Origin of the sequence: Superficieibacter electus, from assembly GCF_002915575.1 — a bacterium.
Taxonomy (GTDB): domain Bacteria; phylum Pseudomonadota; class Gammaproteobacteria; order Enterobacterales; family Enterobacteriaceae; genus Superficieibacter; species Superficieibacter electus.
The window spans coordinates 115,343-230,685 of record NZ_PQGD01000006.1 but is presented as its reverse complement, the minus strand read 5'-3'; the positions used below and the strand labels follow the sequence as shown (position 1 = coordinate 230,685).

Annotated in this window: 102 protein-coding genes and 2 pseudogenes (2 of these 104 running past the window's edge); 52 read left to right on the top strand and 52 right to left on the bottom strand. The window is 53.0% G+C overall.

The window, feature by feature from the left end:
* The 3 genes from ybiJ to CHU32_RS09315 form a co-directional block, all read right to left on the bottom strand.
* Positions 1-87: the start of a DUF1471 family protein YbiJ gene (gene ybiJ / locus CHU32_RS09325; RefSeq protein ID WP_103675511.1), read on the bottom strand. Its footprint begins 174 nt before the window's first position; 87 of the gene's 261 nt are visible here — the first part of the coding sequence; the start codon lies at positions 85-87; the stop codon falls past the left edge of the window.
* Positions 88-372: 285 nt separating this feature from the next.
* Positions 373-639 carry a DksA/TraR family C4-type zinc finger protein gene (locus CHU32_RS09320; protein ID WP_103675510.1) on the bottom strand — a complete coding sequence of 89 codons (267 nt, stop codon included), beginning with the start codon at positions 637-639 and terminating at the stop codon, positions 373-375.
* A 338-nt stretch (positions 640-977) separates the two neighbouring features.
* On the bottom strand, positions 978-1,598 hold the full coding sequence (locus CHU32_RS09315) for a flavin reductase family protein (protein ID WP_103675509.1): 621 nt from the start codon (positions 1,596-1,598) through the stop codon (positions 978-980).
* A gap of 95 nt (positions 1,599-1,693) precedes the next feature.
* Here CHU32_RS09315 and rlmF point away from each other — a divergent pair, with 95 nt between their 5' ends.
* Positions 1,694-2,620, top strand: coding sequence for a 23S rRNA (adenine(1618)-N(6))-methyltransferase RlmF (gene rlmF / locus CHU32_RS09310; RefSeq protein ID WP_103675508.1), 927 nt, complete (start codon positions 1,694-1,696; stop codon positions 2,618-2,620).
* Here the strand turns inward: rlmF and ybiO are convergent.
* The 6 genes from ybiO to rhtA all read right to left on the bottom strand — a co-directional run bounded on the left by ybiO (position 2,617) and on the right by rhtA (position 9,216).
* Positions 2,617-4,860, bottom strand: coding sequence for a mechanosensitive channel protein (gene ybiO / locus CHU32_RS09305; RefSeq protein WP_103675507.1), 2,244 nt, complete (start codon positions 4,858-4,860; stop codon positions 2,617-2,619). The two genes, rlmF and ybiO, sit on opposite strands and share 4 nt — an antisense overlap.
* A 111-nt stretch (positions 4,861-4,971) precedes the next feature.
* The gene (gene glnQ, locus CHU32_RS09300) at positions 4,972-5,694 is read right to left on the bottom strand and encodes a glutamine ABC transporter ATP-binding protein GlnQ (RefSeq protein WP_103675506.1); all 723 of its coding nucleotides are present in this window, start codon (positions 5,692-5,694) and stop codon (positions 4,972-4,974) included.
* Entirely contained in the window at positions 5,691-6,350 is a 660-nt protein-coding gene (glnP, locus tag CHU32_RS09295) for a glutamine ABC transporter permease GlnP (protein ID WP_103675505.1), read from the bottom strand. The genes glnQ and glnP overlap by 4 nt, the downstream gene beginning before the upstream one ends.
* A 73-nt stretch (positions 6,351-6,423) precedes the next feature.
* Positions 6,424-7,170, bottom strand: a complete 747-nt coding sequence (glnH, locus tag CHU32_RS09290; protein WP_103675504.1) for a glutamine ABC transporter substrate-binding protein GlnH — start codon at positions 7,168-7,170, stop codon at positions 6,424-6,426.
* A gap of 356 nt (positions 7,171-7,526) precedes the next feature.
* Entirely contained in the window at positions 7,527-8,030 is a 504-nt protein-coding gene (gene dps / locus CHU32_RS09285; RefSeq protein ID WP_103675503.1) for a DNA starvation/stationary phase protection protein Dps, read from the bottom strand.
* A gap of 295 nt (positions 8,031-8,325) precedes the next feature.
* Positions 8,326-9,216 (bottom strand): threonine/homoserine exporter RhtA, encoded by an 891-nt coding sequence (gene rhtA / locus CHU32_RS09280; protein WP_103675502.1) that lies wholly within the window; start codon positions 9,214-9,216, stop codon positions 8,326-8,328.
* Between the two features lie 350 nt (positions 9,217-9,566).
* Between rhtA and ompX the strand changes: the two genes are divergently transcribed.
* The gene (ompX, locus tag CHU32_RS09275; protein ID WP_103675501.1) at positions 9,567-10,073 is read left to right on the top strand and encodes an outer membrane protein OmpX; all 507 of its coding nucleotides are present in this window, start codon (positions 9,567-9,569) and stop codon (positions 10,071-10,073) included.
* A gap of 277 nt (positions 10,074-10,350) precedes the next feature.
* On the opposite strand, the gene CHU32_RS09270 is transcribed toward ompX, so the two are convergent.
* Together CHU32_RS09270 and mntS are read right to left on the bottom strand one after the other, a co-directional pair.
* Complete coding sequence (locus tag CHU32_RS09270; protein ID WP_103675500.1) at positions 10,351-11,937, bottom strand: phosphoethanolamine transferase; 1,587 nt, start codon at positions 11,935-11,937, stop codon at positions 10,351-10,353.
* A gap of 280 nt (positions 11,938-12,217) precedes the next feature.
* Positions 12,218-12,346: a manganase accumulation protein MntS gene (gene mntS, locus CHU32_RS09265; protein ID WP_103675499.1), complete on the bottom strand. Its 129-nt coding sequence runs from the start codon at positions 12,344-12,346 to the stop codon at positions 12,218-12,220.
* Positions 12,347-12,528: 182 nt separating this feature from the next.
* On the opposite strand from mntS, the gene mntR reads away from it, so the two are divergent.
* The 9 genes from mntR (at position 12,529) to CHU32_RS09220 (ending at position 23,414) form a co-directional block, all read left to right on the top strand.
* A complete protein-coding gene (gene mntR / locus CHU32_RS09260) occupies positions 12,529-13,002 on the top strand; it encodes a manganese-binding transcriptional regulator MntR (RefSeq protein ID WP_103675498.1) in 474 nt (157 codons plus the stop codon).
* Complete coding sequence (locus tag CHU32_RS09255; protein WP_103675497.1) at positions 12,999-14,108, top strand: anion transporter; 1,110 nt, start codon at positions 12,999-13,001, stop codon at positions 14,106-14,108. Before mntR ends, CHU32_RS09255 begins: the two co-directional genes overlap by 4 nt.
* A 99-nt stretch (positions 14,109-14,207) precedes the next feature.
* Entirely contained in the window at positions 14,208-15,359 is a 1,152-nt protein-coding gene (locus tag CHU32_RS09250) for an HlyD family secretion protein (RefSeq protein ID WP_103675496.1), read from the top strand.
* Positions 15,356-16,927 carry a DHA2 family efflux MFS transporter permease subunit gene (locus tag CHU32_RS09245; RefSeq protein WP_103675495.1) on the top strand — a complete coding sequence of 524 codons (1,572 nt, stop codon included), beginning with the start codon at positions 15,356-15,358 and terminating at the stop codon, positions 16,925-16,927. The genes CHU32_RS09250 and CHU32_RS09245 overlap by 4 nt, the downstream gene beginning before the upstream one ends.
* Before the next feature lies 1 nt (position 16,928).
* Positions 16,929-18,455 carry an efflux transporter outer membrane subunit gene (locus CHU32_RS09240; protein WP_103675494.1) on the top strand — a complete coding sequence of 509 codons (1,527 nt, stop codon included), beginning with the start codon at positions 16,929-16,931 and terminating at the stop codon, positions 18,453-18,455.
* 107 nt (positions 18,456-18,562) lie between these two features.
* Positions 18,563-19,600: an aldo/keto reductase gene (locus tag CHU32_RS09235; protein ID WP_103675493.1), complete on the top strand. Its 1,038-nt coding sequence runs from the start codon at positions 18,563-18,565 to the stop codon at positions 19,598-19,600.
* A gap of 312 nt (positions 19,601-19,912) precedes the next feature.
* A complete protein-coding gene (locus CHU32_RS09230; protein ID WP_103675492.1) occupies positions 19,913-21,289 on the top strand; it encodes a glycoside hydrolase family 1 protein in 1,377 nt (458 codons plus the stop codon).
* Positions 21,290-21,372: 83 nt separating this feature from the next.
* Positions 21,373-22,680, top strand: coding sequence for a PTS sugar transporter subunit IIC (locus tag CHU32_RS09225; protein ID WP_103675491.1), 1,308 nt, complete (start codon positions 21,373-21,375; stop codon positions 22,678-22,680).
* A 17-nt stretch (positions 22,681-22,697) separates the two neighbouring features.
* Positions 22,698-23,414: a GntR family transcriptional regulator gene (locus CHU32_RS09220; protein ID WP_103675490.1), complete on the top strand. Its 717-nt coding sequence runs from the start codon at positions 22,698-22,700 to the stop codon at positions 23,412-23,414.
* A gap of 43 nt (positions 23,415-23,457) precedes the next feature.
* On the opposite strand, the gene ldtB is transcribed toward CHU32_RS09220, so the two are convergent.
* Positions 23,458-24,378, bottom strand: coding sequence for a L,D-transpeptidase (gene ldtB, locus CHU32_RS09215; RefSeq protein WP_103675489.1), 921 nt, complete (start codon positions 24,376-24,378; stop codon positions 23,458-23,460).
* A gap of 286 nt (positions 24,379-24,664) precedes the next feature.
* Here ldtB and CHU32_RS09210 point away from each other — a divergent pair, with 286 nt between their 5' ends.
* On the top strand, positions 24,665-26,257 hold the full coding sequence (locus tag CHU32_RS09210; protein ID WP_103675488.1) for an ABC-F family ATPase: 1,593 nt from the start codon (positions 24,665-24,667) through the stop codon (positions 26,255-26,257).
* Between the two features lie 132 nt (positions 26,258-26,389).
* Complete coding sequence (locus tag CHU32_RS09205; protein WP_133159238.1) at positions 26,390-26,797, top strand: hypothetical protein; 408 nt, start codon at positions 26,390-26,392, stop codon at positions 26,795-26,797.
* 40 nt (positions 26,798-26,837) lie between these two features.
* Here the strand turns inward: CHU32_RS09205 and CHU32_RS09200 are convergent, their stop codons facing one another.
* Positions 26,838-27,653, bottom strand: a complete 816-nt coding sequence (locus tag CHU32_RS09200; RefSeq protein ID WP_103675486.1) for a Cof-type HAD-IIB family hydrolase — start codon at positions 27,651-27,653, stop codon at positions 26,838-26,840.
* A 257-nt stretch (positions 27,654-27,910) separates the two neighbouring features.
* Between CHU32_RS09200 and CHU32_RS09195 the strand changes: the two genes are divergently transcribed.
* On the top strand, positions 27,911-28,825 hold the full coding sequence (locus CHU32_RS09195) for an Rpn family recombination-promoting nuclease/putative transposase (RefSeq protein WP_103675485.1): 915 nt from the start codon (positions 27,911-27,913) through the stop codon (positions 28,823-28,825).
* A gap of 44 nt (positions 28,826-28,869) precedes the next feature.
* On the opposite strand, the gene moeB is transcribed toward CHU32_RS09195, so the two are convergent.
* Together moeB and moeA are read right to left on the bottom strand one after the other, a co-directional pair.
* A complete protein-coding gene (gene moeB, locus CHU32_RS09190; RefSeq protein ID WP_103675484.1) occupies positions 28,870-29,622 on the bottom strand; it encodes a molybdopterin-synthase adenylyltransferase MoeB in 753 nt (250 codons plus the stop codon).
* The gene (gene moeA, locus CHU32_RS09185; RefSeq protein WP_103675483.1) at positions 29,622-30,857 is read right to left on the bottom strand and encodes a molybdopterin molybdotransferase MoeA; all 1,236 of its coding nucleotides are present in this window, start codon (positions 30,855-30,857) and stop codon (positions 29,622-29,624) included. Before moeA ends, moeB begins: the two co-directional genes overlap by 1 nt.
* A gap of 189 nt (positions 30,858-31,046) precedes the next feature.
* On the opposite strand from moeA, the gene iaaA reads away from it, so the two are divergent.
* The 6 genes and pseudogenes from iaaA (at position 31,047) to CHU32_RS09155 (ending at position 37,916) form a co-directional block, all read left to right on the top strand.
* Entirely contained in the window at positions 31,047-31,988 is a 942-nt protein-coding gene (iaaA, locus tag CHU32_RS09180; protein WP_103675482.1) for a beta-aspartyl-peptidase, read from the top strand.
* 10 nt (positions 31,989-31,998) lie between these two features.
* Entirely contained in the window at positions 31,999-33,843 is a 1,845-nt protein-coding gene (gene gsiA, locus CHU32_RS09175; RefSeq protein WP_245880203.1) for a glutathione ABC transporter ATP-binding protein GsiA, read from the top strand.
* Between the two features lie 29 nt (positions 33,844-33,872).
* Positions 33,873-35,414 carry a glutathione ABC transporter substrate-binding protein GsiB gene (gsiB, locus tag CHU32_RS09170; protein WP_103675480.1) on the top strand — a complete coding sequence of 514 codons (1,542 nt, stop codon included), beginning with the start codon at positions 33,873-33,875 and terminating at the stop codon, positions 35,412-35,414.
* Positions 35,415-35,463: 49 nt separating this feature from the next.
* Positions 35,464-36,384 (top strand): annotated as a pseudogene (gene gsiC, locus CHU32_RS09165) (glutathione ABC transporter permease GsiC).
* Positions 36,385-37,296: a glutathione ABC transporter permease GsiD gene (gene gsiD, locus CHU32_RS09160; RefSeq protein ID WP_103675479.1), complete on the top strand. Its 912-nt coding sequence runs from the start codon at positions 36,385-36,387 to the stop codon at positions 37,294-37,296. It abuts the pseudogene before it with no gap.
* Positions 37,297-37,379: 83 nt separating this feature from the next.
* Positions 37,380-37,916, top strand: coding sequence for a metallophosphoesterase (locus tag CHU32_RS09155; RefSeq protein ID WP_116480915.1), 537 nt, complete (start codon positions 37,380-37,382; stop codon positions 37,914-37,916).
* Between the two features lie 22 nt (positions 37,917-37,938).
* Here the strand turns inward: CHU32_RS09155 and CHU32_RS09150 are convergent, their stop codons facing one another.
* The 5 genes from CHU32_RS09150 to CHU32_RS09130 all read right to left on the bottom strand — a co-directional run bounded on the left by CHU32_RS09150 (position 37,939) and on the right by CHU32_RS09130 (position 42,391).
* Complete coding sequence (locus CHU32_RS09150) at positions 37,939-38,322, bottom strand: DUF4288 domain-containing protein (RefSeq protein WP_103675478.1); 384 nt, start codon at positions 38,320-38,322, stop codon at positions 37,939-37,941.
* Between the two features lie 2 nt (positions 38,323-38,324).
* Positions 38,325-39,014, bottom strand: coding sequence for a hypothetical protein (locus tag CHU32_RS09145; RefSeq protein ID WP_103675477.1), 690 nt, complete (start codon positions 39,012-39,014; stop codon positions 38,325-38,327).
* A 118-nt stretch (positions 39,015-39,132) separates the two neighbouring features.
* Positions 39,133-40,218 (bottom strand): SMI1/KNR4 family protein, encoded by a 1,086-nt coding sequence (locus tag CHU32_RS09140; RefSeq protein ID WP_103675476.1) that lies wholly within the window; start codon positions 40,216-40,218, stop codon positions 39,133-39,135.
* A gap of 121 nt (positions 40,219-40,339) precedes the next feature.
* The gene (gene rimO / locus CHU32_RS09135; protein ID WP_103675475.1) at positions 40,340-41,665 is read right to left on the bottom strand and encodes a 30S ribosomal protein S12 methylthiotransferase RimO; all 1,326 of its coding nucleotides are present in this window, start codon (positions 41,663-41,665) and stop codon (positions 40,340-40,342) included.
* Between the two features lie 222 nt (positions 41,666-41,887).
* Entirely contained in the window at positions 41,888-42,391 is a 504-nt protein-coding gene (locus CHU32_RS09130; protein WP_103675474.1) for a hypothetical protein, read from the bottom strand.
* A gap of 581 nt (positions 42,392-42,972) precedes the next feature.
* On the opposite strand from CHU32_RS09130, the gene CHU32_RS09125 reads away from it, so the two are divergent.
* Both CHU32_RS09125 and CHU32_RS09120 read left to right on the top strand, forming a co-directional pair.
* Positions 42,973-43,356, top strand: a complete 384-nt coding sequence (locus CHU32_RS09125) for a biofilm formation regulator BssR (protein ID WP_103675473.1) — start codon at positions 42,973-42,975, stop codon at positions 43,354-43,356.
* Positions 43,357-43,463: 107 nt separating this feature from the next.
* Positions 43,464-44,576 carry a PQQ-dependent sugar dehydrogenase gene (locus CHU32_RS09120; protein ID WP_103675472.1) on the top strand — a complete coding sequence of 371 codons (1,113 nt, stop codon included), beginning with the start codon at positions 43,464-43,466 and terminating at the stop codon, positions 44,574-44,576.
* A 15-nt stretch (positions 44,577-44,591) separates the two neighbouring features.
* Here the strand turns inward: CHU32_RS09120 and CHU32_RS09115 are convergent, their stop codons facing one another.
* The 3 genes from CHU32_RS09115 to CHU32_RS09105 form a co-directional block, all read right to left on the bottom strand.
* Positions 44,592-45,881 (bottom strand): ABC transporter substrate-binding protein, encoded by a 1,290-nt coding sequence (locus CHU32_RS09115; RefSeq protein WP_103675471.1) that lies wholly within the window; start codon positions 45,879-45,881, stop codon positions 44,592-44,594.
* 1 nt (position 45,882) lies between these two features.
* Positions 45,883-46,971, bottom strand: coding sequence for a glycoside hydrolase 5 family protein (locus tag CHU32_RS09110; RefSeq protein ID WP_103675470.1), 1,089 nt, complete (start codon positions 46,969-46,971; stop codon positions 45,883-45,885).
* A 132-nt stretch (positions 46,972-47,103) separates the two neighbouring features.
* On the bottom strand, positions 47,104-47,730 hold the full coding sequence (locus CHU32_RS09105; protein WP_103675469.1) for a glutathione S-transferase family protein: 627 nt from the start codon (positions 47,728-47,730) through the stop codon (positions 47,104-47,106).
* A gap of 243 nt (positions 47,731-47,973) precedes the next feature.
* Between CHU32_RS09105 and dacC the strand changes: the two genes are divergently transcribed.
* Positions 47,974-49,176, top strand: a complete 1,203-nt coding sequence (dacC, locus tag CHU32_RS09100; protein WP_103675579.1) for a serine-type D-Ala-D-Ala carboxypeptidase — start codon at positions 47,974-47,976, stop codon at positions 49,174-49,176.
* A gap of 1 nt (position 49,177) precedes the next feature.
* On the opposite strand, the gene deoR is transcribed toward dacC, so the two are convergent.
* On the bottom strand, positions 49,178-49,936 hold the full coding sequence (gene deoR / locus CHU32_RS09095) for a DNA-binding transcriptional repressor DeoR (protein WP_103675468.1): 759 nt from the start codon (positions 49,934-49,936) through the stop codon (positions 49,178-49,180).
* Between the two features lie 53 nt (positions 49,937-49,989).
* On the bottom strand, positions 49,990-50,598 hold the full coding sequence (gene ybjG / locus CHU32_RS09090; protein ID WP_103675578.1) for an undecaprenyl-diphosphate phosphatase: 609 nt from the start codon (positions 50,596-50,598) through the stop codon (positions 49,990-49,992).
* Between the two features lie 280 nt (positions 50,599-50,878).
* Here ybjG and CHU32_RS09085 point away from each other — a divergent pair, with 280 nt between their 5' ends.
* Positions 50,879-52,105 carry an MFS transporter gene (locus CHU32_RS09085; protein ID WP_103675467.1) on the top strand — a complete coding sequence of 409 codons (1,227 nt, stop codon included), beginning with the start codon at positions 50,879-50,881 and terminating at the stop codon, positions 52,103-52,105.
* A gap of 63 nt (positions 52,106-52,168) precedes the next feature.
* Here CHU32_RS09085 and CHU32_RS09080 read toward each other — a convergent pair whose 3' ends face one another.
* Both CHU32_RS09080 and CHU32_RS09075 read right to left on the bottom strand, forming a co-directional pair.
* Positions 52,169-52,981 carry a Cof-type HAD-IIB family hydrolase gene (locus CHU32_RS09080; protein WP_103675577.1) on the bottom strand — a complete coding sequence of 271 codons (813 nt, stop codon included), beginning with the start codon at positions 52,979-52,981 and terminating at the stop codon, positions 52,169-52,171.
* Positions 52,981-54,174: an MFS transporter gene (locus CHU32_RS09075; protein ID WP_103675466.1), complete on the bottom strand. Its 1,194-nt coding sequence runs from the start codon at positions 54,172-54,174 to the stop codon at positions 52,981-52,983. The genes CHU32_RS09080 and CHU32_RS09075 overlap by 1 nt, the downstream gene beginning before the upstream one ends.
* Before the next feature lie 89 nt (positions 54,175-54,263).
* Between CHU32_RS09075 and CHU32_RS09070 the strand changes: the two genes are divergently transcribed.
* Positions 54,264-54,809 (top strand): TetR/AcrR family transcriptional regulator, encoded by a 546-nt coding sequence (locus CHU32_RS09070; RefSeq protein WP_103675465.1) that lies wholly within the window; start codon positions 54,264-54,266, stop codon positions 54,807-54,809.
* 167 nt (positions 54,810-54,976) lie between these two features.
* Here the strand turns inward: CHU32_RS09070 and CHU32_RS09065 are convergent, their stop codons facing one another.
* Positions 54,977-56,662, bottom strand: a complete 1,686-nt coding sequence (locus tag CHU32_RS09065) for an aspartate:alanine antiporter (RefSeq protein WP_103675464.1) — start codon at positions 56,660-56,662, stop codon at positions 54,977-54,979.
* A gap of 277 nt (positions 56,663-56,939) precedes the next feature.
* Here CHU32_RS09065 and CHU32_RS09060 point away from each other — a divergent pair, with 277 nt between their 5' ends.
* The 11 genes from CHU32_RS09060 (at position 56,940) to CHU32_RS09010 (ending at position 66,525) form a co-directional block, all read left to right on the top strand.
* Positions 56,940-57,308, top strand: coding sequence for an inner membrane protein YbjM (locus CHU32_RS09060; RefSeq protein WP_103675463.1), 369 nt, complete (start codon positions 56,940-56,942; stop codon positions 57,306-57,308).
* Positions 57,309-57,422: 114 nt separating this feature from the next.
* Positions 57,423-58,145 carry an oxygen-insensitive NADPH nitroreductase gene (gene nfsA, locus CHU32_RS09055; protein ID WP_103675462.1) on the top strand — a complete coding sequence of 241 codons (723 nt, stop codon included), beginning with the start codon at positions 57,423-57,425 and terminating at the stop codon, positions 58,143-58,145.
* 49 nt (positions 58,146-58,194) lie between these two features.
* Positions 58,195-59,097, top strand: a complete 903-nt coding sequence (gene rimK, locus CHU32_RS09050; protein WP_103675461.1) for a 30S ribosomal protein S6--L-glutamate ligase — start codon at positions 58,195-58,197, stop codon at positions 59,095-59,097.
* A gap of 87 nt (positions 59,098-59,184) precedes the next feature.
* On the top strand, positions 59,185-59,664 hold the full coding sequence (locus CHU32_RS09045; RefSeq protein WP_103675576.1) for a type III secretion system chaperone family protein: 480 nt from the start codon (positions 59,185-59,187) through the stop codon (positions 59,662-59,664).
* Positions 59,665-60,010: 346 nt separating this feature from the next.
* A complete protein-coding gene (gene potF, locus CHU32_RS09040) occupies positions 60,011-61,123 on the top strand; it encodes a spermidine/putrescine ABC transporter substrate-binding protein PotF (RefSeq protein WP_103675460.1) in 1,113 nt (370 codons plus the stop codon).
* Between the two features lie 100 nt (positions 61,124-61,223).
* Positions 61,224-62,357, top strand: a complete 1,134-nt coding sequence (gene potG, locus CHU32_RS09035; RefSeq protein ID WP_176691955.1) for a putrescine ABC transporter ATP-binding subunit PotG — start codon at positions 61,224-61,226, stop codon at positions 62,355-62,357.
* A gap of 9 nt (positions 62,358-62,366) precedes the next feature.
* Positions 62,367-63,320: a putrescine ABC transporter permease PotH gene (potH, locus tag CHU32_RS09030; RefSeq protein ID WP_103675458.1), complete on the top strand. Its 954-nt coding sequence runs from the start codon at positions 62,367-62,369 to the stop codon at positions 63,318-63,320.
* A complete protein-coding gene (gene potI, locus CHU32_RS09025; RefSeq protein ID WP_103675457.1) occupies positions 63,317-64,162 on the top strand; it encodes a putrescine ABC transporter permease PotI in 846 nt (281 codons plus the stop codon). Before potH ends, potI begins: the two co-directional genes overlap by 4 nt.
* 71 nt (positions 64,163-64,233) lie before the next feature.
* A complete protein-coding gene (locus CHU32_RS09020; protein ID WP_425444885.1) occupies positions 64,234-64,713 on the top strand; it encodes a YbjO family protein in 480 nt (159 codons plus the stop codon).
* Positions 64,714-64,755: 42 nt separating this feature from the next.
* Positions 64,756-65,883, top strand: coding sequence for a 23S rRNA (uracil(747)-C(5))-methyltransferase RlmC (gene rlmC, locus CHU32_RS09015; protein ID WP_103675455.1), 1,128 nt, complete (start codon positions 64,756-64,758; stop codon positions 65,881-65,883).
* Positions 65,884-65,919: 36 nt separating this feature from the next.
* Positions 65,920-66,525, top strand: a complete 606-nt coding sequence (locus CHU32_RS09010) for a hypothetical protein (protein WP_103675454.1) — start codon at positions 65,920-65,922, stop codon at positions 66,523-66,525.
* Positions 66,526-66,637: 112 nt separating this feature from the next.
* Here the strand turns inward: CHU32_RS09010 and artJ are convergent, their stop codons facing one another.
* The 6 genes from artJ to CHU32_RS08980 form a co-directional block, all read right to left on the bottom strand.
* Complete coding sequence (gene artJ, locus CHU32_RS09005; RefSeq protein WP_103675453.1) at positions 66,638-67,369, bottom strand: arginine ABC transporter substrate-binding protein ArtJ; 732 nt, start codon at positions 67,367-67,369, stop codon at positions 66,638-66,640.
* 200 nt (positions 67,370-67,569) lie between these two features.
* Entirely contained in the window at positions 67,570-68,238 is a 669-nt protein-coding gene (artM, locus tag CHU32_RS09000; protein WP_103675452.1) for an arginine ABC transporter permease ArtM, read from the bottom strand.
* The gene (artQ, locus tag CHU32_RS08995; protein ID WP_103675451.1) at positions 68,238-68,954 is read right to left on the bottom strand and encodes an arginine ABC transporter permease ArtQ; all 717 of its coding nucleotides are present in this window, start codon (positions 68,952-68,954) and stop codon (positions 68,238-68,240) included. The genes artM and artQ overlap by 1 nt, the downstream gene beginning before the upstream one ends.
* A 6-nt stretch (positions 68,955-68,960) precedes the next feature.
* Positions 68,961-69,692, bottom strand: coding sequence for an arginine ABC transporter substrate-binding protein ArtI (artI, locus tag CHU32_RS08990; protein WP_103675450.1), 732 nt, complete (start codon positions 69,690-69,692; stop codon positions 68,961-68,963).
* A 17-nt stretch (positions 69,693-69,709) separates the two neighbouring features.
* Entirely contained in the window at positions 69,710-70,438 is a 729-nt protein-coding gene (gene artP, locus CHU32_RS08985) for an arginine ABC transporter ATP-binding protein ArtP (protein WP_103675449.1), read from the bottom strand.
* A gap of 198 nt (positions 70,439-70,636) precedes the next feature.
* Positions 70,637-71,152, bottom strand: coding sequence for a lipoprotein (locus CHU32_RS08980; RefSeq protein WP_103675448.1), 516 nt, complete (start codon positions 71,150-71,152; stop codon positions 70,637-70,639).
* A gap of 123 nt (positions 71,153-71,275) precedes the next feature.
* On the opposite strand from CHU32_RS08980, the gene CHU32_RS08975 reads away from it, so the two are divergent.
* Both CHU32_RS08975 and CHU32_RS08970 read left to right on the top strand, forming a co-directional pair.
* Positions 71,276-71,596 carry a heavy metal-binding domain-containing protein gene (locus CHU32_RS08975; protein ID WP_103675447.1) on the top strand — a complete coding sequence of 107 codons (321 nt, stop codon included), beginning with the start codon at positions 71,276-71,278 and terminating at the stop codon, positions 71,594-71,596.
* Positions 71,596-72,426: an N-acetylmuramoyl-L-alanine amidase gene (locus CHU32_RS08970; protein WP_103675446.1), complete on the top strand. Its 831-nt coding sequence runs from the start codon at positions 71,596-71,598 to the stop codon at positions 72,424-72,426. Before CHU32_RS08975 ends, CHU32_RS08970 begins: the two co-directional genes overlap by 1 nt.
* Positions 72,427-73,055: 629 nt before the next feature.
* On the opposite strand, the gene CHU32_RS08965 is transcribed toward CHU32_RS08970, so the two are convergent.
* The 4 genes from CHU32_RS08965 to poxB all read right to left on the bottom strand — a co-directional run bounded on the left by CHU32_RS08965 (position 73,056) and on the right by poxB (position 78,355).
* Entirely contained in the window at positions 73,056-74,069 is a 1,014-nt protein-coding gene (locus CHU32_RS08965) for an NAD-dependent epimerase/dehydratase family protein (protein ID WP_103675575.1), read from the bottom strand.
* A 92-nt stretch (positions 74,070-74,161) separates the two neighbouring features.
* On the bottom strand, positions 74,162-75,586 hold the full coding sequence (locus tag CHU32_RS08960) for an SDR family oxidoreductase (protein WP_103675445.1): 1,425 nt from the start codon (positions 75,584-75,586) through the stop codon (positions 74,162-74,164).
* A gap of 10 nt (positions 75,587-75,596) precedes the next feature.
* A complete protein-coding gene (ltaE, locus tag CHU32_RS08955) occupies positions 75,597-76,598 on the bottom strand; it encodes a low-specificity L-threonine aldolase (protein ID WP_103675444.1) in 1,002 nt (333 codons plus the stop codon).
* Between the two features lie 38 nt (positions 76,599-76,636).
* Positions 76,637-78,355 (bottom strand): ubiquinone-dependent pyruvate dehydrogenase, encoded by a 1,719-nt coding sequence (gene poxB, locus CHU32_RS08950; protein ID WP_103675443.1) that lies wholly within the window; start codon positions 78,353-78,355, stop codon positions 76,637-76,639.
* Positions 78,356-78,505: 150 nt separating this feature from the next.
* Between poxB and CHU32_RS08945 the strand changes: the two genes are divergently transcribed.
* Positions 78,506-78,940: a DoxX family protein gene (locus CHU32_RS08945; protein WP_103675442.1), complete on the top strand. Its 435-nt coding sequence runs from the start codon at positions 78,506-78,508 to the stop codon at positions 78,938-78,940.
* Between the two features lie 189 nt (positions 78,941-79,129).
* On the opposite strand, the gene hcr is transcribed toward CHU32_RS08945, so the two are convergent.
* The 3 genes from hcr to CHU32_RS08930 form a co-directional block, all read right to left on the bottom strand.
* Positions 79,130-80,098, bottom strand: a complete 969-nt coding sequence (gene hcr, locus CHU32_RS08940) for an NADH oxidoreductase (protein WP_103675441.1) — start codon at positions 80,096-80,098, stop codon at positions 79,130-79,132.
* Positions 80,099-80,109: 11 nt separating this feature from the next.
* Complete coding sequence (gene hcp, locus CHU32_RS08935; RefSeq protein ID WP_103675440.1) at positions 80,110-81,762, bottom strand: hydroxylamine reductase; 1,653 nt, start codon at positions 81,760-81,762, stop codon at positions 80,110-80,112.
* 143 nt (positions 81,763-81,905) lie between these two features.
* Entirely contained in the window at positions 81,906-82,805 is a 900-nt protein-coding gene (locus CHU32_RS08930) for a LysO family transporter (protein WP_103675439.1), read from the bottom strand.
* Between the two features lie 201 nt (positions 82,806-83,006).
* Between CHU32_RS08930 and CHU32_RS08925 the strand changes: the two genes are divergently transcribed.
* The 3 genes from CHU32_RS08925 (at position 83,007) to macB (ending at position 87,808) form a co-directional block, all read left to right on the top strand.
* Positions 83,007-84,665: an ATP-dependent endonuclease gene (locus CHU32_RS08925; RefSeq protein ID WP_103675438.1), complete on the top strand. Its 1,659-nt coding sequence runs from the start codon at positions 83,007-83,009 to the stop codon at positions 84,663-84,665.
* A 90-nt stretch (positions 84,666-84,755) separates the two neighbouring features.
* On the top strand, positions 84,756-85,871 hold the full coding sequence (gene macA, locus CHU32_RS08920; RefSeq protein WP_103675437.1) for a macrolide transporter subunit MacA: 1,116 nt from the start codon (positions 84,756-84,758) through the stop codon (positions 85,869-85,871).
* Positions 85,868-87,808 carry a macrolide ABC transporter ATP-binding protein/permease MacB gene (macB, locus tag CHU32_RS08915; protein WP_103750828.1) on the top strand — a complete coding sequence of 647 codons (1,941 nt, stop codon included), beginning with the start codon at positions 85,868-85,870 and terminating at the stop codon, positions 87,806-87,808. Before macA ends, macB begins: the two co-directional genes overlap by 4 nt.
* Positions 87,809-87,877: 69 nt before the next feature.
* Here the strand turns inward: macB and cspD are convergent, their stop codons facing one another.
* Positions 87,878-88,099 carry a cold shock-like protein CspD gene (cspD, locus tag CHU32_RS08910; RefSeq protein WP_103675435.1) on the bottom strand — a complete coding sequence of 74 codons (222 nt, stop codon included), beginning with the start codon at positions 88,097-88,099 and terminating at the stop codon, positions 87,878-87,880.
* Between the two features lie 179 nt (positions 88,100-88,278).
* Between cspD and CHU32_RS28555 the strand changes: the two are divergent.
* The 3 genes and pseudogenes from CHU32_RS28555 (at position 88,279) to clpA (ending at position 91,051) form a co-directional block, all read left to right on the top strand.
* Positions 88,279-88,324 (top strand): annotated as a pseudogene (locus CHU32_RS28555) (hypothetical protein).
* A 100-nt stretch (positions 88,325-88,424) separates the two neighbouring features.
* On the top strand, positions 88,425-88,745 hold the full coding sequence (clpS, locus tag CHU32_RS08905) for an ATP-dependent Clp protease adapter ClpS (RefSeq protein WP_103675434.1): 321 nt from the start codon (positions 88,425-88,427) through the stop codon (positions 88,743-88,745).
* Between the two features lie 29 nt (positions 88,746-88,774).
* On the top strand, positions 88,775-91,051 hold the full coding sequence (gene clpA, locus CHU32_RS08900) for an ATP-dependent Clp protease ATP-binding subunit ClpA (RefSeq protein WP_103675433.1): 2,277 nt from the start codon (positions 88,775-88,777) through the stop codon (positions 91,049-91,051).
* Between the two features lie 102 nt (positions 91,052-91,153).
* On the opposite strand, the gene CHU32_RS08895 is transcribed toward clpA, so the two are convergent.
* The 7 genes from CHU32_RS08895 to trxB form a co-directional block, all read right to left on the bottom strand.
* The gene (locus tag CHU32_RS08895; protein ID WP_103675432.1) at positions 91,154-91,645 is read right to left on the bottom strand and encodes a cysteine hydrolase family protein; all 492 of its coding nucleotides are present in this window, start codon (positions 91,643-91,645) and stop codon (positions 91,154-91,156) included.
* Positions 91,646-91,690: 45 nt separating this feature from the next.
* Complete coding sequence (locus tag CHU32_RS08890) at positions 91,691-92,488, bottom strand: ATP-grasp domain-containing protein (protein WP_103675431.1); 798 nt, start codon at positions 92,486-92,488, stop codon at positions 91,691-91,693.
* 146 nt (positions 92,489-92,634) lie between these two features.
* The gene (gene infA / locus CHU32_RS08885; protein WP_001040187.1) at positions 92,635-92,853 is read right to left on the bottom strand and encodes a translation initiation factor IF-1; all 219 of its coding nucleotides are present in this window, start codon (positions 92,851-92,853) and stop codon (positions 92,635-92,637) included.
* 272 nt (positions 92,854-93,125) lie between these two features.
* Positions 93,126-93,830 carry a leucyl/phenylalanyl-tRNA--protein transferase gene (gene aat, locus CHU32_RS08880; protein WP_103675430.1) on the bottom strand — a complete coding sequence of 235 codons (705 nt, stop codon included), beginning with the start codon at positions 93,828-93,830 and terminating at the stop codon, positions 93,126-93,128.
* Positions 93,831-93,872: 42 nt separating this feature from the next.
* The gene (gene cydC / locus CHU32_RS08875; RefSeq protein WP_103675429.1) at positions 93,873-95,594 is read right to left on the bottom strand and encodes a heme ABC transporter ATP-binding protein/permease CydC; all 1,722 of its coding nucleotides are present in this window, start codon (positions 95,592-95,594) and stop codon (positions 93,873-93,875) included.
* Positions 95,595-97,361 (bottom strand): heme ABC transporter permease/ATP-binding protein CydD, encoded by a 1,767-nt coding sequence (gene cydD / locus CHU32_RS08870; RefSeq protein WP_103675428.1) that lies wholly within the window; start codon positions 97,359-97,361, stop codon positions 95,595-95,597.
* A gap of 113 nt (positions 97,362-97,474) precedes the next feature.
* Positions 97,475-98,440 carry a thioredoxin-disulfide reductase gene (gene trxB / locus CHU32_RS08865; protein WP_176691638.1) on the bottom strand — a complete coding sequence of 322 codons (966 nt, stop codon included), beginning with the start codon at positions 98,438-98,440 and terminating at the stop codon, positions 97,475-97,477.
* Between the two features lie 552 nt (positions 98,441-98,992).
* On the opposite strand from trxB, the gene lrp reads away from it, so the two are divergent.
* The 7 genes from lrp (at position 98,993) to CHU32_RS08830 (ending at position 111,266) form a co-directional block, all read left to right on the top strand.
* Entirely contained in the window at positions 98,993-99,487 is a 495-nt protein-coding gene (gene lrp, locus CHU32_RS08860; RefSeq protein ID WP_000228473.1) for a leucine-responsive transcriptional regulator Lrp, read from the top strand.
* Positions 99,488-99,606: 119 nt separating this feature from the next.
* Complete coding sequence (gene ftsK, locus CHU32_RS08855; RefSeq protein WP_103675426.1) at positions 99,607-103,668, top strand: DNA translocase FtsK; 4,062 nt, start codon at positions 99,607-99,609, stop codon at positions 103,666-103,668.
* A 121-nt stretch (positions 103,669-103,789) separates the two neighbouring features.
* A complete protein-coding gene (lolA, locus tag CHU32_RS08850; protein ID WP_103675425.1) occupies positions 103,790-104,404 on the top strand; it encodes an outer membrane lipoprotein periplasmic chaperone LolA in 615 nt (204 codons plus the stop codon).
* Between the two features lie 8 nt (positions 104,405-104,412).
* Positions 104,413-105,756, top strand: coding sequence for a replication-associated recombination protein RarA (gene rarA / locus CHU32_RS08845; RefSeq protein ID WP_103675424.1), 1,344 nt, complete (start codon positions 104,413-104,415; stop codon positions 105,754-105,756).
* A gap of 93 nt (positions 105,757-105,849) precedes the next feature.
* Positions 105,850-107,142, top strand: coding sequence for a serine--tRNA ligase (serS, locus tag CHU32_RS08840; protein WP_103675423.1), 1,293 nt, complete (start codon positions 105,850-105,852; stop codon positions 107,140-107,142).
* A 200-nt stretch (positions 107,143-107,342) separates the two neighbouring features.
* A complete protein-coding gene (gene dmsA / locus CHU32_RS08835) occupies positions 107,343-109,787 on the top strand; it encodes a dimethylsulfoxide reductase subunit A (protein WP_103675422.1) in 2,445 nt (814 codons plus the stop codon).
* A gap of 330 nt (positions 109,788-110,117) precedes the next feature.
* On the top strand, positions 110,118-111,266 hold the full coding sequence (locus tag CHU32_RS08830; RefSeq protein ID WP_103675421.1) for an MFS transporter: 1,149 nt from the start codon (positions 110,118-110,120) through the stop codon (positions 111,264-111,266).
* A gap of 64 nt (positions 111,267-111,330) precedes the next feature.
* Here the strand turns inward: CHU32_RS08830 and pflA are convergent, their stop codons facing one another.
* From pflA to focA, 3 genes are all read right to left on the bottom strand, one after another.
* Positions 111,331-112,071 (bottom strand): pyruvate formate lyase 1-activating protein, encoded by a 741-nt coding sequence (gene pflA / locus CHU32_RS08825; protein WP_103675420.1) that lies wholly within the window; start codon positions 112,069-112,071, stop codon positions 111,331-111,333.
* A gap of 196 nt (positions 112,072-112,267) precedes the next feature.
* Complete coding sequence (gene pflB / locus CHU32_RS08820; protein ID WP_103675419.1) at positions 112,268-114,550, bottom strand: formate C-acetyltransferase; 2,283 nt, start codon at positions 114,548-114,550, stop codon at positions 112,268-112,270.
* A gap of 52 nt (positions 114,551-114,602) precedes the next feature.
* On the bottom strand, positions 114,603-115,343 hold the 3' portion of the coding sequence (gene focA, locus CHU32_RS08815) for a formate transporter FocA (protein WP_133159237.1). Its footprint extends 117 nt past the window's final position; only the last 741 of its 858 coding nucleotides appear in the window; its start codon lies beyond the right edge, outside the window; it ends in the stop codon at positions 114,603-114,605.

The following is a 115,343-nucleotide window of genomic DNA, read 5'->3' as shown; positions in this document are numbered from 1 at the left end:
AGCCGGGTTTACGGCCTGGGCAGCGAAAGCGCCAAAGGAAAGTGTAGAAAGAGCGATGGCAGCAACAGCATATTTGATGGTTTTCATAGGTAATCTCTCGCAGGTTATTCTGTAAATGTGACGGCGTTCCGTCGATGTGATAAGTATCACGCTTTTTTTCGAGAGATAAAATCGAAGAGAATTGACGGCGTTGTTCGAAAAATTTGAATAAATAATAATTTATTGATTATTAATAAATTATTTCTGCGGTGAATCAGTATGGAAGAGGGAACGCCATCAGCCAGCCGTTAAAGGCACAGATTGCTACGCTGAATCCCGGAAACCGTGCTCGTAAAGTTATTTTAACGTTCGGTCATGATCGGCAAAGAACAGTCAGCGTAGCTGGCTGTCCTTTGAACCTCTGCGGTTATATCCTGAAAATTTTGCATTTTTCAGGTCTTTCTTCTGCTGGCAGTTAACACATAACCGCACGCCGGGGATAGCCTTACGGCGCGCCTCCGGGATCGGTTCGTCACATTCATCACAAAATTCGTTGCTTTCGCCTGACGGCAGATCGCGACGCGCGCGTGCTACCGCATCTTCAATGGTGCTGTCGATCTGATTTTGTACAGCACCGTCATTTGCCCAACCTGATGCCATTTTTGCCTCCTGACGTTAATCTTATTATAGCAAAATGGGGTCAAATTTTGTGCAGGCAAGAGCGCGGCGCACGGTTTTAGGACCAATCGCGCCGCAAGGTGATTGGCTGGAGCAGAACAACAGGCTGTAAGCGTAATGTATGATTAAAAGAGCATGTTGATTTTGCTCCAGATGCCCGGAAAACCTCATTCCAGGCGCTAAGATGAGCATTGGCCCAGGCACCATCCGCACTCAGCATTTCAGTACAGGCCTGCTGTAATAGCATGTTTGCAATCTTCGGAGCCACAATCGGCGCGGCTTCAACATGAACTGATTTTTACCATGACGGCTGCTGAGCTTCATTCCTGACGGGCATCAGGGCGAACCAGATCGAAACGCCGGGCTTCATCAATGCTGTAATAGGCGGAAGGCCCACCTGCGCGCAGTACCGGCTGTGCTTTGGCGGTCTGGTAAATGCCGTCTTCCAGCAGTGACTCATCAATATGTACCGCAACCACTTCCCCTAACACCAGCCAGCTATCGACTGCCGTGCCGTCGGCACCGGTAAGCTGGATACACTGCGACAAGCGGCATTCGAAGTTAACCGGACTTTCCGCCACCCGAGGGGCGTTGACAAGACGGCTGGGGGCAGGGGTTAAACCGGCGCGTAAAAACTCATTTTCACCGTGTGGCAGTGTCGCTGAGGTCTCGTTCATCTGGCGCGCCAGCGGCAGGGTCGTCAGGTTCCAGACGAATTCTTTCGTTTCGACGATATTTCGCACGCTGTCTTTCCAGCCGCTGCTGGCAAAACCGATAATGGGGGGGCGATAATTAAAGCAGTTGAAAAAGCTATACGGGGCCAGATTAGCGCGCCCCTCGCCATCCTGCGAGGCGATCCAGCCGATAGGACGCGGGCCGATAATGGCATTGAGCGGATCGTGTGGCAGGCCATGCCCCTGCGATGGCTGATAAAAATACATAGTTTTCCTTAGCAAAAAACGGATTTCTCCAGACTCACTTATTTACCCGCCCCGCGTCAACGGGTATCTTACGCGGCAATCGACAGGAGAAAGCTATGAATGCCCAGAAACCGGGACTACACCCGCGTAATCGCCACCGTGACCGCTACGATCTTCCCGCGCTATGCCTGGCGTGTCCGGAACTTGCGGAATTTATTACAGCCACCCCCACCGGTGAAGAGACTATTAATTTTGCCGATCCGCGGGCCGTCAAAGCGCTAAATAAGGCATTGCTGTTCCATTTCTATGGCGTACAGCAATGGGACATCCCGGAAGGCTTTCTCTGCCCGCCGGTGCCGGGAAGGGCAGATTATCTTCATCATCTGGCAGACCTGCTGTCGGAAACCGGTGGTGAGATCCCGCGTCAGGCCAGCGTGCTGGACATTGGCGTGGGCGCGAACTGCATCTATCCGCTGATTGGCGCTTACGAGTACGGCTGGCGTTTTACTGGCACTGAGGTCAATGCCGCGGCGTTTGCCAGTGCTCAGGCCATTGTGAACAATAATCCAGGGATGAGCCGTAGCATTCGCTTACGCCGGCAGAAAGACGATACCGCCATTTTCCGCGGCATTATCCACAAAAACGAGCAGTATGATGCGACTATCTGCAACCCTCCATTCCATAATTCCGCTGAGGCGGCGCAGGAAGGTAACGCCCGTAAGCGGCGTAACCTGGGACAGAAGCAAACCGATACGCGCAACTTTGGCGGTCAGCAGCAGGAACTGTGGTGCGAAGGTGGCGAAGTGCGTTTTATTCAGCAGATGATCGCGGAGAGTCAGCCATTTGCCCGCCAGGTCATGTGGTTTAGCTCCCTGGTATCGCGTGGTGAGAATCTACCCGATCTGTACCGCGCCCTGACAGCGGCAGGCGCGGTGAAAGTGGTGAAAAAAGAGATGGCCCAGGGTCAAAAGCAGAGCCGCTTTATCGCCTGGACCTTCCTCGACGACGATCAGCGTCGTCGTTTCGCCGCTCGCGCCCGCTAAAGCGTCGGCTCGGCAGGCGGCTGAGGAGCCACGCCGCCGGGCTGTTGCATTGCCGTCCCCGGCGGCGGCAGGATTTGCCAGGTTTGCACTGGCGCACGGACATCGGCGCGGTCGAAGTGTTTTTTCACCTGGCTGTCCAGCGCGAAGCGGACGGTCCACTGCTTCAGCGGCTGGGTGGTAAACGACACGCGCAATGTAAAGGCAGTATTGGTCAGGCCGACAATCCCCGCAAATGACGGCTCGCCAATCACCAGCGCGCGAATATCCGGCATCTCCATTAGTTCGCTTACCGCATCTTTCAGCGCCTGATTGGCTTTATCTGCATCCTCGTGGCGATCGACGTCATAATTCGCCACTACTGATCCAATGCCGCGTACAAAGTTGGCGAAGGTTGTGATAGAGGACCATGGAATGATGTGATACGCACCAGTATCCTGACGCACCCCGACCGACCGAATGGACATCCGCTCAACCGTGCCGGTTAGCGGCCCAATCGTCACCAGATCGCCGGTATTCATTCCGTTCTCAAACTGAATAAAAATACCGGTGATAATATCTTTTACTAACGTTTGCGAACCGAAAGAGACAGCCAGCCCCAGCGCACCTGCACCCGCCAGTAGCGGGGCAATATTCACACCAATCTCTGAGAGCACAATCATAATGGTGATGGTGCTAATAACCACCGCCAGCGCATTGCGAAACAGCGTCAGCAGCGTGCGGGTACGTGCGCTCGGAAGCGGGCGGCCGTGAATATCGGAAGACAGGCGATTCTCAATCAGGCTGGCCAGCACCGTCCAGCCCACCGCCGAGAAGAACAGGATCAGGGCGATGCGGATCAAAATATCGACGGTTTTCTCCCCCGCGCCATTGTGCAGCCAGTTCCAGAAATCAAACAGCCCCCACGCGCTGAGCAGTAGCATGATGGCCACGCAGACCACCAGAATACGCGCCGCTTTCAGCACCGTGGACAACCAGCCGTTAAGCCGTTTTTGCAGCTCCGGATAGTTACGCTGAGTTTGAGCAGAGAGGGTGATCCGCTTGGCTATCCAGCGCGATAAAATGCCAGAGGCAAATGCCGCCAGGCCGATAATTGCCAGACTACGAACCGTAGCACTCATCATAAATTTCAGGCTATTGCCCGGGTCGAAGAGGGAGAAGAAAAATAGCACAATAAAATAGGCGGTCGCCAGCCAATGCCAGACCAGAGCAAAAGCACGAATGAACAGGCTAAAAAAGGACAGTGAACGTTCGGCCAGATGCAATAAATCTTCTGCGATCCGCTGTTTATTGTGAAAAATCAGGTACAGCGCCCAGAGAGTAATGATCAGCATAATTATCACGTTGGCCATAGCCCCAAACTGCACGTTGACCTGATTGGAAATAATAGGCACCGCCACGATCAGACCGTAACCGATCAAACTGCTGAGAGCGCTCAGGCGTAAATTCCAGTAGCGGGCTGACTCATCACTAATGGAGAACGGACGCAGTTCCGGTACGCGCGGGCAAAAAATCAGCCGCAGGACCGCTTTGAAAAATTCGATCAGCGCAAAGGCGCTGAGGAACAGACTTTGCTGGAAGGCGATAGTTTGACTGCCGGAATTGAAGTTATCTATCAGGATTTGCCCGACGAAAAGCGCTAAGGCCAGCAGTAATAAATCGATAATAAACGCGCCAATAATCATTCCCGGGAGCTGAAGCCAGTTACCATGTTCACGATTCTTTTTGCGTCCCCAGCGGCCCATTTTTCGATACAGTGGCAGGGCCGCTATTCGAATTACGCCATAGAAAGCAAATACCATCCCCGCCAGCATCAGAAAATGGGTCAGGGCATTGGTAAACGTGTGGGGATTGAACGCCTTGTGCGGGGAGCCGGTGATATTACGATAAAGCTGGGCAAAGCGTGAGGAGAGCTGTTCGCCATAATAGCGTCCGACGGTTGTCACGTTCTCCAGCACGGTTTTATCATCTTCCGCCGGCGGAGGAGTCAGGGTGGGGACAGGCTCCGGTGGCGGCGTGGCGGCAACCTGGCGTAGTTGTTCAATGAGCTCTTCACGTGAAGTATCGTTAGCCAGTACGTCTGCCAGCGCGGCATAGGCCGCTTTTTTCTGTGCCAGATCCGGTTCACTGGGCTCGGTTTTTGAGTCGCTGGCCGGTGGGGCGCTGGTGGTGACGCCTGGGATCGTCGCGGCGTGCAGCGGGGCACTGAGCAGACTAATAAGTAGCAACACTATCCACGGCATGAGCTCCTCCAATGAGAATCTATAGCAAAATGATAAGTATAGAACTCCATGAAGGTGCGGCTGGAAATGAGAACATTCTGGACATCCGCCCCAAAAGGGGCGGAAGAAGGCTCAGGAAACGTGCTGTAAAAATTCCTGTAAGCGCAGGCTGGGTGGGTTTTCGATAAGCGTTTGCGGATGACCATCTTCAGCAATCCGGCCCTGGTCAATGAAGATCAGGCGCGAGGCGACCTTCTCCGCAAAGCCGATTTCATGCGTGACGATAACCATCGTCATACCTTCCTCGGCCAGATCCTGCATGACTTTGAGAACTTCATGGCGCAGTTCCGGATCAAGCGCCGAGGTAGGCTCATCAAACAGCATCATCTTTGGCTTAACCGCCAGCGCGCGGGCAATGGCCACGCGCTGCTGCTGGCCACCGGAAAGTTCTGACGGATAATGGTGTGAACGCTCAGCGAGGCCGACTTTCGCCAGCAGCGATAGCGCCAGCTTTTCCGCCTCCGCTTTTTTTGCCCCGCGTACCCGCAGTGGGCCGAACATCACATTCTCCAGCGCAGTCAGATGTGGGAACAGATAAAACTGCTGAAACACCATTCCTGCTTCCTGGCGGATTAAGCGATCGTCAACCTTCGGATCGTTTACTTTAAGTCCATCAACAATCAGTTCGCCACTGGTGATCTCTTCGAGCTTATTAATACAGCGCAGCAATGTTGATTTCCCGGAACCAGAAGGGCCGATAATCACCACCACTTCGCCCTGGGCAATATGCAGGTCGATATTGTGCAGCACTTTAGTAGGACCAAAGTGCTTGGAAACGTTTTTAAATTCAATCACAGGATTTTCATCCTTTTTTCAAGACGGCGCAGAACGAAGCTCAGAACCAGGGTGATAATCAGATAAATAACGGCCACAGCGCTCCAGATTTCCAGTGCGCGGAAGTTACCGGCAATAATTTCTTGTCCCTGGCGAGTCAGTTCGGCAACGCCGATAACAATAAACAAGGACGTGTCTTTGATACTGATGATCCATTGGTTACCTAGCGGCGGCAGCATGCGGCGCAGGGCCAGCGGTAAAATAACGTGACGAATGGTTTCACGCCGTGATAGCCCAAGTGCCAGTCCGGCCTCACGAAAACCTTTATGAATCGACAGCACCGCGCCACGGGTGATCTCGGCAATATAGGCCCCTGAGTTGATCATAATCGTGACCACAGCGGCGCTGAAGGGATCAATTCGTAGATCGTTAAAGGCCATCGGCAGCGCAAAGTAGATAAACATTACCTGCACCACAATCGGGGTGCCGCGGATGATTTCGATAAATACCAGAGCAATAAAATTGATGAGCCTGCCGCCAAAAGAGCGGGCAAACCCCGCCAGCAAGCCAATAATCAGACCGCCTGCAAGGCCGAGGACCGAGATCCACAGCGTCATTTTGGCCCCTTCCAGCAAAATAGGAATGGCAGGCCAAATGGCACTCCAGTCAAACTCCATAATAAATTCCTGTTACCGCGTTAAACTGAGCAGGGGGCGAAAGCCGCCCCCTGAAGCGTGTGGCTTAAAAATATTATTTAGGTTCAGTACCGAACCATTTTTTGTAAATTTCGTTATAGGTGCCGTTATCGCGCAGGGTTTTCAGGGCGCCGTTCACTTTTTCACGCAGGTCGTCACTGCCTTTCGGGAAGGCGATGCCGTACTGCTGTGCTTCAAGTGATTCACCTACGGCTTTAAACTTGCCGTTGCCTGCCGTCTTGATGAAGTAAAGGATGTTTGGCGTATCGTGCAGTACCGCGTCAGCACGGTTGGTGCCCAGTTCCATGTAGGCGTTATCAATATTCGGGAACTGACGCAGGTCTTTGGTTTTGATGTTCGCTTTCGCGTAGTCTACCGAGCCGGTGCCGCTCTTCACCGCAAGCACTTTACCGTCCAGATCGTTAACGGATTTCACGTCATTGTTATCCGCTTTGACCATCACCAGCAGCCCGCTTTTATAATAGCCATCAGAAAATTCGATCGCTTTTTTACGCTCGTCAGTAATGGTAATGCCCGCCAACGCCACATCAACATTTTTAGTTTGTAGCGCAGGGATGATGCCGCTGAAATCCATGGGTTTAAGGGTGTAATCCAGCTTCAGTTCTTTGGCAATAGCGGCCCACAAATCGACATCAAAACCGACGTATTTATCGCCTTGCTTGAACTCGAAAGGAACGAATGCGGTGTCGGTCGCGACAACCAGTTTTTTATCTGCTGCGTGAGAAGAAACGGCGAAAGCCAGCGCAAGCGTAGCCAGGGAAACTTTAAAGAGAGATTTCATAGCATTTCCTTTTATATTCATGGGGCGATCCCCTGCAAGAACAGACGGTGGTATGAAAAAATCGTGCCAATTTTACAACTCATTGTTTTTTCAGTAACCACGCGGCAGGCGAGTGCACGAAATTGATCGTTTCACGGCGTCTTGCACTCTATCGGGGCACTATTTTGGTGCACAAAAATGATGTCGGCACGCATGTTGATTTTTATCGCAGAATTTGGGGTAAAAACAATCTTTTATTAACGATTTTGTGAGGTGCTTGTTACGCGCGTTTAACTTTTCTGCAGGGTAAGCAAAAAAAATGCACCTTTAAGGTGCATTGTATCCCGCCTGAAGCGGCGGGACGGCGGTTTTGAGGATTACTCAATGTTCGATTCGATGAACCACAGGAATTTATCCAGATCGCGAGAGGCAGCGGTCAGAATGTCCGCGGTATCTTCATCTTTCGCTTCGGTAATGCCTTTACGCACGTCGTTCGCCACAATGGCGTAACGGTCGGCCAGTTCCTTCAAGTGATCCTGAACGGTATGGATATCCAGCGGGTAGCTTTTCAGCGCCGTTTTACTGTTAACCACCTGTGTGGTTCCCAGGGCAACGCCACCCAGTTGAACTGCACGTTCTGCAATGGTATCCAGATGATCGGTAAGTGCGGTACGGAAACCATCCAACATTTCATGAACACCAATGAAGTTAGCACCGCGCATGTTCCAGTGAGCCTGTTTAGTGATCAGCGACAGGTCAATAAATTGAACCAGCTGACGATTTAACAGCTCAATGGTGGCTTTCTTCTCGCTGTCCGAAACATCGTTGCGAGTATAAAGCAGATTAGACGCTTTTGTTTTTACCAGTTTAGCGGTACTCATAATCTCATATCCTCTTGATGTGGGTTCCTAAGTAAATTTCGAGATTAAGTATAGCACCACTTTTTAAACCTGCTATTCAGGATGTACCTATCGGTTTAATAGCGCCACTCTGTTGCCGGTATTTATGTTGCGTTATATCAAACGGTTACAGGCATTCTCCGTAAATGATTCTTAATTTCATTCTTGGGAATAGCGCGATAAATGTATTATTTCGCAGCATATTCATTATTTCGTCATCATGCTTTTTATGTCATGAATATATACTGCATGGCTATGCACGCCATGCGGTATATTATTATTTTTTGATTTTTACACGTTTAATTTCTGGCTCTTTGCGTAGGGTCAGGGTTGACCCCATCGAAGCCGCAATAATAGCCCCCAGCGCCAGTGTCTGCGTTAAGGTCAGCGTTTCGCCAAGGAAAATAATGCCAGAAATGGCTGCCAGTGCGGGTTCCATGCTCATTAACGTACCAAAGGTGCGCGTAGGTAAGCGGGTAAGCGCAATCATCTCCAGCGAATAAGGCAGTGCCGTGGATAGTATGGCGATTGCCAGCCCCAGCGGCAGAACTGACCAATGCCATAATGCGTCACCTGCCTGCAATGCGCCAAGCGGAACGAAAATGATGGCGGCAATCAGCGAACCCATGGCCACCGTTGCCGGGCCATGTTCCGCTCCGGCGCGTTGCCCTGAGAGAATATAAATGGCCCAGCATGCGCCAGCGCCGAGCGCCAACAGCGCCCCGGTAAGATCTACATGAGCCACATCCTGGCCCAATGGCAGCAAGAACCATAGCCCCAATACTGCAAGAACAACCCACACAAAATCCACCGGGCGGCGTGACGAAAAGAGGGCGACCGCCAGCGGGCCAGTAAATTCCAGCGCTACCGCAATACCCAGTGGAATGGTCTGGATAGCGAGATAAAACAAATAGTTCATTGCCCCAAGTGAGAGACCATAGCAAAGCAAAGGCAAACGCTGGTTTCTGGCAAAACGCAGCCGCCAGGGTTTAAAGACTGCAATCAGAATAAGTGTTCCCAGGGCCAGGCGCAGCGCGGTGACACCGGGTGCGCCCACCAGTGGAAAAAGCGATTTCGCCAGCGACGCGCCGCTTTGAATTGAGGCCATTGCGACCAGTAAAATAACAACAGGTAACCACACCGGCATTTTATGCTGCGAACCAGGCATCCTTTCTCCCGTCAAATTTTGTCAAACGATGTAAAGCCAGCAGTGTAATGGAATCAATGGCGATGGTTTAGTCTTCATTGAAAAAAGAACGCTTAATATTCATGCTATGAATCAGAATGCGCGGAAAAAAATCTCCCGGAGATTGAGAGTAATCCGATGATTGCATTCATTCAGGCGAGTCATAATGACGCCCTCTGCGATAAAAGCGCTGTTTTTTGAAAGGGATAGTCAACAAAGGAAATGTTTCGTTACAGGAAATGACGCATGCGACAACGCAATTCGCAAAAAGTTTCTTAGCATTTTGATATATTTAAAACTTAGGACTTACTTGAAGCACATTTGAGGTGGTTATGAAAAAAATTGCATGTCTTTCAGCACTGGCCGCAGTTCTGGCCGTTTCCGCAGGTACTGCCGTAGCTGCAACGTCTACCGTTACCGGTGGTTATGCCCAAAGCGATATGCAGGGCGTGGCTAACAAAGCTAACGGTTTCAACCTGAAGTACCGCTACGAAAACGATACTCCGCTGGGCGTTATTGGTTCCTTCACCTATACCGAAAAAGATGACACCTCTAACGGCCTGTACAACAAAGCGCAGTATTACGGCTTCACCGCGGGTCCGGCTTACCGTATCAACGACTGGGCCAGCATCTATGGTGTTGTAGGTTTTGGTTACGGTAAAGTTCAGGCGAACGATATTCCTGACAACCACAGCACCAGCGACTACGGCGTAGCGTACGGCGCTGGTCTGCAGTTCAACCCGATGGAAAACGTTGCTCTGGACTTCTCCTACGAGCAGAGCCGTATCCGTAGCGTTGACGTTGGCACCTGGATCGCGGGCGTCGGCTACCGTTTCTGATAACCGCGTGAATTTACGCTGTTAAGCAGAAGATATTTTGAATAGCTCCCTTATTGGGGGCTATTTTTTTGTTATTTATCAGTAACATTCTCAATTTTGTTTGTGAAAATTTTTACCGATTTTATTTATTATTTTTGATAAAAATTACCATTAATGCGAAGAGGATCATGTTTTTGTGAAGGGTTGTGAGAGGGTAGAGTACGTTACCGGCAAAAAAAAGCCTGCGAAGAATACTCGCAGGCGTAAAAAGTGGGTTAAAGGCCGTTACACGGCGTAATTAGTGATTTGGTTTAATGTTAAAAATATCGCTACCCAGATGGTCGTAGTCCACTTTCTCCAGGCGGAAATTGGTGATCCATGTCGGCCCGGCTTTCTGCGTCGAGATAAAGTCATAGCGCTTTTTAATTTCCTGCGCGGTGATACCGGTCCACTGCGAGAAAAAGGCGAGAAAATCATTGGCCGAGCGGCGCGTTTTTATAAGGCGATGCGTTTTATCATCGCTGGATAGCACCATAAACGGCACCTGGAAATTTTGCTGGTATTTATCATCATGAGCGAGGTACTGTACTTTTTTTCCGCGTTCTTTAAAGGCCAGACCATGGTCGGAAAAATAAACCAGCGAAAAGCTCTCACCGGTGTTTTGCAACTGCGTGTAAAGTTGCGCTAATAAGTTGTCGGTCTGGGTCATGGTATAGAGATAGCATGAGGTCTCTTTCGATTGCACAAAGACGGTATATTTTCCTCCCGTACGATCGCACGCCTGCGGATGTGACCCCATTAAATGCAGTACAATAAGCTGCGGTTGACTGCGGTGGGTTGCAAAAACCTGCGAGGTCATTTTTAAAAGCTCGGTATCCTGGGTGTTTTTATCCGCCTCAAAATCACCGCTTTTCAGAAACTGCACTTCATCAGCACGTTTTGCGATGCTGGCAATTGCCGAGTCATACTCGCCAATTTGCCCCTGATTAGAAAACCACCATGTCTGAAAACCTGCGCGGTTTGCCAGCGTCACAAAATTATCCTGATACTGCGGTTTGTTATCTACAACGCGGTTTAGCGTCAGGCCCAGCGATTTTTGCGTCGAGCCGCTGGCGGCAATATAGTCAGTAAACAATGTACCATTAACGGCACTGGCAAAGGGCGTGTTGTCCCAGTGACCACCAAATGCGCCCAGCGCATCACGACGGGCGCTTTCGCCGATAACGACAATGTAGTAGTGATATTTCGGTTTAACCCCGATGACGTGCCAGGTATCTTTCATACTGGCCAGTTGTGCCATCCGCGCCTGCTCTTCGAGCACTTCCTGGTTATTCACCACCACATCTTTAACAAAACGAACTGCCGGGTAACCGGTATCTTTTAGTTTGAATACGCCACCCCATGCCAGGTTCTGTATTGGCTGAACAAAGAAGGTTCCTACACTAAACAGCAGGCACAGGCTATCCATTTTCCCCCATGGCTGTCGGCTGACGGATTTACGGCGCACGGCAATGACGCCGAGAGCGAAAATAAACAGGCCAATCACATAGCTGTACCAGGGAAAAATGGTCAGGATTTCAGTGGATTCTTCCATGTTGGTCGAATGCATTGCCAACAAGGTATTAAAGTTAGGAGAGCCATATGCCTGGCCAAAAGGATAATAGCTGGCGGCAAGTAGAGAATAGAGGCCGACAACGACTTTTTGTACTCGGGGTACGGTACGCCACAGCAGATGAAGTACGCAGGTAAAGGCGACGGTGTACAGCAGGCTAAAAGGATAGCCGAGCGCGAGATTTATCAATAAGGCTTGCAGAAAATAGAAAGCCATCCACGGGCTTAACGCCTGACGTCGGGAGACAAGCGATTCTTTCAGGGTGTAATTCATATGCCACAGTCATAAAAACGCCATGTGCTCACCCTGGCGTCAAGGGTCAAAACCTGCCGGTCAGTGCGTGAAGAGGAGGAGAGTGTCCGCATCTGCGAGCCGCAAGAGTTGCAGGGCTGCAAGAAGATAAAGCGCCGTGAATACAAGGTCAACTAGCCATAAGAAATTGTTTTGCGAGGCAGATTGCAAATCCGTAAGAAAAAGGAGGAATGAGCCGGTAAACGGCCAGCGTAACGCTAAAAGATGACATAAAAATGAAGCGGCGTACCGCGACGCCGCATTAATGAGAAGGTTTATCGTCCTGGCGGGGTTTGCCGTTGATCATCTCACACAGCATATTCAACAGCATTAACCGCACTTTAAAGGGAGAGTGACTAAACACGCGTATACACCTCTGAAATTCGTTCATAGGACCTCCTGACGTTTTGCCTCTTCCTCCCTGAAGAGTGACTGCATTACATACAGATATAGCACGGGCTATATTTTATAGCTATGGCTAAAACGTTAATTTTTTGTACTCCCATCACAATCCTATACAATGAGCGTTCTTTACTTGATACCCCCGGGGTATCGCATGAACGAGGAAGTCCAATGAGCCGTCGCACAGGAAAACCAACAACAAAAAAAGTGACGCAATTAGTCAATGTTGAGGATCACGTTGAGGGGTTCCGTCAGGTCCGGGAGGCACATCGCCGGGAGTTGATTGACGACTACGTTGAGTTAATCTCCGATCTCATTCGCGAAGTGGGCGAAGCGCGTCAGGTGGATATGGCGGCCCGTCTCGGCGTGTCGCAGCCGACGGTAGCCAAAATGCTCAAGCGTCTGGCCGGGGTCGGTCTCATTGAGCAGATCCCATGGCGTGGGGTATTTCTGACGCCAGAAGGGGAAAAGCTTGCTGAAGAAAGCCGTCAGCGTCATCACATCGTGGAGAACTTCCTGTTGGTACTGGGTGTCAGCCCGGATACCGCGCGCCGTGATGCCGAAGGTATTGAACACCACGTCAGTGAAGAGACGCTGGAGCGGTTTCGCCAGTTTAGCCAAACGCACGGAATATCCGCTGAATGAACCTGCCGTTTTTCCATGCCCTCGCTCGCGATCGTTTCCTTCATCTACTGATTATTATTGCCATCGTCATTAGCCTGTTTGTTCCCTTTATGCCGGCACGCTGGCCCGCAGCAGTTGACTGGCACACTATTATTACCCTCAGCGGATTGATGCTGCTGACTAAAGGCGTGGAACAGAGCGGCTGTTTTGATGTGCTGGGGCGAAAAATGGCCCGCCGCTTTGTGACGATAAGGCAGTTGGCACTTTTTATGGTGCTGGCCGCCGCGGTGTTATCAACGTTTTTAACCAACGACGTGGCGCTGTTTATCGTCGTCCCCCTGACGTTAACCCTGAAAAAGTGGTGTGAAATTCCGGTCAACAGGCTGATCATTTTTGAAGCGCTGGCGGTCAATGCCGGATCGCTGCTTACGCCTATCGGCAATCCGCAAAATATTTTGCTTTGGGGACGCTCCGGGTTGTCATTTATAGCGTTTATTGAGCAAATGTTGCCGCTGGCGCTCAGCATGATGGCCACCTTACTGGTGCTGTGCTGGATCTGTTTTCCACCTCAGCCCCTGCACTTTCATCATGGCGATAAATCAGCGCAATGGCAGCGACGTCTTGTCTGGAGCTGTCTCTTTTTTTATCTGGTTTTTCTCGTGACGCTGGAAACAAAGCAGGAGCTATGGGGACTGGGCATCTTGTTTATTGGTTTCTTTATCGTGGCCAGAGGTGTGGTGCTCAAGGTTGACTGGTCGCTACTGCTGGTGTTTGTTGTGATGTTCATAGATGTTCATCTTCTGACTCAGCTCCCTGTATTGCAGGGCCTGTTAGAACGGGTCGGGAATTTGTCGCCGCTTCAGCTATGGTTGACAGCCATTGGTCTGTCACAGGTCATCAGCAATGTTCCATCTACCATTCTGCTGCTGAATTATGTGCCTTCTTCCGCATTGCTGGCATGGGCGGTTAATGTCGGCGGCTTTGGGCTATTACCCGGATCGTTGGCAAATCTTATTGCCCTGCGTATGGCAGGCGACCGCCGTATCTGGTGGCGCTTTCATCTGTATTCTTTACCCTTATTATTGTGGGCCGCGCTGGTAGGATACGGATTATTCCTTGTCAGTTAGTGCTGATTTGTCAGTTTTTCCTGGAAAATGTATAGCAACCTCCTAACTTTAGTTATCAGGCCCCTTTACGCCGTTAACTGACAGGACCGTTGCATACTTATGGCAGAACAAGAGCAAAAACCTGATAACCAGGAAGAAGACAAAAAACCTGAAGGCCAGCAAGGCGATAAGAAAGCGGATAACCAGGAAGGCGACAAGAAAAAGGACGAACGTAAACGTCCGGGTAAAAAGCCGCTGATTATTCTCGGTATCGTGGTGATTGTGATGATCATCGTGGCGCTGGTGTGGTGGCTGATGACCCGTAATCAGGAAACCACCGACGATGCCTTTACCGACGGCGACGCGGTGACTATTGCGCCGAAGGTCTCTGGCTACGTGACTGATTTGCGGGTTAACGATAACCAGCGCGTGAAGAAGGGCGATCTGCTGGTGGTCATCGACCCCAGGGATGCAACCGCCCAGCGCGATCAGGCCAAAGCCCAACTGGGGCTTGCTGAAGCACAACTCCATCAGGCGCAGGCGCAACTTGCGCTCTCTAAAGTTCAGTATCCTGCCCAGCGTGATGAAGCACGCGCACAGGTGCTGAAAGCACAGGCCGATCAGGCCAATGCCGAAGCGGCGTATCGTCGTCAGCGCGGCGTCGATCCGCGTGCCACCACACAACAAAATATTGATTCAGCGAACGCGCAGTTACGCAGCGCGCAGGCCCAGATGGCCAGCGCCAAAGCGCAGCTTGAAGTCGCCGAACAGGTCGAATTGCAAATCCGTCAGCAGGAAACCAACGTTGAAGCGCGTGAGCGGCAGGTGGATCAGGCACGCGCCCAGTTAGAGACGGCGGAACTGAACCTCTCCTGGACCGAAGTACGTGCGCCGTTTGATGGCTTTGTCACTAAGCGCAACGTGCAAAACGGTACCCTCGTGCAGGCGGGCACCGCGCTCTTTTCGCTGGTCTCACCCAATATCTGGGTTGTGGCGAACTTCAAAGAGTCGCAGCTTGAACGTCTGCGTCCGGGCAATAAAGTCAGCATTAAGGTGGACGCGTTCGGTGATATGGAGCTGGAAGGACATGTAGACAGTATCCAGCAGGGCAGTGGCTCGAAATTCGCCGCCTTCCCGTCGGAAAACGCCACCGGCAACTTTGTGAAAATTGTCCAGCGCGTGCCGGTGAAAATCGTCATCGACAAAGGTCTGGATGACAATCATCCGCTGCCGCTTGGCCTCTCTGTGGAACCGAAGGTAACGCTGGAATGACCGACCACAGCCATGAAAACTGGCGTCCGGCCAGTAATCCGTGGGCGGTGGCGATGGTGGTGACGCTGGCGGTATTTATGGAAATCCTGGATACCACCATCGTTAACGTGGCGCTGCCGCACGTCGCCGGATCGTTGTCGGCCAGTTATGATGAATCGACCTGGGTGCTGACCAGCTACCTGGTGGCCAACGGCATCGTACTGCCTATCTCTGCATTTCTGAGCCGGGTTTTTGGCCGCAAGCAGTTCTTTTTGATCTGCATTGTGATGTTTACGATTTGCTCTTTTTTATGCGGCATCGCAACCGAACTATGGCAAATCATCCTGTTTCGCATCATGCAAGGGTTCTTCGGCGGTGGACTTCAGCCGACCCAGCAGTCGGTGCTGCTGGATTATTTTAAACCAGAAGATCGCGGCAAAGCGTTTGGTCTGTCGTCGATTGCCATTATCGTCGCCCCGGTATTAGGGCCAACGCTTGGCGGCTGGATCACGGATAACTACTCCTGGCGCTGGGTATTTTTTATTAATATTCCGGTCGGCATCGTGACCGTGCTGGCGATTTATCAATTGCTGGAAGATCCGCCGTGGGAGCGTAAGTCTGAAGAAAAACTGTCTATCGACTGGACCGGGATCGGCCTGATTGCGCTGGGGCTGGGCTGCTTACAGGTGATGCTTGACCGTGGGGAGGATGAAGACTGGTTTTACTCTAACTTCATCTGTACTTTTGCGGTACTGACGCTGATCGGCATTATCGGCGCGATATTCTGGCTGATATACGCCCGCAAACCGGTGGTCGATTTGCGCTGTATGGCGGATAAAAACTTCGCCGTTTCCAGCCTGCTAATGGCGGGAATGGCGATGATCCTCTACGGCAGTTCGGTGGTGATCCCGCAGCTGGCGCAGCAGGATCTGGGCTATACGGCAACCTGGTCAGGGCTGGTACTCTCGCCGGGGGCGATATTGATTGTGCTGACCATCCCGCTGGTGCTCAAGCTGATGCCGGTGGTACAAACTCGTTACATCATTGCATTTGGCTTCTTCCTGTTGGGGGCCGCGTTCTTCTGGTCACGGACTCTGACGCCAGACGTTGATTTTGAAACGCTGGTGCTGTTCCGCAGTGCGCAATCGCTGGGGCTTGGCTTCCTGTTTGTGCCGCTGACCACCATTGCTTTTATTACCATTCCACGCCAGCTCAATGCCGATGCCTCGGCGCTGTTTACCATGTTCCGTAATGTGGCGGGATCGGTTGGCATCTCGCTTTCTACAGCCGCGATTACCGAGCGGGCGCAGGCGCACAGCGCGCATCTGGCTTACCACACCAGCCCCTTTAACGAACAGTTTCAGCAGGCTATCCGCCAGTCGGCACAGGCTATTCGTGACTTTACCGGGCTGGTGGGCGATCCCATCAGTCTGGCTACCGGGCAGATGTACCAGACGATGATCGAACAGTCGCGCATTCTGGCTTACATCGATGTCTTTACCCTGCTTAGCGTAGTCGCGCTACTGCTGATCCCTTTTTGTCTACTGCTATCACCAGTGAAGAGTGAAGGCAGCGCAGGAGCACATTAATATGCAAAGACGCACTATTTTTCCTCTGGCAGCGATCGCACTGATGATGGCCGGGTGCAGCGTAGGCCCGGACTATAAGACGGCGGTACCGCAGACGCCGGCGCGCTGGAATGATGCGGGCGGCGGCGATGTACCGTCGCAAACCCGGCCGCAGGCAGTCGACCCGCGCTGGTGGACCACCTTTAATTCGCCGCAGCTCAACAGCCTGATTGAGCGGGCGATTGCAGGCAACCTGTCACTGCAACAAGCGGTGCTGCGTATTGCCGGTGCGCGCGAACAATTAAATCAGGCGGGCGGCGCATTTATGCCGTCGGTCAATGGCAATTTACAGGCCACCCGTCAGCAACTGGGGCTAAAGGGCGAACTGGAATCGCATGACGTCTACAGCCAACTTGATAACGTCGATCCAGAACTGCGCGGCGCGCTGGGGCCGTTGACCCAGCCGATTAACCTTTACCAGGGTAGCTTTGACGCGCAGTGGGAGCTGGATTTATGGGGTAAAGTCCGCCGTCAGGTGGAAGCGGCGGATGCACAACAGCAGGCGGCAATTGAGCAACGCAACGATGCGCTGGTATCGCTGGAGGCGGAAGTCGCCCGCGCCTGGCTACAGTTGCGCGGGGCGCAAAGTATTATCCATACCATGAATACGCAGATTGCCAGCGCGCAGCAGACGCTGGAGCTGACTGAGAACCGTCAGCGCGGCGGGCTGTCACCGCAAATGGATGTGGAAAACGCCCGTGCTCAGTTAGGTAATCTCGAAGCGCAATTGCCGCAATATCAGGCACAGCAACGCCAGGCGATGAACGCCCTGGCCGTGCTGTTGGGGAAAGCGCCCGGTACGCTGGATAATGAACTGCGTGGCGAACAACCTCTGCCGCCGCTACCCAATATTGTTAAAACGGGGATTCCGTCAACGCTGGCTCGCCGGCGTCCGGACGTGCGTGAAGCGGAAGCTAATCTGCACGCTGCCACCGCGCAAATTGGCGTTTCCGTCGCCCAGTTGTTCCCCAGTCTGACGCTGAGCGGCCAGTTTGGCATGCGCAACAGCGAAGCCGACTGGCTGACCGACTGGAGCAGCCATTTTTACAGCTTTGGCCCGCAGGTCTCAATCCCTATTTTCCAGGGCGGTCGTCTGGTCTCCAGCGTCAAACTGGCCCGCGCCCAGCAAGGGGCGACGGTGCTGCAATATCGTCAGACGGTATTGAATGCGCTGAATGACGTAGAGAACGCGCTGGTTAGCTATCGCAGCGATCAGCAGCAGGAGCAGGGGCTGGATCGGTCGATCGAGGCGCTGCAAAACGCCTTTAATCTTGCCAGCGACAGCTATCGGCAGGGGCTGGCAACCTTTATTGATGTGCTTGATGCCCAGCGTCAACTGGCGCAGGCCGAACAACAGCGGGCGCAGGCGAAGGTGCAAAGCAGTCTCGATTTGGTGGCCCTGTATAAGGCACTGGGCGGCGGCTGGGAGCCGTATCAGACGGTGCGACTGCCGGACTATTCCGTCTTCGGCGATGCACCGCGCGGCTAACTTTCAGAGGATTGGGCAAGAAAACAACAGGAACGCCACATTCGCCAGCGTGCACAGGGAGTTATAACTATAGGGTACTCACGTTATCATCCTGAAAGGAGAGTCCTGTGCGATATCAAAAACTCGGCAATACCGGTCTGTTTGTCTCGGAGCTGTGCCTCGGCACCATGACCTTCGGCGGCGAAGAAGGCATGTGGGGTAAGATTGGTCAGCTACGCCAGGCCGATGCGGAAAAACTGGTGGGCACCGCGCTGGAGGCGGGGATCAACTTTATCGACACCGCGAATGTTTACTCCGAGGGGCGTTCAGAGGAGATCACCGGGCAGGCGTTGAAAAACCTGAAGATCCCGCGTGAGGATGTGGTGGTCGCCACCAAGGTGTTTGGCGAAACCGGCACCAAAGGCGTTAACTCGCGCGGCAGTTCGCGTTATCACATTATCAACAGCGTGAAGGAGAGCCTGCGCCGCCTGCAACTGGATCATATCGATCTCTATCAGCTACACGGGTTTGATCCAGCAACGCCGATGGAAGAAACGCTGTACGCGCTGGATAATCTGGTCCAGCACGGCCATGTACGTTATATCGGCGTGTCAAACTGGGCGGCATGGCAAATTACCAAAGCGCTGGGCATTTCCGAGCGCAAAGGGCTGGCACGCTTTGCCTCCCTCCAGGCTTACTACACCATCGCCGGGCGCGATCTGGAACGTGAACTGGTGCCGATGATGCAAAGTGAAGGCGTCGGGCTGATGGTCTGGAGTCCGCTGGCAGGCGGCCTGCTGAGCGGTAAATATAGCCGCGATGGCGAAAGTGAAGCTGGCAGTCGCCGTCAGGAATTTGATTTCCCGCCGGTGGAGAAAGAACGCGCGTTTGATTGCGTGGATGTGATGCGCACAATTGCTGACAGCAAAGGTGTGTCGGTAGCGCAGATTGCGCTGGCGTGGCTGCTGCATCAGCCGGTGGTCAGCAGCGTGATTATCGGGGCGAAGCGTCCTGAGCAGTTGACTGATAATATCGCGGCCACGGAGATCCGTCTGAGCGAAGAGGAGCTTAAACAGCTTGATGGGGTCAGCGCGCTGCCGCGGGAATATCCCGGCTGGATGCTGGAGCGGCAGGGGGAATATCGCCGCAATCAGCTGAAAGGGTAACGCGTTACGTTGTGGCCCGTGCCCGGCGGCGCTGCGCTTGCGCGGGCCTACGATCCCGGAGAATACGTTGATTTTAGAGGAAATGTAGGCCGATTAAGCGCAGCGCCATCCGGCAAATCACCACATGGGCAGACATTATTTCTCTCACCACCTTCGCCCGGCCTTCGCCGGGCTTTTCTTTTGCCGCTCGCCACGATCTTTTCGAATCCGCTCACATTTTCGCGCATTAGTTTTTGCCTGCCCGACGGTTCCGGGTATATGACTAGTCATATATTTTAAATGACTAGTCATATAGAAATAAGGAGCCAGTCAATGACCAAAAAATTAGCCGACGGATTTTTATGGGGAAATTCGGTCTCCAGCATGCAGACTGAAGGAGCCTGGAACGAAGGCGGAAAAGGGAAGTCGGTTTACGATATCCGTGAGGCCAGCGAGTTTGCCTCTGACTGGAAAGTCGCCACGGACTCCTATCACCGCTACCGGGAAGATTTCGACCATATGCAGGATCTGGGCATGAACTGCTATCGTTTCCAGATTTCATGGAGCCGCGTGTGCCCGCAGGGAGATGGCGAGTTTAATGAAGAAGGTATCGCGTTCTATGACCGATTTATCAATGATCTGATTGCCCGCGGTATTGAGCCGATGGTCTGCCTGTATCACTTTGATATGCCACTGGCGCTGGCCGAGCAGTATAACGGTTTTACCGATCGCCGCGTTATGGAAGCATTCATCCGGTATGGGAAGCAGATGATCGACCGCTTTGGCGATCGGGTGAAATACTGGCTGTCTTTTAATGAACAGAATATTTTCCATATGCCGGAAGCGTTTAAGGTTGCTGGCTATATGCAGGGCGATCAAACGCTGCGCGAGTTGTATCTGATCCAGCATCACACCATGATGGCGCATGTGCATTTAACCCAGTATCTGCATGACACCCAGCCGGGGAAAATGTTTGGCGGGATGCTGGCCCATCAACTGGTCTATCCGGCAACCTGCAAACCACGGGATATTTTCTGCGCCCAGCAGTACGACGAGTTTCTTAACCAAAACCTGCTGCGGGTTTACGCCGGGGAAGGGTACAGCCCGGAAGTGCTGGCAGTCGTGAAGCGCGAAGGTTTTGAGGATATTTATCGTGAAGAGGATCTGGCACTGCTGACCCGCGTCAAAAATGATTTTATGGCATTTAGCTATTATGCCAGTCGTACTCTCGACAGCGATGCCATTGCCGAAAATACGCCGGTGAACTATTACCTGCTGCACGGCGATAAACCGAATCCGTGGCTGAAAGCGACGGAGTGGAACTGGCAAATCGATCCGCTGGGCTTTCGCACCATCATTACCCGTTACTACAACGACTGGCGTCTGCCGGTCTTCCCGATTGAAAATGGTATCGGGGTCATTGAGTCGTGGGACGGCGTCAACATGATTGAAGATGACTATCGCATCGACTATCACCGCGAGCATATTAACGCCATGAAGGCCGCTATTTTTGAGGATGGCGCACAGGTAATCGGCTATCTCGGCTGGGGGCTTATCGACATTCTCAGTTCACAAGGCGATATGCGTAAACGCTACGGAGTCGTCTACGTGAACCGGGAAAACCATGATTTAAAAGACCTGAAAAGGGTGCCGAAGAAGAGCTATGCCTGGTTAAAACAGGTCATCCACAGTAACGGCGACAAGATGTAAACATCTGGCCGGGTTTGTACTGATTACAGGTCGCAGCGCTCTGCGACCTGAATTGTCCAGGGTATAAAAGAAAGGGTTCTGCTATGTCTGGTACAAATATGCAGTCTTTTACCGATCGCTTCGTTGATATTTCCGCGCGGATCGCAGGGCAGGTACATTTACGCTCTCTGCGCGACGCGTTTGCTGCCATCATGCCAATTTTCATTCTGGCCGGGCTGGCGGTGCTGGTAAATAATGTGGTGTTTCCGTGGGTAATGGAAGGGGAAACGCTGACGAAGTTTAAACTATGGGGTGATGCAATTATCAACGGGACGTTGAATATTGCCGCCCTGTTGATTGCGCCAATGATTGCCTGGTCACTGGCACGTAATAAACACATCGACAATCCGGTGTCGGCGGTCATTATTGCGATATGTAGTTTTATTATCATGATGCCGATGCAGGTTGATTTGATACCTGTCGGCGCGAAGACCACGGTCAGTATTACCCAGGTATTAACCTTCGCGAATATTGGCACTACCGGGATTTTTGCCGGAGTGATTATTGGTTTGTTATCGACTGAAATTTTTATCCGTATTGCACGGATTGAGCGCTTAAAAATATCGCTGGGTGAAAATGTGCCTCCGGCGGTCAGTCAGTCATTTTCCTCGCTCATTCCGACGATTCTCACGCTGTCGTTATTTGCGCTGTTTTCCGCCTTGCTGGCTAATCTGCTGCATACTGATTTGATCCACTTAATCACTACGCTTATCCAGCAGCCGCTGCGCATGATTAATACCAGTCTGCCAGGGACACTATTTATCTATAGCTTCGGTAACTTCCTGTTTACGCTCGGTATCCATCAGGCGGTAGTAAACAGTGTCATTCTGGAGCCATTCCTGCTGATTAATACCAATGAGAATATGCTGGCGTTTGCTAACGGTCAGCCAATACCGCATATCATCAACAATATCTTCGTGCCGACGTTTGGCATGATTGGCGGTACCGGCAGCACGATTTCTCTGCTCATTGCGATTTTTATTTTTTCGCGTCAGAAAGCGGCCAAACAGGTCGCACGTCTGGCAATCACCCCCGGCCTGTTTAACATCAATGAACCGGTCATTTTTGGCCTGCCAATTGTTTTTAACATTCCTCTGATGATCCCCTTTGTCCTGCTGCCCGCCATCGGCATCTTTTTTGCCTGGGTTTGTACGACGCTGGGTTTGATGTCGCGCTGCGTAGTCATGATCCCCTGGACCACACCACCTGTACTTAGCGCCTGGCTTGCTACCGCCGGTGACTGGCGTGCCGTAGTCGTACAATTGATCATCATTGTGTTTGGTGTATTCTTCTACCTGCCTTTTCTCAAAATTGCAGAGAGAGTGGCACAGAAAAACAGTGAGATAGCGTAAATAATAAAGGAAGGGCAATGGCAGCGAAGTATGTATTAATCGCGCGGGAAATCAGGCGACGAATTATGAGTAAGCAGTATCCCGCGAATGAGCCGTTGCCCGATCAGTTTGCACTGGCAGCCGAGTTCAGCACCAGCCGGATGACGATCCAGCAGGCGATGCGCCAGCTAATCATTGAAGGGCTGGTGTATACCCGCCAGGGGCAGGGCACCTTTATCCGCAAAAATTTCCATCAATTTTCCCAGTGGGATCTGGCCGGCAGCGACTATTTTGGCGCGACCAAAACATGGGGCCATAAAGGTAGGGTCAGCAGCGTGGTTATCCGCTTTGAACTACGGTTCCCAACCGAGAAAGAGCAAACGTCGCTGCTGATTAATGCCGATGCGCCAGTGTATGACTTTATCCGCCTGCGCCTGCTTAACGATGAGCCGATGTCCCTGGATGCCACCATTATGCCTGTCAACCTGGTCCCCGGTCTGAGTCGCTCTCATCTTGAGGGTTCTGTCTTTCAGTACCTGCAGCAAACGCTGGGGCTAAAGATGATGGGATCGTATCGGGTTGTCAGGGCACTCAAACCTGATGTCCTGGATATGCAGTATCTGAATTGCCAGGAGACTGACCCGGTGATGGAAGTCGAACAGGTGATTTATCTGGAGGATGGCACGCCGCTGGAGTACGCCCACTGTCATTATCGCTACGATCACAGCGGGATTGTGATCGTCAATAACGGTTAACCGCCTGCCCGGAGCGTGGTATCGTCCGGGCAAGCGTCAGGACTTAGTTCAGACGAACCGGCATCCCGGAACGGTTCTGAATAGCCTGTTCCAGTACAGACTGGTCAACATCCGCCTGGTCAGTGACTTTTTTCACCGCTTTGGTCAGGGTAACCGGCACCACTTCATCACCATTAAACTGGGCTTCAGTGGTGGAAAGCGGGTTATGTATTTCGACATAACGGCTGCCGTCTGGCTCGGTAGTCGATTTAACCGGCTCATCAATAAACTGTACCCGCGTACCGACCGGCACATTCTGGAACAGGAACTTGATGTCGTCGTTACGCAGACGTACACAGCCGTGGCTGACACGCAGGCCAACGCCGAAGTTGGCGTTAGTGCCGTGAATAGCGTACAGGCGGCCGATATACAGGGCGTACAGGCCCATCGGGTTATCCGGACCCGCCGGAACCACCGCTGGCAGCGGCTGGCCTGCCGCAGCGTATTCAGCATGCATTTTCGCCGTTGGTGTCCAGGTCGGACCCGCTTTCTTACGCTCGACTTTTGTCGTCCAGGCAATCGGGGTGTCTTTGCCTAACTGACCAATACCAATCGGCAGCACGATAACCGTATTGGTACCCTTCGGATAGTAATACAGACGCATTTCGGCGCTATTAATAACAATCCCTTCATGCACGGTATCTGGCAGGATCAGTTGCTGAGGAATGTTCAGCACGGTACCGCCTTTTGGCAGGTAAGTATCCACGCCCGGGTTGGCTTCCAGCATATTGGACAGCCCCATCTGATACTCCGCTGCAAAGTACTCCAGCGGCTGCTTGTTATCATCAGGGATCTGAATGACCTGGTTTTCACCAATTAAACGGCTGCCGTCGGTAGGCAGAGGATACGTGACGGCTGAAGCTGTTTTGCAAAAGCCTACGACAGCCAGCGCCGCCGCAAAAAGGGTCTTTAGTTTCATATTCATATTGAGCAAGATACCGGTGCCACAGGCTGTTGGTTTAAAAGTCCACTATCATTGGGAGCGCATTATAGGTGCATTCCCGTTGAGTGGGAAATAGATGTGTGCAAAATCACACTTTTTTCCGCTGACTACATTTTAGACGCAAATGCAGGGGACTGATTTTAATTCAGAATCCTGGCATAAAGCCGGCTTTTAACGTAACGGCGGGCATCAATCAATTTCACTTCGTGAAAAAGCTGCGCCAAAGTGGCATAATTAGCGGTTTGTCACACTTTTTCAGGAATTACGCGTGTTAGTTTCCAGCAACGTCACCATGCAGTTCGGCAGTAAGCCGCTATTTGAAAATATTTCCGTCAAGTTTGGCGGCGGCAACCGTTACGGCCTGATTGGCGCGAACGGCAGCGGTAAATCCACGTTTATGAAAATCCTCGGCGGCGATTTAGAACCGACGCTGGGTAATGTTTCTCTCGATCCTAATGAACGTATCGGTAAGCTGCGTCAGGACCAGTTCGCTTTTGAAGAGTACTCGGTGCTCGACACGGTGATCATGGGCCACAGCGAGCTGTGGGAAGTGAAGCAGGAGCGCGATCGCATTTATGCTCTCGCGGAAATGAGCGAAGAAGACGGCTATAAAGTGGCCGATCTGGAAGTGCTGTACGGCGAGATGGACGGCTATTCCGCTGAATCGCGCGCCGGTGAATTGCTGCTGGGCGTTGGTATTCCGGTAGAGCAACATTACGGTCCGATGAGTGAAATCGCCCCTGGCTGGAAGCTGCGTGTGCTACTGGCGCAGGCGCTATTCTCTAACCCGGACATTCTGCTGCTTGATGAACCGACCAACAACCTCGACATCGATACTATTCGCTGGCTTGAGCAGGTGCTTAACGAACGTGACAGCACGATGATCATCATTTCGCACGACCGTCACTTCCTCAACATGGTCTGCACCCATATGGCCGATCTGGATTATGGCGAGCTGCGTATTTATCCGGGCAACTACGATGAATATATGACCGCGGCGACCCAGGCACGTGAACGTCTGCTGGCCGACAACGCCAAGAAAAAGGCGCAAATTGCCGACCTGCAATCTTTCGTCAGCCGTTTTAGCGCCAACGCCTCCAAGTCGCGCCAGGCGACTTCTCGTGCCCGCCAGATCGATAAAATCAAGCTGGATGAGGTGAAAGCTTCCAGCCGTCAGAACCCGTTCATTCGCTTCGAGCAGGATAAAAAACTGTTCCGAAATGCGCTTGAAGTGGAGAAGCTGACCAAAGGCTTCGATAACGGACCGCTGTTTAAAGATGTCAGTTTACTGCTTGAAGTAGGGGAAAAACTGGCGGTTCTCGGTACCAACGGCGTCGGTAAATCGACGCTGCTGAAAACGCTGGTCGGTGAACTTGAGGCCAACAGCGGAACGGTTAAATGGTCGGAAAACGCCCGCATCGGCTATTATGCCCAGGATCACGCGGACGATTTCGCCAACGATCTCACCGTGTTTGAATGGATGAGTCAGTGGAAGCAGGAAGGCGATGATGAGCAGGTGGTACGTAGCTTCCTTGGGCGTTTGCTGTTCAGCCAGGACGATATCAAAAAACCCGCGAAAGTGCTTTCCGGTGGCGAAAAAGGACGTATGCTGTTCGGCAAGTTAATGATGCAAAAGCCAAATATCCTGGTGATGGACGAACCGACTAACCACCTGGATATGGAATCCATCGAATCATTGAACATGGCGCTGGAGATGTACGAAGGGACGTTGATTTTTGTCTCTCACGACCGCGAATTCGTCAGCTCGCTGGCGACCCGCGTGCTGGAAATTACCCCGCAGCGTGTGGTGGACTTCAGCGGTAATTACGAAGATTACCTGCGCAGCCAGGGCATCGAGTAATTGCCATTGTGGGCTTTCAGGACTGTAAGCCCGCAATTATTCTGGTGACCTCCACACGGAGGTTGCTTTTTTTATTTCTTTTTAAGAATGATGGACCCGCTGGTTGCGTTAATTCAGGAGTCCAGGTGGCAGGTGAGTCTGTCCGCACTGCACAATAAAAAGTCACGTAAAAGCCTTATTATCGGGGTTATTGTTTTTGTAGGCGCTATTATCACGCTGGGGTTTACCTTACTTAGTGGTATGAAGGATGCGGCACGAGCCGAAGTTGACCTTCTGCGAAGTGGGCAAACTGTCGCGGCATATCAGCAAAGCTCGCAAGCCCTGCAAGGCAGAATGACTGAGGATAGATTTATTCTGTTAACGCGTTCTATGAATTTTTCCGACATTGAAGACTACAGCTTTACTAGTATCGAGCAAGTCAATAATGAAGAGAGCCTCTCTGGCAATGTGAGCTTTAACGATGGATCGCAAGGTGCTATCAAGGTACTAATGCGCAAAGAAGGGGACTCATGGAAACTTTTCGCTATTTTGGTTAATTAGCCGGTTTCAACTGCCGGAGCGAGTGGCTCCGGCTAAAGTGTCACTCGTTAAACGGCGGTGTATTATCCAGCACGGCCTGAATAACGTTCAGCGCACCATGGTGATTGTTATCATCCGTCGTATAGCGAGAAATTTCCTTAATACTGTCGGCCGCATTACCCATGGCAAAAGAATATTTCGCCAGCTTGAGCATTTCTGCATCGTTGCCGCTATCCCCGATGGCAACGCATGCCTGCGGAGAAACATCCCACCGCTGTAGCAGCCGGCTAATACCGCTGGCCTTATGTAAGCCGGGAATAATTAAATCGATAAAGCCGAAGCCGCTGGTCACCGGTTTCATTACGCCTTCAAGTGAGACATGCAATGCATCAACCAGTTGAGGGATCTGCTCATCCGGCAAATTAAGCGAGAACTTAAATAGTTTGTCATTGATGTCGCTGTAATCACTCACACGCTGCATACGGTAATAATGTTTAGCCATCAGTTCAACAAACGCTTGCGGCGCTTTATCGCTGACATAAGCGCTCTCCAGGCCGCAGGCAACAAAGTTAAGTTGCGGGTCTTTAAGCAGTTCGCCAATCACAATCTGCGATTCACGTTGGGTCAGTTCGCCGTGGAAAAGCTCATGGCCGTGTTCATAAACCAGCGCGCCGTTTTCGGCAACGTAAGAAATCGAATCGCGCACTTCAGGGAAAAAGGTGATCAGCTGATAGTACTGGTTGCCGCTGGCGACCACAAATTCAATACCGCGTTGCTGAAGTTGATCAAATTGCGTTAAAAAACGCTGGCGGTCATAGGTTTTAGCGTCACTAAGAAATGTACCATCCATATCGGTGACGATAACTTTCACGGTCATAAAGGTGCTCCTGGCGAAAACGGCAATGCCGCATATTTTAATGCGTCAGCGAAGCAATGCACGCATAAATTATGCTTGTGCAGACTTATGATCAGGTGGCGGCTCGCTTTTGCGACATTGATTCCAGCATGCTGAACAGATTACTGATAAGCCGATTATTTTCTGAATCCGCCGCGTGAAACCGAAAAAGCCGGCATGCGCAGCGCAAAGGAAGTCGATACAGTTTCGCCATCGTGTAAACCCTGAAATGGATTGTCATGGAAAAGGTCACCACCGCCACACCGCATGATGCGGTGTTTAAACAATTTTTATGCCACCCTGAGACCGCACAGGATTTTCTGGATATCCATCTGCCGCCAGCCCTGCGTCAACAGTGCGATTTGCGTACCCTCAGGCTGGAGCCAGCAAGCTTCGTGAAAAAAGATTTGCGTGCTTATCATTCTGATGTGATCTGGTCGGTGAATACCTGTGCAGGCAAAGGTTATATTTATGTGGTGATTGAACATCAAAGTTCACCCGATGCGCTGATGGCGTTCAGGTTAATGCGCTATGCGATGGACGTGATGCAGCGCCATCTGGATAAAGGCAATAAAAAATTGCCGCTGGTCATTCCCATGCTCTTTTATCACGGTATTGAAAGCCCGTATCCCTGGCCCCTGTGCTGGCTGGATGAATTTGCCGATCCGGCGCTGGCACGCCAGCTCTATTCAACCTCGTTTCCGCTGGTGGATATCACCTTCATTGCGGACGCGCAGATTATGCAACACCGCCGCGTAGCCCTGCTTGAGCTGGTGCAAAAGCATATTCGTCAGAGAGACCTGATGATGATCGTTGAGCAACTGGTCTCGCTTCTGGCGATGGGATACAATACCGACACCCAGCGGGAAACGCTGTTTAATTATCTGGCGCGGTGCGGCGATGCGCCAAATTGTAATTCGGTTTTCCGCCATATCGCCAGACGCTTACCGCAACACAAGGAGGAGCTGATGACACTTGCTGAAAGATGGCATGAGGCAGGCCGCAATGATGGCAGACGTGAAGGTCGTCAGGAGGGCCGTCAGGAAGAAGCGCTGCGTATTGCCCGTACCATGCTTGAAAATGGTATTGAGCGCGAAGCGGTGCTGAAGATCACCGGCCTGAGCCGCGAAGAACTGCTGGCTCACGGCATTTAATCACTCGCCAGTTACAGGCACCCCGGCTAAAGGTGCCTGGCGACTTACTCCCCGCACACCTCACATCCCGGCGCACGCATCAGTTTCATTTCGCGGAACTGGCAGGTCATTGCGTCATACATTACTATTTTCCCCGCAACGGGCGTGCCATAGTGGGCCAACACTTTAATGGCTTCCAGCGCCTGCATCGAACCTATCACCCCCACCAGCGGGGCCATGACGCCTGCTTCCACGCAGGACAGCGCATTGTCACCAAATAAACGGCTCAGGCAGCGGTAGCACGGCTCGCCAGGCTGGTAGGTGAAGACGCAGATTTGCCCTTCCATGCGGATAGCCGCGCCTGAGACCAGCGGTATTTTATCGGCAAAACAGCCAGCGTTTAGCTGCTGGCGAATCGCCACGTTATCGGTGCAATCCATCACCAGGTCGTGTTGCGCGATAAGCGAGCAGAGCGCGCGCTCATCCAGCAGGGCGTTAACGGGCGTGATGGTAATATGCGGATTGATCCGCGCCAGCGCGTCACGCGCGGAGAGTACTTTTGGCTGGTCGAGGGTCGCGTCGCTGTGCAACGTTTGCCGCTGCAGATTGGAGAGGGAAACCGTGTCGAAATCAAGCAGCGTAAGCTGCCCGATGCCAGCGCCCGCCAGATATTGCGCCGCAGCGCAGCCCAGTCCACCCAGACCGACAACCAGCACCCGCGCGGCCTTCAGCGCCTCCTGACCCTCAAAATCAAACCCGCGCAGCACGATTTGCCGGTTGTAGCGCATCATTTCGGCATCGCTGAGTTCCTCTGCCATTACAGGCCTCCCAGCAGGGCGTTAAACGGCTCTACCTCTACCCATTCACCGGCCTCAACGTTGCCCCTCTCACGTTCAAGGACAATAAAACAATTCCCCTGACTGAACGAGCTGAAAATATGTGAACCCTGATGGCCTGTGGTATGTACTTCCAGCTCGCCCTGCGCGTTACGCTGTAAGATCCCGCGCTGAAAATCGAGTCGTCCCGGCGATTTTTTTAAGCGCGAGGCCGTGCGTACCCGCTGGCGCGGCGGCAGGATTGCCGTAGTGTTGCCGCTGAGCTTCGCCAGCAGCGGCTGTACCAGCTGATAAAAGGTAAGGGCTGCTGAGACCGGGTTACCTGGCAGTCCACAAAACCAGCTATCGCCAAGGGTGCCAAAGGCGAAAGGTTTTCCCGGTTTGATCGCCAGTTTCCAGAACGCAATCTCGCCCAGTTCGTCAAGAATGGTTTTGGTATAGTCCGCTTCACCCACCGAGACGCCGCCTGAGCTTATTACAACGTCCGCCTGCTGGCGCGCGCGCAGAAAAGTCTCCCGCAACTGCTGCGGTGAGTCGCGCACAATACCTAAATTGATCACCTCACAGCCGAGCTGATCCAGCATTAAATGCACCGTCAGGCGATTGGTATCATAAATCTGTCCCTCTGCCAGTGGCTGACCCGGCAACTGAAGCTCATCACCGGTTGAGAACAGCGCGACGCGCACTTTACGCACTACGTTCACGCTGGCAATGCCCAGCGAGGCCAGAATCGGTAGTTCCGCCGCGGTCAAACGAGTTCCTGCCGGTAACACGGTGGCATCGCGGCGAATATCCTCCCCACGGCGACGAATGTTTTGCCCCTCGCGCACGTTGGCGATAAAACGCACGCCCGCTTCACTGGTTTCAGTTTCCTCCTGCATGACTACTGCATCGCAGGCCGCAGGTACCGGCGCACCGGTCATAATACGGATGCAGGTACCTTGCGGCCATTCGCCCTGAAAAGGCTGCCCGGCAAAACTTTTTCCGGCTACCGGCAGAGGGCTGTCGGTGTTGAGATCCGCCAGGCGCACGGCATAACCGTCCATCGCTGAGTTATCAAAGCCGGGAACGTCCAGCGGCGAAACGGTATCCTGCGCCGTGACGCGACCAAAGGCCTGAATTAGCGGAACGCTTTCCGCTTCCGTCAACGGGGCAATGCGGTTGAGCATTTGCGACAGGGCGTCGTCGAGCGGTATCAGTCCGGCGTTAACATTCATAAAAAACTCCTGCGGATAAAAATCGAATGCGCCATTATGGCAGAAAACGGCTTTTAGCTGTATGCCAGCGTCGGCTTAACCTTTACATCACCGCCGCATCTTTCTATATTCAAAATTTGTATAAAAGAGTTGCCACGGTAATGATATCTATAGAAAAAGCCGTGACGCTGTTGTAACAGGAAGGGAAACATGGGAAATGCGGTCATTGCGATTCATGGAGGAGCAGGAGCCATTGCGCGCGCGCAGATGACGCCGGAGCGGGAACAGCAGTACATTGCCGCCCTTTCAGCCATTGTTGAGTATGGCCAGGCAATGCTGGAGGCGGGCGAGAGTGCGCTGGATGTGGTCAGCGAAGCGGTACGACAACTGGAGGAGTGCCCGCTTTTCAATGCAGGCATCGGTGCGGTCTACACCCGCGATGCAACGCATGAGCTTGATGCCTGTATTATGGATGGCCGTAGCCTGAAAGCCGGTGCGGTGGCGGGCGTTTCTCACCTGCGTAACCCGGTGCTGGCCGCGCGTCTGGTGATGGAGCAAAGCCCCCATGTTCTGCTCATCGGCGATGGGGCCGAGAATTTTGCTTTTCGGCACGGCATGGAGCGTGTTGATAGCGCCCTTTTTTCCACGCCGGCGCGCTATGAACAGCTTCTTGTCGCGCGTGAGGCGGGAGAACTACAGCTGGATCACTCTGTTGCCCCATTGGACGAACGTACGAAAATGGGCACAGTGGGCGCTGTGGCGCTGGATAAAGCTGGCGATCTTGCCGCCGCTACATCTACCGGCGGCATGACCAACAAGCTGCCGGGGCGGGTGGGTGACAGCCCGATACCCGGTGCCGGATGCTACGCTAACAATGCCAGCGTGGCGGTATCCTGCACCGGTACTGGCGAGGTCTTTATGCGCACGCTCGCGGCCTACGATATTTCTGCGCTTATGGAATACGGTGGTCTGAGCCTGCTGGAAGCCTGTGAGCGGGTGGTGATGGAAAAATTACCGGCGCTGGGGGGAAGCGGAGGATTAATCGCTATTGACCGGGAAGGCAATGTGGTCCTGCCTTTCAACAGCGAAGGAATGTATCGTGCGTGGGGATATGCCGGAGATACGCCCACTATTGGAATTTATCGCGAATAAGGAGACGCCGTTGCCGCAAGGTCAACCATTCGCTGCCGGCGACGTGCTGGCGGTTAACAATCTCAACATTTCATTTGCCGGGCAGCAGGGGAGCGTTTGCGCTGTGCGCGACCTGTCGTTTACCTTGCAGCGCGGTGAAACGCTGGCGATAGTTGGCGAGTCCGGCTCGGGGAAATCCGTCACGGCGCTGGCGCTGATGCGTCTGATTGAACAGGCTGGCGCAACGGTCTCCTGCGACAGGTTTTTATTGCGTCGTCGTAATGGCCAGGCGATTGAGCCGAATACACTGTCGGCATCGCAGATGCGGCGAGTGCGCGGGGCGGATATCGCTATGATTTTTCAGGAGCCGATGACCTCGCTTAACCCGGTCTTTACCGTCGGCGAACAGATTGCCGAGTCGATCCGGTTGCATCAGGGACTGAATCATCACCAGGCGCTGGCGGAAGCCAAAAAAATGCTGGAGCAGGTGCGTATTCCGGAATCACAGTCGGTATTGAACAGCTATCCGCACCAGCTTTCGGGGGGGATGCGCCAGCGAGTAATGATCGCCATGGCCCTCTCGTGCCGCCCGGCGGTATTGATTGCCGACGAGCCGACCACCGCGCTGGACGTCACTATTCAGGCGCAGATTTTACGGCTTATCGACGTCCTCCAGCAGGATATGGCGATGGGCGTAATTTTCATCACTCACGATATGGGTGTTGTCGCCGATATTGCCGATCGGGTGTTGGTCATGTATCAGGGTGAGGCGGTAGAAACGGGCAGCGTGGAGCAGATTTTTACAGCGCCGCAGCATCCTTATACCCGCGCATTGCTGGCTGCCGTCCCGCGACTCGGTGCGATGCACGGCAGCGATCTGCCACGGCGTTTTCCGCTTTCTGGCGATGAGCAGGAGGACGAGGCGGCGCAGGATACGGTGGTTGCTGGCAAGCCCATCCTTCAGGTCCGCGACCTGATCACCCGTTTTCCGCTACGTGGCGGCATCTTCAATCGCATCACCCGCGAAGTTCACGCGGTCGAAAACGTCAGCTTTGATTTATGGCCTGGTGAAACGTTGTCGCTGGTGGGGGAGTCGGGCAGCGGTAAATCGACCACCGGTCGTGCGCTGCTACGGCTGGTCGAATCGCAAAGCGGTACTATCACCTTCAATGGTGAACGCATCGACACGCTGCCGACCAGTAAACTTCAGCCGCTACGCCGCGATATTCAGTTTATTTTTCAGGACCCGTATGCCTCGCTCGATCCACGGCAGACGGTGGGCTATTCGATTATGGAACCGCTGCGGGTGCATCGGTTACTGGACGCAGACGGAGCACAGCGCCGGGTTGCCTGGCTGCTGGAACGCGTCGGCCTTAAGCCGGAACATGCCTGGCGCTATCCGCATGAGTTTTCCGGCGGCCAGCGTCAGCGTATTTGTATTGCCCGCGCGCTGGCGCTGAACCCAAAAGTGGTGATTGCCGATGAATCGGTGTCCGCACTGGACGTGTCTATTCGCGCGCAGATCATCAACTTGCTTCTCGACCTCCAGCGCGAGATGGGGATCGCCTTTCTGTTTATTTCGCACGACATGGCGGTGGTGGAGCGTATCAGCCACCGCGTCGCGGTGATGTATCGGGGACAAATTGTCGAAATCGGTCCGCGCCGCGCGCTGTTTGAGAATCCGCAGCATCCGTATACCCGCAAATTGATGGCTGCTGTTCCAGTGGCCGATCCCGCACATCGTCGCCCGCAACGTGTGCTGTTGTCCGATGATATTCCGGGAAATATCTACAAGCGAGGAGAAGAGGTGGCGATTGCGCCGTTGCAGCAGGTTGCACCGGGGCATTACGTTGCACGTTCTGGCTCACCATTATAAATAACAGGCAGGGGCCTCAGGAGAATAACATGACACAACGCATGACAGGTAAATGGCTGATTGCCGCCGGGATCGCTTCCGCGCTGGTCGCCGCGCCCGCATTCGCCGCAAAAGACGTCGTCGTGGCGGTCGGCTCGAATTTCACGACTCTCGACCCGTATGATGCCAACGATACGTTATCTCAGGCGGTCGCGAAGTCGTTTTATCAGGGGTTGTTTGGTCTTGATAAAGACATGAAGCTGCAAAACGTGCTGGCGGAAAGCTACACCGTTTCTGATGATAACCTTTCTTACACGATTAAACTTCGTCAGGGCGTTAAGTTCCAGGACGGGACGGCGTTTGATGCCGCGGCGGTGAAAGCCAACCTCGATCGCGCCAGCAACCCGGAGAATCACCTTAAACGGTTTAATCTGTATAAGAATATTGATAAGACCGAAGTGATCGATCCTGCGACGGTAAAAATTACCCTTAAGCAGCCCTTCTCCGCCTTTATCAACGTGCTGGCTCACCCGGCGACGGCGATGATCTCGCCGGCGGCGCTGCAAAAATACGGTAAAGAGATTGGTTTCCATCCGGTTGGCACCGGCCCGTATCAGCTGGAAACATGGAATCAGACTGATTTTGTGAAGGTGAAAAAGAATCCGGACTACTGGCAAAAAGGGCTGCCGAAGCTGGATACCATTACCTGGCGTCCGGTGGTGGATAACAACACTCGTGCAGCGATGTTACAGACCGGCGAAGCGCAGTTTGCGTTTCCGATCCCCTACGAGCAGGCCCCGCTGCTTGAGAAAAACAGCAAGCTGGAACTGGTTGCCAGCCCGTCGATTATGCAGCGTTACATCAGTATGAACGTGACGCAAAAACCGTTCGACAACCCGAAAGTGCGTGAAGCCATCAACTATGCGATCAACCGCCAGGCGCTGGTGAAAGTGGCTTTTGCCGGGTACGCCACGCCAGCCACCGGCGTTGTACCTCCGGCCATTGCCAATGCCAGCAGCTACCAGCCGTGGCCTTACGATCCGGCAAAAGCGCGTGAGCTGCTGAAAGAAGCGGGGTATCCGAACGGCTTCAGCACCACGCTGTGGTCGTCGCACAATCACAGTACGGCACAGAAAGTGCTGCAATTCACCCAGCAGCAGCTGGGACAGGTGGGCATCAAAGCGCAGGTTACCGCGATGGATGCCGGTCAGCGTGCGGCGGAAGTAGAAGGTAAAGGGCAGAAAGAAAGCGGCGTGCGCATGTTCTACACCGGCTGGTCAGCTTCAACCGGGGAAGCGGACTGGGCGCTGTCGCCGTTGTTTGCCACCCAGAACTGGCCGCCAGCGCTTTTTAACACCGCGTTTTACAGCAACAAACAGGTAGATCAAGATCTGGCCGACGCGCTGAAAACCAACTCTGCACAAGAGAAAACGCGGCTGTATAAAGATGCCCAGGATACCATCTGGAAAGAGTCTCCGTGGGTACCGCTGGTGGTCGAAAAACTGGTTTCCGCCCACAGTAAAACGTTGACCGGGTTTTATATCATGCCGGATACCGGCTTTAGCTTTGACAATGCGGACCTCAAGCAGTGAGGCTGAGCGTCTCTTGGGGCTACAGCCTGCATGAAGGTGGCGTGAAATAATGCTTAACTATTTCCTCAAACGCCTGCTGGGATTGATCCCAACGCTGCTGATCGTGGCCGTGCTGGTCTTTTTGTTCGTGCATCTGCTGCCCGGCGATCCGGCGCGGCTGATTGCCGGGCCGGAAGCTGACGCCTAGGTCATTGACATGGTGCGTCAGCAACTGGGGCTGGATCAGCCGCTGCATATTCAGTTCTGGCACTATATCACCAGCGCTCTTCAGGGGGATTTCGGGCAATCAATGGTCTCCCGTCGTCCTGTCTCGCAGGAGATAGCCAGCCGTTTCATGCCTACGCTGTGGCTGACGCTGGCAAGCATGGCCTGGGCGGTGCTGTTTGGCCTCGCGGCGGGGATCGTCGCGGCGGTGTGGCGTAACCGCTGGCCGGATCGTGTTGGTATGACGCTTGCTGTTACCGGCATTTCTTTTCCGGCCTTTGCGCTGGGCATGTTACTGATGCAGGTCTTCTCTGTTGAACTCGGCTGGCTGCCAACCGTTGGCGCTGACAGCTGGCGGCATTATATTCTGCCTTCTCTGACGCTGGGGGCGGCGGTAGCAGCGGTAATGGCGCGTTTTACCCGTGCCTCGTTCGTTGATGTGTTGAACGAAGATTATATGCGCACCGCCAGAGCAAAAGGGGTCAGCGAAACCTGGATTGTGCTTAAGCATGGCTTGCGTAATGCCATGATCCCGGTGGTGACGATGATGGGCCTGCAATTCGGTTTTTTGCTCGGCGGCTCGATTGTCGTGGAAAAAGTGTTTAACTGGCCGGGATTGGGGCGACTGCTGATTGATTCTGTTGAGATGCGTGACTATCCGGTGATTCAGGCAGAAGTGCTGCTTTTTTCGCTGGAATTTATTCTTATTAATTTAATGGTGGATTTGCTTTATGCCGCAATCAACCCTGCTATCAGGTATAAATAAGTGCGACTGCTAAACTGGCGGCGTCAGGCCATCATTGATGCGATGCCCGGCGTCAAACCCGAGCGGGTCCGCACGCCGTGGCACGAATTCTGGCGGCGGTTTCGTCATCAGCCATTAGCTATCGCCGCCGGTATTTTTGTCCTGCTGCTGATTATTGTCGCTGCTATCGCGCCGTGGATCGCCCCTTACGATGCGGAAAACTATTTTGATTACGACCGGCTGAACGCCGGGCCCTCCATGCTGCACTGGTTTGGCGTGGATTCCCTGGGACGCGATATTTTCAGCCGCGTGCTGGTCGGGACGCAAATCTCGCTGGCGGCGGGGGTTTTTGCCGTGCTGATCGGGGCGCTCATTGGTACCGTTCTGGGGTTACTGGCGGGCTACTACGAGGGCTGGTGGGACCGCATCATCATGCGCATCTGCGATGTGCTGTTTGCGTTTCCCGGTATTCTACTGGCGATTGCCGTGGTGGCGGTGATGGGCAGCGGGATGGCTAACGTGATTATCGCGGTCGCTATCTTTTCCGTTCCGGCATTTGCCCGTCTGGTGCGGGGAAATACGCTGGTGCTTAAGCATCAGACCTTTATCGAATCGGCCCGCAGTATTGGGGCCAGCGATATGACGATTTTATTCAGCCATATCCTGCCGGGAACGGTGTCGTCGATTGTGGTCTATTTTACGATGCGTATCGGGACGTCGATAATTTCCGCCGCCAGCCTCTCTTTCCTTGGCCTCGGCGCACAGCCGCCGACGCCGGAGTGGGGCGCGATGCTGAACGAGGCCCGCGCCGACATGGTGATGGCTCCGCACGTGGCACTGTTTCCGGCTATTGCCATCTTTCTGACGGTGCTGGCATTTAATCTGCTGGGGGATGGCCTAAGGGATGCGCTGGACCCGAAGATTAAAGGGTGAGCAGGGGGTTGGTATTGCCCCCTGTACTCGGGTAACGATAAACTGGCTGGCAATTCAGGAGCGTCACGGCAAAGGACAAAAATATGATCTATGTGACTTCAGATACCCATTTCTGCCACTCGAATATTCTTAATTTATGTGGGCGTCCGTTTAATAGCATCCAGCATATGAATGACACGTTGATTCATAACTGGAACGCCTGCGTGCGCCACGAGGATGAAATTTATATTCTGGGTGATTTCATGTTTCACGGTACCGGGAAAGATGCCAACAATATCCTCCGCCGGCTGAACGGTAAAAAATATCTTATTCGCGGTAATCACGATAAATTTTTAAACGACCCAGAATTTGATGTCTCAGCGTTTGAATGGATAAAAGATTATTACGTACTGGACTATAAAAAAGAGAAATTCGTGATGTTTCACTACCCGATCCTGGAGTGGCAGGGGTTCTTTCGCGATGCGTTTCATCTCTATGGCCATGTGCATAATTCGGGAAAAGATCCACAGCAGCGCCAGCGGTTAAACGTGCTGGGCGAGCGGGCGATCAACGTTGGCGTGGATGTGAATCATTTCTTTCCGGTGAGTATTGATTCGCTGATTAAACAGGTCAAAAAGTAACCTTTCCGCAGGGGCGGCGTTATTACCTGTTGAGGCAGTACGTGTTTACCCGCTCGCCGCGCAGGTATCGTTTAAGCTGTTCCTCGCTGAGTAACAGATGCTCATAGGTTAGTTCGCTGCCGCTGACGGGAGGATCGTCATCCTGCGTCAGGTCGTCGCGTTCAATCGGGTTGCTGATGCTGATTATTTTGCGAATGCCCTCGAAGCGGGTCACGCAGGGTTGCCTGTCCAGCGTTTCGCTGTCGTCATCCACCAGATTGGCTTTGGCGATGGCGATCGCTTTTTCCAGCGCATCTTCGCCGGGATCCGCCTCCAGTAGATAAAGATTTTCCTTAATCAGCAGCTTTTTCCGCTGGCCCCTTTTTAAGCGCACGCTGAACACCGCATGAGCAACGTACCAGACCATACTTATTCCTCCTTAACCGAATGTTCTTCCTGCCAGATCTTAGCTTCATCGCGAGCGCCTGCGTGTTCGTCATTGAGCATGGCGGCAAAAATAGCGTGCAGCTCTGGCGTATCATAGCCCTGACCATTTACCGCGCAGCCCGCCCAACTGCGAACTTCACCCTGCTTATCGCGCAGTAACTGTATCAGCACAGGCAGCAGGGTTTCATCAGGATGAGTGTTGTGACAAAGTGCGCCCGCCACGCTAACGCGCACGGTGACAGAAGTATCGGTTGCGGCAAGACGGCAGCGATTTGCCAGCATGGGCCAGAAATCCGCTTTTTTGCCCCAGCGATGGCCCATTGCGCTAATCGCGCTACCCCGTACGGTGGCGGTGGGATCGCTGGCGGCGAGCGCATCAAGTTGCGCCATAATTGCCGGGAGAATGGATTCAGGCGTTACGATCTGGCCGAGAATAAAGCAACTAAGATCGCGTGCTTTATAATTGGTTGAATGGCACATTTTTTGTGCAACGCTCAGGCCCAGTCCCCGAAGCTGCAAATGCATCGCCGCCGCTTTTCTTTTTAGCGGATCGGGATCGTTGAGCAGGAGATAAAGCGTATGTTCCTCCAGCGGTTTATATTGTCGGAAGAAGGCCATTTCTTTATTCCACTGGCGTTCTGCATAGTGAAGCCGTTGCCGGGAGAATGTCATTAGTATTTCCCTTTTTTAACGAGCTTACTCTGGCAAGGTGAACAGTAGCCATATATAGCTCACAAATAAACCAGGTAGAAATGGTGCATTATGCATATTCATCTTTTCCCTGATAATATTATTCCGCATCCCACCATTCTCCTTGCAGATACCCTTCGAGCGTATCATGCGGCTGCGTTCCGGTACGCGTCACTTCCACCCAGCTATTTTTATCGACAAAGGTAAACTGCTCTTCCGGCAACGCATCGCGCAAGGCCCTGCTCATCAGCGCTTGCCAAAATTGCAACGTGTCGCCATCTTCACAGTATCCCGGGCCAATAAAGTAATAGTCAAAAGGATCGGTGTCATCGCTTAAAAACTCGCCACGGTCAATATAGCCTGTATCGACCGAGGGACGATCGTCTTCACAAAGATATTCCCCGCCGCGAAATATCCACGGTTCGCCGTTGGCGACCGCAAATACCACATCTTTTTGCAGTTGCGCATACTCTTCAGGCCGCGTTGTTTTCCATTCTGGCGTACCGACGTATTTTTCCACCCAGTCGGCGGCGGTGATTAGCTCTGCGGGTGCCAGTAGCCTGAAAACCGGTTGCTGCCGATCGGTTTTAACAACCTGCCAGCTTCGGCCATCATGAGCCAGATTGAGATAAAAATCCGGTAAGGTGATGCCGAGACGGGCCTCTGCGCTGGCGATTTCAGCGCTCGAAAACGGCTTGTTGGTTAGCGTTGTCGTCAGCCCGGCCTGATACGGTGCCAACTGGTCGGTCACATCACGCCAGAGGGAGAAAAAGTCGGCCAACGAACGACCAGCAGACATGGTTTGACGCGTAAAGCTATTGGGTAACAGCACTCCGCCACCGGTGATGGGCCAGGTAACGCCATTGGTCATGACCGCATCCCCTGAGAGGCGATAGGGGACCGGCTCGGTAACGGGCGGCAGGACGACATAATTTTTTTTTGCCGATAGGTTAACCGCCAGCGTTAACGATTGACCATTGATATCAATACGCAGATTTTCTTCGATTTGATCGTCGGCAAGCTCATCAGTGATATAGCTTCCCGAAGGCTGAGGATTTCGGGTTTGATTAAGAAGGTAGCTAAACAGCGATTGACCGTTTTGCTGCTTGTGCCAGGCGGTACCTGCTGCAAGACAAATAATTAACAGGACGGCACCTGCAATCAGCGTTTTCGATACTTTTGTCATGTTATCAATTCCCTGTGATTAACGCGTGGCTGGCCGTTCAGCCTGACCACGCGCAATAATACCCGCTTTCCCGAGCGGATATTTTTGCTGGCGCTCACGATTGTTGCGCCATGCCGGAACATTACACCCGGCTTCCCCACAAGTCGTATTCGTCGGCGTTTTCGACTTTTACCCGCACCACGTCGCCCGGTTTGACGTTGGTTTCACCGTTGAGGTAAACCGCGCCGTCGATTTCCGGCGCGTCGGCCATACTGCGGCCAATCGCCCCTTCTTCATCGACTTCATCAATGATAACGAGGATTTCACGACCGACTTTCTCTTGCAGACGGCTGGCGGAGATCGCCTGTTGAAGCTGCATAAAGCGGTTCCAGCGTTCTTCTTTTACCTCTTCCGGTATCTGGTCCGGCAACTCGTTGGCACCCGCGCCTTCAACCGGGCTGTATTTGAAGCAGCCAACGCGATCCAGACGGGCTTCCTGGAGGAAATCCAGCAGCATCTGGAAATCTTCTTCTGTTTCACCCGGGAAGCCGACGATAAACGTTGAGCGCAGGGTCAGCTCTGGACAGATTTCACGCCATTGCTTAATGCGCGCCAGTTGGCGGTCAACGGAGCCAGGACGTTTCATGAGCTTGAGAATGCGCGGGCTGGCATGCTGCAACGGAATATCGAGATAGGGCAGAATTTTGCCTTCTGCCATCAACGGGATCACATCATCTACATGCGGATAAGGATACACGTAGTGCAGACGCGTCCAGATGCCGAGTTTTGAAAGCTGCTCGCACAGGCTGACCATGCTGGTTTTAACCGGCTCGCCGTTGTAAAAACCAGTACGGTGCTTCACATCCACACCGTAGGCCGAGGTATCCTGCGAAATGACCAGAATTTCTTTTACCCCGGCATCCACCAGACGTTTCGCCTCACTTAAAACGTCGCCAATAGGGCGGCTGACCAGATCGCCACGCATGGAAGGAATAATGCAGAAGGTGCAGCGATGGTTGCAGCCTTCAGATATCTTCAGATAAGCATAATGACGCGGCGTCAGTTTCACACCCTGTTCCGGTACCAGGCTCAGGAACGGATTGTGTTTTGGCTTTGGTACATAGTGGTGAACGTGTTGCAATACCTGCTCGTAACTGTGTGGGCCAGTAATCTCAAGCACTTTAGGATGCACTTCGCGGATTTGATCTTCTTTAGCTCCCAGACAACCTGTCACAATGACCTTGCCATTTTCATTCAGCGCTTCGCCAATCGCTTCCAGCGACTCCTGGACCGCACTGTCAATGAAACCACAGGTATTGACAATGACCATGTCGGCATCGTCATAACGTGGTACGACATCATAACCTTCGGTGCGCAACTCGGTCAGGATACGTTCTGAATCGACAAGGTTTTTTGGGCAGCCGAGGCTGACGAAGCCGATTTTTGGCTGGGATGTTACATTGCTCATAGTATAAAAAGTGTTCTAATCTGGAAGTGGTTAGGGCAAGGATTCTACAGAGATTATACGAAAATTTGTACTGGTATCTCTGCCTGCTCCCTGTTCATGGAAAATAGCGGGAGGTTGGGAGTTAAATTAACAGCCAGGGGCGGACATAAAATTTGCCGGCCCCGTGGTTAATGGTCTACCCGTAAGCCAGCATAACCTGGCTTACCAGAACTGGAAGGCTAATTACTCTGGTATCTTACTGATTTCAGCTTCCTTGATGGTAATGGATTGTCTTGCCGGTTGCAGGTCTGAGCTGGTATCAATGTCCGCGTTTTGCTGTCTGTCCTTAACGTCATCGCCGGGCTTGCAGGCGCGATTCTTCTTCATATTAATGACAGCATCACAGACCAGCCAGATAAGAGCAATAATACAAACGATTAAATCTCCCCACTTAACGGGAGGTCTTTCGCCACTAACACTGGGTCCCCAAAAGCTGAAAACAAAACGGCCGCCGATCATGCCGAGGGGAATGGCATACGTTATAATGGTAAAAACATCAATAGGTTTACCTCGACAGGTTATTACCCTTTTGTCTTTACTGAACAGATAACTATTTGAAATCGTCGCGCCGACTATTGATACATAAGAAATGGTAGTCGTAAAATTGTTACCGAAATAATTGGCTAACCAATAAGTTATAATCAATGAGGTAATGAATATAAATGAAAGTAATAGAGGATTTTTCAAAATAAGAATGCCTTAGGTAAAGGATATTATTTAAAGTGTTTTATCCTTTTTACAGAAAAACAGCAAGTGAAAATTACTGGCATATGCTCTTTGAAACAGGTTATAGCTATAAAAGTGACAGTAGCGGATAAGGTATATGCCATCAGGAAATAACACCTACTAAAATAGATGGGTGGTTTGCGCTTGACAATGTTGTGGGGGCGAAATAGTCGTAACCTCACTTTATAATTAAAACCGCGATACTGTTATCGTTTTTCTGACAAGACAAATTTAAGTTAAATACCATTATATTTGATTGAGAATATACCACGTTAAATAACTTAATATCTAAAACAGGAAGATTTTATAGCTTAACGTTTCCTGATTGTGGTCAGATAATCAGTTGCCGAGGATCTTTTTTTACTTTGTGCTAACGCACAAGACGTGAGTGTTTCTCCTCTCTACTTTCCATTTTTCAAAGAGTCGTTATTACTCGGAGTAAAAAATGTTTTGTATTCTGGTTTATTGACCTGGCGCACGATCATGTACAAAAAATAGGCACATACTATACCATGCCCGTAGCTGAAAAAGGAGGAAAAAGCATGTCGTTCGACAGACTCCATCACAGCCTGCTGGATAAGCTTATTGATGCTCGTATTGAGATCGATACTTATCTGCAACTTCGCAAGGCAAAAGGCTATATGACTGTGAGCGAAAGCCATGCTTTACGCGATAGCCTGTTTACGCTTTGTGCTGAACTGCGGCAGAACGCGCCGCAGCTAAAGAGGAATTGTGCCCCCCAGGAATTTGAGGCGCTGCGTCACGCCGGGGAATCCATCGCCAAAGCCGCCGTGTGCCTGATGAGCGGTCATCATGATAGCCCCCAGTACGTGACTGTTGATACCCATAAGCTGAGCGGTTGCCTGGCAACCTTAACCCACAGCATTCAATGCCTGCGCAACACAGCGCCTTTGACGCAGGCTTGACCCCCGGGGGAGGCTGCTCCCCCGTTTTCATTAAGTTTTTGTAAATATACCCGCATCACCGGGCCTGCTGGCTAACCTTATCTGATAACGCCCATAAGGAGCCTGCCATGCGACGACTTGCGACCCTCTCCGTTTTCAGTTCGCTATTCTTTGTCTCTCCGCTGTATGCCGAAGCGCTAAAGGTGGAGGTTTTACAGAATAAGCTGGATCATCCCTGGTCGATGGCGTTTTTGCCCGGCGATAGTGGTATGTTGATCACCCAGCGGGGAGGCCAACTTCTCCACTGGCAGCAGGGTAAAGGACTCTCCGATCCGATTACCGGCGTGCCCCGGGTGTGGGCTAACGGACAGGGAGGCCTGCTGGATGTGGTACTGGCCCCCGATTTTGCCAGTTCCCGCCGCGTCTGGCTGAGCTATGCAGAGGCGGGGCAGGATGGCAAAGCAGGAACGGTGGTGGGCTATGGCCGTCTGAATGACGATCTGACCCGGCTGGAGGGCTTCCAGGTGGTCTTCCGTCAGATGCCAAAACTCTCTACTGGTAACCACTTCGGTGGCCGTCTGGTCTTTGATGGCAAAGGTTATCTCTATATCGCGCTTGGAGAAAATAATCAGCGTCCTACCGCACAGGATCTCGATAAGCTTCAGGGAAAGGTGGTCCGTCTGACCGAGCAGGGCAAAATTCCCGACGACAATCCGTTTGTCAACCGCCAGGGGGCACGACCGGAAATCTGGTCTTACGGAATCCGTAATCCACAGGGCATGGCGATGAACCCGTGGAGCAACGCGCTGTGGCTAAATGAGCATGGTCCGCGCGGCGGTGACGAAATCAATATTCCCGAAAAAGGCAAAAACTACGGCTGGCCGCTGGCAACGTGGGGGATTAACTATAGCGGCTTAGCGATTCCGGAGGCTAAAGGAGAAATTGTGGCGGGAACTGAGCAGCCGGTATATTACTGGAAAAAATCACCTGCCATCAGCGGCATGGCATTTTATAACGCTGACACTTTCCCGCAGTGGAAAAATAAAGTCTTTATTGGTGCGCTAAAGGATCAGGATATCATTATGATGAGTGTTAACGGCAATAAAGTGACTGAAGATGGCCGCATTCTGGGCGATAAAAAGCAGCGAATTCGCGACGTTCGTGTTGGTCCGGACGGCTATCTGTATGTGCTGACTGACGAGTCAGAAGGCGAACTATGGAAAGTTAGCCCCGCCGGTTAAAACGGGGCAAACGGATTAGCGCATTACGCGCCGCAGGATGCGGTTTGATTGCGATTCAAACTCGGTAACGGCTTCTTCAACAGACGCTTTACCATAGTCGATTTTTTCCCGCGCTGCGGTGAACTGCGCCAGGAACTGGACGTCTTCCAGGTAAGGCGAGGCTTTGGAGGCATTGGGCAGGTCAAAGGACTGTAGCAATCCGCTTATCACCGGATCGCTATCGGAAAGAATGCCTTTATCGCGCAGGGCCTTATCGGCCACTTTGCTCAACGGCGCACCGCGCTCAAGCCCGGCTGGTATAACCCCTGCGGGATCGTTGACCAAAAAATTCAGCAGCATTGCGGCTTCTTTAGGATGCTTTGTTGTACGGCCAATGGAGTACATCAGCGCCGTTTTCTGGAATTGTCCCGCATCCTTAGCGCCTGGCAGCATGGGGTAAGGGCCTACAACCAGATTGGACGGCGTCTTGAGGTTTTGTGACTCCGCAGGGTACAGCGCATTCCAGCTGTACAGCCCGGCCCACTCGCCGTTAATCCAGGGCTTCATTTCATAGTTAACCCCTTTGCCAAACGAAGCCATGTATTTAGCGTCAGGAATAACATGGTTATCGACGAGCTTTTTATAGAAGGTAAAGGCTTCAACCCACTCTTCATGGGTCCAGGCCAGTTTACGAGCCTTCTCATCGAGTATCGGTTTCTGGTACTTCTGGTACATATAAGAACGCAGCAATAACAGACCATCCTGTTCGCCAAGAATTAACGGGAAGTAGTTATCGCCCAGTTTTTCTTTAAACTGTAACCCCGCCTGCATAAGCTGATCCCAGTTTTGCGGGTACGCGACGCCAGCTTTTTTCCAGGTTTCAGCGTTATAAAAAAACAGCATGACGTTGGTAGAAAGGGGAATCGCGTTGACTTTATTATTTACCGTCGTCGTCGAGAGCGATTGTGGTGAAAACTGGCCGAGATCCAATGTATCTTTGACCAGATTAAGATCGTAAAAGCCATCGCCTTTTTTCGACAAGATTGTTAGCCAGTTCCAGTTAGTCTGGATCACGTCTGCTTCTGTTCCGCTATTAATTTGCGTGGTCAGGCGTGAGTAATAACCATCCCAGCCGGTATATTCCGCTTTGACTGATATATCCGGATATTTTGCTTCAAACGCTTTCAGCGCCTCAAGGGTCGCCATATTACGCACTTTACCGCCCCACCATGAGAAACGCAGCTCGACTTTATCCGCACTCCAGGCAGGGGCAATCAGGCTTGCGCCACAGCAGCAAGCGAGAAGTAAGGGTAAGATTTTTTTCATGTTATTTTTCTCCGTAACGCAATTTATGAAAATCGGTCAGCTGCTTGACGTAGCGCATCTCCTGCTCGCACCAGGGGGTTCCTTCCGGCGTCAGAACATCGTGAAACCATAACGATTGCGGGTCGGGATGGGCTTTATTAATACCCGGCCAGGGTATCCAGGTTTGCGTTTTTCCCTGCACCAGCCCCCATTGATAACAGCCGGTTTCAAACGCGCTGAACAATGGAAGCTGCTCGCTGAAATGACAATCAACATGGCGGGCAAGCCATTCAGTGCATAATACCGGGCGGCGGCGCTGTGCCAGCATAGCCAGCACCTCTAGCTGTCGCGCAGCGGTGTTGTAATTGTGGTAGCTAATGACATCCGATAACGCCAGCGCCGCAACATCGATAGGATGACCGAGGGTGCCGTATTGATCGTGATCGATATGCCACGCGCCGACGGTCAGTGGCTGGCTTGGGCCGACATCACGTGCCCAGCGAAAAGCGGAGGTCATCAGCGTCAGGGCATACTCTTCCAGCGCCTCACCAATTTCCATGGAGTCTGTTGCAGAAACGTTGACGCCCCGATTACCCGGCTCGTTGTATAAATCCCAGATGGCAATTCGCTTATCCGTAGCAAAATGGCCAATAATATCGCGCACGTAGGCTTCTATATCTGGCCATCGGGAAGTATCCATAACCCGTTTACGCCCCGGGCTGGCTGCCGCCTGGCTGTTATGAACACCCGGTCGCGGAGGCTTTTGTGGTCCAATGAAAGGTTCATCACCGGAGAAACCGCAGTCATCCATTAAGGTCAGCATGACGTTAATATGATGATGTGCGGCAATGGATAAAAAGGCGTCAATGCGTGCCAGAAGACCGTCGCGATCGTGTTCCCAGACGATAAAAGGCAGGTTCGTACGTAGCGCGTAATAGCCGTAATGACTGGCCCAGCCCAGCTCCAGGTCAATAGTGTGAGGATCGAAGGTATCGGCTTGCCACATCTCCGTCCAGTTAACGGCGGTTTGTGGCAAATAGTTAAAACCGCAGGCCCAGCCAGTATGCTGGTACCATTCCTGCGCCTGCGCTTCATTCCACTGAATATGCATAGCTAATCCCTTTAGGTAATAACATTAGCTAATTTTTATTAAACGAAGCGCGAGTGCAATCATTAACAACAAAAACTGTAAGGGTGTTCACAAAAAGAGCGGTGTACAGCGTCTGTCTGCACACCCGGAAGATCAGGTGACGGGGATCATGACCACGTCTCGCCAGGCCTGGCGCTCCGCCAGTTGCTGATACCAGCGCTCAAGATGGGGGTGAGACTGCCACGGGTCAACGGCGTTAAACAGGTTATAAACAAAGGGTCCGACGGCAATATCCCCGAGACCAAACTGCTGGCCTGAAAGCCACGGCTGGGTTGCCAGCGTTTCATCAAGTAAAGTAAACAGCGCTTCGCAGGTTTTAATACCTTCATTAATGGCCTGATGATCGCGTTTTTCCACTGGCGTTCTCACCAGTCCCATCAGGATAACCCTGTGTGCCGGAGAAAGCGTGCCGTTAGCCCAATCCATCCATTTGTCACCCTGCGCACGCTCAGCGGGTGAGTCAAGCCACAGCCGGTTTTGCCCGTATTGGGCGGCGAGATAACGAACAATACTGTTCGACTCCCACAAGATCAGGCCCGTTTCATCATCGCGTAACAGCGGAACGAGACCATTAGGATTCATCGCCAGGTAGTCGGCGTCATGGTTAATACCATACTCAAGCCCGGCAAGGATTTGCTGGTAGGGAAGCTCCAGCTCCTCCAGGGTCAGGCGCACTTTTTTTACGTTTGTTGAATTATTTCTGCCCCATAGCGTAATCATAAATACCTGCCTTCAAGTGGGTGTGAATGGAGTTTGTTATGACTGATGTTGAAATAAAGTAAACTTTCAGACAACCGGGATCAAAAAAATCGTACTCGCCTCTGCATGAGCAGGTGAGATTGCGTAAGCTTTCTAAACCTGACTCGCTCGGTGTATGCTTGAAAAAATCGGTAAGTTACTCCCTGGCAGGTGTAACAGCATGTTATGTTGGTGTGATTTTAAAAGGACATTTGGGTGGCATTTATGACGCGTTCCGCTTTTTCTCTTCGCGGCCTTATGGCTGGCTCGACTCTGTTACTTGTTGTTTCCCCCGCGCTCCTGGCTGCAGAACAACTTCCTTCTGCGCCTGCGCTTGATGCGCGCGCGTGGATATTAATGGATTACGCCAGTGGTAAAGTGCTTGCTGAGAGCAACGCCGATCAGCAGCTCGATCCGGCAAGCTTAACGAAAATAATGACCAGCTATGTGACCGGTCAGGCGCTCAAGGCAGGTAAGATCAAGCTCACTGATATGGTGACGATTGGTAAAGATGCCTGGGCGACCGGTAACCCGGCGCTGCGTGGATCGTCGCTGATGTTCCTGAAACCCGGCGATCAGGTCTCGGTTGAGGATCTGAACAAAGGCGTCATTATTCAGTCGGGTAATGATGCCAGTATTGCAATAGCCGATCACGTGGCGGGCAGTCAGGATTCATTCATTAGTTTGATGAATAACTACGCGCAGAAGCTGGGACTGACCAATACGACTTTCAAAACGGTTCATGGTCTGGATGCGCCGGGGCAGTTCAGTACCGCGCGTGATATGGCGCTACTGACCAAGGCGATGATCCACGACGTGCCGGATGAGTACGCCATCCATAAAGAAAAAGAATATACCTTCAACAAAATCCGCCAGCCAAACCGTAACCGGCTGCTGTGGAGTACCAGCCTCAATGCCGACGGGGTGAAAACCGGGACGACGGCGGGTGCAGGTTATAATCTGGTCGCCTCCGCCACCCAGGGCGATATGCGCCTGATTTCAGTGGTGCTCGGCACCAAAACCGACCGTATTCGTTTCAATGAGTCGGAAAAGCTGCTGAGCTGGGGCTTCCGCTTTTATGAAACCGTCACCCCGATCAAACCCAACGCCGCGTTTGTCAATCAGCGGGTCTGGTTCGGTGATACCAGTGAAGTGAAACTGGGCGCGGGTGAGGCGGGGTCAGTGACCATTCCGCGCGGTCAGCTTAAAAATCTGAAAGCCAGCTATAACCTGAATCAGCCGCAGCTTACCGCACCGCTGGCGAAGGGGCAGGTGGTGGGAACCATTGATTTTCAGCTTAACAATAAAACCATTGAGCAGCGTCCGCTTATCGTGATGGAAGCGGTAGAAGAGGGCGGATTCTTCAGCCGCATGTGGGATTACGTCCTCATGAAATTCCATGAGTGGTTTGGCGGCTGGTTCTCCTGATTCAGTAAAGCAGATCGATTGACTGCGCTTTTGCCAGCGCAGTCAGCGCATCATCGGGACGACGGTCGCTGATGATGGCGTCAAAGCAGGTGAGTTCGCCCATCCGCGCCGGACGCACTTTACCAAATTTACTGTGATCGACCACCAGCACATGATAGCGCGCATGACGCATTGCCCACTGCTTGACCGGTAGCTCATCAAGGTTAAAACAGGTCGCCCCATGCTGAGGATCGACGCCGGCGGCAGAATAAAAGGCGATGTCCGGGCTGAGATGGCCCAGCGTCTCCTGGAGGGTTAATGGCTTGAAGATGGCGTTGCTGGCGTGAAACTCACCGCCACAAAGGATCACCCGGCACAGCGGCTTTTCCTGAAGAGCGAGAAATGTGTTAAGCGAGTAGCATACGCCGGTGAAGGGCAGGTCGCGGCTGATGGCTTCGATAATCCACGGCGTCGTGGTCCCGCAATCAAAAAACGCCATCTGGTGCGCTTTGAGCAATGTGGCCGCCAGATGCGCCGCCTTACGTTTTTCTTCGACCAGTCGCGTTTCCTGATCGCTAATCAGGTAATGACTGGCCCCGCGTGGCTCAAGCACGACATAACCGCCAAGCAGCACTACCGGTCCGCCGTGACTGTTAAGATCGCGACGCACCGTCATCTCTGATACGTCAAGCAGCGCGGCCGCCTCTTTCAGATGCAGTTTGTCGCTGCGTTTGAGTGCATGGATCAGTTTGCCAATCCGTTCGTCGCGTCGCGTTTCCATAATTCCCCGGCAGGTCTTGTTATAAGTCTGTAATATTACCTGCCTACGGGCGGCTAGTCACGTACCCACCCTTTGCGAATCGGCATTGAGAAGCACAGGCGATAGAGTTGCTGTAAGCGTTGATAAAGTCTATTACCGGCGAAGAGCCAGAGCATCTGTGCGGCCAGGCAACCGGTCATGGCAGCCAACAACCCACCCACCATATCCAGCGGCCAGTGAACCCCAAGATAAACGCGTGACCAGGCAATGGCACAGGCCATGATCAGCAGAACAGCACCCGACCACAGGCGATGCCAGAATAAGAATGCCAGCGCGAAGGTAAAGGCAATGGTGCCGTGATTGCTGGGAAAAGCATTATTGGCCTTATGCATCAAAAAGTTATAGCCAACCCCGGCGGTAAATGGACGCTCATGCGGGAAAAGCATACCGATAAACCAGGAAATCGTCAGGCTGAAGGCCATTGCCAGGGTTACTTTAATCACCAGCTTGCGCTGGGCGCAAACTTGTCCGTGTGGCCCCCATAGCCAGAGGGCAACGGCCATTAGCGGAACGAGTTTTATCAGATCGTCGGCAACCATGCGGGCCAGAGTCAGACTCCATTGCGGAGAGTCCGCAGTGGCATTAATAATATAAAACAGAGCGTAATTAATATTTTCCAGCATACATTCCATACTCGAGAAAAAGTGGCAATTCCAGCGCGGGGATAACCTTAAAAGTCCCTCGCGAAGCGGTAAAGCGGTTTTGTCTTAATCGGCTGTCCTGTTACGGATTTCTGACAAAAAAATTTCAGTAATGTGGCAGTGTTTTCTACTGTAATCCTGCAAGATTAAGCGAACCTTAAACAGCGCGGGATTCTCACGGGTCTGCTTTGCAGGCTATAATCCTTTCTCGCTTTTTTCGCACCTGGTTATCAAAGGTGCGTTTCCGTCATTAAGAGATTTCATGCAAAATCGTTTATCTTCCGGCAAACGCCTGGGTCGTCAGGCATTGCTGTTTCCGCTGTGTCTGGTGCTTTACGAATTTTCTACCTACATCGGCAACGACATGATCCAGCCGGGCATGCTGGCGGTGGTTGAGGAGTATCAGGCGGGTATTGAGTGGGTACCCACCTCAATGACTGCCTATATGGCAGGAGGAATGTTTATTCAGTGGCTTCTGGGACCGCTCTCTGACCGTCTCGGTCGCCGTCCGGTGATGCTGACCGGGGTGGTATGGTTTATCGTGACCTGCATGGCGACGTTGCTGGCGCAAAATATTGAACAATTTACCGTGCTGCGCTTTTTGCAGGGCATCAGCCTGTGCTTTATTGGCGCGGTGGGGTACGCCGCAATTCAGGAATCCTATGAAGAAGCGGTATGTATTAAGATCACTGCGCTGATGGCAAATGTAGCGTTGATTGCGCCTCTTTTCGGTCCACTTGCGGGAGCGGCGTGGGTTCATATTGCGCCGTGGGAAACGATGTTTGTCCTCTTCGCATTGCTCTCGGCGATTGCGTTTTTTGGTTTGCAGCGTGCGATGCCCGAAACTGCCACCCGCCTCGGTGAAAAATTGTCGCTACGTGAGTTGGGCCATGATTATAAGCTGGTGCTAAAAAATCCGCTCTTTGTGGCGGGCGCGCTGGCGACAGGGTTCGTCAGCCTGCCGCTGCTGGCCTGGATTGCGCAGTCACCGATCATTATTATTAGCGGCGAACATGCCAGCAGCTATGAATACGGCATTCTGCAAATTCCCATTTTTAGCGCCCTGATTATGGGCAATTTAGTGCTGGCACGGCTTACCTCGCGGCGTACCGTGCGCTCACTCATCATTACCGGTAGCTGGCCGATTATTGGCGGGCTACTGGTGTCCGCTGTGGCGACGGTGATCTCTTCACACGCTTATCTATGGATGACCCTGGGATTAAGCCTTTACGCTTTTGGCATTGGGCTGGCTAATGCCGGGCTGGTACGCCTGACGCTGTTTGCCAGCGAGGTCAGCAAAGGCACGGTCTCAGCGGCGATGGGCATGCTGCAAATGCTGATTTTCACCACCGGTATTGAGCTGAGTAAACATGCTTATCTGCTGGGCGGTAACGGGCTATTCAGCCTGTTTAACCTGGCGAGCGGTGCGCTGTACGGTGGGTTGATCATGTTTTTTCTGAGAAACAAAAAAACAGGCAATTCACAGTAATCGCCCGCCGTTAAAGGTGGTCATTGTGCCGGGTAAGGGGCGCTTACCCGGCAGTCAGGCGAGTTAGTTAAATGGCGCTTCGCGATTAAGTACTTTATCAATAATGCCTAATACGCCTTCATCATTGTTCAGCGGAGCCTCAAACCGGGCGACGGCTTTGACCACCTCGGAGGCGTTGGACATGGCAAAGCTAAACCCCGCCTGACGCAACATCTCAATGTCATTGCCGCTGTCACCAAAGGCAACGACGTCGCTATCATCAATGCCCCAGCGCGCCTGCAATATCCGCAGACCGTTCGCTTTATGCACGCCGGGAATGATCAAATCAATGCTGCCGTGCCCGGTGGTGACGGCAGTCATCATATCGCCGAGCGCGGTATGCAGAAGCTGCTGCATCTGTGGCACTAAGGTGTCCGGAACATTCAGGCCAAACTTAAGGAAGGTGTCGTCAAGATTATCAAAATTATCCACTTCCTCCAGACGGTGATAATAGCGGGCGGCAATCGCTTTAAACGCCTCATCGTACTGTTTGAGCGTATAGGCGCTGCTTTTCCCGCAGGCGATGATTTCAATATCGGTCAGTGTTTGCAGATGTTCAACTACCGCCTTAAAGTGCGCTTTCGACAGGCTGCAGTTGAAAACGTCTTCCTGGGCATCCACCACCCAGCCGCCGTTTTCAGCAACAAAAGCAATTTCATGGGCGATTTCCGGAAAAAAGGAGATGAGCTGATAGTACTGGTTGCCGCTGGCCACCACAAAGCGAATGCCCTGTTGTTTCATCCGTTGATACTGGGCCAGAAAACGCTCGCGATTATAAATTTTGGCATCGCTGAGAAAGGTGCCATCCATATCGACGGCGATAAGTTTGATGCTCATCATTGACTCTCCATAGCAGGGGTCGGTGAAGGTTTAGCGACCGCTCTGGCCACCGTGGCGGCAATCAGCACCATACTCAGCACCACTAACATCGCGCTGCGCAGGCCATAATGCTCGCCGAGGAAACCGAGCAGCGGTGGGCCGACCAGAAATGCCAGGTATGCGGTAATGGCCACAACGCTTACCCGCGTCGGCGCGTCTGGCCCGGTATCGCTGGCGGCGGAAATCGTCAGTGGAAAGCCCAGCGAGGCACCCAGACCCCACAGGAGCACCGAGACGCCGGCCACCCAGGCGTTGTCAACGAAGATAATCAGCGCGATTCCCAGTGCGCCCATCAGCGCGCTGGAACGCACCACCATTACCCGACTGTAACGGTCGATAAACCAGCCGCCGGTAAAGCGTCCGACCGTCATACCCAGGGTGAACCCGGCATACACCAGCGAGCCGGAGGTCGGGCTGAAGCCGTGTCCGTCTACCATTAACAGCGGTAGCCAGTCATTGGCAGAACCTTCCGCAAAGGCCATCGCCAGCACAATGAGACCAATCAGCAGAAGCTGGATATCGCGATAAAAGGGCAGCCCTTTCTCTCCTGAGGCTGCCTTATCGGCACTATTTTTCCCCGTGCCATCAGGAATCGCCTTGATGGCTATCATAATAGGCAGAATGGCAAACAGCGCGGCGGCCAGAATATGAAACGTTGCCGATACGCCGATTGCGGTTAGCGCCATCCCCACGCCGGCACCAGTCAGCGTACCGAAGCTGTAAAAGCCGTGCATCATTGGCAGCACGGTTTTATTCATTTCTTGCTCAACGGCCGCCCCTTCGACGTTAATCGCGACTTCGGCTGCACCAAAGCTGCCACCAAAAATCGCCAGCCCAAACGCAAAGCACAGTGCTGAGGAGAGTGATAGCGCTACGCTCAGCACCAGCATGCCCAGTACTGCACAGGACATCGTTGCGCGTATGACCTTACGCGTGCCAAAACGTTTAACCAGCCAGGCGGAAGAGAGAATACCGCTCATTGAGCCAATCGAAAGTCCGAACAGCACCGCGCCCATTTCGGCGGTGGAGACGGAGAGAATATCGCGGATGGCGGGCGTTCGCGTTGCCCAGGAGGCCATCAATAAACCGGGGATGAAGAAAAACATAAAAAGGGCCCAGGTACGTAATTGCAGGGCCTTGCGAGGCGTCATGGCTATTTTCCCTATGCACTAAACATTACCGCAGACAACACTAGCAACTCCGTGTACATTTGTACATAAACTGATTGCGAGGGATTTTAATGGCTCGTCCGCCCAACGATCCGCAGCGTCGGGAGAAAATTATTCAGGCGACGCTTACGACTATCGCGACTCACGGCATCAGCACGGTTACGCATCGAAAAATTGCCCATTGCGCGGGTGTTCCATTAGGATCGTTAACTTATTATTTTGCCGGGATAGATGCTTTGCTGGAGGAAGCATTCAGCGTTTTTACTGAACAGATGTCCGTTCAGTATCTGGCTTTTTTTCAGCAGGTGCAAAACCGTGAGCAGGCAATAGAAGCAATTACGGAACTGATCTTCAGCGCCCAGGTCACAACCGTCAGAAACATGGAGCTGATGTATCAGTTATATGCCTATATGAGTAAAAAACCGGCGCTGAAAGGAATCATGCAGAACTGGATGCGTCGCAGCCAGCAAACGCTGGAGCAGTGGTTTGAGCCAGTGACAGCCCGGGCGCTGGACGCTTTTATTGAAGGGATGACGTTACACGTTGTGATTGACCGCCAGCCGCTGACGCGTAACGAAATACGCTGCATGGTGGCACGGATTGCGGGTAGCGAATGAATTATGGGCAATAAAAAACCCATCAACCTTGAACCAAAACGGCGGGGTTGATGGGCTCCACAAATTGGGGACATCAAAGAAAAGCAGTGGCACTAATTATGACTAGCGCCCAAACGAAAAGTTCTGTGCGGTTGCAAAAAATTTTCGTTATTGTGCAAACTTCAGTTTTATCCTATGCCCGGCCAGATGATGATAATCAGGGTTCCTGCCAGCGTGAGCAGTACGTTAGCGATAGCATAGGTGCCCGCATAACCCAGCGCCGGAATATTACTGCGTGCGGTATCACTGATAATTTCCATGGCAGGAGCGCAGGTACGTGCGCCCATCATGGCACCAAACAGCAGTGCGCGATTCATACGCAGTACGTAAGCGCCAAATAAAAAGCAAATTACCACCGGGACGAGGCTGACAATTAGCCCGGCAATCAGCATTTGTCCGCCGACTGCGCCGAGACCATGACCAATGCCGCTCCCGGCGCTAAGGCCTACGCCTGCCATAAACACCATCAGACCAAATTCTTTCACCATTGTCAGCGCGCCCTGCGGTATATAGCCAAAGGTCGGATGGTTGGCACGCAGAAAACCGAGCATGATGCCGGCAAACAACAAGCCTGCGGCATTACCTACGCCAAAACTGAACGAGCTGAACTGGAACGTGATCATACCGATCATCAGACCGACAATGAAGAAAGCACAGAAAGCCAGCAGATCGGTTACCTGACTGTGAATCGAAATAAAGCCGATGCGGTCAGCGATGGTTTTTACGCGCCGGGCGTCGCCGCTCACCTGTAAAACATCGCCTTTATTCAACACCACGTTATCATCAATTGGCATTTCAATCTGGCTGCGGATCACCCGGTTCAAAAAACAGCCGTGATCCGTGAGTTTTAACTGCGCCAGCCGGCGGCCTACCGCATTATGGTTTTTGACAACAATCTCTTCGGTTACGATGCGCATGTCCAGCAGATCGCGGTCAAATACTTCCTTCCCGTTACGGAAGCTGGGATCGAGCCGGGCGTGGGCATCCGGATAACCAACCAGCGCTATCTCATCGCCCATTTGCAGTACCGCGTCGCCGTCCGGGTTTGCAAGAATACCGTTACGACGAATGCGCTCAATGTAGCAGCCCGTCTGACGATAAATCCCCAGCTCGCGCAGATTTTTTCCATCAGCCCATTCAACCAGTTCAGGCCCGACGCGATAAGCACGGATCACCGGCAGATACACTTTACGGTTTACATCAGCATCAAGGCCACGTTCACGGGCAATTTGCTGGGCGCTGGTCTGTAAATCCTGATGCTGTAGTTTGGGCAGATAGCGTGCGCCAAAAATCAGGCTGACCAGACCAATTAAATAGGTCAGCGCGTAGCCAAGGCTCAGGTTGTCGAGCGCCTGCGACAGTTGCCCTCCTTGCATGCCCGAATGGCGAAGGGTGTCCCCCGCACCAACCAGCACCGGAGTAGAGGTCATTGAGCCAGCCAGCATACCGGCCGTCAGGCCGATATCCCAGCCAAACAGCTTGCCTAACCCCAGGGCAATGAGCATAGCGCTACCGACCATTACTAACGCCAGCATTAAGTAATTTTTCCCGTCGCGAAAAAAAATGGAGAAAAAATTTGGCCCAGCTTCCACACCAACACAAAAAATAAACAACATAAAGCCGAGATTTAAGGCGTCTGTGTTAATACTGAAGTGCTGTTGTCCCAGTAATAATGAGACGACTAAAACGCCAATGGAATTACCGAGTTGTACCGAACCCAAGCGTAATTTACCCAGGCACAGGCCCAGTGCCAGGACAACAAATAATAACAGGATGTAATTCCCATTTAACAATTCTGCGACGTTTATATTCACGAAAGCTAACTTCTTGTTTACGAGTAACTTGTTGAAAGAAAAAGTGTTTTGGGCTACTGTTTTAACGCGGATTCATAAGACCAGTAAAAGTAACCCGCGTTGTTTATTACGTTGAAACAGGCCGTTAGTTTAATCGTTCCTGAATGTAACGGCTAGTAAGAATCGTACGTGCTCGCGTGGGCGCTTTTTTTGGCAGGGGATGCCGTAATGCTTTATCTGACCAGGTGCCAACAGAGGCTAAAAGTCGGTTTGATAGAGAAAGAGTCAGGAGGAACCTTTGAAGTCTGAACGGGGTTGGGCCGGCGTTATCTGCTGCTTTTTACTTTTTATTGTTGTGTGTCTTAGTCTGGCAATGAAAATGCACGGTGCGTTTCGCGACGCGGGTACCCCGGAACTGGGGTTATTGTTTTTTATCCTGCCAGGCGCAGTGGCCAGTTTTATGTCATCTCGTCAGCGCGTGTTACGCCCGCTGCTGGGGGCGATGCTGGCGGCTCCGTTATGCCTGGCCGTAATGCATCTGTTTTTTACATCTCAGCGTTCGCTCTGGCAGGAGCTGGCGTGGCTGTTGAGTGCGGTATTCTGGTGTGCGTTGGGAGCGCTGTGCTTTTTATTTATTAGCTCACTTCTGGAAAGTAAAGACAGGTAACGGTCTTTTGCTGGCGAGTAAATGACGGGAAGTTATACCCTATACTGGTATCGCTCCCCGCCTGTAGCTATGAGAGGGAGTGATTATTTCACTAACGCCAGACAGGAAAATGTAATGACGCCGACTATCGATCTTCTGCGTAGCCATCGCTCAATTCGCCATTTCACCGATCGCCTTATCACTGACGAACAGCGTCACGCTATCATCGCCAGCGCCCAGTCGGCCTCCAGTTCCAGCTTCTTGCAGTGCAGCTCGATTGTGCGGGTGACTGACCGCCAGATGCGGGAATCGCTGGTGACGCTGACCGGTGGCCAACGCCATGTCGCTGACGCCGCCGAGTTCTGGGTATTCTGTGCCGATTTCAACCGTAATCTGCAAATCTGCCCGGATGCGCAGCTCGGGCTTGCCGAACAGCTGTTATTGGGCGCGGTCGATACCGCGATGCTGGGGCAAAACGCCATGACGGCCGCTGAGTCGCTGGGGCTGGGTGGGGTGTATATCGGCGGCATCCGTAACAGTATTGAGGCGGTGACCGAACTGCTGCAACTGCCAAAATACGTGCTTCCGCTGTTTGGGCTGTGCCTTGGCTGGCCTGCGGACGACCCGGATGTCAAACCTCGCATGCCCGAAGCGATGCTGGTTCACGAAAACCACTATCAGCCGCTGGATGAATCAGTACTGGCACAGTACGATGAGGAACTGGCAAATTACTATTTACACCGCGGCAGCAACACGCGCCGTGATACCTGGAGCGATCATATTCGCCGTACCATCGTTAAAGAAAGTCGTCCTTTCATCCTTGACTATTTGCATAAACAGGGATGGGCAACCCGCTAAGAAGCGGTATCATAAGGCGGGTTTTCAGGTCTTCTCAGAGAGGTAAAGGGTGAAAATTGCCATTTTGTCCCGGGACGGAACGCTCTACTCCTGCAAACGTCTGCGTGAGGCCGCCATGCAGCGCGGCCATACGGTTGATATTCTCGATCCGCTCTCCTGCTATATGAATATTAATCCGTCGGTCTCTTCTATTCACTACAAAGGCCGTCGGTTACCGCATTTTGACGCGGTGATCCCGCGCATCGGGTCCGCCATCACGTTTTACGGCACAGCGGCACTGCGACAGTTCGAGTTGTTAGGCAGCTATCCGCTTAATGAGTCGGTCGCGATTGCCCGAGCGCGTGACAAGCTGCGCTCTATGCAACTGCTGGCGCGTAAAGGCATCGACCTTCCGTTGACCGGTATGGCCCATTCCCCTGATGACACCAGCGATTTAATCGAGATGGTGGGAGGTGCGCCGCTGGTGGTGAAACTGGTGGAAGGGACTCAGGGGATCGGCGTGGTGCTGGCAGAAACGCGCCAGGCAGCAGAAAGCGTTATTGATGCTTTTCGTGGTCTGAACGCACACATTCTGGTGCAGGAATACATCGCGGAAGCGAAAGGGCGGGATGTTCGCTGCCTGGTGGTCGGTAATAAAGTGGTGGCAGCCATTGAGCGTTGTGCAAAAGACGGAGATTTTCGCTCTAATCTGCACCGGGGCGGTGTGGCAAAAATTGCGACCATCAGCGAGCGTGAGCGGCAGATCGCCACCACGGCTGCCCAGACTCTGGGGCTTGATGTCGCCGGCGTGGATATCCTGCGCGCCACCCGTGGCCCGCTGGTCATGGAGGTGAATGCGTCCCCTGGTCTTGAAGGCATAGAAAAGACGACGGGCATCGACATTGCTGGCCGCATGATCCAGTGGATCGAGTGCCAGGCTACTCCGGAATACAGTCTGAAAATGGGCGGATAACGCATTTTCACCGTGTAGCATGGCATGCGCAGTGCTTTTTGCGTAAGCTATGGCGCTGATATTTTATTTCATGAGGTTGTACGCACTATGGATGCACTCGTCGTTCCGGGTCTGGATACGTTACGTCAATGGCTCGACGAACTGGGAATAAGCTTTTTCGAGTGTGATACCTGCCAGGCGTTGCACCTCCCGCATATGCAGAATTTCGACGGTATTTTTGACGCCAAGATCGATATTCTCGACAATATCATTCTGTTCTCCGCGCTGGCTGAAGTGAAGCCCTCCGCGCTGTTGCCGCTGGCCTGCGATTTGTCAGCCATTAATGCCAGCTCGCTGACGGTAAAAGCATTCCTGGATATTCAGGATGATAATCTGCCCAAGCTGGTGGTGTGTTACTCATTGCCGGCTGCGGTCGGGGTGACAAAAGCGCAGTTCGCATGGTTTCTCAGCCATAGCGAAGAGCAGATCTCGATGGTGATCCTTGAAGCGGGCGCAAACCAGCTCCTCTTCACCGCAGAAGAGGAAGAAACGGCGAAAGACGATATCCAGTACCATTCTCTTCACTAATCCTCTTACAGTAGTGCAGTCGCCGCCAGAGCCGCGGCGTATTGCCTGTTTTTATTCTGCCTTTAACCTCTTTTTAAAGAATTATTCACCTCGCTTTCCCGAGTTTTGCCTTATCCCATAGACAAAAACTGCATAAAAAATTGATAAACGGCGTTTTTTAATCTGGGCTATAGCCTCGCACTCTGGCTAAAGTTATTCTTGCCGGGCTTAAAATAGCGAGCAATGCTCCAGGGCGAGCCTTCTCAACTATTCTGCGTAGGCCGAGAAAATATGCATGAATCTTGCATATCCTGTAATGCATACATTTTTGTTCGTTTATTAACGAACGCTGAGAAGGAAAAGAGATATGACCGCCTTAAGTAAAAAATGGTTAACAGGTCTGGTTACGGGTGCGCTAATGGCCGTCTCTGCTGGCACGCTCGCAGCTGAACAAAAAACACTCCATGTCTACAACTGGTCTGACTATATTGCGCCGGATACGGTAGCCAACTTCGAAAAAGAAACTGGCATCAAAGTGGTGTATGACGTATTCGATTCCAATGAAGTGCTGGAAGGTAAACTGATGGCGGGCAGCACTGGTTTCGACCTGGTCGTGCCATCGGCCAGTTTCCTTGAACGTCAGCTCTCGGCGGGCGTATTTCAGCCGCTGGATAAAAGCAAGTTATCTAACTGGAAGAACCTCGACCCGGAACTTCTGAAACTGGTGGCGAAGCACGATCCCGAGAATAAATACGCGATGCCCTATATGTGGGCGACCACTGGCATCGGCTACAACGTGGACAAAGTGAAAGCTGCGCTCGGCAGCGATGCGCCAGTAAACAGCTGGGATCTGGTGATGAAACCGGAAAATCTGGCGAAGCTTAAGAGCTGTGGCGTTTCGTTCCTCGACGCGCCGGAAGAGATTTTTGCTACCGTGCTGAATTATCTCGGTAAAGACCCCAACAGCACTAAAGCCGATGATTATACCGGTCCTGCGACCGATCTGCTGCTGAAACTGCGGCCAAATATCCGTTACTTCCATTCCTCCCAGTACATTAACGATCTGGCAAATGGCGACACGTGTGTGGCTATCGGCTGGGCAGGCGATGTGCTGCAGGCCGCGAATCGCGCTAAAGAAGCGAAGAATGGCGTGAATATCGCGTATTCCATTCCGAAAGAAGGTGCGCTGGCGTTTTTTGATGTTTTTGCGATGCCAGCAGATGCCAAAAACAAAGATGAAGCGTATCAATTCCTTAATTATCTGATGCGCCCTGACGTTATTGCCCATGTCTCGGACCATATTTATTACGCCAGCGCCAACAAAGCGGCCACCTCTCTGGTGAGCGCCGAAGTGCGCAATAACCCCGGCATTTATCCGCCGGATGACGTACGTGCCAAAATGTTTACTCTGAACGTTCAGGAACCCAAAATTGATCGCGTGAGAACCCGCGCCTGGACAAAAGTGAAGAGCGGTAAATAACAGCAGCAGAACGTCTTGCCCGGCGACAGTATTTGTCGGGCAAGATGCACCATTCTGATGCAGTTGCACCATTTTATGTTATATGCCGGAGAGCACCCGAGTGAATGACGCGATCCTCCGCCCGCAGGCGAAAACCCGTAAGGCACTGACACCGCTGCTGGAAATCCGCAACCTGACCAAATCCTTCGACGGCCAGCACGCCGTAGATGATGTCAGCCTGACTATTTATAAAGGCGAAATTTTTGCGCTGCTTGGCGCGTCCGGCTGTGGGAAATCCACGCTATTGCGCATGCTGGCGGGATTTGAACAGCCGACGGCCGGCCAGATTGTGCTTGATGGTGTGGACCTGGCCCATGTCCCGCCGTACCAGCGCCCAATTAATATGATGTTCCAGTCTTATGCGCTTTTCCCGCATATGACTGTTGAGCAGAACATTGCTTTTGGCCTGAAACAAGACAAGCTGCCGAAAAGTGAAATCACGGCCCGTGTTGCAGAGATGCTGGCGCTGGTGCACATGCAGGAGTTCGCCAAACGCAAGCCGCACCAGTTATCTGGCGGTCAGCGCCAACGTGTGGCGCTGGCCCGCAGTCTGGCAAAACGTCCCAAGCTGCTGTTACTGGATGAACCCATGGGCGCGCTGGATAAAAAACTGCGCGACCGGATGCAGCTTGAGGTGGTCGATATTCTGGAGCGCGTCGGTGCCACCTGCGTGATGGTTACTCACGACCAGGAAGAGGCGATGACCATGGCCGGACGCATTGCGATTATGAACCGGGGCAAATTTGCCCAGATTGGCGAACCGGAGGAGATTTACGAGCATCCCACCACTCGCTACAGCGCCGAATTTATTGGTTCAGTAAATGTGTTTGAAGGTCTGCTGAAATCACGTGAGGAGGATGGCCTGGTGATCGAATCGCCGGGGCTGGTCCATCCATTGAAAGTCGATCCGGATGCTTCCGTTGTCGATAACGTGCCGGTTTACATCGCGCTGCGTCCGGAAAAAATCACACTTTGCGATGAGATTCCGGCAGATGGTTTTAACTTTGCGGTAGGTGAGGTAGTGCACATTGCCTATCTGGGCGACTTGTCGATTTACCATGTGCGGCTGAAAAGCGGACAGATGCTCAGCGCGCAGTTACAGAACGAGCATCGCTACCGTAACGGCACGCCGACCTGGGGCGACGAAGTGCGTCTGTGCTGGGATGCGGATAGCTGTGTGGTACTGACGGTATAAGGAGCGGCAATGAGTACATTAGAACCCCCGGCTCGCGCTCATCAACCTGGTGGTGCCGCGCACTGGCTGGCAAAAATGCAGATGAAGCACGGCCGTAAACTGGTGATTGCACTGCCCTATATCTGGCTGGCACTGCTGTTTTTGCTGCCGTTTTTGATTGTCTTTAAAATCAGCCTTGCGGAGATGGCGCGGGCTATTCCGCCGTATACCGACCTGATGGAATGGGCGGACGGGCAGTTGTCAGTCACCCTGAATCTCGGCAACTTCCTGCAACTGACCGACGATCCGCTCTATGTTGAAGCCTATCTACAGTCGTTACAGGTGGCCGCCATCTCAACGTTATGTTGCCTGGCATTGGGCTATCCGATGGCCTGGGCGGTGGCGCACAGTAAGCCTTCCACGCGTAATATTTTGCTGCTGCTGGTACTGCTGCCATCGTGGACGTCGTTTTTAATTCGCGTCTATGCGTGGATGGGCATCCTCAAAAATAACGGCATACTCAATAACGTTTTACTGTGGCTCGGGGTTATCGATCAGCCCCTGACCATCCTGCATACCAATCTGGCGGTCTATATTGGTATTGTGTACGCCTACCTGCCGTTTATGGTGCTACCGATTTACACCGCCCTGACGCGTATAGATTATTCGCTGGTGGAAGCGGCGCTGGATCTGGGCGCGCGACCAATGAAAACCTTTTTCAGCGTGATTGTACCGCTAACCAAAGGCGGTATTATCGCCGGTTCTATGCTGGTGTTTATTCCGGCCGTAGGAGAGTTCGTGATCCCGGAACTGCTCGGCGGCCCTGACAGCATTATGATTGGCCGCGTCCTGTGGCAGGAGTTCTTTAATAACCGCGACTGGCCGGTCGCCTCCGCCGTGGCCATTGTGATGTTGTTATTGCTGATTGTGCCCATCATGTGGTTCCACAAGCATCAGCAAAAAACCGTGGGGGAGAACGGATGAATAACCTGCCGGTAGTACGTTCACCGTGGCGCATTCTCATTTTGATCATCGGGTTTACGTTTCTCTATGCCCCAATGCTGATGCTGGTGATTTACTCTTTTAACAGCTCAAAACTGGTAACGGTGTGGGCGGGCTGGTCCACGCGCTGGTATGGTGAGCTGTTCCGCGATGAGGCGATGATGAGCGCGGTCGGCCTGAGTTTAACCATCGCGGCCTGTGCGGCGACCATGGCGGCGATCCTTGGCACTCTTGCGGCGGTAGTGATGGTACGCTTTGGACGCTTTCGCGGCTCCAACGGTTTCGCTTTTATGATCACCGCGCCGCTGGTGATGCCTGATGTGATTACTGGTTTGTCGCTGCTGCTGCTGTTTGTTGCACTGGCGCATGCGATCGGCTGGCCTGCGGATCGCGGTATGCTCACTATCTGGCTGGCGCACGTCACCTTTTGTACGGCCTATGTCGCGGTGGTCATTTCATCCCGTCTGCGCGAGTTGGATCGCTCGATTGAAGAGGCGGCGATGGATCTGGGAGCAGCGCCGTTAAAGGTTTTCTTTGTGATTACGTTGCCAATGATTATGCCTGCGGTAGTATCTGGCTGGCTGCTGGCATTCACGCTATCGCTCGACGATCTGGTGATTGCCAGCTTTGTTTCCGGCCCGGGAGCCACCACCTTGCCGATGCTGGTATTCTCCAGCGTGCGCATGGGGGTCAATCCAGAGATTAACGCTCTGGCAACGCTGATCCTGGGTGTGGTCGGAATTGTCGGATTTATCGCCTGGTGTTTGATGGCGCGCGCAGAAAAGCAGCGAACGAAGGATATCCAGCGTGCAAGACGCGGATGATGCGCCTAAAATCGTTACAGAATGTGCAATCGGTGCCGCCTGTTTAGTGGCACCGTTTTTCATGGAAGGCGATCACATTGGGATTTTTCACTAAAACTCGTCGCTCCGGCGCTCGTCTGAACGTCCCTGCGTTAGTGCAGGTGGCGGCGATTGCGATCATCCTTATCCGCTGCGTTGATCTGCTGATGTTGTTTAATCTGCTGGGCTGGAAAGGGCTTCAGGAATTGATATTTCGTAGCGCTCAGACCTGGAGCCTGACGCTGGTTTTTCTGGCAAGCCTGGTTTTACTGTTTGTCGATATTCTCTGTGCTTTTTCGGTGGTGAAGGGCAGAAGTTGGGCGCGCTGGCTTTACCTGTTCGCGCAGATATCAGCATTTGGCTATTTATGGGCCGCCTCGCTGGGTTACGGCTATCCGGAGTTATTTAGTATTGCTGGCGAGAATCGACGGGAAATCTTTCACTCTCTGGTCATGCAGAAACTGCCGGATATTATGGTGCTGCTGCTGCTTTTTATTCCCTCTCCCAGCCGTCGCTTTTTCCGTCTGCAATAACAGTGGTACAATCGCCGCCCCTGAAATTCAGAAGGTTTTATTATGCAGTGCGCACTCTATGACGCCGATCGTTGTCGTTCCTGTCAGTGGATCGAACGCCCGGTTGCGGATCAACTCTCCGCCAAAATGGCCGATCTTCGTGCGTTGCTCAATGCGCTGACGATCGAAGAGTGGTGCACGCCGCTAAGCGGTCCGGCGCAGGCGTTTCGTAATAAAGCCAAAATGGTAGTCAGTGGCAGTGTGGAAAAACCGCTGCTCGGTATGCTGCACCGCGACGGTACTGCTCAGGACCTCACATCCTGTCCGCTTTATCCTGCGTCCTTTGCCCCGGTGTTTGCCGCGCTGAAGCCGTTCATTGCCCGCGCGGGTCTGACGCCGTATAACGTGGCGCGCAGGCGCGGTGAACTTAAGTATTTGCTGCTCACTGAAAGCCAGATGGATGGCGGCATGATGCTGCGTTTTGTCCTGCGATCGGAAACAAAACTGGCGCAGTTACGCGCTGCGCTACCAGCATTACAGGCGCAGTTGCCGCAGCTGAAGGTTATTTCGGTGAATATTCAGCCTGTGCATATGGCAATTATGGAAGGTGAGAAAGAGATCTTCCTGACCGGGCAGCAGGCACTGGCGGAGCAGTTTAATAACGTGCCACTGTGGATACGGCCGCAGAGTTTTTTTCAGACCAACCCGACAGTAGCCAGCCAGCTCTACGCCACTGCCCGCGCGTGGGTGAGCGCGTTGCCGGTGCAGCATATGTGGGATCTGTTTTGTGGCGTCGGCGGGTTTGGGCTGCACTGCGCGACACCGACGATGAAGTTGACCGGAATTGAAATTGCTCCCGAGGCAATTGCCTGCGCGAAACAATCTGCCGCCCAGCTTGGGCTGCATAATTTGCATTTTCAGGCGCTGGACTCAACGCAGTTTGCTACTGCTCAGGGCGACAGGCCCGATCTTGTGCTGGTTAATCCGCCGCGTCGGGGCATTGGCAAAGCGTTGTGCGACTATCTGAGCCAGATGGCACCGCCGTTTATTATCTACTCCAGCTGTAACGCACAAACCATGGCGCAAGACCTGCGCCAGCTACCGGGTTACCGCATTGCGCGTGTTCAACTTTTTGACATGTTTCCGCATACTGCGCATTATGAGGTTTTGACGTTGCTGATTGCCCGGTAAACGATTACTAAGGCGAATCTATTTGCTGGAGAACAAATGAAAACGCCATCACGCTTTCTTTTTTCACCTCGTCCGGCACGCGTAACGCCAGTGGGTTGGTTAATTCTGGTGGGCCTGTCTGGGGCTGCCCTCTACTGGATTTACCGCATGATCGTAGGTTTTATGCACGATGGTGAACCTTTTATTTTCTTTTTTTCTGCGTTTCTCGCGTGGTTTATCGTGTTCACGGTGCAGGACAATCGTCAACTAATGGCTCAGCATCGTGCGCTGGCCGACGCGAGGCGTGGAAAAAGCATTTGTGATTTTGCCCGCAGTTTTAATCTCCGTGAAGTTGATACCTGGGTCATTCGTGCCGTCTGGAATGTGCTGAGCGAGTCGGTAAACCGGGAAGGTCCGGATGGTTTTATAATACCGATTTTTGTTGATGATCGCCTGGCAGACGAGTTTATGCTGGAAGATGAAGACGATTTACTGGATACACTCGAGGATATGGCGTTCAGGGCAGGGCGAAGCACAGAATTACTGGGGACAGACGGGTTTTCCGGTCCGCTTGTCACCGTGCGGGATGCCGTACTGTTGCTTAATGCACTGCCGATGACCGGGGCACGCAAAGACAGGCTGTGGATGACGGTGAAACCGTAAGGGGCGGCATCGTTGTGGCGGGTGGCGGCATCGCCTTACCCGGCCTAAAAAAATGTCCAGCTTTAAAGCGTTAACGAGCGGTCAGGCCCGCGTAGGCGTAGCCCGGAACCCGTTACTGCGGGAACCACTGGTCGCTGATTTTCTGGTAAGTCCCGTCATCTTTAATTGCTTTCAGCGCCGCGTTCAGTTTCTCCAGTAGCGCTTTATTATCCGGGCGAACCGCAATGCCAAGGCCGGTGCCAAAATACTGCGGGTCGGTAACTTTCTGTGTGGCGGTACCGAGTTGTGGATTCGTTTTCAGCCATTCATTCACGACGGCAGTATCACCAAACACGCCATCAATACGACCATTTTTCAGATCGATAATCGCATTCTGATAACTGTCATAGGCCACAGTTTTCACTTCCGGATGTTTATCCTGAATGTATTTCTGATGCGTGGTGCCGTTTTCCATCCCGATACGTTTGCCTTTCAGATCGGCAAACGTTTTGTAAGCATCTTTTTTCGCAATCACTACCGCTGAGTTAGCGTAGTATGGCTCGGTAAAGGAGACCTGCTTGCTGCGCTCAGGCGTGATATCCATTCCGGAAATCACCGCATCATATTTCTTGAATTTTAACGACGGGATCAGGCTGTCAAACGCGTGATTTGTGAACGTACAATCCGCTTTCATCTGTGTACACAGCGCTTTTGCCAAATCGATATCAAAACCAACAATTTGATTGCTGGCATCCAGCGATTCAAAAGGCGGATAGGTGGCAGAGACGCCAAAATTAATTTTATCAGCGGCGCACGCGCCTGCGGCAAAGGTAGCAAGAAGTGCAGCCAGAACTAGCTTTTTCATGGTGGATCTCCCGTCGGTCAATCTTATTGTGTTGTGCCCTGTCGATGGCATAAAAATACAATGCCATTATTTGAATTTGTATGCAATATAAATGAGTAATTATTGTGAATGTGGCATAAAAAAGCGGATAAGTTAGAGGCTTATCCGCTAAAGATTTTTAGTTTTATGCACTATTGCCGGGTAGGCCCGAAAAAATACGCTTAGTTACGGCGTTCAAACACTAACGCACGGCGCTCAATCAGACGCATCATTAGCGTCAGCAAGCCATTCACTACCAGATAAATCAGACCCGCTGCGCCAAACACCATCACATCGTAAGTGCGACCGTACATTAACTGGCCATGCCCCATCACCTCCATCAGCGTAATGGTGTAGGCCAGTGAGGTGCTTTTAAACACCAGCACTACCTCATTGGAGTAGGAGGAGAGGGCGCGCTTAAACGCATAGGGCAGCAAAATGGCCAGCGTATCTTTCTTGCTCATTCCCAGCGCACCGCAGGACTGCCATTGCCCGTCCGGAATGGCCCGAATAGCACCATAAAACAGCTGCGTCGTATAGGCGGCGCTGTTCAGCGACAGGGCAATCAATGCACACAGCCACGGTTCAGAGATCAAATGCCAGATTAGCGGGTAATCCTGCAACGTTGGAAACTGGCCCGGACCATAGTAAATCAGGAAAATTTGCACCAGCAGTGGTGTGCCGGTAAACAGAGTAATATAGCCGCGTACGATCCATACCAGGACTGGCGTTTTTAATGTCAAAATAATAGTGAAAATCAGCGCCAGAATCAGCGCTACCACAATCGAGGCCACCGTCAGCGTCAGGCTGGTATGCAGACCTTTCAGAAGCTCAGGTAAATACTCAAACATCAGCCCGGCCTCCGTTCAAAGCGCGTGGCGCGCAGATCAATGCGCTTAAGGATGTACTGGCTTAGCAGGGTGATCACCAGATAAATCGCCGCCGCCACGATATACCAGGTAAATGGCTCCTGGGTCCGCGTCGCGATGCTTTTGGTTTGCAGCATTAAATCATTTACGCTAATCAACGACACCAGGGCGGTGTCTTTGAGCAGTACCAGCCACTGATTTCCCAGCCCCGGTAGCGCGTGTCGCCACATTTGTGGCATCACCAGACGGAAAAAGATCGCGCTTTTAGACAGGCCCAGCGCCTGACCGGATTCCCACTGTCCGACCGGCACCGCTTTTAGCGCCCCGCGTAGCGTCTGCGAGGCATAGGCAGCATACAGTAAGGACAGGGCAATCACCCCGCAGAGGAACGGGCTGACGTCGAAGTTTTCGATGTCCATCTGTACCGGGATTTGCGTAAATCCAAGATTAATGGAAAAACCATCAGATAGCGTCAGCAACAGCTGCGAGGAGCCAAAATAGATAAACAGGACCACCAGAATTTCCGGCAGCCCGCGCATAATCGTGACCAGCGCTGTGCCAAGCCAGGCGATCGGACGCCATTTTACTGACTCCCAGACCGCAAATAGCATCGCCAGCGCCAGGCCAATGACCAGCGCACAAACGGCAAGGCCGACGGTCATCCCGGCGGCGCTTGCAAGAGGAAAGAATTCGTTCATCAAAGATTACTTCTGGAACCATTTGTTGTAGATGGTTTCGTAAGTGCCATCTTTCTTCACTTTTTCCAGCGCGGCGTTAAATTTCTGTTGCAGCTCGGTATTGCCCTGGCGTACTGCAATGCCCAGACCGGTGCCGAAATAATCTTTATCGGTGACTTTATCGCCAATGGCGGCCAGTTTCGGGTTAGCTTTCAGCCATTCAGTTACCACCGCTGTGTCGCCGAAGACGCCATCAATACGGCCATTCTGCAAATCCAGCTTCGCGTTCTGGTAGCTGTCATAAGGGACGGTAGTGACTTCCGGATGTTTATCCATGATGAACTTCTGATGGGTCGTACCGTTTTGTACGCCCACTTTTTTGCCTTTCAGCTGATCGATGCTGGTGAACTTACCCTGCTGACCGATAAACAGCGCCGAGTTATCGTAATAAGGGGTAGAGAACAGTACCTGTTTTTCACGCTCCGGCGTGATGTCCATACCAGCCATAACCGCTTCAAAACGACGGAATTTAAGACCGGGGATCAGGCTATCAAACGCCTGGTTAGTAAAGGTACAGGTGGCATCAATTTCTTTGCACAGCGCGTTTGCCAGATCGACGTCAAAGCCAACGATTTTGTTGTTGGCATCGACGGATTCAAACGGAGGATAGGACGCTTCGGTGGCGAAACGAATAGTCTGGGCTGCCGTGGCGGAAAGACTGGCACTGGCGATTAGCGCGGCGATCAAAACTTTTTTCATTGTCATTTTCCCGATCTTCAGTGTGATAAATAGTGTTTAAACGCGTCAGTTTGCGGGTGCGTAAAGCAGCCTGCATCCCCTTGTTCTACGATATGACCATTTTCCATATACACCACGCGGCTGGCGGTTTTACGCGCCACTTCCACTTCATGGGTAACGATCACCTGCGTAATTTTAGTTTCTGCCAGCTCGCGAATGATGCTGACGATCTGTGCCGTGATTTCTGGATCGAGCGCGGCAGTGGGCTCATCAAACAGCAGTACCTGCGGCTCCATCATCAGGGCGCGGGCAATTGCTACTCGCTGTTGCTGACCGCCAGAAAGATGCAGAGGGTAGCGATTGCTGTACGGCTTCAGACGCAGACGTTCAAGCAGCTTATCGGCACGCGCCATCGCCTGGCTTTTGCTCAATCCCAGCACGCGGCAGGGCGCTTCAATCAGGTTTTGTACCACGGTAAGATGCGGCCACAAATTGTACTGCTGAAATACCATGCCGACATTCTGGCGCAGCTCGCGAATTGCTTTATCCGAAGGCGCTTTGGCAAAATCAAACTGATTACCTGCGATGCTAAGGGTGCCGGAACGCGGCATTTCCAGCAGGTTGAGCACACGCAGCAGTGAGCTTTTACCCGCGCCGCTTGGGCCAAGCAGCACCAGCGTCTCACCCTGGGGGCAATTAAGCGTGATGTCGAATAGCGCCTGATGTGCGCCGTAGAAGCAATTTATGCCGTTTAATTGAATACTCATCGGGGCAGTCTTGTAGCAATTGAGGCCGCAAATAGTACCTTTCACAGAATAGTTATGCAATATTTCTGCGTTAAAAGTTAACTATAAGCCGCGAGATATCTTAAACTTAGCACAAAATAGCGCCGCAGGAGGGAGCGAGGCGCAAATGTCGGCCCGCATTACCCTGGACCGACATTTAAATTTAACGACGGGAAAAGATTAGCGTTTTTCCAGTGACTGACGCAGCGTGCCGGCTGGCGCATGAGCGTTGCCACCGAGGTAGCGCACATCGTCTACCGCCCAGCATTGGCCTTCGCGAATCATCAACACTTCATCCTGCCAGCTATCGCTACCTTGTTTTAGCCCGACGCGTAGCGGAATGTTTCGCGCATCGGTATTCGGGATAGTAGAGGCGCTGGCAACGCTGGCGCTGTCGGGTGGCGTGCTGCGGCTGGAGAAAGGATCGGATTTCAGCAGGGCGTTATGGCTATTATCACGGCTGGCCTCGCTAAGCATATGAGCCAGATCATCACTTAGGTAAGGGCGCAACGCGGTAATGTCGTTATTACGATTCTGAATACGCGCGTCATAAAATTTTTGGGCTACCGTGTCGGGTCCCCCTTCAACACAGGGACCGTTGCGGGTTCCAATATCTTTAAACGCCGGAGTGACGGTGGTGCAGGCACTCAACAACAACGCGCACGGAAGAGCAAGAGCGAGAGCAGAGTAGCGCATTCTGATTTCCTTATAAGCAATCTACGATAATAATGATCATTCTTTTCAAGCATAGCGTATCAGGTCGATAATGCGTTTGGCATACAGAGCTAAGGCATTGAACGTTAAACAAGGAGACAGGCGATGCAATACTCAACGACACCCACTCTTGAAGGACAACCTATTGCTGAATACTGTGGCGTAGTGACCGGAGAAGCCATTCTCGGGGCCAATATTTTTCGTGACTTCTTTGCCGGCATCCGCGACATCGTGGGAGGACGTTCTGGTGCCTATGAGAAGGAACTGCGCCGGGCGCGCGAAATCGCTTTTCAGGAGCTTGGCGAGCAGGCGAAAGCCATGGGTGCGGATGCCGTTGTCGGCATTGATATCGATTATGAAACGGTCGGCAAGGACAGCAGCATGCTAATGGTTAGCGTAAGCGGCACGGCGGTGAAATTACGCTGATGAAAGCTTTTACAGGCATCATTGCCCTGGCCTTGTTGTTAACGGGCTGCGCGGGTGAGAAAGGGATCATCGATAAAGCTGGCTACCAGCTGGATGTCAGGCGGGCAGCGCAGGCAGCGTATCCACGCGTTAAGGTGCTGGTTATCCATTATACTGCCGATGATTTTGACACGTCGCTGGCGACCTTAACCGACAAACATGTCAGTGCACATTATCTGGTTCCTGACGTGCCTCCACTACATAACGGCAAGCCGCGCATCTGGCAGCTGGTTGCGGAGCAGGAGCTGGCCTGGCATGCTGGTGCAAGCTTCTGGCGAGGCGCAACGCGACTGAATGACACGTCAATCGGTATCGAGCTGGAAAACCGGGGCTGGCAGAAGCGCAACGGGGTGAAATACTTTGCGCCCTTCAGCGCTGCGCAGATAGCCGCGCTGGTGCCGCTGGCAAAGGATATTATCACCCGTTACCAGATTGCACCGTACAACGTGGTTGCCCATGCGGATATAGCTCCCCAGCGCAAGGACGATCCGGGTCCGCTATTCCCGTGGCAGGCGCTGGCTGCACAGGGGATCGGGGCCTGGCCTGACCCTCAGCGCGTCGCGTTTTATCTGAATGGACGAATGCCGGACGAGCCGGTGGATACGGCATCCCTGCTGGATTTGCTGGCCCGCTACGGTTATGACGTGACGCCGGAAATGACGCTCGCGCAACAAAAACGGGTGATTATGGCGTTTCAGATGCACTTCCGTCCTGCGCGCTGGGATGGCGTTGCCGATGCACAAACACAGGCGATTGCCGAGGCGCTGCTTGAGAAATACGGACAGCGTTGACGCTTTTCCGCCCTCACCCTACCCCTCCCCCCCGGGGAGAGGGGACGGGCAGCAGAGTGGCGGGAGAGGGCAGCCTGACGCAGGCGGGGACCGCCCTCACCCTAACCCTCTCCCCCAGGGAGAGGGGACGGTCAGCAGAGTGGCGGGAGAGGGCAGCCTGACGCTGGCTGGGGGCCGCCCTCACCCTAACCCTCTCCCCCGGGGAGAGGGGACGGTCAGCAGAGCGACGGGAGCGGGTAGGGTGACGCTGGCTGGGGGCCGCCCTCACCCTACCCCTCTTTTCCGGGGAGCGGGGACGGTCAGCAGAGCGACGGGAGCGGGTAGCCTGACGCTGGCTGGGGCCGCCCTCACGCTAACCCTCTTTTCCGGGGAGAGGGGACAGTCAGCAGAGTGGCGGGAGCGGGTAGGGTGGCGCTGGCTGGGACCGCCCTCACCCTAACCCTCTCCCACGGGGAGAGGGGACGGTCAGCAGAGTAGCGGGAGCGGGTAGGCTGACGCTGGCTGGGACCGCCCTCACGCTAAGGTTGGTAAAAACAATGCTTTTAGTGAGTATGTTGAAACGGCTTTTTCCGGGGCAGTGACGGCTCCCTCTCCCTGAGGGAGAGGGTTGGGGTGAGGGGGAGCCACGCTTAGCGGTGCAACTTCCCGTGATCCCGCAGCCACGCCGCTGTGCGCTTAATCCCGTCATCCAGCGTAACCACGGGTTGATATCCCAGTTCGTCCCGCGCGCGGGTAATGTCCAGGGTGAAATCAAAGTTAAGCTTGGAGACCCCGTAGTGAGTAAACGTCGGCTCTTTTGCGGTTTTATTGCCAAATCGCTCCATACTGCGGGCAACAATATCCAGCATCGGATAGGGTACGGACCGGATACGGCAGTGAATGTTCAGCTCGTCAATCAGCTTCTGTACAATACTGCGCAGTTTCTGCGGTTCGCCGTTAGTGATATTAAACGCGCGCCCTGAAGCCAGCGCGTCGCAGGCCGGCTGGCTGGCCTGCCACATAGCGTGAACGGCGTTTTCAAAATAGGTCATATCAACTATCGCATCACCGCCGCGCGGCAGCAGCACGCTACCGTAGTGATGCATCATTTGTGCGAGGCGCGGAATAAACACTTTATCGTGCGGACCAAACAGGCTCTGCGGACGCAGAATCGTAAAACGCGTCTGCGGATTCGCACGCGCCAGGAGCTGGATCACCTCTTCGCCAGCCGCTTTACTGCGGGCGAACTCGTTGGCAAAGCGGTGCGGGCGAAAGTCTTCCGTTACCTCGCGATGATGATGATAGTCGAAGTAGAGCGAGGGAGATGAAATATGCACAAAATTACGCACGCCCCATGCCACGGACCATTCTCCCAGGCGGCGAGTCGCACGCACATTGGCGAGATCAAACGCTTCCTGCGTCCCCCACGGCGAGGTAAAGCTGGAGCAGTGCCACAGCGTATCAATACCGGCAAGCATCACTTTCGCCTGCGAAGAGACCAGCTCGGTAAGGTCGGCCTGCACGAATTCCGCACCCATTTTTTGCAGCAGTTTACCCATCGCTTCATTACGACCGGTGGCCCTGACGCTGATACCTTTGCGACGCAAAAATTCGACCGCGTTTCGGCCTAAACCGCTGGTTGCGCCCGTTACCAGAACCTTCATATCAATCCGCTGTGTTTTAAAGAATTTCGTGCGCATTCTTCCGGTATTTTCGGCGCTATGCAATGGGAAAGATGAAAGAATGCCGTCTGTTTTTAGATTTTTTCCGTCAGACTGGCAATACGTTTTGCCATGCCGCGAAAAATAAACAGATGCGCCGGGATCATCATCAGCCAGTAAAATAGTCCCGGCATTCCGTGCGGGTGCCACCAGGCGCGAACGTCAAGCTGCCGGTAATCGCCCTTGTCCACCATAGTAAAGCATAGCCGGCCCAGCCCTGGTGCTTTCATGCCGAACAAGAGCGCCAGTTCTTTTTCCGGCTCACAAATAATCACTTTCCAGCTATCTACCGCGTCGCCCACCTGCAAAAAAGGCCGCGCCGGACGGCCTTTTGCCAGAGGATGACCGATAAGCCTGTCGATTAACGCTCGGGTTTGCCACAACGGATTGCCAAAAAAATAACGCTCCTTACCACCAAGCTGGTTTACGACCTGCCACAGGGCGCTAAGGCTGGCGGAGGTTTTCAGCGTATAGCCTGCCTGTTTGGCAAAATAGCCGTAATCTGGCCGCCAGCGGGCAAATGCCTGCGGGTCGTAACCCCAGTCGCTGGAGTTAACCAGCTTCGCCTCCTCCTGGAGCGTGCTGCGGACCGCATCATCAAACGGGATCAGCGTCTGAGGGATCAGCGAGCGAAGAGAGGTATCATCGGCCAGAAGATCGTGCTTGAGCCCTTGTATTAGCGCTTTTGCGATAGTGGGCGGCACCGACGTAATCACCGTTAAAAACCACACCGAAATCCAGCGGGTAGGAAAGGGGATCGGTATCAGGGGGCGATGGCGGCCGCTGACGGTCATAAAACGTTCAAACTGCTGCTGATAGCTCAGGACATGCGGTCCTGCGGCTTCAAAAACGCGGTGTTCGGGCGTCGGATGATCCAGCAGGGCAACCAGATAATACAGCAGATTCTCCAGCGCAATGGGCGTGGTGCGCGAACGCACCCAGCGTGGCGGGGTAAGAACAGGCAGGTTGTAGACCATGTCGCGCATCACTTCAAAAGCGGCAGAGCCTGCACCGATGATGATCCCGGCACGCAGTTCCGTTACCGGCACGCCCGCTTCGCGCAGAATATCCGCCGTCAACTGACGGGCGCGCAGATGGTCGGACTGCTGATGTTTCGGTGCCTGAAGCGAACTAAGGAAAATAAGCTGGCTGACCGGCGTTTCACGCAGCGCATCGCGCACATTAAGCGCCACCTGGCGCTCATGGGCAATAAAATCGCCACCTTCACCCATGCCGTGTACCAGGTAGTACACCGTTTCAACGTTTTCCAGCAGAGCGGGGAGCGCCTGCGGCCAACAAAGATCCAGCCGATGACAGCTGACGCCGGGCAGCGCCAGCTTCTCCAGCCGTTCAACGTGCCGTGCCGCCGCCAGCACCCGGTGCCCTTGCAGGCTCAGGGCGTTAATGAGGTATTGACCAATATAGCCACTGGCCCCGAGCACCAGAATGCGTTGCGGCACGGTATGCTCCTTAGCGGTTGAGAAATGCCTTCCAGTGAGCAACGAGTTGTTTAAGCTGCTCACGGCTGACATCGAGATGCGTTACCAGACGCACTACCGGCGAGGCGTTGATCAGGATATCCTGCGCGCGCAGATAATCTCCCAGCGCCGCCGCACTCTCTTCACCGACGCGCACAAACAGCATATTGGTATCATGACGCATCACATCCGCGCCGATCTCCTGCAATTGAGCGGCAAGCCAGGCGGCATTGTCATGATCCTCGCGTAACCGTTCGACATTATGCTGTAATGCATAGAGTCCTGCCGCCGCCAGAAAGCCCGACTGGCGCATGCCGCCACCGGTCATTTTCCGCCAGCGATTAGCGCGCCTGATATAGTCACGGCTGCCAACCAGCAGCGAGCCGACCGGCGTGCCCAATCCTTTTGATAAGCAGAGGGTGAAAGAATCGCAATAGTGCGTAATGTCTTTTAACGCACAGCCATATTCGACTACGGCATTGAAGATCCGCGCGCCGTCTACATGAAGCGCAAGCCCGCGCTGGCGGGTAAATTCCCACGCCGCCTGCAAATACTCGCGTGGCAGCACTTTACCATTATGCGTATTTTCCAGACTGAGTAATTTGGTGCGGGCAAAATGAATATCGTCAGCTTTGATTTTGGCGGCAACCTTATCCAGCGGCAATGTGCCGTCAGGCGCGGCATCAATAGGCTGCGGCTGAATGCTGCCAAGCACCGCAGCACCGCCCGCTTCATAGAGATAGTTATGCGCGCCCTGGCCTACAATGTATTCTTCACCACGTTCACAATGGCTAAGCAGGGCAACCAGGTTCGCCTGGGTGCCGGTAGGCAGAAACAGCGCCGCTTCCTTGCCGGAAAGTTCGGCGACATAGCGCTGGAGTTCATTCACGGTAGGGTCGTCACCGTACACATCATCCCCGACCGGGGCGGCCATCATCGCGTCAAGCATGGCACGCCCGGGGCGGGTTACGGTATCACTTCGAAGATCAATCACGGCATATTCCTTTCTGATTCAGGATGATGCCTTCTTTTTTACCTGAGCCAGTTGGTTTTTGCCAGTTCCAGCACCTCGTCACCGCGCCCGTTAATGATCGCGCGCAACATATACAGACTAAAACCTTTAGCCTGCTCGAGTTTAATCTGCGGCGGCATGGCCAGTTCTTCTTTCGCTACCACGACATCGACCAGTACCGGACCGTCTGTCGCAAAAGCGCGTTGTAGCGCATCGTCAACGTCTGTCGCTTTTTCGACGCGAATACCAGTAATGCCGCAGGCGTCGGCGATGCGGGCAAAATTAGTGTTGTGAAGCTCGGTGCCGTCGGTCAGGTAGCCACCCGCTTTCATTTCCATCGCCACAAAACCCAGCACGCTGTTATTAAAGACGATGATTTTAACCGGCAGCTTCATCTGCACGAGCGAGAGGAAATCCCCCATCAACATGCTAAAACCGCCGTCGCCGCACAGCGCCACCACTTGACGCTCTGGCGCGGTGGCCTGCGCACCCAGCGCCTGTGGCATGGCGTTAGCCATTGAGCCGTGATTAAACGAGCCTAGCAGGCGGCGCTGACCGTTCATTTTCAGATAGCGGGCCGCCCAGACGGTAGGCGTGCCGACATCGCAGGTAAAAATGGCATCGTCGTCGGCATAATGACTGATTTGTTGCGCCAGATACTGTGGGTGGATCGCTTTTTCACTGGGCTTCGCCAGATCGTCAAGATCTTTGCGTGCATGGCGATAATGTTCCACCGCTTTATCAAGAAACCGGCTATCGCTTTTGTCCTCCAGCAGTGGCATAAGGGCGCTTAACGTGGCTTTGATATCACCGATCAACGCCATATCAACTTTACTGTGTGCGCCAATGCTGCCCGGATTGATATCAATCTGAATAATTTTGGCATCGGTCGGATAAAAGGCGCGGTAAGGGAACTGGGTACCCAGCAGCACCAGCGTATCGGCGTTCATCATGGTATGAAAACCGGATGAAAAACCGATCAGGCCGGTCATGCCCACATCATAAGGGTTATCGTATTCAACATGCTCTTTACCGCGCATGGCATGAACGATCGGTGCTTTTAATTTTCCGGCAAATTCCACCAGTTCAGCGTGCGCACCAGCACAACCGCTGCCGCACAACAGGGCGATTTTGCTGGAATAGCGCAGTAGCTGGGCCAGTTTTTTCAGCTCTTCCTCGGCGGGCGTCACCACCGGCTGCGGGGCCGGATACCAGTGGCTGCTGGCCTGTTCCGGGGCGGCTTGCAACGCCACATCGCCCGGTAAGACAATCACTGAGACACCGCGATTGAGCACCGCTTTACGCAGGGCAATCGCCAGCACTTGCGGGATCTGTTCTGGCGATGACACCAGCTCACAGTAATGGCTGCACTCGCGGAACAGCTCCTGGGGATGGGTCTCCTGAAAATAACCGCTGCCAATCTCGCTGGAAGGAATATGCGCAGCGATGGCGAGTACCGGGACATGGTTGCGGTGACAGTCGAACAGGCCATTAATCAGATGCAGGTTGCCCGGTCCGCACGAGCCGGCACACACTGCCAGTTCGCCAGTCAACTGTGCTTCCGCGCCGGCGGCAAAGGCAGCGACTTCTTCATGACGGGTCGGCATCCAGTCAATGGTGCCCATTTTGTTCAGACTGTCGCTCAGGCCATTAAGCGAATCGCCTGTGACGCCCCAAATACGTTTCACTCCCGCCTGTTCCAGTGTTTTTGCAAGATAAGCGGCAACGGTTTGTTTCATGGTTTTCCATCTCCTGTAAAAGATAACGTATAAAAGCTTAGGTCAGATTCACTACCGCGCGCAGAAAACTCCCGCATTTGCAGTACTATCTTTACGTCGCAGGAAGGCGTAATGTGAAGCAGTCGCATTTAAAAATAAGAGGCATTTCAAATGGTTAAGAAATTGTTAATTGCCGTCAATAAAACGCTTTCACATGAAGATTTTGGCAAGCTATTGCTACGCCTGGCGGTGGGGGGATTAATGCTTTTCCACGGCCTGCACAAGCTGTTTGATGGCATCGACGGGATACGCGGCATGGTGATAGCTCATGGATTACCGGGGTTTGTCGCTTATGGCGTACTGATTGGTGAAGTGCTGGTGCCGTGTTTAATCATCCTCGGTATTTTGACCCGTCCGGCGGCACTGGTGTTGTCCTTTACCATGCTGGTGGCGTGGCTGATGGTCGGGATTAACAATACGTGGATGCTGGATAAAACCGGCGCGTGGGCGATTGAAAATATTGCTTACTTTTTTATCGGCGGGCTGGCGATAGCCTTTATGGGGGCGGGGCGTTATTCGCTGGCGCGCGATCCGGCGTGGCGATAACGTTGAGTTAAATACTGTGTTGCCCGGTGGCGCTGCGCTTACCGGGCCTACAGAATTAATTTAAGCTTTTGATATTTAAAACATTGTAGGCCGGGTAAGGTGAAGCCGCCACCCGGCATCGCGACACACAGTTTAGCCGTTGGTGACGTCTGCCGGGTAAGCGCAGCGTCACCTGGCCTGGTTTGCGCCTCAGGCCAGCACCAAATCTCCCTGCGGATGGCAGGAGCAGGCCAGAACATAACCCTCGGCGATTTCCGCCTCGCTCAGCGTCATGGTGCTGCTGACCGTATACTCACCGGAAACCACTTTGGTTTTACAACAGCCGCACACCCCCGCGCGACAGGCGACGGTGACCGGGACCTTATTACTTTCCAGCGCCTCAAGAAGCGTGGTACCTACCGGCGCATAAAACTCCCGTGCAGGCTGAAGTTTGCTGAATTTCAGGCCAGCCGTAACCGCGTCTGCAACCGGCGTAAAGAACTTCTCTTTAAAAAAGCGCGTCACGCCCAGTGCTCTTACTTCCTGTTCGGCAAGTTCCATATACGGTGCGGGGCCGCAGGTCATCACGGTACGCGAGGCCAGATCCGGCACCTGCTGCAACAGCTCAGTCGTGAGGCGACCCGCAACAAAACCGTCAACAGCATTATGTTCCGCGACCAGCGTCACCGGATACTGCTGCCACTCTTCAGCAAAAATCACATCCTGCGGCGAGCGAACGTTAAAGATCACCTGCACATCGGCCTGCGGGCGATATTTTGCCAGCCAGCGACGCATCGACATCACTGGCGTCACGCCGCAACCCGCCGCCAGCAACAGGAACTTATCTTCTGTTTTATCTTCACAGGTAAAGTCACCCATTGCATTCGACAGCCAGATATAGTCGCCGCGCTTCACCTCACGGGTTAACCACTGCGACCCCGCGCCGTCGTCAATCCGGCGGATGGTCAGGGTAAGATATTCGCTGACCCCCGGCGTTGACGAGAGCGTATAGGCGCGCAGCGTCTCTGCCGAGTTGCGCACGCTGACCAGCGCATATTGCCCGGCGCGATACGGATAGTAGTCGTGACACAGCAGCGAAAGGGTCCAGACATCCGGCGTTTCCTGATGGATATGATGAACCTGCATCCGCCACGGACATTGTGAGGTTGGCATCGTCATTTACCTGCTCCTTACGCGCTCAGCAACTGTTTCATATCTTCTTCAACGGTGGTCACAGAACGCAAACCAAATTTCTCGTTGAGCACCGCCAGTAGATCCGGGGTGAAGAAGCCGGGTGCGGTCGGGCCGGTAACGATGTTTTTCACGCCCAGCGACAGCAGGGTCAGCAGGATGACAATGGCTTTCTGCTCAAACCAGGACAGCACCAGCGAGAGCGGCAGATCGTTGACGCCACAGCCCAGTTTTTCCGCCAGCGTGACCGCCAGAATAATCGCCGAGTAAGCATCATTACACTGACCGGCATCGACCAGACGCGGCAACCCTTCGATATCGCCAAACTCCAGCTTATTGAAACGGTATTTACCGCAGGCCAGCGTCAGGATCAGGCAATCGTCCGGTACGCTGGTAGCAAAATCCGTAAAGTAGTTACGTTCACCGCGCGCGCCGTCGCAGCCGCCAACGAGGAAGATGTGACGCAGTTTTTCACGGCTCACGAGGTCGATCAGCGTATCCGCCGCGCCCAGCAGAGTCTGACGGCCGAAGCCCACGGTGATCAGGTGCGGAATTTCGCTGTACGGGAAGCCCGCCATCTGTTGCGCCTGCGCGATCACCGGGCCAAAGTCGTCACCTTCCAGATGGCTGACGCCCGGCCAGCCGACAATGCTGCGGGTCCAGATACGGTCATCATACGCGCCGACGGTTGGGTCGATGATGCAGTTAGAGGTCATCACAATCGGGCCAGGGAAGCGGGCGAATTCCACCTGCTGATTTTGCCAGCCGCTGCCGTAGTTGCCGATCAGATGTTTAAATTTGCGCAGTTCCGGGTAGCCGTGTGCGGGCAACATTTCACCGTGGGTATAAACATTAACGCCGGTGCCGTCGGTTTGCTCCAGCAGATTGTAGAGGTCTTTGAGGTCGTGACCGGAGATGAGGACGCATTTACCCTGGGTGGCTTTGACATTAACCTGCGTCGGCGTTGGGTGTCCGTATTTACTGGTTTCACCGGCGTCCAGAATGCTCATTACTTTAAAGTTCATCTGGCCAATTTCCATTGAACATTCCAGCAGAGCGTTCATATCGGAAGGCCAGGTACCCAGCCACGCCATGATTTTATGGTACTGAGCGTAGATGTCGTTATCGTACTGTCCGAGCACATGCGCGTGCTCCATATACGCCGCCGCGCCTTTCAGGCCATACAGGCACAGCAGGCGCAGACCGAGAATGTTCTCGCCGATATCAACTTTATCTTTATTGGGCGTGAATTCTGCCGCCTGGCGTTGCAAATCGCCGAGGTCATCGCTGACCAGTTGCAGACTGGCCATCGGATTATCGACGCTGGCGCTGGCATCCACGCTCAGACACTGCGCTTTAAGCGCCTCTCGCAGGGCAATCGCGTCACGCGCGTAGCCCACAATGCGTGGGGAATCGAAGTTAACGTTAGTTAAGGTAGAGAAGAACGCGCGCGGGGCAAAATTATCGATATGGTGATCGATAATGCCGTAGTCGCGCGCCTTGGTGGCCCAGGCGGAAAGACCCTGCAACGAGGCGATCAGCAGATCCTGCAAGTCAGAGGTTTCAGCTGTTTTTCCGCACATACCCTGCGCGTAAGAGCAGCCGTTCCCTGCCGGGGTACGGATGGTTTGTTCACATTGCACACAAAACATGGTCACACCTTTTAAAGTTATATTTTAAATACATGTTTAAGATTATGCTGGTAACAGACGGCTGAAAAGGGATTTGTGGCGCAAGTTACAGGGAGATTGATTTAGCTCAATTTTGGCGGCAGGGTTCTACCGCCAAAGGGGTATCAGGCGGTAAAAAACGCCATTAATAGCGGGACCAGCAGGCTTAACAAGAAGCCGTGAACAATGGCGGCAGGGACAATTTCCAGCCCGCCGGAACGCTGTAATACGGGCAGGGTGAAATCCATTGAGGTCGCACCGCACAACCCCAGCGCCGTCGAGCGGCTGCGGCGTACCAGCCCCGGGATCAGCATGATGGCGATAAGCTCCCGCGCCAAATCATTAAAAAAGGCCGCGCTGCCGATAACCGGACCATAAGCTTCTGTCAGCAGTATGCCGGAAAGTGAATACCAGCCGAAGCCGGAGGCCATCGCCAGCCCGGTTCGCAGCGGCAGATCCAGCAATAAGGCGTTCAGAGCGCCCCCGGCCAGCGAGCTGATAACCACCACTATGCCTACCATCATCCCACGCCGGTTAAGCACGATCTGTTTTAGCGTCATGCCGTTATTACGCAGCTGGATGCCAATCAAAAACAGCAAAAATATCAGCGTATATTCGCTGGCCTCGGTGGCATGCTGTAACACGGGAAAATGCGTCAGGCCAAGTGCAAAGCCAAGGATAACCACGCCGCACAATTTCAGCGACTCCAGCGCCATGGCGATACGCGAGGGTAGCGCTTCCTGTTGATGGTTGTGCCGCCAGGGAATAACGCGCTCCAGCCAGATAAGCGCCGCAATATTAAACACTAAAATGACCGTAATACTGATAGCTGAATAATGAAAAATCGCCAGCAGATTGCTCGCCAGGTTCTCTAAAAACGCAAGGCTGATGCCCATGAAAAAGAGGATGACATAAACAATCCAGCTTAACAGGCGGTTGATAATTTTAAGTGCGGCGGTATTACGCAGAGGAATTAAATAACCAGTGATTAACGGCAGAAGAATAATCAGCAAACCCGACAACATGAAACCCCAGTCCCTTTAATAAACGAATAGCACATTCTGACACTACCCAAAACGGTGAAGTGAGTAAAGGTGCAGGAAAAAAGAAAAGTTATGCATCTTGTGTCATCCACAGCGTCCCCGGGAGGTATTTACCCGTGCCAGAAATGAAAAGGGGTGATATACAATCACAAGCAGGGACATAACGAAACTTAAGGAGAATATATGCTTCTTGAACGTGTGGATATCGTCGGTTTTCGCGGTATTAACCGGCTATCGTTGATGCTGGAACAGAACAACGTGCTCATTGGCGAAAATGCCTGGGGGAAATCCAGCCTGCTGGATGCGCTGACGCTGATTCTCGCGCCGGGCAGCGAGTTGTATCATTTTGTCCATGATGACTTCTGGTTTCCGGCAGGCGATGTACAGGGGCGCGAGCATCATCTGCATATTATTCTGACCTTTCGCGAGGCGTTTCCCGGACGGCATCATGCCCGGCGTTTCCGCCCGCTGTCGCCGTGCTGGGTGCCGGGAGAGGATGGCTATCAACGTATATTTTACCGTCTGGAAGGCGAACTGGCAGAAGATGATTCTGTCCTGACGCTGCGCGGATTTCTGGATGCAGGCGGTAATCCGCTGGCGATTACCGAAATAGACGAGATGGCTCGCCATCTGGTGCGTTTAATGCCGGTGCTGCGGCTGCGTGACGCCCGCTTTATGCGGCGTATTCGCAATGGTACGGTACCCAATTTCCCCGACGTTGAAGTCACCGCGCGCCAGCTCGATTTTCTGGCGCGCGAGCTGGTGGATCGTCCGCAAAATCTCTCTGACGGGCAGCTTCGCCAGGGATTATCCGCTATGGCGCAACTGCTTGAGCACTACTTTGCTGAACACAGCTCTGTTGAGACACGCCATCGCCTGATTCGCCGCCGTTCGCGTAATGAGCAGCAAAGCTGGCGCTATCTGGATGTGATTAACCGCATGATCGATCGTCCTGGCGGGCGCACCCATCGGGTGATCCTGCTGGGGCTATTCTCCACCTTATTGCAGGCTAAAGGGACGGTAAAACTTGACAAAGATGCCCGTCCGCTGCTGCTGATTGAAGATCCCGAAACCCGTCTGCATCCCATTATGCTTTCTGTCGCCTGGCATCTTTTGAACCTTTTACCGCTTCAGCAGGTGACCACCACCAACTCGGGCGAGCTGTTGTCGCTGACACCGGTAGAGCATGTTTGCCGCCTGGTACGTGAATCCTCGCGCGTCGCCGCCTGGCGTCTGGGGCCGGGCGGTCTGAGCGCAGAAGATGGTCGGCGGATTGCCTTTCACATTCGTTTTAATCGTCCGTCATCGCTGTTTGCCCGCTGCTGGCTGCTGGTGGAAGGGGAGACGGAAACCTGGGTGATCAACGAACTGGCGCGCCAGTGTGGCCACCATTTCGATGCCGAAGGCGTTAAAGTCATTGAGTTTGCCCAGTCCGGGTTAAAGCCGTTAATCAAATTTGCCCGGCGGATGGGCATTGAGTGGCATGTGCTGGTGGACGGTGACGAAGCCGGAAAAAAATATGCCGCCACCGTACGTAGCTTACTCAACAACGATCGTGAGCAGGAGCGCGACCACTTAACGGCCCTCCCGGCGCTGGATATGGAACATTTTATGTATCGTCAGGGATTTGCTGATGTCTACTATCGGGTAGCGCAGATCGCGGAAAATGCCCCGGTGAATCCACGGCGGGTCATTGTGAAAGCTATTCATCGTTCATCGAAACCCGATTTAGCGATTGAGGTCGCGATGGAAGCGGGGCGGCGTGGAACGGAGTCTATTCCGCTGTTATTGCGCAAAATGTTCTCGCGGGTATTGTGGCTGGCGCGTGGTCGCGCGGATTAACAATTAATTGCGTATCATTAACCTTTCGTTGACAGCATATTGCGATAGAATTAGCACCTTGCATTAAACGCTCGGGTATCTGGAATTTTTATGAATTTGAAGGGAAAAGGCAAAAAGCGCTGGCTGCTACTGATCGTTGTCATTGTGCTGGCAGCGGCCTGGCTGTGGCAAAAACTTAACGCTCCGCAGCCGCAGTATCAGACGCTGATTGTTCGTAAAGGCGATCTTGAGCAGGCGGTGCTGGCAACCGGGAAACTGGATGCGCTGCGCAAAGTGGATGTCGGTGCGCAGGTGAGTGGACAGCTTAAAACGTTGTCGGTGAATATCGGCGATAAGGTAAAAAAAGATCAATTGCTGGGGGTTATCGACCCTGAGCAGGCCGAAAACCAGATCAAGGAAGTGGAAGCTACGCTGATGGAACTGCGCGCGCAGCGTCGCCAGGCAGTCGCCGAAATGCAGCTGGCGAAAGTGACTCTCTCACGTCAACAGCAACTGGCGCGCACGCAGGCGATTTCCCGTCAGGATCTGGACACGGCGGCCACCGAGCTTGAGGTCAAACAGGCGCAAATCGGCACGCTTGACGCGCAGATCCAGCGCAATCAGGCAACCCTGAGCACGGCGAAAACCAATCTTGATTACACTCGCATCATGGCACCAATGGCGGGCGAAGTGACGGAAATTACCACCCTTCAGGGGCAGACGGTGATTGCCGCCCAGCAGGCTCCCAATATTCTTACCCTTGCCGATTTAAGTACCATGCTGGTGAAAGCGCAGGTATCCGAAGCTGATGTTATCCATCTTAAGCCGGGGCTGAAAGCCTGGTTTACCGTGCTTGGCGATCCGTTAACGCGCTATGAAGGAACGCTAAAAGATGTGCTGCCAACGCCAGAGAAAGTGAACGACGCCATCTTCTATTACGCTCGTTTTGAAGTGCCGAACCCGAAAGGTATTTTACGTCTTGATATGACAGCGCAGGTACATATCCAGCTCACTGGCGTGCGCAATATCCTGACGATTCCCCTCTCTGCACTTGGCGATGCCACCGGAGATAATCGTTATACCGTCCGGCTGCTGCGTAATGGAGAAGTGCACGATCGTGAAGTTACACTCGGCGCACGTAATGACACCAGCGTTGAAGTGGTCAAGGGACTGGAGGAAGGCGATGAAGTTATCGTCGGTGAAAAGCAGCCCGGAGATAAATCGTGACGGCATTGCTTGAGCTGACGGACATTCGCCGCAGCTATCCTTCCGGCGAGAGCAGTGTTGAGGTGCTAAAGGGCATTTCTCTGCGTATTGAGGCGGGCGAGATGGTGGCGATCGTCGGTGCGTCCGGCTCGGGGAAATCCACCCTGATGAATATCATCGGCTGCCTGGATAAACCGACCAGCGGCACCTACCGGCTTGCCGGCACCGATATTGCCACACTCGACAGCGACGCGCTGGCCCGCCTGCGACGTGAGCATTTTGGTTTTATCTTTCAGCGCTACCATCTTTTGTCACACCTGACTGCCACGCAGAACGTCGAGGTGCCGGCCGTCTATGCCGGGACGGAACGCGCAGCGCGGCTGCAACGTGCCCGTGAACTGCTTGCGCGGCTGGGACTGGACGAACGGGCGGACTATCAGCCTTCGCAGCTATCGGGCGGACAACAGCAGCGGGTCAGTATTGCCCGCGCACTGATGAACGGCGGTCAGGTTATCCTTGCCGACGAACCGACGGGCGCGCTGGATAGCCGTTCTGGCGAAGAGGTCATGGCGATCCTCCACCAGCTGCGCGATCGTGGACACACGGTGATTATTGTTACCCACGATCCGGAAGTGGCGGCACAGGCGGAGCGCATCATTGAGATCCGCGATGGCGAAATTATCAGTAATCCGCCCGCCAGAACCACAGCTTCTGGCCCGTTAACGCAGACAGGGCAGGCGGAGGTACCGGGCTGGCGGCAGTTCAGCAGTAGTTTTCGGGAAGCACTGACCATGGCATGGCTGGCGATGGCAGCCAATAAAATGCGCACCCTGCTGACGATGCTTGGGATCATCATCGGTATCGCTTCGGTGGTGTCGATTGTGGTGGTGGGCGATGCCGCCAAGGAACTGGTGCTGGCTGACATCCGCGCGATTGGTACCAATACCATTGATGTTTATCCCGGTAAAGATTATGGTGATGACGATCCTCAGTACCAGCAATCCCTGAAATATGATGATCTGACCGCCATTCAAAAGCAGCCCTGGGTGAAATCAGCAACTCCTACCGTTTCGCAGAACCTGCGGCTGCGCTATAACAATCTTGATATGGCGGCCAGCGCTAACGGTGTCAGCGGCCAATACTTTAACGTTTATGGGATGACCTTCAGCGAAGGAGCAACCTTTAACGATGAGCAGTTAAAAGGCCGCGCGCAGGTAGCGGTACTCGACAGCAATACCCGGCGTCAGCTTTTTCCCAATAAAACCAGCGTGGTTGGCGAGATTATCCTCGTGGGCAATATGCCGGCGACGGTGATTGGCGTGGCGGAAGAGAAGCAGTCGATGTTTGGCAGCAGTAAAATTCTTCGTGTCTGGCTGCCCTATACCACGATGGCGGGCAGGGTGATGGGACAGTCGTGGCTTAACTCCATCACCGTGCGAATTAACGACGGATACGAAAGCGCGCAGGCCGAACAACAACTGACCCGCTTGCTAACGCTGCGTCACGGGAGAAAGGATTTCTTTACCTGGAATATGGACAGCGTGTTGAAAACGGCAGAAAAGACCACACGTACACTTCAGCTATTTCTGACGCTGGTGGCGGTGATTTCACTGCTGGTCGGGGGCATCGGCGTGATGAATATCATGCTGGTTTCAGTGACCGAGCGGACGCGGGAAATTGGTATTCGGATGGCGGTAGGCGCGCGGGCCAGCGATGTGTTGCAACAGTTTTTGATTGAAGCGGTGCTGGTCTGCCTGGTGGGCGGTGCGCTCGGCGTCAGCCTGTCGATGCTTATTGCTTTTACGCTGCAACTGTTTTTACCGGGCTGGGAAATTGGTTTCTCTCCGGTAGCGTTATTGACCGCTTTTTTATGCTCAACCGTTACCGGTGTGCTGTTTGGCTGGCTTCCGGCACGTAATGCCGCGCGCCTCGATCCGGTGGATGCGCTGGCACGCTAATAAAGAAAAAAATGCCAGTCATAAGGGCTGGCATTTTGACGGCGGGATGTACACAATGAAGCAGAAGAGCTATGCAACCGCTTCGGCTTCGACGGGCACGATAAGACTGGCATGATTGCCTTTTGGGCCCTGGTGGACATCAAACCGGACGACCTGCCCGGCTTTTAGCGTTCTGTAACCATCCATCTGAATGGTTGAATAGTGGGCGAAGATATCCTCGCCGCCGCCTTCGGGGCAGATGAAGCCAAACCCTTTGGCGTTGTTGAACCACTTAACTGTACCCGTTTCCATGCTTCGACATCCTTCATAGTTCTTTTGCAAGTAAGATGGAATGAACCGGTGTTGGAATGGGAGTTGTTCAAAACCTCGTCAACTCCAGCCTGTACAATTTAGAGAAATCGGGCATCGCGTCAAGCGATTCACAGAGGGTAGCGCGGTAAAATGCGTTAAAATTTGAAGCAGTTAACGCTATTAACCAGGAATGTGACAGAAGTCGCGGATGATAACGATAGATGATAGTTATCTAACATTTATTGTACATTCATAGTATGCATAGACTCACGTCAGCGGTAGTAAAAATGAGCCGGTAACCGTAACTGAAAGATGACGACTGACAATGGGTAAAGCAAAAGATTGGCTGGATTTTGACCAAATTACACAAGATGAGCTGCGCGACGCGCTAAAACCGCCATCTATGTATAAAGTTATGTTAATGAACGATGATTACACGCCGATGGAATTTGTTATTGACGTGCTACAAAAGTTCTTTTCTTATGATGTAGAACGTGCAACGCAACTGATGCTTACGGTTCACTATCAGGGTAAGGCCATTTGTGGGGTTTTTACCGCCGAGGTCGCGGAGACGAAAGTGGTGATGGTGAACAAATATGCGAGGGAGAACGAGCATCCGTTGCTGTGTACGCTGGAAAAAGCCTGATTAAGGCAAACTATTGAGGGGGGTGCCCAATGCTCAACCAGGAACTGGAACTCAGTTTAAACATGGCTTTCGCCAGAGCGCGCGAGCACCGACACGAGTTTATGACCGTAGAGCACTTGCTGCTGGCTTTGCTCAGTAACCCATCCGCCCGCGAAGCGCTTGAAGCCTGCTCCGTGGATCTGGTGGCGCTGCGTCAGGAACTTGAAGCCTTCATCGAACAAACCACACCGGTGCTGCCCGCCAGTGAAGAGGAGCGCGACACTCAGCCGACGCTCAGCTTTCAGCGCGTTTTGCAGCGCGCGGTCTTTCACGTTCAGTCTTCCGGCCGTAGCGAAGTGACCGGTGCGAACGTCCTCGTGGCCATTTTTAGCGAGCAGGAATCGCAGGCCGCCTATCTGTTACGTAAACATGAAGTCAGCCGCCTTGATGTGGTGAATTTCATCTCTCACGGCACCCGTAAAGACGAGCCGAGCCAGTCTTCCGATCAGGGAAGCCAGCCCGGTACTGAAGAGCAGGCAGGCGGGGAGGAACGGATGGAAAACTTCACGACCAATCTTAACCAGCTTGCCCGTGTAGGCGGTATTGACCCGCTGATTGGCCGTGATAAAGAACTGGAACGCGCCATCCAGGTGCTGTGCCGTCGCCGTAAAAACAACCCGCTGCTGGTAGGCGAGTCTGGCGTCGGTAAAACCGCCATCGCGGAAGGGCTTGCCTGGCGTATTGTGCAGGGCGACGTGCCGGAAATTATGGCGGACTGCACGCTTTATTCGCTGGATATCGGTTCGCTGCTGGCGGGCACCAAATATCGCGGTGATTTTGAGAAACGCTTTAAAGCGCTGCTCAAACAACTGGAGCAGGACGAAAACAGCATTCTGTTTATCGATGAAATCCATACCATCATTGGTGCGGGTGCGGCCTCTGGCGGTCAGGTGGATGCGGCTAACCTGATTAAGCCGCTGCTTTCCAGCGGTAAAATTCGCGTGATGGGTTCAACCACCTATCAGGAATTCAGCAACATTTTTGAAAAAGATCGGGCGCTGGCGCGTCGTTTCCAGAAAATCGACGTCACCGAGCCGTCGGTTGAAGAAACGGTGCAGATCATCAACGGTCTGAAGCCGAAATACGAAGCGCATCATGATGTGCGCTATACCGCCAAAGCGGTACGCGCAGCGGTTGAGCTGGCGGTGAAATACATCAACGATCGTCATCTGCCAGATAAAGCAATCGACGTCATTGATGAAGCCGGGGCGCGAGCGCGTCTGATGCCGGTCAGTAAGCGTAAGAAAACCGTGAACGTCGCGGATATTGAGTCCGTAGTGGCGCGTATTGCGCGTATTCCTGAGAAGAGCGTCTCGCAAAGCGATCGCGATACCCTGAAAAACCTGGGTGACCGTCTGAAAATGCTGGTCTTCGGACAGGATAAAGCCATTGAGGCGCTTACCGAAGCCATCAAAATGGCACGCGCCGGGCTGGGACACGACCACAAACCGGTAGGTTCCTTCCTGTTTGCCGGGCCGACGGGGGTGGGTAAAACGGAAGTGACGGTTCAGCTCTCTAAAGCGCTGGGCATTGAGCTGCTACGTTTTGATATGTCCGAGTATATGGAACGTCACACCGTCAGTCGTCTGATCGGTGCGCCTCCGGGATACGTTGGTTTTGACCAGGGTGGTCTGCTGACCGATGCAGTGATCAAACATCCGCATGCGGTGCTGCTGCTTGATGAAATCGAAAAAGCGCACCCGGACGTCTTTAACCTGCTGTTGCAGGTGATGGATAACGGCACGCTGACCGACAACAACGGGCGTAAAGCGGACTTCCGTAACGTGGTACTGGTAATGACCACCAACGCCGGGGTGCGGGAAACGGAACGTAAATCGATCGGCCTCATCCATCAGGATAACAGTACCGATGCGATGGAAGAGATCAAAAAGATCTTTACGCCGGAGTTCCGTAACCGTCTGGACAACATTATCTGGTTCGATCATCTCTCAACCGAGGTTATCCATCAGGTTGTCGACAAGTTCATTGTCGAGTTGCAGGTCCAGCTTGATCAGAAAGGCGTTTCGCTGGAAGTTAGTCAGGAAGCACGTAACTGGCTGGCGGAAAAAGGCTACGACCGGGCTATGGGCGCACGTCCGATGACGCGTATTGTCCAGGATAACCTGAAAAAACCGCTGGCGAACGAATTGCTGTTTGGCTCTCTGGTAGATGGCGGACAGGTGACCGTCACGCTGGATAAAGAGAAAAATACGCTGACCTATGGTTTCCAGAGTGCGCAAAAGCACAAGGCAGAAACCGCGCATTAATTCTGCGGGTAAAATAAAAAGCGGGCGGATAACAGCCCGCTTTTTTTATTGTTGTCTTACAGAAAATAACGTATCAGTCTCAACCCTGTCTCGGGGTTAAATCTAAATCCAGGTCAGAAAACGTCCGCCCCAAAGGGTCTCATGATGTCGGCGTATTACTTCAGCAGAGAGCAAGTTACTGTCTACCGTGGTATGTAGCCCTTGCTGCATGACAACACCATAACCAAGTCCGTGCGCTATTCGAATCGTGGTATCCACACAATACTCGGTCTGTGCCCCGCAGAGTTCAATGTCACTCACCTTCAGTTTTTGCAAAACGCCGGCCAGCGTGGTTTGATAAAACGAGTTTGCATGAGTTTTGGCGATAATAATGTCTTCACTTTGAACATCCAGTTCGTCCATCAATTGCCATTGTAGTGAGTGAGCGGGTAAATCTTCATCATGATGCTGAATAAAAATAACAGGCTCGCCTGCCTGACGGTATATTGCGATCCGTTGATTGATACCGGCTAAAATAGCCGCGAGATGGAAAAGGGGTTTTTCGGGGGTATGCAACCCTTTTTGCATATCGATGATAATTAGTGCACGCCGCATCTTTTCCGCCTCTTTTTTAAAAGTATAAAAGGTTTTCAGTCAATTTTAGGCTCGTCTGAATGCACTCAGCATTCTGATAAAACGTGCTGGCGACCATTCCTTAATGTCCGATACCTGCCCATCACCGATTTCCACCAGCCGTAGTTCGCCGTTATCATTATAAATAACATCAATAGAAAAAAACGGGCTGGATATCCGCGCGGCAATCTCGATAATTTTTTCGGGGATGGTATCTTGTGGTCCATAGACGTGTCCATCCAGTACAAAAAAACGTTGTTCGCTGGCAGAATCAAAAGATTCGACGCGACGCAGGCAGATACCACCTTCGATCTCTCCCCGGTACTGTTTTAATAAACCGATTATTTCACGAATTTCCTGCGCATTGTGGGCGATGGAGCCTCGCGAGGTGGTGAGTGACTTAACATAGTCTTTTACAAACCACGCAGGCCACTGGCTCGCCGTTGTCAGAGCATCAAAATCGGCATCAGCATGGGTAATAATGGTGTCAGGCGTAAGATCCTGGCATTGCGGATACCAGCCGGGCAAATGGTGACAACGTAGGTAGCTATCTGTTGAGGTGACCATCTGCGTCCCTTTCTTAATAACTGCGCGGGATAAGCCTTCGTATTCGTCCTGGCGTAGCATCCACCCGCGCCACAATACCGGTATATTTTCGATAAGCGGCGAGGAAAAATGGTACTCACCGTATGCTGCCGCTTCTGATGAAAGTAATACGCAATGGATATTGTGCTGACAAGCCAGGGCATATTCCGCACTGAACGTCTCATCGGGTTGAGAAAGGTGAAGCATGTCGTCTGGATAGATGATTTGTAATGTGTTCATTTTGCATCCTGCAACGTAAGCATGTTATTGCTGACAACAGGGCAAACTATAACATTATCAATAGGGCATTAAACAGAATACACAAAAAAGGCCGGGGATTTCCCGGCCTTTCAGTATCTGTTTGCCTCTACGGGGCGTGAAAACAATCAGCGGCTACGGAAGACAATGCGGCCTTTGCTCAGGTCGTACGGGGTCAGCTCGACAGTCACTTTGTCGCCCGTCAGAATGCGGATGTAGTTTTTACGCATTTTACCGGAGATGTGCGCAGTGACCACGTGACCGTTTTCCAGTTCTACGCGGAACATAGTATTAGGCAGCGTTTCAAGAACGGTACCCTGCATTTCGATATTGTCTTCTTTGGCCATCTAGTCCTCTGGGGTATCACTACCATTGTTTTGAACCGGCAAGATAATGCCGAAGTTCATCAATTAAGTAAAGTTTTGTGCGCATAAAACGCAAAAGTCGTTTTGGCGCGTTGCTCAGCTTCACACGGCTTCACCGTACGACAAGCGCAAACGTAAAGGGGAGACAAGGGTGTAACCTGAGTCGAACTATTCCCAAACGGCGGCGGGGCAACGGGCAAAAGCTACTTTGCGCGACAATTATAACACCCTGACAAAGATTGTGCCGAAAACATTTACCTTTCAGGCGTAAATAACGTCCGCGGTTGCCAGAAATTATCAGCAAGCGTCAGTGGTAACAGCTTTTCAAGGTATTCAAGGTAGTGACGGCGGGGGATTTCGACTGCGCCAAGAGAGGCGGTATGGCTATTAAGTACCTGGCAGTCGATTAATTGTCCACCCTGACGATAATAGTCGTTGCAAAAGACCAGCAGAGCCGTTTTAGAGGCGTTTTCCGCACGGCTAAACATCGACTCTCCACAGAATAGCGCTCCCTGACAAACACCATACATTCCGCCGACAAGCGTTTCATTGCGCCAGACCTCAATAGAGTGTGCATGACCCAGGGCATGTAAGCGCTGGTAAGCATGGATTATCTCGCGAGTGATCCAGGTACCCTCATCACGTTCATGGGCACAACTTTCAATCACCCGATCAAAAGCATGATTGAGGGTGACACGATAAGGTGAGGCTTTATGGAAGCGCTTCATGCTGCGGCTCAAATGAAACTGCTCTGGCCAGAGCACCGCCCGGGGATCGGGCGACCACCATAAAATAGGGTCGCCGGATGAAAACCAGGGAAATATGCCGTTCTGGTAGGCCATTAATAGCCTTGCCGGGCTAAGATCGCCCCCTAAAGCCAGTAAACCATTAGGTTCACGCAGCGCTCCCTCGGGAGAGGGGAACGCAATTGAATGTCGGGACAACTGGACCAGGCGCATGCTATTACCACTCCACCACAATACAAACTGTTCAATAATAGCTTACAGGCGCTGCTTAAACTGGTAATAACGCCCCTTGTTTGCCAGCAGTTCTGCGTGACTACCATGCTCAATTATTTGTCCGTTGTCCATCACTATTATACGGTTAAAGCGTGCCAGTCCACGCAGGCGATGCGTGACCATGAGCAGCGTTTTTTGTTGGGCTACTTCTGCCAGTAAATCAAGGATTTTGCCTTCGGTTGTTGCATCCAGCCCCTCGGTGGGTTCATCAAGCAGCAGCAGCGGTGCATCGTGCAAAAGAGCACGAGCGATGGCCAGACGGCGCAGTTCACCGCCGGAAAGCTGGCGTCCGCCTTCACCCAGCCAGCTATTCAAATCGCCATCTTCCAGCAGTTTTTGCAGACCGGTACGTCTGAGCGCGTCCATTAATTGTTCGTCACTGGCCTGCGGCGCAGCGAGCCGCAAATTATCACGCAGAGTTGCACTAAAAAGATGAATACGCTGGGGAACCATAGACATGGTGCGGCGAAGCGTTTGTTCATCCAGGCCAGCAATGGGAGAACCGTTGATTAATAGCTCTCCATGCTGAGGGTCCCAGGCGCGGGTGAGCAATTGCAGTAGCGTCGATTTGCCGCAACCGGTACGGCCAAGGATGGCAATATGTTCACCGGCCGTGACGTTCAGGCTGATGTTATTAAGTGCGGGATGCGCCTGCTGCGGATAACGAAAGGTCACGTCACACAGTTGCACACTTACTGTCTCAGGAGGCTGAGTCGATTTTTGCGGGAAAACCACTTCCGGCGGTTGCTCAATAATTTGCGTGATGCGCCGCGCCGAGGCCGTGACCTGACCAAGATGCTGAAACGCCCCGGTGACCGGGGCGAGGGCTTCAAAAGCGGCGAGGGCACAGAATACAAAAAGAGCAATCAATGCGCCGGGCTGGGAGTTACCGCCCACGCCACCGCCTGCCAGCCATAGCATGGCGATGACCGCAAACCCGCCGATCAGTAGCATCAATGCTTGCGAAAGCCCCGTCAAATCAGACTGTCTGCGCTGGGCATCGTGCCAGCGTAATTCGGTATTCTCCATCTGCTGACGATACCGTTCGCTGGCATTAAACAGTGAAAGTTCAGCTTGCCCCTGAAGCCAGGCGGTGAGCTGCTGACGGTACTGACCGCGCAGGTGAGTCAGGCTTTCACCAACCGGTTTTCCGGCGCGATAAAACAGTGGCGGGAGCAGTAACAATGTGACCAGCATGACTCCGCCCAGCGTCAGGGCCAGCGTTACATCCAGCAGGCTGAGCCCGGCGGTGACGACCACAATGACCATTAACGCGCCAACCAGCGGAGATATAACCCGCAGATAAAGATGGTCTAAGGTGTCCACATCGGCGACCAGACGATTCAGTAATTCCCCCTGGCGAAAACGTGCCAGCCCGGCGGGAGAAAGAGGAAGAACTTTACTAAACGTAAAAACGCGCAAATGCTGAAGCACCCGGAAAGTGGCATCATGACTCACCAGCCGCTCGAAATAACGGCCAGCAGTGCGGATAATCGCCGCACCGCGCACGCCGGCGGCTGGCAACATATAGTTAAAGCTATAAGCCCCGGCAAACCCGACTACTGCTGAAGCAGATAAAAACCATCCGGACAGGGTCAGCAGCCCAATGCTTGCCAGCAGCGTAACAATAGCGAGGATCACACCCAGCGTCAGTAACCCTTTATGACGCTTATAAAGCGCAAGATAAGGCAGCAGCACGCGCATTTAAATCTCCTCCTGTCGATGTATAAGCAGGCTGGCAAACAGGCCGTTATTTTGCGTAAGGGTGGTAAAATTACCTTGTTCAACGAGTTGCCCGTCCTGCATCACCCAGATGGCATCCCAGTCCGCCAGCGCCTCAAGTTGATGCGTTACCAGCAATGTAGTTTGTTGCCGCGAGGCTTCATTGAGGGCCTGCATGACACGTTGTTCACTGTGGGCATCAAGACTGGCAGAGGGTTCATCCAGCAACAGTAACTGGCATGGCGTTAGCAGTGCGCGGGCAACAGCAACGCGCTGTGCCTGACCAACAGACAGTCCGCCCGCCTGATCGGTCAGCGGTGTATCAATTCCTTGCGGCAGTTGCGTCGCAAATTCACTGACCCAGGCCCGATCCAACGCCGATTGCAGCTCAGCCTCTGTAGCGTCTGGCTTAGCGAGCAGTACGTTTTCCCGAAGCGTAGCCGCCGGGAGCTGTGGGTTTTGCCCCACCCAACTTAACTGCTGCCGCCACAGATCAGGATCGAGTTCACGCAATTCCGTATGGTTGACCTGTAACGATCCCTCATACGGCAGAAAACCGGTAAGCACATTTAGCAGTGACGTCTTACCCGACCCGCTCAGGCCGATGAGGACCACACGTTGCCCGGCAGTAAGGTCAAAATTAAGTGGACCAGCAAGCACTTTGCCGTCGGGGGATTTGATAAGCAGATCGCGGGCCGTAACAGACACAGCCTGCTGAGCTGGTAGCTGCTTTTCTCCGCGCTCTGGCGAGGCCAGTGGTGTTTCAAGGAATGTTTTCAGGCTGTCAGCTGCCCCTACCGCCTGGGCTTTGGCATGGTAATAGGTACCGAGATCGCGTAGCGGTTGAAAAAATTCGGGTGCCAGAATCAGCGCCAGAAATCCGGCCGCCAGCGTAACACCCGCGCCATAATGACCAAAATTCAGTTCGCCTAAATAGGAAAAGCCAAAATAGACTGCCACGAGCGCAATAGAAAGCGAGGCAAAAAATTCCAGCACGCCGGAGGAGAGAAACGCAAGACGCAGCACCTCCATTGTCCTCTGGCGGAAATCCTGTGATGCCTGACGGATGTTATCGATTTCAGCCTCCCCACGGCCGAAAATACGCAGCGTTTCCATCCCGCGCAGACGGTCGAGAAAATGCCCGCTCAATCGCGCCAGCGCCTGAAAATTACGCCGGTTAGCATCTGCCGCGCCCATGCCGACCAGCGCCATGAACAAAGGGATTAGAGGGGCGGTGCCAAGTAGGATCAGAGCGGCAGCCCAGTTAGACGGAAAAATAGCAATCACAATCAACAACGGGACAAACGTCGCCAGCGCCATTTGCGGCAGATAGCGGGCGTAGTAATCATGCATATCGTCAATTTGCTCAAGGATCAGTGTTGCCCAGCTTCCGGTAGGTTTCCCCTGAATCCAGGCTGGTCCTGCCTGTTGCAGGCGATCCAGTACCCGCCGGCGAATCGCGAAGCGAATATACTGCCCGGCATGGAAACCCACCTTTTCGCGCAGCCATGTCACCCAGGCCCGCACGATAAATACCAGAATCAATTGTATAAAGGGCAATAACAGCGCCTCACGCGGTATATTGTCCATAATCATATGCTGGAGGATCTGCGCCAGTATCCAGGCCTGGGCAACGATTAAAAGGCCGCTAATCAGCCCCAGCAAACGGGACAGCATCAGCCAGCGGCGGGAAATCACACTTTGCTGTTTTAACCAGCGGATCAGCTCTTGTTGACGGGTTTTATTCATTACGCGCTTAGCAGATGAGTTGTTAGAATATCAGGCCCGGCAATGGTACAACGGCGCAAAAATAAAGGCGACTTATAGTCGCCTTATTTACCTTTGTTACTGACTTGTAAAGATTATTTACTACTTTCTGCAAGACCGTCGAGATAACGCTCCGCGTCCAGCGCAGCCATACAGCCGGTCCCGGCAGATGTGATCGCCTGACGATAGATATGGTCCATCACATCGCCTGCGGCAAATACGCCGGGAACGCTGGTCTGCGTTGCATTACCATGAATGCCGGACTGCACTTTAATATAGCCATTTTCCAGCGCCAGTTGCCCTTCGAAAATGGCGGTATTTGGGCTATGGCCGATGGCAACAAACAACCCTGCCACCTCCAGCGTTTCAACATTATCGCCTTGCGTATCGCGCAGGCGCAGACCGCTAACGCCCATCTGATCGCCGGTCACTTCTTCCAGCGTGCGGTGGGTATGCAGCACAATATTGCCGCTTTCCACTTTATCCATCAGGCGTTTGATAAGGATTTTCTCCGCGCGGAAACTGTCGCGACGGTGGATCAAGTGCACCTCTGAGGCGATGTTTGCCAGGTACAGCGCTTCTTCCACTGCCGTATTCCCGCCGCCTATCACCGCGACTTTCTGATTACGGTAGAAAAAGCCATCGCAGGTAGCGCAGGCGGAAACGCCGCGCCCTTTGAAGGCGTCTTCAGAAGGCAGGCCCAGATAGCGTGCTGATGCGCCAGTCGCAATGATAAGCGCATCGCAGGTATATTCCCCACTATCGCCGGTAAGGCGGAAAGGGCGGTTTTGCAAATCGACGCTGTGGATATGATCAAAGAGAATTTCGGTCTCAAATTTCGCCGCATGTTCATGCATGCGCTCCATCAGCAGTGGTCCGGTCAGATCGCTCGGATCGCCCGGCCAGTTTTCCACGTCCGTAGTGGTGGTCAGTTGACCGCCTTTTTCCATACCGGTGATGAGAACCGGTTGCAGATTCGCGCGTGCAGCATAGACGGCAGCGGTGTATCCCGCAGGTCCGGAGCCAAGAATTAATAGTTTACTGTGTTTCGCCGTGCCCATGAGATCCCCATAATTGTTGGCAGACATTGCACGCGATTGTAGGGAATTTGTAGCGGTAAAAAAAGAGCGCGGGATTTTTGTTAACGATATGTGCAATAGAAAGTACCAATGGATGGATGCATTTTCATACTTCAGACATAACTATTTCTACTGAAAATGCGCCGCTTATAAGATGATAACATGAGGAACTGGCCTCATGAATGATGAATATCTGGCATGTTGTACTAAAAAACGATGTTTTGCTTTGACAATCCCCTGTGCATTTGCGAAAACATTCGAGGAAGAAAAAAAACCGTATTTCGTGTGGAGTCAACTTTCAGCACGTAATGGTCATTTTTAACCGGGCTAATGAAATCTACGCATGGTGTGGACAGACGCCATACGTGATGTCGGTAGCTGCCTGCGGGCAACGGTCTTCTCACCGCATACCCTGGAATACGATTTGCAGCACGCCCAGCGCATGCGGCACGTAAACAACGGGCGAAGACCCTGAACAGTGATGTGCACGGGGTCAAGACAGGAGTAGGGAAGGAATACAGAGAGACAATAATAATGGTAGATAGCAAGAAGCGCCCAGGCAAAGATCTCGACCGTATCGATCGCAATATTCTGAACGAATTGCAAAAGGATGGGCGTATTTCCAACGTCGAGCTCTCTAAACGAGTGGGACTTTCTCCGACGCCGTGCCTTGAGCGCGTTCGCCGACTGGAAAGACAGGGTTTTATTCAGGGCTATACTGCGCTCTTAAACCCGCATTATCTGGATGCATCACTTCTGGTTTTTGTTGAGATTACTCTGAATCGTGGCGCGCCAGATGTGTTTGAGCAATTTAACACCGCAGTTCAAAAACTTGAAGAAATTCAAGAGTGTCATTTGGTTTCCGGTGATTTCGACTACTTGTTGAAGACCCGTGTACCGGATATGTCAGCGTATCGTAAATTATTGGGCGAAACCCTGCTGCGCCTGCCAGGTGTCAATGACACCCGCACCTATGTGGTGATGGAAGAGGTGAAACAGAGCAATCGTCTGGTTATTAAGACTCGCTAACACGGAACAGGTGCAAAATCAGCGTAATTTGATTACACTCCTGTTAATCCATACAGCAACCGTGCCGGGGTAACCCGGCACGGTTGTCCGTTTAGCATCAAGGACCTGGAGAGCCTTTCTTGAGCCAGGAATATACAGAAGACAAAGACGTCAAAATTACCCGCTTAAGCAGCAGCCGCCGACTTCTGGAGGCCATGCTTATTCTTTGCTCACTTTTTGCCATCTGGTTGATGGCGGCACTGCTGAGCTTCAATCCTTCCGATCCGAGCTGGTCGCAAACGGCCTGGCATGAGCCTATCCATAATTTAGGCGGTGTGCCAGGGGCCTGGCTTGCCGATACGCTGTTTTTCATCTTCGGTGTCATGGCTTACACCATTCCCGTGATTATTGTCGGAGGGTGTTGGTTTGCCTGGCGTCATCGGGCTAACGAAGATTACATTGATTATTTCGCCGTTTCGCTGCGCCTTATTGGCGTTCTGGCGCTCATCCTGACTTCCTGTGGGCTGGCCGCGATAAACGCTGATGACATCTGGTATTTTGCCTCGGGTGGAGTGATTGGCAGCCTGTTAAGCACCACATTACAGCCTCTGCTGCACAGTAGCGGTGGCACTATCGCACTCTTGTGTATCTGGGCTGCGGGTCTGACTCTCTTTACCGGCTGGTCGTGGGTGAGTATTGCTGAAAAGATTGGCAGTGTGATCCTCAATATTCTTACCTTTGCCAGTAATCGTACCCGCCGTGACGACACCTGGATTGAAGAGGAAGAAGAATATGAAGACTACGACGACGAAGAGGGTGAAGAAGAATTGCAGGACGCGCCGCGTGAGTCTCGCCGTGCACGTATCCTGCGCGGTGCGCTGGCCCGACGTAAGCGCGTAGCGGAAAAATTTGCTAATCCGCTCGGCAGGAAAACGGATGCCGCGCTTTTTTCAGGCAAACGAATGGACGACCCGGAAGAGGTCACTTATAGCGCCCGTGGCGTCCCTGCCGATCCCGATGACGTTCTGTTTTCTGGTCATCGGGCGACTCAGCCGGAAGAATATGATGAATACGATCCACTCTTAAATGGGCATTCCGTCACTGAACCTGTAGCCGCTGCGGCGGCCGCTACCATGGCCACACAGGCATGGGCTGCTCCCGTCAATCCTGTGATTCCTCAGCCACAGATTCAGGGAGCTGAGCCAGTTATTTCCCAGCCTGACACCGCGTGGCAGCCTGCGCAACCGCCTCACGTGCCTGTAGAAAGCTGGACGGCACCTCAGTCCGCGACACCCGCGGAAGAATGGCGATCTGACGCACCGGGCTCTCCGTCAGCACAGCATGAACAACCCTATTATGGCTATGCGCCGCCAGCCGCCCCGCAGTACGCCGAGCCGCCAGTGGTGCCGGCTCAGTATGCGCCTCACGCTGCACAGCCGGTGACGGAACCACATTACCAGCCCTATGCTGAGCAGCCAGTTGCTGAACCACAGTACCAGCCCTATGCCGAGCAGCCAGTTGCTGAACCACAGTACCAACCCTATGCCGAGCAGCCCGCTGCCGAGCCGCAATATCAGTCGCATGCCGAGCCGCCGGTTGCCCGCTCTCCCTATGAGCCGAATACGGAACAACCGCCGGTAACACAGGAAATCCCTTCTGCTCCACAGGAAGAGGTCAAAGCGAGTCGTCCTCCGCTGTATTACTTTGAAGAGGTGGAAGAGAAGCGCGCACGCGAGCGTGAGCAACTTGCCGCCTGGTATCAGCCTGTGCCTGAGCCGGTACAGCAACCTGTTACTCCACCTCCTGCGGTAGAACCTGAGCCTGCGCCGGTTGTCGCGCCTGTGGCTGCCAGCGTTCATCAGGCGACGGCGGCAACGGCTGCGAGTACGCCAGTCTTTAATCTGGCAGCCGGAGGCGTTCGTACCCAAGTGAAAGAAGGGATTGGCCCGCAGTTGCCACGCCCTAATCGTGTTCGCGTCCCAACGCGGCGTGAACTGGCCTCTTATGGCATTAAATTGCCTTCACAGCGCATGGCTGAAGAGCGAGCCCGCCAGGCGGAGCAGCAAATCGACGAAGAGTCGGATGAGTTTCAGCAAGAAGAGCTGGCGCGACAGTTTGCTGATTCCCAGCAGCAGCGATACGGTGTGTCTGCAGAGCCGGATGAAGACGATAATGCTGTAGAAGAGGAGCTGGCTCGTCAATTTGCAGCCTCGCAGCAGCAGCGCTATGCCAGCGAGCAGCCGCAAGGTGCGAATCCCTTCTCGCTGAGTGATTTTGAGTTTTCACCCATGAAAACGCTGGTTGAGAACAGCCCCAGTGAGCCGCTGTTCACGCCAGGTCCTATGGATGAGCCGCAGCCAGCACACCAGCCTGCCGCGCCACAGCCGTATCAGCAGCCGCAGCCAGCACACCAGCCTGCCGCGCCGCAGCCGTATCAGCAGCCGCAGCCAACATACCAGCCTGCCGCGCCGCAGCCGTATCAGCAGCCGCAGCCAGCACACCAGCCTGCCGCGCCGCAGCCGTATCAGCAGCCGCAGCCAACACATCAGCCTGTCGCACCGCAGCCGTATCAGCAGCCGCAGCCGGCACACCAGCCTGCCGCGCCGCAGCCGTATCAGCAGCCGCAGCCGGCACATCAACCAGCCGCGCCGCAGCCCCGCGAAAGCCTGATCCACCCGCTGCTGATGCGCAATGGTGACAACCGTCCGCTACAAAAGCCGACCACGTTATTGCCATCGCTGGATCTGCTGACACCACCGCCGACGGAAGTTGAACCGGTTGACACCTTTGCGCTGGAGCAGATGGCGCGTCTGGTTGAAGCACGTCTGGCTGATTTCCGCATTAAGGCTGATGTGGTGAACTACTCTCCGGGCCCGGTCATTACCCGCTTTGAGCTAAATCTGGCCCCGGGCGTGAAGGCGGCGCGGATTTCCAACCTGTCTCGCGATCTGGCGCGGTCGCTCTCCAGCGCTGCTGTACGCGTTGTGGAAGTCATTCCCGGTAAACCTTATGTTGGCCTGGAATTGCCGAATAAAAAGCGTCAAACCGTTTATCTGCGCGAAGTGCTGGATTGTGCTAAGTTCCGTGACAATCCATCACCGCTGACCGTCGTGTTAGGTAAAGATATTGCCGGTGAACCCGTGACAGCCGATCTGGCGAAAATGCCCCATCTGCTGGTTGCGGGCACTACCGGCTCCGGTAAATCTGTTGGGGTCAATGCCATGATCCTCAGCATGCTGTATAAGGCGCAGCCGGAAGATGTGAAATTCATCATGATCGACCCAAAAATGCTCGAACTGTCGGTCTATGAAGGTATTCCGCATCTGTTGACGGAAGTTGTCACTGACATGAAAGACGCGGCCAATGCGCTGCGCTGGAGTGTTAACGAGATGGAACGACGTTACAAACTAATGTCAGCACTGGGCGTACGTAACCTTGCCGGCTACAACGAGAAGATTGCTGAAGCAGCACGAATGGGAAGGCCAATTCCTGACCCGTACTGGAAGCCTGGTGACAGCATGGATGCCACGCATCCGGTACTGAAAAAAGAGCCATACATTGTTGTGCTGGTGGATGAGTTTGCCGATTTGATGATGACTGTTGGTAAGAAAGTGGAAGAGCTGATTGCGCGTCTGGCGCAGAAAGCACGCGCCGCAGGCATTCATCTGGTGCTGGCGACACAAAGGCCTTCTGTAGACGTCATTACCGGCCTTATCAAAGCCAACATACCGACGCGTATTGCGTTCACCGTATCGAGTAAAATCGACTCTCGCACCATCCTTGATCAAGGCGGCGCGGAATCCCTGCTGGGGATGGGCGATATGCTTTATTCCGGGCCGAACTCGACCATTCCGGTGCGTGTTCATGGTGCTTTCGTGCGCGATGAAGAAGTCCACGCCGTGGTGCAGGACTGGAAAGCACGTGGACGTCCGCAATATGTCGAAGGCATTACCTCCGACATCGAAAGCGAAGGCGGTGGCGGCGGAATGGACAGTGGTGAAGAGCTGGACCCGCTATTTGACCAGGCCGTTAACTTTGTCACCGAAAAGCGTAAAGCGTCTATTTCTGGTGTTCAGCGTCAGTTCCGAATTGGTTATAACCGTGCGGCACGGATCATTGAACAAATGGAAGCGCAGGGGATCGTGAGTGAACAGGGCCATAACGGTAACCGTGAAGTCCTGGCTCCGCCGCCGTTTGATTGATTGCAAAGTTAGGTAAGCAAGTAAAAATTCAGTATTTTCTTCTGTCACCACTTACCAATGCTGTCTAAAGTAGGTGACAAAGAGGACTCCCGTAGTGGGAAGACGTATTTGAGGAATAACAATGAAAAAAATCGCTATCACCTGTGCATTACTGTCAGGCTTTGTGGTCAGCAACGTCTGGGCCGATGCGGCCGGCGATCTGAAAACCCGCCTGGATAAAGTCAGCAGCTTCCACGCCAGCTTTACGCAAAAAGTCACTGACGGTAGCGGTGCGGCAGTGCAGGAAGGTCAGGGCGATTTATGGGTTAAACGTCCTAATCTCTTTAACTGGCATATGACGCAGCCTGATGAAAGCACGCTGGTTTCTGATGGCAAAAACCTGTGGTTTTATAACCCGTTTGTTGAGCAGGTAAGTGTTAATCTGCTGAAAGATGCCACCGGTAACACGCCGTTTATGCTGATTGCCCGCAATCAGGCCAGCGACTGGCAGCAGTATAATATTAAACAAAGTGGTGATGACTTTGTGTTGACGCCAAAAGGCAGTAGCGGCAACCTGAAACAGTTCACTATCAATGTAGGGCGTGATGGGACTATCCATCAATTCAGCGCGGTAGAGCAGGACGATCAGCGCAGCAGTTATCAGCTCAAGTCTCAGCAAAATGGGGCGGTGGACCCGGCTAAGTTTACCTTCACTCCGCCACAGGGCGTCACCGTTGACGATCAACGTAGCAAGTAGAGGCGTGCGTGAGCAATCTATCGCTCGACTTTTCTGATAATGAGTTTCAACCTCTGGCCGCGCGTATGCGGCCAGAAAATTTAGCGCAGTACATCGGCCAGCAGCATTTACTGGCTGCGGGTAAACCGCTGCCACGAGCTATTGAAGCGGGTCATCTGCACTCAATGATCCTCTGGGGGCCGCCTGGCACCGGGAAAACTACCCTGGCTGAGGTGATAGCACGCTATGCCAGCGCTGATGTTGAGCGGATCTCCGCTGTTACGTCAGGAATCAAAGAGATCCGCGAAGCGATTGAGCGCGCACGGCAAAACCGTAATGCCGGGCGGCGGACTATCCTGTTTGTGGACGAAGTCCATCGCTTTAATAAAAGCCAGCAGGATGCATTCTTACCGCATATTGAAGATGGAACCATTTTCTTTATCGGAGCCACCACCGAAAACCCCTCTTTTGAACTTAATTCCGCACTCCTTTCACGAGCGCGTGTCTATTTGCTGAAATCGTTGACCAGCGAAGATATTGAGCAGGTGCTCGATCAGGCAATGAATGACAATGCGCGTGGATATGGCGGCAAAGATATCGTGCTGCCTGATGAAACCCGGCGGGCAATCGCTGAACTGGTTAACGGCGATGCGCGTCGGGCATTAAACACCCTCGAAATGATGGCCGACATGGCCGAGGTCGATGAGACAGGCAAACGGGTGCTTCTGCCTGCGCTACTCACGGAAATTGCCGGTGAGCGAAGCGCGCGCTTTGATAACAAAGGCGACCGCTTCTACGATCTTATTTCGGCGCTGCATAAATCGGTACGCGGTAGCGCACCGGATGCGGCACTGTACTGGTATGCGCGAATCATTACCGCCGGAGGCGATCCGCTGTATGTTGCTCGTCGCTGCCTGGCGATTGCTTCAGAAGATGTTGGCAATGCCGATCCCCGCGCTATGCAGGTGGCCATTTCCGCCTGGGACTGTTTTACTCGCGTAGGGCCAGCGGAAGGCGAGCGCGCGATTGCGCAGGCTATTGTCTATCTCGCCTGCGCGCCGAAAAGCAATGCGGTGTATACCGCTTTTAAAGCGGCGATGGCGGATGCCCGTGAGCGTCCGGATTACGATGTGCCGGTACATTTGCGTAATGCCCCCACCAAACTGATGAAAGAAATGGGCTACGGTCAGGCGTATCGCTATGCCCATGATGAACCAGGTGCCTATGCCGCCGGAGAGCAGTATTTCCCGCAGGAAATGGCGCAAACGCGTTATTATCAGCCAACAAATCGCGGGCTGGAAGGGAAGATTGGCGAAAAGCTCGCCTGGCTTGCTGAACAGGATCAAAATAGCCCCACAAAACGCTACCGCTAATGCAGGCGTTGCGGTAAGGTTACCCGTGAATCTTTGCGATCGCAGGCTGCGGTCGCATTCTCCTTTTACTCATTCGATAAGCACAGGATAAGCATGCTCGATCCCAATCTGCTGCGTAACGAGCCAGACGCAGTCGCAGAAAAACTGGCACGCCGGGGCTTTAAGCTGGACGTAGATAAGCTGCGCGCTCTTGAAGAGCGTCGTAAAGTGTTGCAGGTCAAAACAGAAAATCTGCAGGCTGAGCGTAACTCGCGATCGAAATCCATCGGCCAGGCGAAAGTGCGCGGGGAAGACATCGAGCCGTTACGCCTCGAAGTGAATAAGCTGGGTGAAGAGCTTGATGCTGCGAAGGCAGAGCTGGACGCGCTGCAAAACGAAATCCGCGCCATTGCACTGACCATTCCCAACCTTCCCGATGACGCCGTGCCGCAGGGCCGGGATGAGAACGACAACGTTGAAATCAGCCGCTGGGGCACGCCGCGTCAGTTTGATTTTGAAGTGCGCGATCACGTGACCCTCGGTGAAATGCACAGCGGGCTGGATTTTGCCGCCGCTGTCAAGCTGACCGGTTCGCGTTTTGTGGTGATGAAAGGGCAGATTGCCCGCATGCATCGCGCGCTGGCGCAGTTTATGCTGGATCTGCACACCGAACAGCATGGCTATAGTGAAAACTATGTGCCGTATCTGGTGAACCATGACACCCTATACGGGACCGGGCAACTGCCGAAATTTGCCGGGGATTTATTCCATACCCGCCCTCTGGAAGAAGAAGCTGACAGCAGCAACTATGCATTGATCCCAACCGCAGAAGTGCCGCTGACTAACCTGGTTCGTGATGAAATTATTGATGAAGACGACCTGCCGATCAAAATGACCGCGCACACGCCGTGCTTCCGTTCAGAAGCAGGTTCTTATGGTCGCGACACCCGTGGCCTTATCCGTATGCACCAGTTCGACAAAGTGGAAATGGTGCAGATCGTGCGTCCGGAAGATTCCATGGATGCGCTGGAAGAGATGACCGGCCACGCGGAAAAAGTGCTTCAGCTACTGGGGCTGCCGTACCGTAAAATTTTGCTGTGTTCCGGCGACATGGGCTTTGGTGCCTGTAAAACCTATGACCTTGAGGTCTGGGTTCCGGCGCAGAACACCTACCGTGAAATCTCTTCGTGTTCAAACGTATGGGATTTCCAGGCACGCCGCATGCAGGCTCGCTGCCGCAGTAAATCAGATAAGAAAACCCGTCTGGTTCATACCCTTAACGGTTCAGGTCTGGCCGTCGGTCGTACACTGGTGGCAGTGCTGGAAAATTACCAGCAGGCAGACGGACGCATTGAAGTTCCGGAAGTATTACGCCCTTACATGAAGGGTCTTGAGTACATCGGATAAGCTTCACATTTCTCATTTTAAAAGCGCCTGCGGGCGCGTTTTCTTTGCCCCGTTTGACGCCGGACAATAACCCCCTTCATTATAAGGGTTAATACTGCTTTCATTCGAAGTAGCATTGACTGCTGCCATTTTGAATTATCGACACATAAATATATAACGAATTTTGCTTTGCGTATTTCAGGCAAACAAAGTGAGCAATAATGAAAAAAATGACTCCTGAAGGCGTACTATCGGCGCAAATGAGCCGCCGTGATTTAATGAAAACGACAGCTATCAGCGGTCTGGCGCTGGCAAGCAGCACCGTGGCTCTGCCATTTAGCCATATTGCAAACGCCGCAGAAGCTATTAGCACTGCTGGAGCGGCGGAAAAAATTATCTGGAGTGCCTGCACGGTAAACTGCGGTAGCCGCTGCCCGCTGCGGATGCATGTTGTTGACGGTGAGATTAAGTATGTCGAAACGGACAATACCGGGGACGATAACTTTGACGGGCTGCACCAGGTGCGTGCCTGCCTGCGTGGGCGCTCAATGCGCCGTCGGGTTTATAATCCGGATCGCCTGAAATACCCGATGAAACGCGTGGGAAAACGAGGAGAGGGAAAATTCGAGCGTATTAGCTGGGATGAAGCATACGACATTATTGCCACGAATATGCAGCGTCTGATTAAAGACTATGGCAACGAATCTATTTATCTCAATTATGGTACTGGTACGCTGGGCGGCACATTAACCCGCTCATGGCCGCCCGGAAAAACGCTGGTGGCACGTCTGATGAACTGCTGCGGTGGTTATCTGAATCACTATGGCGACTACTCCTCAGCCCAAATTGCTGCCGGGTTAAATTACACCTACGGTGGCTGGGCCGACGGTAATAGCCCTTCCGATATTGAAAACAGTAAGCTGGTCGTTCTGTTTGGCAATAATCCGGGCGAAACGCGGATGAGCGGCGGTGGCGTAACGTATTACCTTGAACAGGCGCGGCAGAAATCGAATGCGCGAATGATCATCATTGATCCCCGTTATACCGATACAGGGGCAGGCCGTGAAGATGAATGGATACCGATTCGTCCGGGCACGGATGCTGCACTGGCCAGTGGACTGGCATGGGTGCTGATTACAGAAAATCTGGTCGATCAAGCGTTTCTGGATAACTACTGCGTTGGCTACGACGAGAAAACCCTGCCTGCTGGCGCGCCGCAAAATAGTCATTACAAAGCGTATATTCTCGGGCAAGGGAAAGACGGTATTGCCAAAACACCGGAATGGGCAGCACACATTACCGGAATTCCTGGCGATCGCATTGTTAAGCTGGCGCGGGAGATTGGCAGTGCTAAGCCCGCGTATATCTCCCAGGGCTGGGGTCCGCAGCGTCATGCCAATGGTGAAATCACTACCAGGGCCATTTCCATGCTGGCAATTTTGACTGGAAACGTGGGGATTAACGGCGGCAATAGCGGTGCGCGTGAAGGATCATACGCGTTACCTTTTGAACGTATGCCGACGCTGGAAAATCCGGTAGCAACCAGCATCTCCATGTTTATGTGGACCGATGCGATTGAACGCGGGCCGCAAATGACTGCGCTGCGAGATGGCGTTCGCGGTAAAGATAAGCTCGATGTGCCGATCAAGATGATCTGGAACTATGCGGGTAACTGTTTAATCAATCAGCATTCAGATATTAACCGCACGCATAACATTTTGCAGGACGATAAAAAATGCGAAATGATTGTCGTCATCGACTGTCATATGACCTCCTCAGCAAAATATGCCGATATTTTGCTGCCGGATTGTACCGCCTCAGAGCAAATGGATTTTGCGCTGGACGCCTCATGCGGAAATATGTCCTACGTGATTTTTGCCGATCAGGCTATCAAACCGCGTTTTGAATGCAAAACCATTTATCAAATGACCAGCGAACTGGCCAAACGGCTGGGCGTTGAACAGCCATTTACTGAAGGCCGCACCCAGGAAGACTGGATGCGCCATTTGTATGACGCATCGCGTAACGCTATTCCTGAGCTACCGACCTTCGAGGCCTTTCGCCAGCAGGGGATGTTTAAACAACGCGATCCGCAGGGGCATCACATTGCCTATAAAGCATTCCGCGATGATCCGCAGGCCAACCCGCTCACCACACCGTCGGGGAAAATCGAAATCTATTCGCAGGCACTGGCTGAGATTGCCGCAAGCTGGGAACTGCCTGCCGGGGAAGTGATCGACCCGCTGCCCATCTATACTCCAGGCTTCGAAAGCTTCGATGATCCGCTGGTTGAAAAATTTCCCCTACAACTTACAGGATTTCATTACAAAGCTCGCGTTCACTCTACTTACGGTAATGTGGATGTGCTGAAAGCCTCTTGCCGCCAGGAGATGTGGATCAATCCACTGGATGCGAAAAAACGCGGCATCAGTAACGGTGAGCGTGTCCGTATTTTCAACGATCGCGGGGAAGTGCACATTAAAGCCAAAGTCACGCCGAGAATGATGCCGGGCGTGGTTGCATTAGGGGAAGGGGCCTGGTATAGCCCGGATGAAAACCGGGTTGATCAGAACGGCTGCATTAACGTGCTGACAACTCAGCGTCCTTCACCGCTTGCCAAGGGTAACCCGTCACACACCAATCTCGTTCAGGTACAAAAAGCGTAAGGTAAACCAATGGCTACCCCCTATGACCGCTGATATGGCGGTTGCAGAATAAAGGCTGGCAATAAATAGCCTAAAGTCAGCGGGTTGCTTCAACGTTTCGTTTTAATTTGTTCATGAAATTTTTCAACTGACTTACCACATTGTTTTTTAATTTAATCGAGTAAAATCAATGTGGTAATTTTTAATGCCGCCTCTGGAGATCCGTTCTGGATAAGTAATATCAATCGTCGAAAAACAAAGCGTGCTATGGCTAAAAAACGCCAATTGACTTTGTTTTTGGCGGTGGCATGATGCGCTCGAATTCTGAACTTCCTCACGGTTTTATTATCCATGTCCACCTATACCCGCCCGGTGCTCCTGCTGCTCTGTGGCCTGCTTTTATTGACTCTGGCGATCGCAGTGTTGAACACGCTCGTCCCGCTTTGGCTTGCGCATGAAAACCTTCCTACCTGGCAGGTTGGCATGGTGGGGTCGTCTTATTTTACTGGTAACCTGGTGGGTACACTGGTAGCCGGGAGCGTGATTAAACGCCTCGGATTTAACCGCAGCTATTATCTGGCCTCGCTGATTTTCGCGGTGGGCGGTATTGGGCTGGGAATGATGGTTGGCTTCTGGAGCTGGTTGAGCTGGCGTTTTATTGCCGGTGTGGGCTGCGCCATGATTTGGGTGGTCGTCGAAAGCGCCCTGATGTGCAGTGGAACGTCGCGTAATCGTGGCCGTCTACTGGCTGCCTATATGATGATTTATTATGTGGGTACAGTACTGGCGCAACTGCTGGTCAGTAAGCTACCAACCAATCTGATGAGCGTCCTGCCGTGGGTGACCGCGGTAACGCTGGCGGGCGTTTTGCCACTGTTGTTTACGCGGATTGTTAATCAGCATAGTGAACAGCAGGAAACGACTCGTATCTGGCCGATGCTGCGCCTGCGTCAGGCTCGCCTTGGTGTAAACGGCTGTATTATTTCCGGTATTGTTCTGGGATCGCTTTACGGGCTGATGCCGCTTTATCTTAATCATAAAGGCGTCAGCGATGCCGGAATCGGCTTCTGGATGGCCGTGCTGGTGAGCGCAGGTATTTTCGGTCAATGGCCCATTGGACGTCTGGCAGACCGCTACGGGCGTTTGCTGGTGCTGAGAGTGCAGGTTTTTGTGGTGATCCTGGGCTGTCTGGCAATGCTGAGTCATGCAGCTATGGCTCCGGCTTTGTTTGTCCTCGGCGCTGCGGGCTTTACGCTTTATCCGGTAGCAATGGCCTGGGCCTGTGAAAAAGTAGAACACCATCAGCTGGTGGCGATGAACCAGGCACTGTTGCTCAGCTATACGATTGGCAGCCTGCTGGGCCCGTCGTTCACCGCTATGCTGATGCAAAACTATTCCGACAATCTGCTGTTTGTGATGATTGCCGGTGTGTCGTTTATCTATCTGCTAATGCTGCTGCGTAAAGCAGGACATCATCCAACGCCAGTGGCGCATGCCTGATTGTCAGGCCCGTTAACTGCTATGTTATCGGGCCGCATCGTTTTGGTCATTGGGATGACACTATTTAGTACATCACTTTGTGCCCATACTGTTCCAGGATGCCCTTGACGCGCTCCATGGTCTCTTTCTTCGGTGGATGAACTCCATCAAGTTTGTACTCTTCACCCATTGCCACCCACTTATGTTTACCTAGCTCGTGGTAAGGCAGCATTTCGATTTTCTCGACGTTACCCATATCACGGGTAAACTCGCCCAGGCGGTGTGCGGAGTCATCATCGTCTGACCAGCCAGGAACCACAACATAGCGAATCCACACTTTGATGCCTTTATTGGCGATATATTTAGCGAACTCCAGCGTACGATGGTTGGACACGCCCACCAGGTTCTGGTGGATTTCATCGTTCATCTGTTTGAGATCGAGCATCACTAAATCCGTCACTTCCAGTAGTTCATCAATCACCGGATCGTAGCGGCGGACAAAGCCGTTAGTATCAAGGCAGGTATGGATGCCTTCTTTTTTGCAGGCGCGGAACCAGTCACGCACAAACTCAGCCTGCAAAATAGCTTCCCCGCCGGAGGCTGTCACGCCGCCACCGGATGCATTCATAAAGTGGCGGTAGGTCACCACTTCTTTCATCAGTTCCTCAACGGTTACCTCTTTACCGCCGTGGGTATCCCAGGTATCACGGTTGTGACAGTACAGACAGCGCATCAGGCAGCCCTGAAAGAAAGTGATGAAACGGATACCCGGGCCGTCAACGGTGCCACAGGATTCAAAGGAGTGAATGCGACCAATTACTGACATTGCGGTGGTTTCTCCAGCTTTGGCCTTCCTGGCCTGTGAGTGCACAACTCGCTAAGGTTGTGTCGGATCTGTTTTGACGGTTACCCATCGACTAAGTATAGATAACTGGCAAACCAGACTGCGGGTGTTAAAAAGGCCCCACTGCTGTGGAGCCTTTATTTTACGCTTTTTTACGCGTTATTTCAGTCAAAAACCATTACATGGTTTGAGTGAAGGTACGGGTAATAACGTCTTGCTGCTGTTCTTTAGTCAGCGAGTTAAAACGTACTGCGTAACCAGATACACGAATGGTCAGCTGCGGATATTTTTCCGGGTTTTCCATCGCATCAAGCAGCATTTCACGGTTCATGACGTTCACGTTCAGGTGCTGACCACCTTCGATGGACGCTTCATGATGGAAGTAACCATCCATCAGGCCCGCCAGGTTGGTCTTACGAACTTCGTCGTCTTTACCCAGTGCGTTCGGAACGATAGAGAAGGTGTAAGAGATACCATCTTTAGCGTAAGCAAACGGCAGTTTAGCCACGGAGGTCAGAGAGGCAACTGCACCTTTCTGGTCACGACCGTGCATCGGGTTAGCACCTGGTCCGAACGGCGCGCCAGCACGACGACCATCCGGGGTGTTACCGGTTTTCTTACCATAAACCACGTTAGAGGTGATGGTCAGAACAGACTGTGTCGGGATAGCGTTACGGTAAGTGGTGAGTTTCTGAATTTTCTTCATGAAACGTTCTACCAGGTCAACCGCCATGTCATCAACGCGAGCGTCGTTGTTACCAAACTGCGGGTATTCGCCTTCAATTTTGAAGTCGATAGCCAGGCCGTCTTCATCACGAATCGGGGTGACTTTCGCATATTTGATAGCAGACAGGGAGTCAGCCGCAACGGACAGACCAGCGATACCACATGCCATGGTACGGATAACGTCACGATCGTGCAGCGCCATCAGCGAAGCTTCGTAGCTGTACTTGTCATGCATGTAGTGGATCACGTTCAGCGCGGTGACATACTGTTTAGCCAGCCAGTCCATGAAGTGATCCATGCGGTCCATCACTTCGTCGAAGTTCAGAACGTCGCCTTTGATCGGCTCAGATTTCGGACCAACCTGCATTTTCAGTTTTTCATCAACGCCGCCGTTGATAGCGTACAGCATGGTTTTCGCCAGGTTTGCACGCGCACCGAAGAACTGCATTTGTTTACCAACGATCATCGGGCTTACGCAGCAGGCGATAGCATAGTCATCGTTGTTAAAGTCAGGACGCATCAGATCGTCATTCTCATATTGCAGAGAAGAGGTATCGATGGAGACTTTAGCCGCATATTTTTTGAAGTTCAGCGGCAGTTTTTCTGACCACAGAATGGTGATGTTCGGCTCCGGAGACGGCCCCATGGTGTACAGGGTGTTCAGGAAGCGGAAGCTGTTTTTGGTTACCAGGGTACGGCCATCAACGCCCATACCGGCGATGGATTCAGTTGCCCAAATCGGGTCACCAGAGAACAGTTCATCATATTCCGGGGTACGCAGGAAGCGAACCATACGCAGTTTCATGACCAGGTGGTCAACCATTTCCTGCGCGTCTTGCTCTGTGATTTTGCCGGCTTTCAGATCACGTTCGATGTAGATATCCAGGAAGCTGGAGGTACGACCGAAGGACATTGCTGCGCCGTTCTGTGATTTAACTGCGGCCAGGTAGCCGAAGTAGGTCCACTGAATTGCTTCCTGTGCGTTAGTTGCCGGACCAGAGATATCGCAGCCGTATTTTGCTGCCATTTCTTTGATCTGACCCAGAGCGCGATGCTGGTCAGCGATTTCTTCACGCAGACGGATAGTGGCTTCCAGGTTTACGCCATTTTCCATGTCAGACTGCAGAGACAGGAACTGCGCGTATTTGTCTTTCATCAGGAAGTCGATACCGTACAGCGCAACGCGACGGTAGTCACCGATGATACGACCACGACCATAGGCATCTGGCAGACCAGTCAGAACACCGGATTTACGGCAGTTCAGGATGTCTTTGGTATAAACATCGAAAACGCCCTGGTTGTGGGTTTTACGATATTCAGTAAAGATTTTTTTCAGGGCCGGGTCCAGCTCGCGGTTATACGCTTTGCAGGAACCTTCAACCATTTTGATACCACCGAACGGGATAATCGCACGTTTCAGCGGTGCTTCAGTTTGCAGGCCAACGATTTTCTCAAGTTGCTTATTAATGTAACCAGCGTCATGAGAGGTGATGGTGGAGGCAACAGAAGTGTCGAAATCAACAGGCGCGTGAGTGCGGTTTTCCTGTTTTACGCCTTCCATTACGCTGTCCCACAGTTTGGTGGTAGCTTCGGTTGCGCCAGCCAGGAAAGACTCGTCACCCTCGTACGGAGTGTAGTTTTTCTGGATGAAGTCACGGACGTTTACTGCATTCTGCCAGTCACCTTTCGCAAAACCTTCCCAGGCTGTGGCTAACTTTTCATTAAGCTCGGACATTGTAACACCTACCTTCTTAAGTGGACTTTTTATTTACTGCCTGGAACGATAATTAATGATGATCGTTGCCACGCAGGTAAATGACCCAGTATGTCAACCCAACTAACAAACCGCCGCCGATGATGTTCCCGATAGTGACAGGGATCAGGTTATCAGTGATGAAATTCATGACAGTCAGGTGAGAAAAATTGTCCGGAGAGGAGCCGACAGCGCTCCAGAATTCCGGGCTGGCGAAATGACGTATTACGATACCCATCGGGATCATAAACATATTCGCAATGCTGTGCTCAAAGCCGCTGGCAACAAACATAGCGACCGGCAAAATCATGATTAACGCTTTATCTGTTAAGCTGCGACCAGAGTAGCTCATCCAGACGGCAAGGCAGACCATCAGGTTTGCCAGAATGCCAAGGCAAACGGCCTCAACAAAGGTGTGATGCATTTTGTGGTCAGCGGTTTGCAGGACGTTTAGCCCCCATCCGCCATTGGCGGTCATATACTCGCCAGAAAGCCACATTAAAAGCACAAAGAGCAGTGCGCCAACCAGATTACCAAAATAGACGTTCAGCCAGTTGCGTCCCAGTTGCCCCCAGGTAATACGACCGCTGGCTTTCGCCACTACAATCAGTACCGTTGAGGTAAACAGGTCAGCCCCACAGATAACGCAAAGAATCAGCCCCAGTGAAAAGCAGATGCCGCCTACCAGTTTCGCCATACCAAACGGCATACTTGCTGTACCTGTGGTAGCCGTAATATAGAAAACAAAAGCGATAGAGATGAACACACCTGCGGT

Excerpts from the sequence above, each read along its gene's own strand:
- macA (WP_103675437.1), top strand. The coding sequence starts at position 84,756 with ATGAATTTGAAGGGAAAAGGCAAAAAGCGCTGGCTGCTACTGATCGTT.
- CHU32_RS08945 (WP_103675442.1), top strand. The coding sequence starts at position 78,506 with ATGGTTAAGAAATTGTTAATTGCCGTCAATAAAACGCTTTCACATGAA.
- cydC (WP_103675429.1), bottom strand. The coding sequence starts at position 95,594 with ATGCGCGTGCTGCTGCCTTATCTTGCGCTTTATAAGCGTCATAAAGGG.
- hcp (WP_103675440.1), bottom strand. The coding sequence starts at position 81,762 with ATGTTTTGTGTGCAATGTGAACAAACCATCCGTACCCCGGCAGGGAAC.
- trxB (WP_176691638.1), bottom strand. The coding sequence starts at position 98,440 with ATGGGCACGGCGAAACACAGTAAACTATTAATTCTTGGCTCCGGACCT.
- CHU32_RS09320 (WP_103675510.1), bottom strand. The coding sequence starts at position 639 with ATGGCATCAGGTTGGGCAAATGACGGTGCTGTACAAAATCAGATCGAC.
- CHU32_RS08895 (WP_103675432.1), bottom strand. The coding sequence starts at position 91,645 with ATGCGGCGTGCACTAATTATCATCGATATGCAAAAAGGGTTGCATACC.
- CHU32_RS09220 (WP_103675490.1), top strand. The coding sequence starts at position 22,698 with ATGGCAGCGAAGTATGTATTAATCGCGCGGGAAATCAGGCGACGAATT.
- pflB (WP_103675419.1), bottom strand. The coding sequence starts at position 114,550 with ATGTCCGAGCTTAATGAAAAGTTAGCCACAGCCTGGGAAGGTTTTGCG.
- dps (WP_103675503.1), bottom strand. The coding sequence starts at position 8,030 with ATGAGTACCGCTAAACTGGTAAAAACAAAAGCGTCTAATCTGCTTTAT.
- CHU32_RS08925 (WP_103675438.1), top strand. The coding sequence starts at position 83,007 with ATGCTTCTTGAACGTGTGGATATCGTCGGTTTTCGCGGTATTAACCGG.
- moeB (WP_103675484.1), bottom strand. The coding sequence starts at position 29,622 with ATGGCAGAGGAACTCAGCGATGCCGAAATGATGCGCTACAACCGGCAA.
- CHU32_RS09155 (WP_116480915.1), top strand. The coding sequence starts at position 37,380 with ATGATCTATGTGACTTCAGATACCCATTTCTGCCACTCGAATATTCTT.
- CHU32_RS09105 (WP_103675469.1), bottom strand. The coding sequence starts at position 47,730 with ATGATTACGCTATGGGGCAGAAATAATTCAACAAACGTAAAAAAAGTG.
- CHU32_RS08830 (WP_103675421.1), top strand. The coding sequence starts at position 110,118 with ATGTCCACCTATACCCGCCCGGTGCTCCTGCTGCTCTGTGGCCTGCTT.
- CHU32_RS09145 (WP_103675477.1), bottom strand. The coding sequence starts at position 39,014 with ATGACATTCTCCCGGCAACGGCTTCACTATGCAGAACGCCAGTGGAAT.
- CHU32_RS09250 (WP_103675496.1), top strand. The coding sequence starts at position 14,208 with ATGGCAGAACAAGAGCAAAAACCTGATAACCAGGAAGAAGACAAAAAA.
- moeA (WP_103675483.1), bottom strand. The coding sequence starts at position 30,857 with ATGAATGTTAACGCCGGACTGATACCGCTCGACGACGCCCTGTCGCAA.
- lrp (WP_000228473.1), top strand. The coding sequence starts at position 98,993 with ATGGTAGATAGCAAGAAGCGCCCAGGCAAAGATCTCGACCGTATCGAT.
- rimO (WP_103675475.1), bottom strand. The coding sequence starts at position 41,665 with ATGAGCAATGTAACATCCCAGCCAAAAATCGGCTTCGTCAGCCTCGGC.
- CHU32_RS09045 (WP_103675576.1), top strand. The coding sequence starts at position 59,185 with ATGGATGCACTCGTCGTTCCGGGTCTGGATACGTTACGTCAATGGCTC.
- artQ (WP_103675451.1), bottom strand. The coding sequence starts at position 68,954 with ATGAACGAATTCTTTCCTCTTGCAAGCGCCGCCGGGATGACCGTCGGC.
- CHU32_RS09140 (WP_103675476.1), bottom strand. The coding sequence starts at position 40,218 with ATGACAAAAGTATCGAAAACGCTGATTGCAGGTGCCGTCCTGTTAATT.
- dmsA (WP_103675422.1), top strand. The coding sequence starts at position 107,343 with ATGAAAAAAATGACTCCTGAAGGCGTACTATCGGCGCAAATGAGCCGC.
- ldtB (WP_103675489.1), bottom strand. The coding sequence starts at position 24,378 with ATGAATATGAAACTAAAGACCCTTTTTGCGGCGGCGCTGGCTGTCGTA.
- CHU32_RS09225 (WP_103675491.1), top strand. The coding sequence starts at position 21,373 with ATGTCTGGTACAAATATGCAGTCTTTTACCGATCGCTTCGTTGATATT.
- CHU32_RS09115 (WP_103675471.1), bottom strand. The coding sequence starts at position 45,881 with ATGAAAAAAATCTTACCCTTACTTCTCGCTTGCTGCTGTGGCGCAAGC.
- CHU32_RS08975 (WP_103675447.1), top strand. The coding sequence starts at position 71,276 with ATGCAATACTCAACGACACCCACTCTTGAAGGACAACCTATTGCTGAA.
- CHU32_RS09120 (WP_103675472.1), top strand. The coding sequence starts at position 43,464 with ATGCGACGACTTGCGACCCTCTCCGTTTTCAGTTCGCTATTCTTTGTC.
- CHU32_RS08890 (WP_103675431.1), bottom strand. The coding sequence starts at position 92,488 with ATGAACACATTACAAATCATCTATCCAGACGACATGCTTCACCTTTCT.
- lolA (WP_103675425.1), top strand. The coding sequence starts at position 103,790 with ATGAAAAAAATCGCTATCACCTGTGCATTACTGTCAGGCTTTGTGGTC.
- CHU32_RS08930 (WP_103675439.1), bottom strand. The coding sequence starts at position 82,805 with ATGTTGTCGGGTTTGCTGATTATTCTTCTGCCGTTAATCACTGGTTAT.
- CHU32_RS09080 (WP_103675577.1), bottom strand. The coding sequence starts at position 52,981 with ATGAGCATCAAACTTATCGCCGTCGATATGGATGGCACCTTTCTCAGC.
- iaaA (WP_103675482.1), top strand. The coding sequence starts at position 31,047 with ATGGGAAATGCGGTCATTGCGATTCATGGAGGAGCAGGAGCCATTGCG.
- poxB (WP_103675443.1), bottom strand. The coding sequence starts at position 78,355 with ATGAAACAAACCGTTGCCGCTTATCTTGCAAAAACACTGGAACAGGCG.
- infA (WP_001040187.1), bottom strand. The coding sequence starts at position 92,853 with ATGGCCAAAGAAGACAATATCGAAATGCAGGGTACCGTTCTTGAAACG.
- potF (WP_103675460.1), top strand. The coding sequence starts at position 60,011 with ATGACCGCCTTAAGTAAAAAATGGTTAACAGGTCTGGTTACGGGTGCG.
- CHU32_RS09315 (WP_103675509.1), bottom strand. The coding sequence starts at position 1,598 with ATGTATTTTTATCAGCCATCGCAGGGGCATGGCCTGCCACACGATCCG.
- mntR (WP_103675498.1), top strand. The coding sequence starts at position 12,529 with ATGAGCCGTCGCACAGGAAAACCAACAACAAAAAAAGTGACGCAATTA.
- nfsA (WP_103675462.1), top strand. The coding sequence starts at position 57,423 with ATGACGCCGACTATCGATCTTCTGCGTAGCCATCGCTCAATTCGCCAT.
- CHU32_RS09070 (WP_103675465.1), top strand. The coding sequence starts at position 54,264 with ATGGCTCGTCCGCCCAACGATCCGCAGCGTCGGGAGAAAATTATTCAG.
- potH (WP_103675458.1), top strand. The coding sequence starts at position 62,367 with ATGAGTACATTAGAACCCCCGGCTCGCGCTCATCAACCTGGTGGTGCC.
- CHU32_RS09150 (WP_103675478.1), bottom strand. The coding sequence starts at position 38,322 with ATGGTCTGGTACGTTGCTCATGCGGTGTTCAGCGTGCGCTTAAAAAGG.
- CHU32_RS09255 (WP_103675497.1), top strand. The coding sequence starts at position 12,999 with ATGAACCTGCCGTTTTTCCATGCCCTCGCTCGCGATCGTTTCCTTCAT.
- artJ (WP_103675453.1), bottom strand. The coding sequence starts at position 67,369 with ATGAAAAAGCTAGTTCTGGCTGCACTTCTTGCTACCTTTGCCGCAGGC.
- CHU32_RS09245 (WP_103675495.1), top strand. The coding sequence starts at position 15,356 with ATGACCGACCACAGCCATGAAAACTGGCGTCCGGCCAGTAATCCGTGG.
- CHU32_RS09110 (WP_103675470.1), bottom strand. The coding sequence starts at position 46,971 with ATGCATATTCAGTGGAATGAAGCGCAGGCGCAGGAATGGTACCAGCAT.
- rhtA (WP_103675502.1), bottom strand. The coding sequence starts at position 9,216 with ATGCCTGGTTCGCAGCATAAAATGCCGGTGTGGTTACCTGTTGTTATT.
- ybiO (WP_103675507.1), bottom strand. The coding sequence starts at position 4,860 with ATGCCGTGGATAGTGTTGCTACTTATTAGTCTGCTCAGTGCCCCGCTG.
- aat (WP_103675430.1), bottom strand. The coding sequence starts at position 93,830 with ATGCGCCTGGTCCAGTTGTCCCGACATTCAATTGCGTTCCCCTCTCCC.
- artI (WP_103675450.1), bottom strand. The coding sequence starts at position 69,692 with ATGAAAAAAGTTTTGATCGCCGCGCTAATCGCCAGTGCCAGTCTTTCC.
- CHU32_RS08980 (WP_103675448.1), bottom strand. The coding sequence starts at position 71,152 with ATGCGCTACTCTGCTCTCGCTCTTGCTCTTCCGTGCGCGTTGTTGTTG.
- CHU32_RS09085 (WP_103675467.1), top strand. The coding sequence starts at position 50,879 with ATGCAAAATCGTTTATCTTCCGGCAAACGCCTGGGTCGTCAGGCATTG.
- mntS (WP_103675499.1), bottom strand. The coding sequence starts at position 12,346 with ATGAACGAATTTCAGAGGTGTATACGCGTGTTTAGTCACTCTCCCTTT.
- CHU32_RS08965 (WP_103675575.1), bottom strand. The coding sequence starts at position 74,069 with ATGAAGGTTCTGGTAACGGGCGCAACCAGCGGTTTAGGCCGAAACGCG.
- CHU32_RS08970 (WP_103675446.1), top strand. The coding sequence starts at position 71,596 with ATGAAAGCTTTTACAGGCATCATTGCCCTGGCCTTGTTGTTAACGGGC.
- glnP (WP_103675505.1), bottom strand. The coding sequence starts at position 6,350 with ATGGAGTTTGACTGGAGTGCCATTTGGCCTGCCATTCCTATTTTGCTG.
- rlmC (WP_103675455.1), top strand. The coding sequence starts at position 64,756 with ATGCAGTGCGCACTCTATGACGCCGATCGTTGTCGTTCCTGTCAGTGG.
- clpA (WP_103675433.1), top strand. The coding sequence starts at position 88,775 with ATGCTCAACCAGGAACTGGAACTCAGTTTAAACATGGCTTTCGCCAGA.
- ompX (WP_103675501.1), top strand. The coding sequence starts at position 9,567 with ATGAAAAAAATTGCATGTCTTTCAGCACTGGCCGCAGTTCTGGCCGTT.
- CHU32_RS09125 (WP_103675473.1), top strand. The coding sequence starts at position 42,973 with ATGTCGTTCGACAGACTCCATCACAGCCTGCTGGATAAGCTTATTGAT.
- ybjG (WP_103675578.1), bottom strand. The coding sequence starts at position 50,598 with ATGCTGGAAAATATTAATTACGCTCTGTTTTATATTATTAATGCCACT.
- dacC (WP_103675579.1), top strand. The coding sequence starts at position 47,974 with ATGACGCGTTCCGCTTTTTCTCTTCGCGGCCTTATGGCTGGCTCGACT.
- cydD (WP_103675428.1), bottom strand. The coding sequence starts at position 97,361 with ATGAATAAAACCCGTCAACAAGAGCTGATCCGCTGGTTAAAACAGCAA.
- deoR (WP_103675468.1), bottom strand. The coding sequence starts at position 49,936 with ATGGAAACGCGACGCGACGAACGGATTGGCAAACTGATCCATGCACTC.
- cspD (WP_103675435.1), bottom strand. The coding sequence starts at position 88,099 with ATGGAAACGGGTACAGTTAAGTGGTTCAACAACGCCAAAGGGTTTGGC.
- artM (WP_103675452.1), bottom strand. The coding sequence starts at position 68,238 with ATGTTTGAGTATTTACCTGAGCTTCTGAAAGGTCTGCATACCAGCCTG.
- hcr (WP_103675441.1), bottom strand. The coding sequence starts at position 80,098 with ATGACGATGCCAACCTCACAATGTCCGTGGCGGATGCAGGTTCATCAT.
- CHU32_RS09270 (WP_103675500.1), bottom strand. The coding sequence starts at position 11,937 with ATGAATTACACCCTGAAAGAATCGCTTGTCTCCCGACGTCAGGCGTTA.
- gsiB (WP_103675480.1), top strand. The coding sequence starts at position 33,873 with ATGACACAACGCATGACAGGTAAATGGCTGATTGCCGCCGGGATCGCT.
- potI (WP_103675457.1), top strand. The coding sequence starts at position 63,317 with ATGAATAACCTGCCGGTAGTACGTTCACCGTGGCGCATTCTCATTTTG.
- pflA (WP_103675420.1), bottom strand. The coding sequence starts at position 112,071 with ATGTCAGTAATTGGTCGCATTCACTCCTTTGAATCCTGTGGCACCGTT.
- CHU32_RS09075 (WP_103675466.1), bottom strand. The coding sequence starts at position 54,174 with ATGACGCCTCGCAAGGCCCTGCAATTACGTACCTGGGCCCTTTTTATG.
- CHU32_RS09010 (WP_103675454.1), top strand. The coding sequence starts at position 65,920 with ATGAAAACGCCATCACGCTTTCTTTTTTCACCTCGTCCGGCACGCGTA.
- CHU32_RS09230 (WP_103675492.1), top strand. The coding sequence starts at position 19,913 with ATGACCAAAAAATTAGCCGACGGATTTTTATGGGGAAATTCGGTCTCC.
- artP (WP_103675449.1), bottom strand. The coding sequence starts at position 70,438 with ATGAGTATTCAATTAAACGGCATAAATTGCTTCTACGGCGCACATCAG.
- CHU32_RS09200 (WP_103675486.1), bottom strand. The coding sequence starts at position 27,653 with ATGACCGTGAAAGTTATCGTCACCGATATGGATGGTACATTTCTTAGT.
- CHU32_RS09195 (WP_103675485.1), top strand. The coding sequence starts at position 27,911 with ATGGAAAAGGTCACCACCGCCACACCGCATGATGCGGTGTTTAAACAA.
- glnH (WP_103675504.1), bottom strand. The coding sequence starts at position 7,170 with ATGAAATCTCTCTTTAAAGTTTCCCTGGCTACGCTTGCGCTGGCTTTC.
- clpS (WP_103675434.1), top strand. The coding sequence starts at position 88,425 with ATGGGTAAAGCAAAAGATTGGCTGGATTTTGACCAAATTACACAAGAT.
- rlmF (WP_103675508.1), top strand. The coding sequence starts at position 1,694 with ATGAATGCCCAGAAACCGGGACTACACCCGCGTAATCGCCACCGTGAC.
- serS (WP_103675423.1), top strand. The coding sequence starts at position 105,850 with ATGCTCGATCCCAATCTGCTGCGTAACGAGCCAGACGCAGTCGCAGAA.
- CHU32_RS09240 (WP_103675494.1), top strand. The coding sequence starts at position 16,929 with ATGCAAAGACGCACTATTTTTCCTCTGGCAGCGATCGCACTGATGATG.